Genomic DNA, 113,250 nt, shown 5'->3' with positions numbered 1-113,250 from the left:
GCCTCCTCAGGCGCTTCGACGCTGTTCTCCAGTCTCGACATCCGGCTTGCGACAGCCGATGACCTTGACGCACTTTCCTGGCTGACGACACACAACCTGCGCCCCTATCTCGCAGGCAGCGCCACTTCAGCCGCCTCTTCCGACACGTCCTGCAATCTTGTTGCCTGGATCGACGACGTGCCGGCCGGGTTGCTGCTCTCCCGTCAGGACCCGGAGCGGCCCTGGACCCAGGAGGTCCTGTCCCTGATGGTGACGCCGCTGTTCCGGCGTCAGGGTCTGGCCCGGGCCCTGCTGCAGGCCCTTTCCAAGCGGATGCAACCGCTCGGCCGCCGGGATATCTCGACAAGCTGGTCCGACCGGCTGCCGCAGCTGGACAGCCTGCGCGCGCTGCTGTCGAGCGAAGGCTGGCAGCAACCCGAACAATCTCGCCTGCGCATGAGTTTCAACATCGGCGAACGGGAAGACGCGCTGCGTGCCTTCCAGCCGCTGATTGCTGCCGCCCGCCGGCGCGGCTTGCGCAGCTTCGCCCTTGCTGAGGCGGGAGCTGACGCCCCTGGACGGATCGCGTCAGCGGCCACCTTCTTTACCCGCGCCGGCAGCCTGCCGGCCTGGGCGACCCCTGCCCCCTGGCTGGAGCGTTGCGATCCGGTGATGAGCCAGCTGCTGCTGGATGGCGAGGGGCGCCTCTGCGGCTGGCTCCTGTGCGAGCATCAGCCAGCCTTCCACCGCTGGGCAATCCCGATCGGCTGGTGCGCGACAGGACCGGGACACATGCTCTTGGCCATGGAAGCGGCTCTGGCCGCTCTCGAGCAGCATGCCGGCAGCGGCGCGACCGTCATCCTGCAGCCGTCCGAACGCAATGGTCACAAGGTCTGCACGCTGCTCGACCGCCATTTCCGCCCCTATGCCCTGTGGGCGGACCGGCTCGTCGTCAGCCGCAAGCCGATCTAGCTGGCGGCAGGCTCGCCCCGGGACTGCTCCGGCATCAAGGCATAACCGACGCCACGGATCGTGACGATCGGCGCGTCTTTGCCTTCATGCAGCATCTTCTTGCGCAGCCGTGCGATCAGGTTGTCGACCGTATGGCCGGAGATTTCCCTCGGGTCCCGGTTCGAGATCACGTCCAGCAGGAAATCGCGCGACACCGGCTGCATCTGGCGTGAGGCCAGCGCCACGAGAATGTTGAACTCGCCCGAAGTCAGCTCAACCAGCTGCCCCGTCGGGCGGAACAACTCGCGCCGCACCACATCCAGGATCCAGCCATCGAAGGTGATGACCGGCTCGCGCGAGCGGCGCAACACGCTGCGGATGCGGGCCAGAAGCGTGCGCAGGTTGATCGGCTTGGTGACATAGTCGTCCCCGCCGGCCTCAAGTCCGGCCAGAACATCCTCGTCCGAATCCCGTCCGGTGACAAAGATCAGGCCGAACCTCTCGCCAAGCCGCAATTGCCGGGCCAGCGCGATGCCGTCATCGTCGGGCAGGTTGACGTCGAGCAGGATGATGTCGGGCTGGGCCGATTGCAGACGGCTGCGCAGCTCCGCGCCGGAGGCAGCGCACAGGGTGCGAAAGCCGTTCTCCGCCAGATAGCCGGCGATCATCGCCAGGCTTTCGGGCGCATCTTCCACGATCAGAACCGTCGCACTCATTCCGCCCGCCTTGCCCCATCCGGTGACGATCCGCGCATCAGCGTCGCACCAAGCATATCGATTGTCTCGTCCAGGATCTCGATCAGCGCCCGGACAGCTGGTCCCTGACGGCCGGTCTGCTCCGCAAGCACCGCTTCAGCGCGCGCGGCCAGGTCGGCATATCCCATGTTAGCCGCGCTTCCCTTAACACGATGCGCAATCTGCAAAATGTGCTGCAGATCAAGAGTTTCCGGTTTCAGCGCCTGCCGCTGTTCCAAGAGGTTGCGCAAAAACAGCCCCTGCAGCGCCTTCACCTTCACATCATCAAACAGGCTGCCGATATCAGTGGCCGTACCGGTTGGCCCCGTTCCTCCGAACAGGCGCCAGCGCAGCTCGTCATCATCTGCAGCCGCTGGCAGCGCCAGTTCACCGGGCTGCAGGTCCAGCGCATCCCCGCCGTCCTGCCAGATCGCAATCAAGGGCCGGTTGCCCTCAGGGGTCGTCAGCAGACGAGCCATGGCAAGCCCGTCTGCACCACGCACCAGCACGACAGGAAACGCCCGGCTGGCATAAAGAGTTGCAGCTGCTTTCACGTCTGGCATCGGAAACACCCGCAATCCGATGCGCGACAGCCGGTGCTGCAACGCAACGTCTGCCGGGCCGACCAGCAGGACATCGGCCCCCTCGGCCACCGTCCTCGACTGATCCTGCCCTTCGGCAAATGCCCCCTTCGCTGACGGTGTCCCGGCGGCAGCGATCGCCGCCAGCGTTTCGGAAAGCTCCTGCGGGCGGATCGGCTTCGCCAGATGGCCGTTCATGCCGGCCGCCCGCGCCCTTGCAACGTCCTCGGGCATCGCATTGGCGGTGAGCGCGATGATCGGCATGCGCCCCTTGGCTCCCAACGCCCGGATCCGGCGCGTTGCCTCGAAGCCGTCCATTTCCGGCATCTGCAGGTCCATCAGAATGGCGTCGAATGCCTCCTCCTGCACCAGCGCCAGTGCCGCCCGCCCAGTCTCCGCAACGACGCAGTCGTGACCGGCCCGCTCGAGAATCGCCGAGGCAACCTGCTGGTTGATCTCGTTGTCCTCGACCAGAAGCATCCGCAAGCGCCGCACTGGCTTTGCCGCCGGGACAGGCATTACTGCCGCTGGCGCTGCGACAGCAGGCAGCGGCAGCTCAAAATGGAACAGGCTTCCCTGCCCGGGCTTGCTGTCAACACCAATGCGCCCGCCCATATCCTCGATCAGGCGCTTGCAGATAACGAGCCCCAGTCCCGAACCACCAAACCGGCGCTGGATGCTGGGGTCCGCTTGCACGAAAGGCTGGAACAGGCGCGTCAGTTCGCGCGAACTGATGCCGATGCCGCTGTCCTCCACCTCGAAGCGCAACCCGCTCTCCACAGGCTTCACCCGCAGCAGCACATGCCCCGTCTCGGTAAACTTCACCGCGTTGCCGACCAGATTGAGCAGGATCTGCCGGAGCCTTGCCGGATCGCCCAGCACATGGGACGGCACCCCGGCGAGGATCTGCAGGCCGAGCACGAGACCCTTCTCATCCGCGCGCGGCCGCATCAGGTCGATGACGTCGTCCATCACATGCGCAATGTCGAGCGCGGTCCGGTCATAGTTCGCCGTCCCCTGTTCGAGCTTGGACAGGTCCAGCACATCATCCAGCGTCACGCGCAAGGCTTCGGCCGAGCGCAGCACCACCGACAGGCGTTCCCGCTGGCGGTCCGAAACTGGCTCATCCAGGATCAGCCGCACCATGCCGAGGATGCCGTTCATTGGCGTGCGGATTTCGTGGCTCATGACGGCAAGGAAGTCGGACTTGGCCCGTGCGCCGGCCTCCGCTGCGTCCTTCGCCGCCAGAAGTTCCAGATTGGTCTGCCGTTCCCGCTCGATATGCAGGAATTCCTCACGCCGCATCCGGTTCAGCTGCGCGCGCGCCGCAACGCCGACACAGAAGCCGACGCCGGTCACCAGCAGGATGACGCCCAGATCGGCCGGGCTCTCCGGAACCTCCCGCAGCACACCCCAGAACAGCAGACTGACCAACGCCGCATAGGCGCTCATCAGGGCAGCCTGCCACAGCCGGCCTGGCAACAGCACCGGCAGCGCCAGTGCCATCAGCGGCAGCAGCATGCCCCCATGCCGGGTCAAGGCCGGATGATCGAAGATGACCGCATTGAGAAAATAGAACAGGGCCTGCTGCGCATAGGTAACCAGGATCACGCCCCGTTCCGTGGTGGCGTGCTGCATGACAACCAGGGCACCGACACAGATCACGAGCAGTGACAGCCGGATGCCAATGAACAGGTAGAGGTCCGGCGGTGCGATCAGTTGCAGATCGAGCGGCAGGAACGACACGCTGGCCAGCGTCGAGGCGATCATCCCGATCCGCGCCGTCGCCCGCGTCGCGCGAAAATTGGCCGCGCCATAGCCCGCTTCACGCGCCAGATCCGTGAATTCGCCGGTCCAGCGGTTCAGGTGCGGCGACAGGGGCGGGGCAGCACGCGTGTCTGGCATTGGGACCTGTTCGAAAAGTTGACTGCCGAACTCTGATACGCCCGTTTGCCAGAGCTTGCCAGTCCACCATCAGGCTGGCCGCCATCTGGCTGGCCGTCAGCTGGCGGCCTCAGTCATGCGGATCAGCGGCCTTCGCGAGCCGGGACACCATAGCGAGCGCTGCAACATCGTCCCGCTCGACATCAGCCAGCGGCTTGTGCAGGCGATGCACCTCGCTTGGGTGACCGGCTGTGAGCAGGCCAATGACGGTCTCGATATCCGGGCACCCTTCATCGCGGCAAGCCAGCTCGCTCACCGTGACGGCGGTGTCGTCATCCAGTTCGAACAGGTCCCGCACCCAGGCCTTGATCTCGCGCAGTTTCTGCGGAATGGCCCGCGCCTTGGGCGCCAGCGGATTGTTGAATGTCATGTCCGGTCCTTTCCGGATTTCAGCCATTTGCCGAAACGCTCCGGCATGATGCTGTCAAAGAACGACCCCGTGTCATGCACGGTCGCCTCGAACAGCTCGCGCAGCGGCTTGGGGTCGAGGCCCTCGACAATGAAGACGAGGCGCGAGCGCCGGTCCGTGGACGGCCATTCGCCCAGTGCCTTCGGCATCGACAGGAGATGCTGCACCTGATGCACCGAGTAAGGCTGCCCCGGCTCCTCGGTGAAGGACACCAGCCCTTTCATCCGGAGCAGTTTGGGGCCGGCGGAAAGCTGCAACGTCCTGAGAAAGCGGTAGAAGCCGTCGCGGGTCAGCGGCGTGTCGCTGGTCAGCACGAAACTCTGCACGCCGTTTGCGTGGCGGCTGTCGCCTGTGTTGTGTGCCGCGTGGCCAGGCTTGGACTTGTCCGGTGCCAGTGCGTCTTCGAGAGCCAGCCAGCCGAGAACGTCTTGCCCCCGCGCGGCCACGTCATAGCCACGCGGCGAGAACACCCCATGGAGATCGAAATCATCCGCGTGACGGTCATGCACGGCAACCGTCGGATTGAGAGCACGGATTTCATCGATCAGCGCATCGAAGCTTTCACGGTCAGCTTCGCTCAGAAGATCCGTTTTCGTCAGCACCACCGCGTCTGCAAAGGCAATCTGTTTCGAGGCTTCCAGATAGCCGTCGAGGCTCGCAAGGGCTGTGACTGCGTCCACTGTCGTGATCACACCGGCCAGCTGGAACCCGCGCCCTTCCGCAGGAGGCGGAAACGCCCGCATCTGGTTGACGACCGGTGCGGGATCAGCAAGCCCTGTCGTCTCGACAACCATCAGTTTCAAGCGCCGCTCACCGTCCGGTCCCATCGCCTCGACGATTTTGGTAAGGCTCTCCTCGACATCCGAGCCCGCATGACAACACAGGCAGCCCGTCGTCGTCTGCATCACCTCACCGCGCCCGACCTGCACCAGATCATGATCGACCGCGACAGTGCCGAACTCATTGATCACGACACCCGTATCGGGTCCCAGAACCGACCGCAGCGCATCGGACAGCAGCGTCGTCTTGCCAGAGCCGAGGAAGCCGGTCAGCAGCAGGACAGGGATCGGCTCAAGCGGATCGGTCGGAAGGGAGGGCACGCAAACCTCGATTTGTGTAACTGTATAACATATCTATTTGCACTATAGAGCCAGCGCAAGCCCGGACTCGGCCCCTACATGCTGCCAGATCACGGCAAAAACAGGAACGCCCGGCACGAAGGCCGGGCGTTCCTGTTTGTCACTAGCGAAAAATACCCGCTGTCTCCAGATGGTTTATTCTGCCCGCGGACGCGTCCGCAAGGGTGTGCCGAGAAGAAGGGTTACCGCCTGAACCAGACCTGCCATCACCATGGCAGCGAGGAGAACGACGGCGGTCGCCGCAAATATTGCTGCGTAGCCAAGGCCGGCAATCAGCGGACTGAACACAAGCGGCGAGAGAAACTGTCCGAGGAACATGCCGGTTGTCAGCACACCGGAGGCAAACCCGCGCCGCTGCGCCGGCGCAACATTCAGTGTCAGCAGAATGAAGGCAGGGCGCAACGTCGAGAAGCCTGCACCAATCGCAGCAGCGCCGGCAAGTACGATCACAAGTGCCGCAGACAGGGTTAGCAGCCAGAACCCTCCGGCCATCAGTCCAAAGCCCAGCGCTAGTACGCCGCTGGTCCCGATCCTGCGGGACAGCCAGCCGTTTGTAAGTGCCGCTGCCCCCCCCACAAGTGTCAGCGCCCCAAGCGCAAGTCCCGTCGTACTGGGAACATCAAAGCCAAGTTCAGCGGCAAAGAAGGGAAGTTGCGTTGGCATGACAAAGAAGCCCATTACGGACAGCAGTGTCATCAGGGCGATCAGCACCAGAAGTCCCTGCCAGAGCCAACGTTCACGCGGAACCTCGCCAGCGAACGTGACAGCGGCCCGGTGCACTTTGCCGCCCGGCTCGATGGCAAACCATACAAAGGGGATGTAAAGCGCGGGCAGCAAATAAACGGCAAATGCTAGATTCGGCGCGAATCCGGCCAGCCAACTTGCCAGCGCGATAAACAGAAAGCCGCCAAAGTTTGTTGCCGCGATCTGCCATCCGGTAAACGTGCTGCGCCGCGGTCCGGCAAAATAGTCCCCGACAAGCGCTGTTTCGGCGGTCATGATCAAGGCCATGGCAACACCCAGGACAAACCGGCTGGCTAGGATCATATTGAGGTCAGCGAGATACAGCCCTGCACTGCCGGCAAGGGAAAACAAGGCAAGACCGATCAACATGGGGCCTCTGCGGCCAAACCGGTCGGAAATCCATCCTGCCAGGGATGCAAACAGAACGATGGACAATGCAGGCGCAGGAACCAGCATCCGCGTCAGAATGGCTGCATCAGGGTGATCGGCAAAGCGGATAGCAAGTCCGGGCAAGGCCGGACTGATCGCCGCAGCTGCCATCACTGCCAGCGAAGCCGTCATCAGCAGGGCAATTGCGCGCGGATCACGCGGGATCGAAGGGCTTTCAGGCGGGCTGAAACTGGACATCGGGCGGAGCTTCCATTGCTTGGGTTGGGCGAGACCGTTAGCCTACAACTTCAAGTCAACTTGAGGTCAACCATGGAAATCCTCGATATTGCAGATGTGGCCCGCCGGTCGGGTATCCCGGCCTCAACCCTGCGTTTCTACGAAGAACTGGGTTTGATTGCCTCGATCGGACGGCGAGGCCTGCGCCGGATCTATGCCCCTGATGTTTTGCTGCAGCTTGGACTCATCGCCCTCGGCAGATCGGCAGGCTTCAGCCTTGAGGAGATCAAGGGCATGTTCGGCCCCGATGGCCAGCCCGCCCTGTCTCGGGCGCAATGGCAGGCAAAAGCCGAGGAGTTGGACGCGCACATCCGCCAGCTTGTGAAACTGCGGGACGTCATCCATCACGTGGCGGACTGCCCGGCCCCCCGCCACCTTGAATGTGAACAGTTCCAGCAGTTGATTTCGGCCGCCATCGCATCGCGCCGACAGGACACTGGCCCGATCTCCGTAACGGCCTCATCGTCCAGGGCTGGCATGCGCAAGCCACGGAACCGCAGCAAGTAAGATGCCCCTGGCGAGCATGCTGCAACCGGGCAATCAGGAGAAAAGCAAGCAAAACAAAACCAAAGCGACCAGAAGCATTGGAACAATCTGAGATTGCAAAACATGAAAAAAATATTCAGGATATATGTGCCCCTCGGTTGTCAGGCAGGCCCTTCAGATCGAACAGCTTGCAGCTTGGCTTCATTCTCGGACGCAGTCAGGGAGCGAGAGCCATTTCCGCGAGCGCCGAAAGGATTGTTCCATGTGTGTTGCAGGATGTCAGGAACGCGTCATGCGCCAACTCTCACGGCGCGGCTTGATGCGCGGGGTCACGGCCATGGCGGCAACGGCGCCATTATTGGCAACGGCGGCAAGGGCCTCTCAATCGCTCGGCGACGGATTTTCCCATGTGATTGATCTCACCCACGCAATTGATCCTGACTTCCCGACTTACTGGGGTGGCTCGGGCCTCGATATTGAGCCTGTCTGGTCCGTCGACAAGGACGGATTTGCACTCAATATCTGGCACCTGTGGGAGCATACGGGCACTCATCTGGATGCTCCGCTGCATTACTATGCCGACGGCCTGTCGCTTGAGGCTATACCGGCGATGGATCTGGTCACGCCGCTGGTGGTGATCGACATCAGCCAACGCGCTGACCATAACAACGACGCCGAGGTCCTGCCAAAGGACATCCTTGAATGGGAAGTTCGCAACGGTCCGTTGCCGGTCGGCTGCTGCGTCGTCATGCGATCCGGGTGGGAAACCCGTATCGCCGATCCGCTGCGTTACAGAAACGTGGATGCGGAGGGAACAATGCACTTTCCGGGTTTCGGACTAGAGGCAGCACGCTTTCTACTGGAACAGCGCCAGGTGACGGGCATCGGTTCGGATACATTGTCGCTCGAATACGGCCCCTCCCGCGACTTTCCTGTCCACCTTCTTTGGTTGGGAGCCGGCCGATGGGGACTCGAAAACCTAACAAAACTCGCCGGACTTCCTGAAGCTGGCGCAACGCTCGTTGTTGGCGCACCAAAAGTCGCTGGCGCAACCGGCGGCCCTAGCCGTGTCTTCGCCCTGACCAACTGATCCGGCAACAAATCAAAACGCCCGGCACGAAGGCCGGGCGTTTCACATGTCAGATTGCCAGTCGGATTACCAGGCTGGGACAACCGCGCCCTTGAAGGTCTCCAGGACAAAGGCCTTCACCTTGTCAGAGTGGTAGGCCTTCTTCAGCTTGGCCACCCATGCGGCATCCTTGTCGGCGCTGCGCACTGCGATCAGGTTGATGTAGGGCGCTTTCTCACCTTCGCGAAGGATGGAGTCGTTGGTCGGGTTGAGACCGGTCTCCAGCGCGTAGTTGGTGTTGATGGCTGAAGCGTCGGTGTCGTCCAGCGCACGCGGCAGCTGGGCCGCGTCCAGTTCGATGAACGAGAAGTTCTTTTTGTTCTCGATCACGTCGGCCGGACCGACCTTGAGGCCCTTTTCCGGGTTGAGCTTGATGAAGCCGGCATCCTGCAGGATCAGCAGCGCGCGGCCGCCGTTGGTCGGGTCGTTCGGGATGCCTATGACGGCGCCGTCCTTCAGCTCGGCAAAGCTCTTCACCTTCTTGGAATAGATGCCCATCGGGAAGTTCACGGTGTAGGCCACGTCGACGATGTCGAACTTGCGGTCCTTCACCTGGTTGTCGAGATAGGGCTTGTGCTGGAACGAGTTCGCCTGCAGCTCACCGTCATGCAGCGCCTGGTTCGGCACCACGTAGTCGGAGAACTCGAGAATCTCGATGTCGAGGCCATCGGCCTTGGCGACCTCGCGCACGACTTCCATGATCTGGGCGTGCGGGCCGGGCGTGACGCCGATCTTGACGGTTTCGGCCAGGGCCGGAACGGCAGCCAGCACGAGGCCGGCCGTCAGCAGGGTGCGAAGGGACTTCAGCATGTGAACAACTCCTGTTCGTCTGGAAAATGCGGTCAGCTGCGCCGGCCGCGTTTGTCGAAGTGGCGGGCGAGACGGTCGCCGGCCGACTGGACAAGCTGGACAAGCACGATGAGCACGGCGACGACCGCCAGCATCACATCGGGCATGAATCTCTGGTATCCGTAGCGAATTCCGAGGTCGCCGAGGCCACCACCGCCCACCGCGCCCACCATGGCCGAGTAGCCGATCAGGCTGACGAGGGTCAGCGTCAACGCGAGGGTCAGGCCCGGCAGGGCTTCGGCAATCAGCACCTTGCGCACGATCTGCAGCGGCGTCGCGCCCATCGCCCGCGCGGCCTCGACGAGACCGGGGTCCACCTCGCGCACGGCGGCCTCGACGAGCCGCGCCACGAAGGGCACCGTCGCCACCGTCAACGGCACGATCGCCGCCGAGGTGCCGATCGACGTCCCGGCAATCAGCCGCGTGAACGGAATGATCGCAACCACCAGGATGATGAAAGGCGTGGACCGCGTTGCATTGACCACCAGCCCGAGGAGACGGTTGCTGACAGGCGCAGCAAACAGCTCACCCCGGCCGGATGTCGCGAGAAACACGCCCAGCGGCACGCCGATAAGCGAGCCGACCAGGGCCGCGACACCCACCATGTGCAGGGTCTGGCCCGTGGCCTTGAGGATCAACCAGAAAACTTCAGGCGACATAACCCAGCACCTCCGCGCTCAGAAGACCCGCCGGCAGCGGCGTGGATGCGGCAATCTGCTCTGCCTGATAGGGCGGCAACGTCACCACGAAGGCAGCAAAGCTGCGCGACCCGACAGTTTCGATGGTTCCCGCGATGATCTCCGCCGCGCCGCCGAGCGGAGCAATGAGATCCGTCAGCAATCCGCTTCCGCTGCCTGCTGCACAGACGACGCGCAGCACGGCACGCCCACCCTCGACCGGCCCGGCCCACAGCCGCTGCGCAAAGGCATCCGGCAGCCGGTGCCCCGGCTGCCCGGCCAGCAAGGCGCGCGTCGTGGCGTGCCTTGGCGTCGCCAGAATATCGAAGGCACTGCCGTGTTCGACGATGCGCCCGCCGTCGATCACCGCCACATCGTCGGCAATCTGCTTCACCACGTCCATCTCGTGGGTGATGAGGAGGATGGTCAGGCCAAGGTCCCGGTTGATCTGCTTCAGGAGCGTCAGCACCGAGCGCGTCGTCTCCGGGTCAAGCGCCGAGGTCGCCTCGTCCGAAAGCAGCAGCTTCGGACCGGTCGCCAGCGCCCTTGCAATGCCGACGCGCTGCTTCTGCCCGCCGGAGAGTTCCGCCGGATAGCGGTTGCGCTTGTCAGCCAGCCCGACGAGATCCAGCAATTCGCTGACCTTGAGCCCGATCCAGGTCTTGTCCGCGCCCGCGATTTCCAGCGGCAGGGCAATGTTGTCAAACACCGTGCGCGAGGCCAGCAGATTGAAATGTTGGAACACCATGCCGACCTCGCGGCGGATGCCGCGCAGCTCGCTTTCACTCAATCCGGCCACATCGATGCCATCGACAACAACGCGGCCGCTGGTGGGTTTTTCAAGGCCATTGGCCAGACGGATCAGCGTCGACTTGCCCGCCCCCGACCGGCCGATGATCGCGGTCACCTGGCCTTTGGGCACGCGCAATGTGATCCCGTCCAGTGCGGCAACCTCCCCCGCGCCGCCGGCCGCAGGAAAGCGTTTGGTCACCCCCTCAAAGAGAACGAGAGGAGGAACGGCAAGGGCGGCGGACGGACCGCCGGTCTGCGAAAGATACATGGGAGGAACTTGCTCTGCGGGTCAGGAATTCAGGAAACGCGCGTCCGTTCGGACTGGATCAGCAGCAACACATGAGCATGCGCATGGCGTTTCACCTCTGCCCGGCGCCTCCCAACGCCAAGAATTGTCTGGCAGGAACCGGCACTTGGCGCCGAGCTCCATCCTGTTTACCGAACCACTCTTCCCGGGAGCGGTTCATTCTGTTGCCGGATGTTTCGCATGCCAACCCGCATGGAACGAGGCATCCAGTTCCGTTGTTGACGCAGGATCGGAAAGAAATTTCCACCACGGTCCGCGCTCACGCGGAAATGACGTTCCTGCCCTGCTCCGGATCGTCAGTTCTTGAACTCCACCGGCACCCGGAACGACAGGCTCGCCTGGCGGATGTCGTCTGGAAACGCCGGCATCGGCGACGCCCGGCGCACCATCGCCACCGCAGCCTCGTCCAGCGCAGCGTTGCCGGCAGAGCGCACAAGCCGGATCCCCGACACTGTGCCATCGCGCTGGACGGTGAATTCCACCGTGGCCGTTCCAGCCCCTCCATCGCGTGGCGCCTGCTTGGCCCGGCGCAGCTTGGCAATGACCTTGCCCTTGTAGTTGGTACGCGCGCCCTCGCCCTGCTCGTCGCCGGACCCGTCCGCCGTGCCGTTGGCGTTCGACTGCACCGTCGTGCTGGTCACGACCTCGCCGCCGCGCTGGCTGTTGATCTCGGCCCCGGCCTTCTTCTCGACCTTGGCGACCTTCTTGGCCGGCTGCTTTTTCGGCTCAGGTTTCTGGGGCTCAGGTTTCTGGGGTTCGGGCTTTACCGGCTTGACCTCCGGCATCGCCGTGATCACCGGAGCCGGTTCCGGCTCGACCGGCTTTTCCGGTTCCTGGGGCTGGGCTTCTAGCACCGGTTGCACAACCGCCTCCACCGGCGGCGGCTCCACCGGCGTCTGCTGCGGCGCCAGCAAAGGCACGATCGGCTGCAACGGATCAACCGGAGCGACAGACGCGAGCTCGGCCACCGGCGACACCACGGCCGCCGTCACAGTCTCGACCGGCTGCAGGGCAGCAACCGGCTGCACCGTCTCCATCTGCGTCTCGACCGGCTCGATCACGGTCTCGTCCGCACCTTCGATCAGATCCTGCAGCGATCCGACCACGGCCACGGCACCACCGGCGGAGGCTGCAATCTCGGGCGCCTCCTCGTCCGGCACCATATAGGCCGACGCCGTCGCATGGACCGCCAGCGACAAGATCAGCCCAGCTCCCATGTAATGCCAGGCCTTCATTGCGCCTGCCCCTTGCGCGTGATCAGCACGATGTCCTTGATCCCGGCCGCCGTCAGCGCGGACAGCACCGCCTCCAGCTGATCGGAGGGCAGTTTTGCCTCGGCGGCAACGCGCATCAGCCCGCCACCCTTGGCCAGATGCGCCGCAATCGCCGCCTCCAGCGTCACCGGCTTGTCTTCCAGATACAGCTCCTGCTCGCTGGCGATGATCAGCGCGCCCGTCGAGCGGATGTTCTCGTCGTCCTGGATCATCTCCGGCGGCGTGATCCGCCGGGCGTCGTCACGCGCGACCGATCCTGCAAACAGGAAGAAGATCAGCATCAGGAACACGATGTTGATCAGCGGAATGGTGTTGTCCGTCATCTGACGGCGCGGCGGTGTCCGGAACTTCATCGCCCGCTCCTCAGTTCAGGCCACTGACCAGCACGGCCTTGACGCCCGCCTTGCGCGCGGCGGCCAGAACCGCGACCGAATCCTGCACCGCAGCCCCCGGCCCGGTCCACACGGCAACGATCTTCAGCGGATCATTGGCGAACGGCGCAAGCGCCGCCTCCAGCGCAGCGCTGTCCAGCGGCTGGCCATTCAGGTCCATCTTGCCCTCGCCATGCAGGCGCAGCAGCGCCGGCCGCGCCCCCGCCCCCGCGCCCGCCGCCGCACTCGACACCGGCAGCTGGTGATAGCGGGAGAAGGACGAGGCCAGCATGAAGTACAGAAGCAGCAGAAAGATCACGTCGATCAGCGACGTCAGGCTGATCGGATTGCGCTTGACCCTCGGCTCAAACCGCATGGCGGGATCCACCCTGGATGACATCCAGATGGGCCGGCAACACGGCGGGTCGTTCAGCCGCCGCGCCGGTGAAGAACGCGGTCACAACCGCTTCCATCTCCTGCTGCGTCCGCTCGATCCGGCCATCGAACCAGCTCACCACCGCAGAAACGGGAATGGAAATGGCCAGACCCACGGCCGTCGTCAGCAGCGCCACCCAGATGCCGCCGGCAAGCACCGACGGATCCACGGCAGCCCCTGCCCCCTGCATGGCCTGAAACGCCTCGATCATGCCCAGCACCGTCCCGAACAGCCCCAGCAAGGGAGCCGTCTGGGCGATCAAGTCCAGCGGCCTCAGCCAGGACCGCAGCGTCGCGATCTTGCCCAGACAGATGCGCTCGATGTCCTCGCGCAGCAGGTCCGGCCGCGCCCCGCCCGGCCGCGTCTGGGCCTTCAGCAGCAGGGCCATGACCTGGCTGAGAATGCCCTTGCGGCCGGCAACAGCCGCCAGTGCCGCCGCCGGATCGCCGTTCAGATAGGAGGCCAGTGCCCTGCGCGCCGGCGCGAACTGGCTGGCTCCAGCCATCGCAAACTGCAGCATCTTTGCAAAGATCAGTGCCAGCGCAACGATGGACATGACCACCTGGATCCCCACCACGCTGCCGCCCTGATTGATCAGGTCAACGACGGGATAAAGGAACTCGGGCAACGGGACGGGCAACTCGGCGAACATGGATCAGATCCCGGAAAAGACGCGGCTTGCGCTGGTTGTGGCAAACCCACCAGATAAACTTGAGTGCAAATGCCAGCTTATTCGTCGCACTGCAACATGCAAGTGCCCTGTTTCCTCAGGCGAGTTGCTGCGCGGCTGTCTGCCAGGTCAGCTTGAGCTCCTCCCGCCAGGCGAATTTTTCCAGATGCACATCGATGACGGCCTGCATCCGCTTCAACCCCTCGTCCTCGGCGCTTTCGCAAGCAATCGTCAGACGGTCGCCCTCGGCGGTCATCCGGCAATCACCGAAGGGAAAATCGACCCGGCCGGTCTCCGGCGTCCATTCACAGGTCACCTTGTGGGCGAAATGCTTGCACAGCTGCTGCAGATATTTCGAAGCCGCCGGCGTCACCGCCTCGGCGCTGGATCTGAACATGTCCCTCTCCTTCATATGCGCGCCCCGAACGGGCCACATGCGGTCCCTCAGACCGTTGACAAATCCTCGGTCGTCATCCGGGCTCCAGCTGACGAGCGTCCTGGCAGCACCGGCGACCCAAGGCACATTCCGATCAGCCCTCTCCAACGGTCATCCCCGCCTTGTGCGGGGATCTATCCGGCCTGTCAGGGCGCCACTCGTCCCCGAAAGGACAGGCGCAGGGGGTGGATCCCCGCACGGGGGCGGGGATGACTCGTTTCGGGCAACGTGCGCACAGCGATCAAAACTTCGCCGAAGCACTCAGATAGAAGCTGCGACCCGGTGAATAGACCGGCGGAATACGGCTCGTGGCGTTGTAGCTGCCACGGCTGTAGTACTCCTCGTCGAACAGGTTGTTCACTTCAGCCCGCAGCGTCAGATCGGTCTTGGCCAGCTGCGTCTTCCACTGGGCAAACACGTCAACGACCTGATACCCCTTGATGGGATTGTTGTATCCGTTCTTGGCAAGATCATCGTTGCTATACTGGAAGGCGATATCCGCGTTTGCGCCAACTTCGATGTTGTAGTCGGTGAAGAGATAGCTGCCTCCGACACTCAGCGTGTCACCAACCGGAACGCCGTTGTTGTAGTCCCCCGACAGGGCGATGCGGTTGCCATACTCGATCTCCGCATGGGTAAAGGCTGCAAACACCGATGCATTCGCCACCGAATAGCGGGCCGTCAGGTCGAAGCCTTTCGAGACCAGGTCCTGACCGTTGATCCGGGTCAGCGTGGTGAAGTTGTAGTCCACCGGATCGACGACCTTGATGTAGAACAGCTTCGCGCCGAGGTTCAGCCCGCCGATGGTGTAATCAAGACCAACCTTGGCATTGTGCGCGTAGGTCGGGTTGAGATTCTTTGCATAGGTGTAATTGGCTGCATGGAAGAAGGCGGTTTCCGCCTGTTCCAGACCCGAGAAGACGTAACCGTAACCGCCATGAAGCTTCAGGCCCTGCAGCAGCTCGTAGGTGACGTCAAGATTTGGCGACACCCCGGCATTGTCGAAGGTTTGTCCGTCAACCGCCCGGTAGGACTGGAAATCGGCCCGCAGACCCGCAGAAATGTCGAGCTTCTCAATCGGGCTGACGCGCGCCTGTGTATAGGCACCGACGTTCCAGATCGTCTCCGACACGTTGTTGCGGAAGTGGAACCGCTCCATGTGGATATGATCGCGGTAGAAATCGACACCGGCGGTGATGCTGCCGAAATCGAAGTTGAAGCGGTTCTGGGCGTGACCGCCGATGGACTGGACGTCGGAGTTGAAGGCTCCGGACGGGCGCGTGTAACCGGACTTGTTCGGACGCTTGAGGCTGTTCTGATTGTAGTAGAACAGCACTTCCGGATCGAACAGCCCCTCGGCATTCTCCTTGGTGTACTTGGCCGTCGCCGTGAACCGCTCATAGAGGTTCTGGTTCATCTGCGGCGTGACCGCCCCCATGTTGGTCCGCAACCGGCGGAAGCCGTCATCGCGGAAATACTCTGCCGACCCCTCGATCCGGTGGCCCTCCGCACTCTGATAGGCCAGCTTGCCAAGGCCGTTCCACATGTCGGCCGCCGTGCCGGTCTCGCGCTTGCCCGCTCCCGTCGTGTAGTCCTGACCTTCCTGCCGGGTCAGACCACCCAGCATCTCGAAGCCATTGATGGCGGCATAGCCGGACGACGTCGTCTTGAAGGTTTTCGAATTGGTGTCATAGCCAAGGCTGACAAACCCGCCATGGGTCTTGCCGTCTTCCAGCAGATCCCGCGCGCTCACGGTCTGGAACAGGACCGAACCGCCGAGCGACCCCGGACCGAAGTCAGCAGGTGCAACGCCCTCGTTCAGATAGACCGACTTCAGGAAGATCGGATCAATGCCCGTGTTGCCATTGTGGTGCCAGACGTTGTTCTTCTGCCGTGCACCGTCGACCTTGATGTTCAGCTTGGATTCATCGATGCCATGCACGTAGAACTTCTGCGAGGCGGCCGAGCCGCCCGCCACATTGACTGACGGCGTCTGCGAGAACAGCTGCTTCAGGTCCTGCGGCTGAGTGGCCTGGATCTCCTCGCGGCTGATCTCCACGTCGGCCGCAGCTTTCTGGTCCGCTTCACCTTTCGTCTTCGCGCCGGCCGTGGTCACAACGACCTTGTCCAGTGTCACCGGCGTCTGGGCCAGCGCACCTTGCGCCAGAAAAACAAGAAGGCTGGCCGATCCCGCCAGTCGGGTCAGCAGACGGCTGTCGCAGTGCATCGTTGGGTTTCTCCATGTTGCGGCCGCATCGCACCGGAAGTCCCGGGTCCAGACACGGCATTCGCAAAACTTGACCAATGAATTCAGGTATTGAATACAGGAGCGCAGGCGATGGCGGCAATTGCCGCGGCCTTTGCGATCCATCCAAAATCCTTTGCATTCGGATCGACGGTTCCGATCCTCACCGCAGGCAACCAATATGCATTCATCCGCCGGGACTTATCTGACCAAGGCAGATCTCAACCGGGCTGGTGGGGGCCGCAACACGACCTGGGTTGCCCCCGCCCTGCAACGGAGCGACCAGATCCTGCGTGGCCGGATCGGCTTTCTCGACATCGAGGAGGGCTTGTCGGTGCATTACTCCAATGCCGTCGACTTGCACGACCTGCACACGGAAGCCGAAGCCCCGCCCGGACTCACCATTTCTGTGTTTCTCGAAGGCGAGGTCGAGGCCTGGATCGGTCCGATGCGCATTCCCGTGCCAGGCCGGGATTCGGACGGTTGCCCCGGCGCACCGGTCGCCACCATCTATGCCATGACGCAGCCGGAAAAATTCCTGCGTCAGGCCCGTCGCGGCTGCCGGCTTCGCAAGGTTTCCATCGGAATTTCCGCAGGATGGCTGGAACAGCATTCCGGATTTGCTGCAAGCGACGCTGACCCGGTCCGGCACTTCATGCGCGAGCACCTCGCACGCCGGGTCTGGACACCGGGAGCCCATGCCCTCTCGCTTGCCGAGCAGATCATTGCCCCGCCCACCCTTCCGCCGTTCCTGTTCCAGCTCTATCTGAAAGGCCGCGTGCTGGGCCTGATCGAGGAGGCCTTGCTGCAGGTGATGACGGACCAGCCGGCCACAGCCGCAACCCGTCCGCCGCTCAAGGCCGGGGAGCGCCAGCGCCTTCAGGCCATCGACAGCTACCTGCAGACCCACCTCGCCGAACCGATCAACACGTCTGACATGGCCCGCGCGCTCGGGCTGAGTGCCACGAGCCTGCAGCGCTTGATCCGGCAGGCGCATGGCTGTTCGCTCGCCCACCATATCCGCGCCCACAAGCTTGACCGCGCCCGGATGGCACTGGAACGGGACGGCATCAGCGTTGCGGAGGCCGCCTACATGGTCGGCTACAACAGCCCGGCCAACTTCGCCACCGCCTTCCGCCGCGCTTTCGGCCTACCCCCCAGTGCCGTACAGGATCGCTGACGCCCAAACTTTGCGGACACGACGCGGCAAAGGCGACGCAACGTAAAGATACATGACAAAAACGTTCAACTTTTCTCTGGACCTCGCCCCCCTCCGGCGCTAGACCTCGGGCATCGCGCCAGCCAGCCCTGCCAGCCACGCGCCATTTCCCGTTTCATTCTCACGAGGTCTGCCCATGCTTCGCCTTGCCCGCCTTGCTGCGGTGGCGTCCGCCATCGCCCTTGCCGCTCCTGCCCTCGCCTCCGCCGTCGAGATCGAGACCGCGAAGGGCCCGGTCACGCTGGCCAGCACCCCGGAGAAGGTCGCCGTCTTCGACATCGCCGCGATTGATACCCTGCTCGCGCTTGGCATCGTTCCCGCCGGCGTGCCGGACAAGCTCTACGTCCCCTATCTCGGCGAGGACGCCGCCAAGGCCCCCAAGGTCGGCACCCTGTTCGAGCCCAACCTGGAAGCCGTCGCTGGCCTCTCTCCGGACCTCATCGTCATCGGCGGTCGCTCCTCCACCCAGGGCGAAGCGCTGGCGCCTATCGCCCCGGTCATCGACATGACCATCGGCAGCGACGTGGTCGCGGAAGCCAAGGCCCGCCTCACCGCCTATGGCAAGGCCTTCGGCAAAGAAGCCAGGGCCGCCGAGCTGACCGCGGCGCTCGACGCGGAACTGGCCGCCGTCGCCAAGGCCGCCGAGGGCAAGGGCACCGCGCTGGTGCTGCTCACCAACGGCACCAAGCTCTCCGCCTATGGCGCCGGCTCGCGCTTCGGCTGGATCCACTCCGCCCTCGGCCTGCCGCAGGCCCGCGAAGGCCTGAAGACCGACACCCACGGCGACGCGATCTCCTTCGAGTTCATCGCCGAGACCAACCCGGACTGGATCTTCGTCATCGACCGCGGCGCCGCCATCGGCGAAGCCGGCTCGGCGGCCGCCACCCTTGACAACCCGCTGGTCAAGGGCACCAAGGCCGCCAAGGCCGAACAGATCGTCTACCTGTCGCCCGCGCCGATCTACATCGCTGGCGGTGGCTACACCTCGCTGATGGGCACGCTCGCCGAGCTGAAGGCTGCACTGGCGAAGTAAGCCCGCCGCGACCCTGCCAACGCCCAGCCAACGCCCAGCAAACGCCAGGTTCCAGGTTCCAGACGCTCATGCGCCTCGCCGCTCTCCTGACCCTCGCCCTCATCCCCTTGTCCGCGCTGAGCCTCACGCTCGGCGCGGCCAGCGTCGATGTGGCCGCGATCGGGCATGATCCGCAGGCGGCGCTGATCTTCTGGGTCTCGCGCCTGCCACGTACCCTGGCCGTGCTTCTCACCGGCGCAGCGCTTGCCGTCGCCGGTGTCATCCTGCAGCAGATCGTGCGCAACCGCTTCGTCGAGCCCGGCACCACCGGCACCGGCGAGGGCGCGGCCCTCGGCCTTCTGGCCATCACGCTGCTCGCCCCCGGCGCGCCAATCCTCGTCAAGATGCTGGTCGCCAGTGCCGCCGCGCTTGCCACCACCTTCCTGTTCCTGCGCCTCATCCGCCGCCTGCCCCCGCGCGAGGTGCTGCTCGTGCCGCTGGTCGGCATGATCCTCGCCGGCGTGCTGCAGGCCGCCGTCACCTTCATCGGCTGGCAGACAGACCTCTTGCAGTACATCGGCACCTGGCTGATGTCGGGCGAGTTCTCCGGCGTCATCGCCGGTCGCTACGAACTGCTCTGGATCGCCGGGGCCGCTGCCGCCCTCGCCTATGTCTACGCCGACCGCTTTGTCCTCCTGGGCCTTGGCCGGGACGCGGCGACCAACCTCGGGCTCAACACCGAACGCGTCCTGCATCTGGGCCTTGCCGTCGTCTCCATCGTCACCGCGCTCGTCGTCGTCACGGTGGGCATGATCCCCTTCGTCGGCCTTGTCGTGCCCAACCTCGTCTCGCGGCTGATGGGCGACAACCTGCGCCAGAGCCTGCCCGTGGTCGCCGCCGGCGGCGCGGCGCTGGTTCTGGCCTGCGACATCCTTGGCCGCGCGGTGCGCTACCCCTACGAGGTCCCGGTCGGCACGGTGCTGGGCGTGCTGGGCTCGGCGCTGTTCCTCTGGCTTCTCTACCGGCAGCCGGCGCGATGATGGCTTTCGTGCGCGCCCATCCGCTTGCCCTGCTCGCCCTGTGCCTTCTCGGCCTCGGCGCGGCCTATCTCTTCGCGGGCCTTGGTCCCAACGCCGGCTTCATCCTGCCGCTGCGCGCGACGAGGCTTGGCGGCATGCTGGTCGTCGGCGCGTCCATCGCGGTCGCCACCGTGCTGTTCCAGACCGTGGCGCAGAACCGCATCCTCACCCCGTCGATCATGGGCTTCGATGCGCTCTATGTGCTGATGCAGACCGCGCTGGTCGCCGTCATCGGCGCGGTCGGCTTCACCAGCCTGCCCAAGGCGCTGAAGTTCGGGCTGGAGGTCGGCGTCATGATCACCGCCGCCGTGCTGCTCTTCGGCACGCTGCTCGGCCGCGGCCCGCGCGACATCGCCCGCATGATCCTGACCGGCGTCATTCTCGGCGTCCTGTTCCGCTCGCTCTCCGGCTTCGTCGCCCGGGTGATGGATCCCAACGCCTATTCGGTCGTCCAGTCGGTCACCTTCGCCAGCTTCACCCGCATCGACGCCACGCTGCTCCTCATCGGCGGTAGCGCCGCCCTAGCCGCCATTGCTGTTGCCTGTGCCTTGTCGCGCCGCCTCGATGTCATGGCGCTTGGCCGTCCCGTCGCCGTCTCGCTCGGGCTCGGCTACGAGCGGCTGATGCTGCTGGTCCTGGCGCTGGTGGCCCTGCTCGTCTCGGTCTCCACCGCCCTCGTCGGCCCGGTCGCCTTCTTCGGCCTCATCGTCGTCGGCCTCGCCCATGCGCTGGTCGGCGCGGATCGCCATGCCAGGCTCCTGCCTGCCGCCGCGCTCATCGCCGGCATCGTCCTGGTCGGCGGCCAGCTCGTCTTTGAGCGCCTGATCGGCCAGCAATCCACCCTGAGTGTGGTCGTCGAATGCATCGGCGGACTGTTCTTCCTCTGGCTGCTCCTGAAAGGACGCGTGCGATGATCCGCATCGACAGCCTCAGCCACCGCATCGGCGCGGCCACCATACTGTCGGACATCAGAACGACCCTGCCCGCAGGCGCCATCACCGCGCTGATCGGCCCCAACGGCGCCGGCAAGTCGACCCTCATCAACCTGGTCGGCCGGCTTTTGCCCCTGCAGCAGGGCAGCGTTCAGATCGACGGCATGGACATCCGCGCCACCCCCTCCGCCACGCTCGCGCAGCATGTGGCCATCCTCGGCCAGTCGAACACGGTCGCCAGCCGCCTCACGGTGCGCGATCTCGTCGCTTTCGGCCGCTGGCCGCACAACCAGGGCCGCGAGACGGAGGCTGACCGGCGCATCGTCGCTGACGCCCTTGCCACCTTCGACCTGACCGATCTGGCCACCCGCTTCCTCGATCAGCTCTCCGGCGGCCAGCAGCAGCGGGCCTTCCTTGCCATGACCCTCGCCCAGGACACCGGATGGCTGTTGCTGGACGAGCCGCTCAACAACCTCGACATGCCGCATGCGCGCGCCCTGATGCAGCGGCTGGATGGTCTGCGCCAGTCCGGCAAGAGCATCGTCATCGTCGTGCATGATGTGAACTATGCCGCACAGTGGGCCGATCATGTGGTTGCGCTCCGGGATGGCCGTCTCTTCGCCGCAGGCACCCCGCGCGACGTCCTGACCGCACCGTTGCTCGGTGATCTCTACGGCATGAACCTGAATGTCATCGAGCTGGATGGCCGCCCCTTTGTCCTCCACCACCGCTGACAGGGCGCGATGCAGGATCGCAACACCCACAAGTTTATGAATTAAAGATTCATATTTTTTCTTGCTGAGAGATTATTGAATATCATAGGGATGCCTCAAACATCACGTCGCTTTCTCGGAAGAAAATTCCCGTAGCGGCACGTTTGTGAAAGATAGGGGCTCCTTGCACATGACCAGATCCGCCACTCTCCTGCGCCATCTCCTTGTCGGCACCGCGCTTGCCGCCGGGCTCGTCGGTCCGGCACTGGCCAACGACAACACTCCGGTCCAGGACCTGCCGACCGTCGTGCTGCAAGGCAACACGAAGAACGACAAGCACGCGGGCGCAGCAGACCGGGGCAACTCGATCTACATCAGCGAACAGGACATCGAGGCAAGCGCGACAGGCAACATGAAGGATCTCTTCGCCGGCCAGGCTTCGGTCACAGTCGGCGGCGGCATCCCGATTGCCCAGAAGATCTTCGTCAACGGTGTCGACCTGCTGAACCTTGCCGTTTCCGTCGACGGTGTCGCCCAGAACAACCGCGCCTTCCACCACACCACCGCGACCACCATCGACCCGGAACTGCTGAAGTCCGTCCGCGTCGATCCGACCGTCGCCCCGGCAGATGCAGGCCCGCATGCCATGGCCGGTGCCGTCCAGTTCGACACGGTGGATGTCGGCGACCTGCTGTCGCCGGAACGCAACATCGGCGCCTATGGCCGCCTGTCCTATGACACCAACGGCAACACCTTCACCCAGTCGGGCGCCGCTTACGGCCGCCACTCCGGGTTCGAACTGCTTGGCTACATCAAGAATGCCAAGGGTCAGGACTACGAGGCGGGCAATGGCCGCCGCGTGCGCGGAACGGGCGCCGATCTGCAGAGCTTCCTCGTCAAGGGCGCTTACGAGAAGGACGGACATCGTCTCGAACTCTCCGGCATGCGCATGATCGACGACGCCATGCGCCCCTGGCGCGCCAACTTCGGCGCGCTCATCGGTGGCCGCCCGACGCCGCTGCTGCGCCGCTATGACACCGACCGGCAGAACTACTCCATCCGCTACGAGGGCACGGACAACACCGGCCTGTGGGACCCGACGGTCCTCATCGGCTTCTCGGAGAACCACATCGACGTGCCACAGCCCTTCGGCAGCAAGGGCAAGTCGAACACGCTCAACGGCAAGGTGGAGAATACCTTCCATTTCACCGAGACCAACGCTCTCACCGCCGGCCTCGACTTCTACGCCAAGACCGGCCGCTACTCGGATCCGACCAGCCGCTTGACCGAAAAGGCGCAGAACGTCGGCCTCTATGTTCAGGAGCGCCTGTCCGTCACGGACCGGATCGAGCTGTCCTTCGGCGGCCGCGCGGACTTCCAGTCCTTCGAAGGCGTCAACCGCCAGACGCGGGATCAGTCCGGCGTCAGCGGCAATGCTTCGGTTCGCTACGAGGTCATCGACAACCTGTTCCTCAAGGCTGGCTATTCCAATGTCTTCGGCGGTCTGGTGATCGAGGACAACTACACCTACTCGCCCAAGTGGACCTATTCGGCCCTGCGCCCGGCCCGCGCCCAGAACGTGGTCGGCGGCATTGAATGGCGTCATGACGGCTTCTTCGCCAATGCAGAAATCTTCCGCACCGACTTCGACAATGCCCGCAACGGCATCAAGACGGACGACTTCATCACCCAGGGCTTCAACCTCGGCGGTGGCTGGAGCTGGGGCGACGGCTCGATCAAGGCGACCTATTCCAACACCGAGATCGAGGTGAACGGCAAGAAGACCGGTGGCTATGAGTCGCTCGACTACGGCGCACCGCTCGGCCAGGTCATCGCAGTCGAGGCACAGCACAAGTTCGTCGATTATGGCGTCACTGTCGGCAGCCGGCTTGACATGGCCCTCGACTACGACGGCCCGATCGGGGCCGAAGATGCCAAGAAGACCCTCAAGGGCTATCACGTCTTCAACATGTTCCTACAGTACGAGCCGGTCCAGCTCGCCGGGCTGCAGCTGCGCCTTGAAGCCAACAACATCTTCGACGCCGACTACGCCGACCGCGGCACCTACGGTGGCGAATACACCAGCGTCCAGCAGCTGAAGGAACCCGGCCGCAGCTTCCTGTTCACGGTCAAGAAGACCTTCTGATCAGGCATAGAGGCACGGCACAAACGGACCCGCGCCCGCGCGGGTCCAAGTCCTCACCATAACGGCAGGCCTTTCCCGGCCTCCTCCCCACCGCGGCAGAGTTTTCCCAGCATCATCCCCTCCGCCGTCATCAACTCTGTTGTTGTGCGTTTTGCCTGATCCTTGCGTTCAGGATGACGATGATCTTTCGCATGAGGGCGGCGATTGCGAGGATTGGCTTCTTCCCGTTGTTGATAAGCCTTTGATAGACCTCCTTTAATGGCCCGTTTGCGCGGCTTGCGGACAAGGCGGCCATGAAGAGGGCCGGCTTGACGGTGGAGCGTCCGCCGTGCATCCGGCGATATCCCTTGAGGGTTCCGCTGTCCTTCGGATGAGGGGCGACCCCGGCGAGGCTTGCGGCCTGGCGCCGGTCCATCGTTCCCAGTTCCGGCATGGTTGCGGCGAGGGTGATGGCGGTGCGCTTGCCCACGCCCGGCAGGGAGCAGCAGACCTCGATCCGGCGGGCGAGCTGCGGCGAGGCGTCGACGAGCGCCTCGATGGCGGCGTCGATGGCCTCGATCTCGTGCAGGATCGCCCGCAGGATGACCTGGCAGGAGCGGCGGATGATCGCGATGCCAGGTCCCTCTCCGGGGATCTTTGAGCGGTTCTGCTCGGCCACCTTGAGGGCGAGAAGCTCCTGACGGCGGGCATTGAGGCTGGCGAGTGTGCTCTGGGTCTCATCGGCCGGCGTGAACAGGGCGAGTGTCTTCCAGCGCTCCTCGCCATAGCGGGCCAGAGCCTGGGCATCGATGGCGTCTGTCTTGGCAAGACGGCCGAAGGACCGGCTGAATGCCTTGACCTTAACGGTATCGGCCCGGTGGCAGGCAAGGCCTGCTGCCGTCAGTTCGCCCACCAGCAGGCGCTCGTGGCCGCCGGTCGGCTCCAACACGCACAGGCAGTCGGCCGACAGGCCTGTCAGCGCCTTGCGGATGCTGGCGGAGCGGTTGGGGAAGGTCGTGACACGGCCGGTGGCGGTGTCGAAGGCGGTGATGCTGTCCTTGGCGACATCGAAGCCGCAGACATGGGCGGGAGGCTGCTGCAGGGCGGGCATGGCCGTGCTATCCTTGACGTGCTTCGGATTGTTTGCGGGCGTGGGTGTCAACCAGAGGCCCAATCAACTCTCCAAGCGGGAAAAGGGAAGCGTCAGGGAGCCATGATGACAGCGGGTGAAAACCCGACCCCGGGACGGTCGCCTGACGCTGAAGCTGCGGGTTAAGGGTCGCAGCTTCCCCTTTACCCTAGCACCTCGGACAACAAACAACCCCGGGCGCAGCGCAGCGGAGACCCGGGGCCTACTCGTTCGCAGAGCGGGAGAAATGGTCGCGGCACTGCAAATGCTCGTTTTCCAGCAGAGGCAACGCAATGCCCGCATCGCCGTTCTGGAAGCGAGTAGGCCCCGGCTCTCGCGATGCTCGGCCGGGGTGACATCAAGCGGCGCGGCGATGAGTTCGACCCGCGCCAACGCGGGTCCGGATCATTCTGTCACAGCGCCCCCCGCGGCGCCTCCCCCAACCGAGGTCACCCCGGGCGTAGCGAAGCGGAGACCCGGGGCCTACTCGCTGCCAGAGCGACAAACGTGATCCAAGCGCTCCCGCAGACTTGCGCATCAGCAAGCCTCGCCCGAGGCACCGCCTCGGTCCCCGTCACGGCTCTGCAAGCAACCAGCCCCCGGCTCTCGCCCCGCTCGGCCGGGGTGACATCAAGTGGCGCGGCGATGAAGACAGGCACCTGATCCGGGGCCACGACTTTATGCCGGGACCCCGGGTGCTGTCAGGCCAGGATTACTCCGCGCCCTTTTCCTTCAGCCAGGCTTTCATGAAGGCGATTTCATCTTCCTGCGCCTTCACCACGGCTTCGGCCAGCGCCCGGATCTTGGGATCCGTGCCATGCGCCAGCACCACCTTGGCCATGTCGACCGCACCCTGATGGTGCGGGATCATGCCCTTCACGAAGTCGATATCCGCATCGCCCGTGAAGGCGATGGACATGTCCTTGTGCATGGCGTCGTTGATGGCCTGATAGGCCTTGGTGGACGCACTGGCGCTTTCTGATCCGGCAGCCGGCATGGAATGGCCGCTATGGTCCTGCACGGCAGGTTGCGCGGGCGCAGGTCCGTCAGCAAACGCGGGCAAGGCACCCAGACCAAGTGCAAGGGCAAGGGCGGTCACGGCATAAATCTTCATCATCTCGATGATCCTTTTGGATTGAGCAGAAACTCCGCGGCTCTGGCCACGGCTCAAGAAAAGATCAGGCGAGGGATTTGGGGGGCGGCGGTTCGCAAGCTTCGCCAAGGCCGGTCACGTCGGAGTTGCCTGCCTGCCAGTTGACCAATTCATAGGAGGCAGGCGCGTCAGCAGCCAAAAATGACGGAGCAAGAAAGCTGGAAGCCATCATGCAGAGGGTGACACACACGTCATCCATCTGCGCCGGCGGACAGCACGGATGGCCGGCCGAAGCCTGCAATGCCTCGGCACCGCTCAGGCTTGTTGGCGCCCAAACCAGGTCTGCATGACTTATGCCGAGATGATCCATGCCGACATGGGCAGGGCTATCCCCGGCGAGCCTGCCTGGTCCCGCAGCCTGCCCAGCCTGAAACGACAGACAGACCAGCGCAAGCACCAGACCGGTGGCCAGCAGAAACGCAATCCAGCCCTGTTTGACGGCATTGACCATGGCCAGACCCTAGCCTGTTTCTCCGGCGGCACGCAACTCTCGTAGCGGCAAGCGCCGCAAACAGTCCTTGCTTCCTCCATCGTCATCCCGGGCGCAGCGAAGCGAAGACCCGGGACCGGAGAGCCGAAAGCCTTTCAGTATTCCCGACATTGAAACATCGAGACCTCGCCCCTCCGGTCCCGGCTCTCGCGCGGCTCGGCCGGGATGACGCCGGTGAAGTCCGGGGCATGTCATCCAACCGAGACGCTGCACTTCTTCAGCACGAAACTTGGATGAGGTTCACACCTTCAGATCAGCCGCCTCAGGTCAGCTTCTTCGGCCAGGTGTCCGACAGGCGGTAGCCGGCCGGCCAGGGGTCGTCCGGGTCGAGCATCAACTGGCTCGTGCCGGTCACCCAGCCACGGCCGGAGATTTCCGGCAGGATTGCGGGCTGGCCCGCGACAGTCGTCGTCCCGGCGATGCGGCAGTCAAAGGTCGAGCCCAGCACCGAGATGCCGGTGAAATGATCCCCCACTTGCATCTCGCCCCTTGCCGCCAGAACCGCCATGCGGGCGGAGCAGCCGGTGCCGGTCGGCGAGCGGTCGAGCTTGGCCGGCTGGATCGCCACCGTGTTGCGCCCGACCAGCCGGTCGCCCTGCCGCTCCACCGGCAAGGTGAGCTGACAGAACGAGATGTGGCTCCAGTCGGGGTTGAGCGGATGCGTGAACCCGAGCTGTTCGTTGGCCGCCCGGGTGATGCGCACGCCGGTTTCCGCCAGTTCGCGTGCCTCATCCGGCACGATCTCGAACCCGAGCGCACGGGCATCGGTGATGACGAAACTATCGCCGCCATAGGCCGTGTCGACGGTGAGCGTTCCGAGCCCTTCCACCTCCAGCGGCACGGATAGTTTGCCGGCAAAGGATGGCACGTTGGTCACGTAGATCCGCTCCGCCTTGCCATTGCGGCAGACCGCCCGGACCTCCACCAGCCCGCCCGGCGCTTCCAGCACGAAGCGCGTTTCCGGCTCCTGCATCGGCACGATGCCGGTGTCGAGCAGGACGGTTGCCACGCAGATCGAGTTGGACCCGGACATGGGCGGCGTGTCCTCCGGCTCCATGATGATCCAGCCCATTACCGCGCGCGGATCCTTTGGCGGGACGAGCAGGTTCACATGCCGGAACACCCCGCCGCGCGGCTCGTTCAGCACGAAGTTGCGCAAGGCCCCGTCGCGGGCGATGAAGCCGCGCTGCTCCCAGATCGTCTCCCCCGGCGGCGGTGCGATGCCGCCGACGATCACGTCCCCCACCTCGCCCTCCGCATGGCAGGTGACCACGTGGATGATCTTGCTCGTGCGCATGTCAAGGCTCCTCAGGCGAAACGCAGCACCGGTTCCCCCAGTGCCTCGAAGTCCGGCTCGATGCCAAGTCCCGGCCCGGTCGGTGCGGTCATGGCCCCGTTCACCCGTTGCGGTGCGCCATGGGCAATGCGCTTCGTGCCGTAGGAGTTGAAGTCCGTCGCCGAGAAACAGAACTCCTCCGGCGTCGACTGGGCGAGATGGGCAATCGCCGCCGTCACGATATCCCCGCCCCAGGTGTCCTCGATGGTCATGGCGATGCCATGGGCGATGCACAGGTCCCGCATCTGCCGCGCCTTGGTCAGCCCGCCGACCTTGGAGATCTTCAGGTTGATGACATCCATCGCGTCATCGCCAATGGCACGGACCAGCATGTTCACGTCGGTGACATTCTCGTCCAGCACGAACGGCCGTGCCGTCCGCCGGCGGATGGAGAGGCATTCCTCGTAGGTGAGGCAGGGCTGTTCGATGTAGACATCGAGATCGGCAACGCTCGCCGCCACCCGCGTTGCCTCATGCCGGTTCCAGCCAGTGTTGGCATCGGCAACGAGGATATCGGTCGGCTCCAGGATCGCCCGTGCGGCCCGGATGCGGGCAATGTCGTCGTTGGCATCGCCGCCGACCTTGAGCTGGAACTTGGTGTAGCCCTCGGCGCGATAGCCGGCGATGTTTTGCGCCATTTTGTCGGCAGACTGCTGCGAAATGGCGCGATAAAGCTGCACTTTCTCCTGCGCCACACCACCCAGCAACTTGACCAGCGGCATGCCCGCGACCTTGCCCAGAATGTCCCAGCAGGCAATGTCGAGCGGCGCCTTCACGTAAGGATGACCATTGAGACTGGCGTCCATCGCGCGGTTGAAGGTGGCCAGATCCGTCGGGTCGAGCCCGATCAGCTTCGGCGCCAGCTCCTCCAGTCCCGCCCGGACACCCTTCGCATAGGAGGGCAGATAGGCCGACCCGAGCGGGCAGCATTCGGCATAGCCGGTGATGCCGGCATCGGTGTCGATGGCCACAACGGTGGCGTCAAAGACCTCGACATAGTTGCCGTTGGACCAGGAATACCGGCCTTCCTTCAGCGGCAGATCCACCTGATAGGCACGAATGGCTGTAATGCGCATGGGTCAGTCCCTCCAGATCTTGAGACCTCAAACCACAACGAATCCATGGGCATAGGGGTCGCGGTCGTCGATCATGATGGTGTTGTAGCCCGTCACCCGGGCCCAGCCGGCGATGGTCGGGATGATGCCGTCATGGTTCCCGACCTTGACCGCCTCCTTCACACCGCCCTCGAACATCGAGCCGATGATGCTCTCATGCACGAAGCTGTCGCCAACCTTCAGTTCACCCTTGCCGAACAGATGCGCCATCCGGGCGGAAGTGCCTGTTCCACAAGGGGAACGGTCGATCGCCTTGTCACCGTAGAACACCGCATTGCGGGCATGGGCCTCCGGCTGCGTCGGCTTGCCGGTCCACTGGATGTGTGACAAGCCCTTGATGTCCGGCTTTTCCGGATGCACGAACTGATACTTGGCATTGAGCGCTGCCCGGAGCTTCGGACTGAAGCCGATCAGCTCGCCGGCCGTGAAATCTGCCATGTCCCTGAAGACGGCCTGCGGCTCGACGATCGCGTAGAAATTGCCGCCATAGGCCACATCCACCGTCACCTCGCCCAGCCCCTCCACCTCGGCGGTGAGGCCGGTGGCATGCAGGTAGGACGGCACGTTGGTCAGGCGCACCTTCTCGACGAAACGGCCCACCTGCTCGTACTCGGCAATCACCAGTCCCGCCGGCGTGTCCAGCCGCACGACACCCGGTGTTTTTGGCCGGATCAAGCCATTCTCGATGGCAATCGTGATGGTGCCGATGGTGCCATGGCCGCACATCGGCAGACAGCCGGACGTCTCGATGAAGAGAATGCCGACATCACAATCCTCCCGCGTCGGCGGGTAGAGGATCGAGCCCGACATCATGTCATGACCGCGCGGCTCGAACATCAGTCCGGTGCGGATCCAGTCGAATTCGGCGAGGAAATGCGCCCGCCGTTCCAGCATGGTCTTGCCGGAGAGCAGCGGTCCGCCGCCGGCCACCACACGCACCGGGTTGCCGCAGGTATGTCCGTCGATACAGGTAAAGGTGCTCACTGCCATGGCAGTCTCCAGAGGATCAGAACCGGTCAGGCCGGAACGGGCTGAGGTCGATGGGCGGCTGGCGCTCGAGCACCAGATCCGTGACAAGCCGCGCGGTGGCGGCCGATTGGGTAAGACCAAGGTGGCCGTGCCCGAAGGCGAGGATGACGTTGCGCGCTCGCGGGCTGCGGCCAATCACCGGCAGGCTGTCGGGCATCGACGGGCGTGACCCCATCCACTCGACGCCGCCTTCGGTCCTGAGGCCCGGCATGAACCGCGCCGCCTTGGCCAGCATGTGCTGCGAGCGCCTGAAGTTGACGGGTGCTGAAAACCGCGCCAGTTCCGAGGCCCCGCCGACCCGGACGCCGTTTGCAAGCGGCGTCACCACGAAGCCATGTCCGCCGAAGATCAGCTGTCGCTTCAGATCGAAAGCCCCGGCCGGCAGGGAGGTGTTGTACCCGCGCTCGGCGATCAGCGGCACGTCCGCGCCGAGGCTGGCGGCAAGGCCTTTGGACCAGGGCCCCGCCGCCAGCACCACGTGGCGGGCGGAAAGGGTCGCACCGCCCGTGAGCCGGACCTGCTGCAAGTCACCGCCGCCGGTGATCGCGATGACCTCGCCGCGATGAACCTTGACGCCGAGCGTTTCCGCTGCCCGGGCCACCGCCAGCGCGTAGTCGCGCGGATCGGTCACCGTCTTCCAGCCAGGCACGAAGGTTGCCCGGATGAACTGCGGCAACAGGCCGGGCTGCAGCTCGGCGAGCCCGCGCCGATCGAGATGCTCGAAGGCAATGCCATAGCGCTCCCGCCAGGCCCAGCCCTCCAGAGATGCCCGGAATTCGGCATCACTTTCATAGAGTTGCAGCGACCCGTCGGCGCGCACGAAGGCGCCCAGGCCGGCCGACGCAACGAGGCTGTCGCACTCCCGCGCCGCCAGCGTGTTGAGCGCGCCCTGCGCCGCCGCGCTGGCCTCCACCCGGTCCGGCAGGCTGGCGCGGAAGAAGCGCAGCAGCCAGGGCAGCAGGTAGAAGGCCTCGCGCGGCGGGATCGCCAGCGGTCCCAGCGGATCCAGGAGCCACTTGGGCGCCTTGAACAGGATGCCGGGCGAGGCAAGCGGCAGGATGTCGGAAAAGGCGAAGGCCCCGGCATTGCCGCGGCTTGCCTCGTTGGCAAGCTCGCCCCGCTCCACCAGCACAACCTTCCGCCCGGCCTCCGCCAGACGGAAGGCGGCCGAGAGGCCGATGATGCCGCCGCCCACGATCACGACATCGGTTTCGATATGCTCCGCGGTCATGATCGCGGCTCCTCCCGTTTCCGCGTTCAGGGCTGGGTGTAGGCGGTCTTCACCGTGGTGTAGAACTCGGCCGCATAGCGGCCCTGTTCCCGCGGACCGAAGCTCGATCCCTTGGTGCCGCCGAACGGCACGTGATAGTCGACGCCCGCCGTCGGCAGGTTGACCATGACCATGCCTGCCTGCGCCTTCGCCTTGAAATCGCTCGCATATTTCAAAGATGTGGTGCAGATGCCCGACGACAGGCCGAACTCGCTGTCATTGGCGACTGCAAGCGCCTCGTCATAGTCCTTGACCCGGATCACGCTGGCGACCGGACCAAACACTTCCTCGCGGTTGATGCGCATGCCGGGCGTGGTCTCGGTGATCAGCGCGGGGGCCATATAGAAGCCGGGCTTCTCGCGATTGAGCCGCTCGCCGCCAAAGGCCACCTTGCCGCCCTCGCTCCTGGCAATGTCGACATAATCGAGATCCTGGGCGAGCTGGCGTTCGTCGACCACGGGGCCGATCTGCGTTGCCGGATCAAGCGCGTCGCCGACGACCAGCTTCCTCAGCGCCTCCGTCATCCTGGCGACGAAACGGTCATGGATGCCTTCGGTGACGATGAGGCGGCTGGAGGCCGTGCAGCGCTGACCCGTGGAGAAGAAGGCTCCGTTGAGCGAGGCGGCGACCGCAATGTCGAGATCGGCGTCATCGAGAACCACCATCGGGTTCTTGCCGCCCATTTCGAGCTGCACCTTCTTGAGGTTTTCCGCGCAGGCGCGTGCAATGCCCCGACCGGTCGGAACGGAGCCGGTAAAGGACACTGCCTTGACCTTCGGATGCGAGGTCAGAACCGGACCTATGTCCGAGCCCTTGCCGCCGACGAGGTTGAAGGCACCCACTGGCAGACCAGACCGGGAGATGATCTCGGCCAACGCATGCGCGGAGCCCGGCACGAGTTCAGCCGGCTTGAGCACCACGGTGTTGCCATAGGCAAGCGCAGGCGCAACCTTCCAGGTGGGGATGGCGATAGGGAAATTCCACGGCGTGATCAGGGCGACGACACCGACCGGCTCGCGGCGTACATCCACTGTCACGCCTGGGCGTACCGAGGCCAGCACATCGCCGCTCTGACGCAGAGCCTCGCCGGCGAAGAACTTGAAGATCTGGCCGGCCCGCATAACTTCGCCAATGCCCTCGGCGAGGATCTTGCCCTCCTCACGCGACAGCAGCCGGCCCAGCTCCTCGCGCCGCTCCAGGATCTCGGTGCCGATCCGGTCAAGGACATCAAAGCGCTGCTGCGGTGTGGACGCCGCCCACAGCGGAGCTGCCGCGTGCGCCGCCTCGATGGCCGCCTCGGCCTCAGCGCGCGAGGCACGGGCCGCTGCGCCGATCACATCGCGGGTATCCGACGGATTGATGTTGGGCGACTGGCTCGCGCCTTCGCTCCAGCTGCCAGCGATGAAATTCCTGAACTCCGTCATGGGACTGACCTGTCTATCCTGTTGGAACTGCTGATCCTGCCAGCCTATCCGTTTCGTTTGCGCCACGTCGAGACGGCAATCGGCGATGTCGCCGACAAGGCTCCCCCCACCCCCGTCCCCTCTCCCTCGTGGGGAGGGGTTGGGGGTGGGGGGCCATTGCTCCATGCCCCTCTCATACGGCCGGCAGCGCCGGGCGGCAGGCGATGGCGTCGCGGATGATCTTCTCGACCTTCGCACGGCGTTCGCCCGACAACGGCATGCGCGGCATGCGGCAGCGGTCGTTGGAGCCCAGCGCGTGGACTTCGGCCAGCTTGATGTTCTGGACGAGATAGGTCGAGACATCGAGGTCGAGCAGCGGGCGGAACCAGCGGTAGATCGCCAGCGCCTCGGCCGTGCGGCCGGCCTGCATCAGCTTGTAGATGGCAACCGTCTCCTTCGGGAAGGCCACGACGAGGCCCGCAACCCAGCCATTGCAGCCGACAGCCAATGCTTCGAAGGCGAGGTTGTCGACGCCGGTGAAGACATCGAACCGGTCGCCGAAATGGGTCAGGATCTCGGTGGCGCGACGAATGTCGTCGGAGGACTCCTTCACCGCGACGAAACGGGCATCGTTCGCCAGTTCCTCCATGATCGGCACGGTGACATCGACCCGGTAGGCCACGCGGTTGGAATAGATCATTATCGGCAGGTCGCCGGCCTCCGCCACGGCTTTCAGGGTGGCAACCGTCTCGGCCGGGTCGGTGTGATAGATTGTGCTCGGCACCACCATGAAGCCATTGGCCCCGGCCTTGGCAGCCTTGCGTGCCAGATTGGCAGAGTCGCGTGTTGCAGCTTCCGCAATGGTCATCAGCACCGGCTTGCCGCCAGCCACGCCCTGCGCGGTCTTGAGCACGGCGAGCCGCTCGTCCTGCGACAGCATCGAGCCTTCGCCCAGCGAGCCGCAAACGATGAGACCATCACAGCCCGCCTCCATCTGCAGCGCAAAGCAGCGCTCCATTTCGGCATGATCAAGCGTGTCGTCAGCGTTGAACTTGGTTGTGACGGCAGGGAAAACACCAGTCCACATGGATCTCTCGTCCTTGTCTTTCAATCAGCTACTTGGGATGGGCGCTGCAGCGATCACGCTCACAGCACGGATTTGAGGAAGTCGATGGTCTCGGGCTTCTTCGGGGCGCCGATCACCTCTTCCGGCGAGCCGATCTCGTGGATCAGCCCCTTGTGGAAGAAGGCGACGCGGTTCGACACTTCGCGGGCGAAGCGGATTTCGTGGGTGACCACGATCATGGTCATGCCCTCGGCCGAGAGCATGCGCATCGTGTCCAGCACCTCGCCGACCAGCTGCGGGTCAAGCGCCGAGGTGACCTCATCGAACAGCATGTAGTCCGGCGACATGGCGAGCGCGCGGGCGATTGCCATGCGCTGCTGCTGGCCGCCGGACAGGCGCGAGGGCATCACCTTGAGCTTGTCGCCGAGCCCAACGTGAACGAGATGCTTCTCTGCGATCTCGTTCGCCTCGCGCGCCGACAGGCCAAGCACCTTGCGCGGTGCGAGGGTCACATTCTCCAGCACGGTCAAATGCGGGAAGGCGTTCCACTGCTGGAACACGATGCCGATCTTGCGCCGCAGCTTGTTGAGGTCGGTGCCCTTGGCATGGACATCGATGCCGTCAACGCGGATATGGCCCTTCTGGATCGGCTCCAGACCGTTGATGCACTGAAGCAAGGTCGACTTGCCGGAGCCCGATCCGCCGATGATGGAGACGACCTCGCCCTTCTCCACCTGCATGGTGACGCCCTTGATGACCTCGAGCGAACCATAGGATTTGTGTACGTTTTCGATCTCGATCATTGGTCTGCCTTCAGGCTGTCGTCGGCCCAGCGGCGCTCAAGGAACGCGCCGAGACGGGAGACGGGGAAGCTGATCACGAAGTAGATCAGGCCGGCAATTGCGAGCACCAGCAGCGGCTCCTGGATGCGGGTGATGACGATCTGGGACGAGCGCAGCAGTTCCGCGATGCCGATCCACATCACCAACGCGGTGTCCTTCATCACCCCGAGGGTCAGGCCGATCCAGCCCGGCAACGAGACGCGCAGGGCTATGGGGGCGACGATGCTGGTCAGGTCCTGCCAGTAGGTCATGCCCAGCGAGCGGGCGGCACGGCGGGTGGTTGCGGGCACGGCCAGGATGCCGCCGCGCACGATCTCCGTGCAGTAGGCCGCCGTGTAGAGGCCAAGGACCACCGCGCCGACCACGAAGGGCGACCAGGACAGCCCAAGGATGCTCTTGCCGGAATTGACCAGCACCAGCTGGATCAACAGGGGCACCGAGCGCAGTACATCCAGCACCGCGCCAATGGGGACATTCACCCAGCCGGGCAGCGACTCCCGGGCCCAGCCGAAGACGACACCCAGCACCGTGCCGATGGCAACCGCCACCACGGTCAGCTGAATGGTGAGCCAGGCCCCCTTCAGGAGGAACATCAGGTCGTTGGACGAGAAAGCAGTGTCAAACATGATCCGCCTCCTCAGGTCCGGAACAGGCGCCAGCCGATGAGCCGGGCCGCAAGGATGGTGAGCTTGGCCATGGCGTAGTAGAGCACGGCGGCCAGGGCGAAGAATTCGAAGGTGCGGAACGTGCGGGCATTGAGTTCCTGCGTCACGCCGGTCAGGTCGGAGGTCATGCCGACAATCACGCCGAGCGAGGACATCAGGATCGACCAGACCATCTGGTTCGTCATCGGGTAGAAGACGATCCGGAACATCTGCGGCAGCACCACATGCACCGACGTCTGCAGGGCACTGAGGCCGAGCGAGCGCGCCGCGCGGGTCTGGCTCGGCGGGATTGCCTGCAGGCCACCACGGAAGGTCTCGGCCAGATAGCCCGCGTTGTTGAAGGCAATGCCCGCCAGCAGCGCGCTGAAGGGATCCAGCCTGAGGCCGAACGAGCCGAGACCGAAATAGAAAAAGTAGATCTGGAACAGCGCCGGCGTGTTGCGGGCGATCTCGACCCAGCCTGTCGCCACCGCCCGGGCCGTCCGGTTGTCCGACAAGCGACCGTAGGCGAGGAAGACGGCGATGACGATGCCGATCAGCATGGCAAGGCTTGCGACCTGCAGCGTCACCAGCGCCCCGTCCAGCATCTCGGGCAGCCGCCGCAGCGCCTGGTTCCAGTGGAAGGTATAATTCATTGCATCCCCCTGAGGGTCCGGCTGTCGCCGGACCGATCGGCCCCGTCAGTCAGGCCATGGCCGGACCTCCGGGTGCGGGCGATGCGGCCTGCCGGTGGGAGGCAGGCCGCAGGGATCAGATGTCTCGCCTCAGCGATAGACGCCCGGGACAGTCAGATCCGGCACCGGACCACCAACCCACTTGCCCCACAGCTCGGCATAACGGCCGGAGCGGACCTGGCGATTGACGAAGAGGTTGAGGTAGTTGATGAGGCCGAAGTCTTCACGCAGCGTGATCAGCGAGGTGAAGTCCGTCTCGTAGGGCGCTTCGTCGACGATCTTGAAGCCGGCATAATTGCCCGACTTGACTGCATCGGAGGCGACGGTGGAGGTCACCACGGTGGCCTCGATATGGCCCTGGTCGAGGGCGAGGAACACGTCAGCCTGGTTCTGGTAGGCCTGGAACGCGCCCTTGGGGTCCGCCCATTTCTTCATGTCCGCTTCCAGCGCCAGCGCCTCGAAGGTGGACGAGGTCGAGCCAACACGACGGTTCTTCAGGTCTTCATAGGCGTTGATGCCCGAGCCTTCCTTTGTCAGCACCACCATGTTGTAGGCGACGTAGGGGATCGAAAAGCCGATGGTCTTGGCGCGCTCCAGAGTGTCAGAGGTCGAAGCGACACCGATGTCAGCACGACCGGAGATCAGCGCCGGAATGCGGTCCGGGAACGGGGTCTCGACGATTTCGGCCTCGACACCCAGCGCCTTGGCGAGATCGCGGCAGTAGTCGACGTCGAAGCCAACCGGCTCGTTGTTGGCATCGCGCATGCCGATCGGCGGGAAGTCCAGGGTGACGGCGCAGCGCAGTTTACCGGACGCGATGATGTCGTCCAGCCGGTCGGCCTGCGCCGGCACGGCGAGCATGGCAAGCGCGGCCCCGGCCGCAAACAGCTTCAAAATCTTCATCTCAACTCCTCCCAGAGTTCTCGTTCCGCCGGCCTCCCTGCCGGAGTGACGCGACTATGCATATATTGGATCCAATTTACAATATGAAATTATCAGATGGCACAAACGCCCGCGAATATGCTAGGTGAACGGTGAGGGAGATTGATGCCGTGAAGCTGCAACCCGTTGATATCTCGAAGACCGCTTCGGTCGCCGACATCGTGTTTGAGGCCTTGCGCAAGGCCATCATCGAGGGCGACCTGAAGGATGGCGAACCCTTGCGCCAGGACGAGATCGCACGACTGTTCAACACCAGCCGCATTCCCGTCCGCGAGGCGATCACCATGCTGGAGCAGCAGGGGCTAGTGACGACACAGCGCTACAAGGGCGCGGTCGTGGCCTCGATCGCTCCGGATGAAGTGGCCGAGATCTTCGATTTCCGGGCACTGGTGGAAGGCACGGTCATCAAGGCCGCTGTCGAGCGCATGAGCGAGGAATCGCGGCGCAAGGCGCGCCAGTGCCACGAGGCCTTCTCGTCCTCAACGGACCCAATGGCCTGGGGCGATCTCAACCGCCAGTTCCATTACACGCTGTATCAGGACAGCGGGCTGCCCTATCACCTCGGCATCGTCAACAACGCGCTCGACCGGATCGATCGCTACCTGCGCGCCCAGCTGATGCTGTCGAACGGCCGCGCCCGGGCCCATGACGAACATCTGGCGATCCTGGAGGCCTGCGAGGCCGGCAAGGCCGAGTTGGCGGCGGACCTGACCCGCCGGCATATCCTTGGCGCGAAGACCTCGTTGCTGGATCATCTGAAGCGGAAATAGGAAGGGAAATGTGCAGACGCAAAGAAGGCGTCCGCAACTCCTGGCACTGGCCTTGCACTTCGGTGTTGCCCGGCAGCGCAAGGCAGATTAATCGGAACAGCATGATCAGGATTCGCCGCCCGCAATTGCAGTTCGTCGTGATGGTGCTCGCCGCACTGTCATTCGTGCTGCTTGGCGCTGCGCACCGGATGCCGTCCGGCATGGCTCAGGCGTCCGCGTATCAGGACGTCGATCTTTCGGCCTACGTTTTGCCGGATGGAACGCTGCCCGATCTCTGCAATCCCTCGGCAATGGACGAAGACGGCAAGAGCAGCCCCGGCTGCCCGGCCTGCATGCTGGCCAAGACGCTCGGCCTTGCAACTCCGCCTGCCCTGCCGAACCTGACCGCCGGCTTTGCCATCCTCGATGCTCCGGTCCGCTCGGACCCAAACAGTGATGGCCATTCTCCGCGTGCGCCTCCGGCCCGCGGCCCTCCGCAGCTCCGTATCGCCTGACATCGCACCGCGCCTGATGCCGGAGCGATGACGCCTGTCCTCTGGTGACAGCGCAGATACGGTTGCGGACCGCTGATGATCCGTTTCCAAAAAGCCCCTGCAAGGACCGGGATCGCTGATCCCGCCGGGAGCCCTGCGCGCACCTCAGGCCAGTCAGCCCTTTCCGCGGCCGTTTCAAGCCGCGCGGAATGGGCGCCCGGATGCCGGGCTGACTCCGGAGCGCCGTCTTGCCTCAGCCCTTGTCCGGCACCGCCAACGCGCGGTGCACCAGATCAGGAATCCGATCCATGAAGAAGTTCATTGCCGCAGCAGCACTGCTCGCCGTCTCCGCCACCGGCGCCCTTGCCCATGCAACCTTCGAGAACAAGGAAGTCGCCCAGGGCACCACGGCGAAAATGGTGCTGCGCGTTCCGCACGGCTGCGAAGGCGAAGCAACCAATGTCGTCCGCATCCAGATCCCGGAAGGCATTATCGCCGTCAAGCCGATGCCGAAGGCCGGCTGGAAGCTCGAGACCGTCAAGGGCGCCTATGCCAACACCTATGAAAACCACGGCGCCAAGGTCACCGAAGGCGTGAAGGAAATCATCTGGTCCGGCGGCGAACTGCTCGACGAGCACTACGACGAATTCGTCTTCCGCGGCATGTTCACCGACAAGTTGGCAGCCGACAAGGTGCTCTACATTCCGGCAGTCCAGGAATGCGCCACCAAGGCCGAGCGCTGGATCGAGATCCCGGCTGAAGGCCAGGACGCCCACAAGCTCGACATGCCGGCACCGGGCGTGAAGGTCATCAAGGGCAAGCCGGCTCACTAAGCCTGCCGGACTGACCATCTGATCCGACTGCAACAGATGAGGTTCCCCGGCACTGCCCGGGGAGCCTCAACAGCCCTTACGATGCCAACCCCGGACCATCCAATGCTTGCCCGCCTGCTCGTCCTGCTTGCCGCGCTCTTCTTGCCTGTGTCAGCCCTGGCGCATGCGCAATTGCAGACCGCGAGCCCACAGGAGGCAAGCCTTGTCGCCGAGATGCCGGCCGAGCTGATGCTTGTGTTCAATGAGCCGGTGTCACCGCTTGGCACTCTCTGGATCACGCCGGACGGACAACAGACCGATGTCACAGCGATCAGCGCCGACACGCGCCTGACAATCCCGGTGCCCTCGACGGCAAGAACGCTTGTGGGCACACATCTCGTCAGCTGGCGTGTCGTATCCGCGGATGGACATCCCGTCGCTGGCACCTTGCGTTTTTCCTTTGGCAGTGAAAGCCCGGCAGCCCAAACCGCCGCGACTGGCCCCAATGCCAGCTCTGCCGCAGTTGTCGCTGCCCGCGCTGTCCTCAGTCTCACCCTGGCCTTCGGCACCGCCGGTCTGTTTGGCGCGGCCTTGCTGCGGCAGGACAAGGGCAGCATGGCCGTGGTCTGCGCCTGGCTGACGCTGCCCACGGCAATCAGCCTTGTTGCCGCCTACGGACTGGACCTGACGGGACGTCCCGTCAGCTCTCTGGTTGATCCCGCCCTTTGGCAAACCGCGCTCTCGACGCCGCTGGCACTGACCGCGTTCTTTGCAGCAGCCTCGGCCATGCTGGCAATCGCAAGCGGCTCGTCCTTGCCGGGAACCACAGTGGCCCTGGCTCTCGCGGGATTAAGCTTTGCCCTGTCGGGGCACGCCGCAGGCGCTGACCCGCGCGCGCTCATGTCTCCCGCCATGGCTCTGCATGCAACAATTGCCCTGTTCTGGGCCGGAACCTTGCCCGTGCTGCTGTGCCGTGCGCTGAACGGGACATTGTCAGCCGCCGAACTCACTCGATACTCGCGCCTCGCACTCCCGCTGGTCATCGTACTTCTGGCGACCGGCGTGGTTCTGGCGGCAGTCCAGCTCGGCACAGCGGAGCGGATCTTTGGCTCAAGTTACGGGACCCTATTGATGGTGAAGCTTGCCCTGGTGGCAGGCCTTCTCGTGCTCGCGCTCATCAATCGCATCCGTCTGACGCCCCGTCTCGCCGCAGCATCGCCCGCGCTGCAACTGGCGGCGAGGCGTCATCTCCGCCTGACCCTTGGCGCAGAGATCTTGCTGATCGTTGCCATTCTCGTTCTGGTCGCCGGGTTCCGCCTGACGCCGCCGCCGCGTGCCCTCGCCGCCCCGGCTCCGGCCATAGCGAACCTGCATCTGCATGGAGCCACCGCAATGGCGGATGTTCGCCTCGCCCGGCAGGGCGATGGCTTGCTCGCCCTGTCTGTCGTGCTGATGGATGCCGACGGCGCGCCCTTGCTCCCGAAGGACCTGACCGGGTCCCTCTCCAATCCGGAAGCCGGAATTGCCGGGCTGAAACTGTCGCTCGCCCGACAGGCCGAGGGAACCTATGTGTCGCAGCCGGTTGCACTGCCGTTGGCTGAGGGCTGGGTATTGCGGCTCGACGTTCTCATCAACGATTTCAAGGTGCAGAAACTCGTGGAACCACTGCCCGCGCTGCCCTGATCACTCACCTCATGACGGCGGGTCCTTCAGGCGGAGGGAGGGCCATCCGGCTCGGCCAGGGACTTCTTGCGGGCATTGCGTCCAATCGTATAGGACGCGGCACCGAGGACCAGAACGGCACCGATCACCGTGGTCAGGCTCGGCACCTCGGCGTAGATCCACCAGCCAAGGCCGGCCATGATGATCAGCCGCAGGTAATGTAGCGGTGCGATGGCCGCTGTATCGCCAAGACGCAGGGCAGAGGTAAAGAGCCAGTTGCCGGCGGCAAAGATCAGCGCCATGCCGATCAGAAGCACCGCGTCTTCCTGCGTTGGCGTCACCCAGACAAAGGCTGCCACCGGTCCGACCAGCGTGATTACGACCACGGCCTGCCAGAACAGCACCGTCGTGGTGCGGTCAAAGGCTGAGCCGAGACGGACTGCGATCATCCCTGCCCCACCGGTTGCCGCGCCCAGCAGCGCCACGAGAGCATAGGGCTCAAAGCCGCCGCCGAACGGCTTGGTCATGACGACCACGCCGACAAATCCGATGGCCGTTGCCGTCCAGCGGCGCCACCCGACATGCTCCTTGAGCACGATAGCTGCCAGTGCCGTGGCTATCAGCACCTCGCTCATCTGGATTGCCGTCGCATCCGCAAAGGAAATGTGGAGGATCGAGGTCAGGCCACAGGCCATCGCGATCACAGCCAGAATGCCTCGGGTGACATGCAGCCGAAACCCGCGCGGTCTCAGGATGAAGGCCCGGTCCCGCCAGAACCAGGGCGTCATCAGCAACATGGCGACCGCCTGCCGGATCAGGATCACCTGGATCACGTGGATCGTGTCACCGACCTCACGCATGAACACGGCCATAATTGAAAAGACGAAGAACGACAGGATCATCAGACCGGAGGCGGCCAGGTTCGGGCTCATTCCCGCAAACCAGCGGCGATCACCGTTCTCGGACGGATTCGGAACAACGGTCATGGTGTCGCCTCTCGGGGGCTTTGGCAGATGATGCGGGCGTCAAGGAATGTCACGGCACCGTCACGGGACTGACGAGCGTCTGTCGCAGGTCGGGGATAGAAACCAGCCAGCCAAGACATCCGGATGACTATCATGCCCCATGTGACATTTACCCTGACAGAGCCGACGAATTCCGCAAGTCACTTGCTGTTTGGCATCCCGTTCGACACACCGGAACAGACGGTGCAGGCCATCCGGGTCAATCGGGGCACAAATCTTGGACTTATCCGCGCCCGAAACAGCGGCCAGATGGCGCTGCTGATATCGCCGGATGACGGGGCAGCTGAAGTTGAACTGCAGTTTTCCGAGGACGCTTCGGCATTTCCGCAGTGGCTGTTCGCGCCGACGGGCGGGGCTCATGAAACACCGTCACCGGACCTCGCAGCCCTCATGCGCTCCCTGTTGCCCGCCGATGCAAATCCGGCTGATCGCGTTTCGGCCATCGTCCGGCATGTCGACGACCGTTTCGAATATGGTGTCCGCGACATCGGCCTGGCGGATGACACCGACGCAATGCCCGCACTTGCCTGCGACACGCATCTGGGCACCTGCGTCGACACGCACAGCTATGCTGTTGCCGCGATGCGCGCTGCGGACATTGAGGCTGCGTATGTCAGCGGCATCTTCTTCCCCGAAGGCGCGGATGTCTCCGCGCCGGGGCACTGCTGGTTCGTGGTCAATGCTGCCAGTGCACCGCACCACTGGGACATCTCCCATCATCTCAAGTATGGCCTCGGGCCGAGCACGCCGGCCTACAACCCGAAGCCCGGCACCCGCTTTGCGCTGACCGCCGGCCGCGATCTCATTTTCCCGCTGGCCAGCCATGATGTCTCGATCACCATCCTGAAGGGCTTCGTCGATGCGAGCGGCCCTGACGGCCGCTCTTTGCCAACGGGCGCCCGGCTCAGTTGAGCGCAGCCGGGAGCCACAAGGCGATCTGCGGGAACGACACAACGAGCAGCAGTGCCACGACCTGGATCACGACGAAGGGGATGATGCCCCGGTAGATCATGCCGATGGTCACGCCCTTCGGCGCGATCCCGCGCAGGTAGAACAGGGCATAGCCGAAGGGCGGCGTCAGGAACGAGGTCTGCAGGTTGACCGCCAGCGCAATGGCGAACCAGATCAGCGTCTGTTCCTTCGGCAGGCCGAAGTCGAGCCCGGCCACCACAGGCGCCACGATCGGCACCACGACCAGCGTGATTTCCACCCAGTCGAGGAAGAACCCGAGCAGGAACACCAGCGCCATGATCACGAACAGCACCACATAGGGGCTGGTGCCGAGGCTGGAGAACATGTCGAGGATCAGCGTGTCGCCGCCAAGCTTGCGGAACACCACGCTGAACACTGTCGCTCCCATCATCACGAAGATGATCATGGCTGTGGTCTTCGTCGTATCGAGAAGCGCCGACCGCAGCACCGCGAAATTGAGCCCGCCCGAGGAGATCGCCAGGATCGTCGCGCCGACCGCACCAATGGCCGCCGATTCCGTCGGCGTCGCAATACCGGCCACGATGGTGCCCAGCACCGCCAGGATCAGCAGCGCCGGGGCAAGCAGATCCTTGGTCAGCGTGCCGAAGGCCTGCCAGAACGGTTGCGCCTCACCGGTCTCGGCCGCCGGCATGCGGTGCGGCTGGAAGATCGCAACACCCACAAGATAGAGAACATAGAGCAGGCCGAGCAGCAGGCCGGGACCGACCGCGCCCATGAACAGTTCACCCACCGAGACACGCAGCTGGTCCCCCAGGACGATCAACATGATGCTGGGCGGGATCAGGATGCCGAGCGTGCCGCTGGCCGCGATGAGACCGCAGGAAATCTTCGGGTCGTAGCGGTTGGCTAGCATGGTCGGCAGCGCCATCATGCCCATCAGCACCACCGACGCCCCGATGATGCCGGTGGAGGCCGCCATGACGATGCCGATGATCGCCACCGCGAAGGCATAGCCGCCGGGAACGCCGCGGAACACGCCGGCGAGTGATTTCAGCAGCCGCTCGGCGACGCCGGAGCGCTCCAGCATCAGCCCCATGAAGACGAAAAGCGGGATCGCGATCAACAGCCAGTTGGTCAGGATGCCGGAGTAGATGCGCGAGACCGAGGTCGACAGGAACAGCATCGGCACATCGGCAGCAACCGCAAACAGGATGCCGATGCCGGCCAGCACGAAGGCGACTGGATAGCCCACGAAGATGCCGGCGACGAGACCGGCCAGCATGAGCAGTGGCCAGAGAATTTCCGGGCTCATGCCTTGTCTCCCACATGCGGTTGGCCAGCCAGAAGTCGTTTCACTGTCGCAAGGATCCTGGCAACGCCCGCAAGTCCCAGCAGCAGGAACGACAGGGGAATGCAGGCCTTGACCACCCAGTAGTCGCGCAGCCCGCCATAGGTGGATGCTTCGCCCGAATTGAAGGACGTCAGCGCGAACTTGCTGCCGTACCAGACGACAATGCCGCAGAAGGGCAAGAGGAACAGGACGTCACCGGCGAGGTCAATGATTGCCCGTGTGCGAGGCGAGAACCGGGCCGACAGAAAGTCGACATTCACATGTACCCGGTCGGCAAAGGCCAGAACGCCGCCAAACAGCGCGATCAGGGCAAAAGCGGACCATTGCAGGTCGAGCAGCGTGTTGGACGTGATGCCCGTGCCAAGCAGCGGAACGGAAACCTGCCAGTCAATCAGGCGGTTCAATCCGAACTGCGCCGCGATGACGCCGAGACAGACGAACAGAATGAGCGGCAGCATCAGCCAGCCGATGACCCGTCCCGGCCAGCAGGCAAGATCGGTCACGGCCTGGAGAAGGCGAGACATGGCTTTGGTCCCCTGAAACGAAAAGGGCAGCGGAAGGGCGAGTGACAGTCACCGCCCCGGGAGGGCGTGACGGGCGGCGCAGACGCACCGCCCGCCTGTCTCATCCAGCCTTAGCGCGGCAGCGCCTGCAAGTCATTCCATTCGCCGACCCGAGCCACATAGGCGTTGAGCGAGTCGAGCGCTTCCTTGAAGATCGGATCCTTGGCCGCTTCTTCGTTCAGCACTTCGGTCGATGCCTTCTTCAGGTCAACGAGCACCTGGTCAGGGAACCGCTTCACGGTGACACCGGCCTCACGGATCTTGGCAATGGCATCGGCCTGGGCATGGATCTGATTGCCGAGATTGTAGGCGATGTTCGCCTTGCAGGCCTCGATCATGATCTTCTGCTGCTCCGGCTTGAAGCCTTTCCAGACATCCTTGTTGATGATGATGGAGTCCCAGCTCGACGGCTGGTGCCAGCCCGGGAAGTAGTAGGTCTTGGCGACCTTCTGGAAGCCGAGGCCAAGGTCGAGCTGCGGCGCGGAGAATTCGGTCGCGTCGATGCGGCCGGTTTCCAGCGACACGTAGATCTCGCCGACAGGCACCAGCTGGGTGTTTGCGCCGAGCTTGGCCAGCGTCTTGCCGCCGAGGCCAGCGATGCGCATGTTGAGGCCCTTGAAGTCCTCAACCGAGCTGATTTCCTTGTTGAACCAGCCGCCGGCCTCGCCCACCACCAGATGGCAGGGGATGATCTGGACGCCATGCGGGTCATAGGCCTTCTGGATGATCTCCAGACCGCCGCCCTCGAACATCCAGCCGAGCGAGACGTCCGGGCTCGGCCCAAACGGCATCGAGCCGACAAGGTTTGCGACCGGAATGGTGCTGGCCCAGTAGCCGATCCAGTCGAAGCCCATCGGGATCGCGCCGGAGCTGACCGCGCCGAACACCTCGAAGGGCGGCACGAAGTCGCCGGCACCATGCACCTTGATATCGATCTCGCCATTGGTCATCAGCTTGACGCGCTCAGCCCACAGCTGCGGGCTTGGCCCGATCGACGGCACGTTGAGGCCGAAAACGCTCTGGAGATCGAAACTCGCTGCCTGCGCCACTCCGGTGGTCAGGGCAACGCCAGCCATAAGGGCTGCTGCAAAAACTGACTTCATTTTTCTCTCCTCCCATTCGAGCGCCGCTGCTGCAGCGCCCTTCCTCCGTCCCGGGCCGTCAGTAACGACCGCCCAATCGTTAGATATTTTCTAATAGATTTGTCATAGATGAATCATTCCGGTCTTTCAATGGCCCTTTCTCAGCTTGTCGACCCTGCGTTTTTTCAGAAGGTCGAGCGACACAACCAGGCCTATACTTGCCAGAGCAATGCCACTCCACTGTGTGACGGATGGCCAGGTGCCGGTCAGCGGAATCGCCACCAGAACAGCGAGCGGCGGCACCATGGCCGGGAAAATGGCCGACAGCCCAGCCCCGAGCAGCGCCACGGAACGCGAATAGGCAAGCAGCGCGAGACACCCGCCAAGGACACCCTGAAACAAGGCCTGCCACCCCCAGGCCGCGACAGGTGGAACATCGCCGGACAACAGCAGCCAGAATGGCAGCAGCACCAGCGCCGCCGATACCAGTGTGACCGCACCCATCGCACGCACCGGATCCAGCTGCCAGCGCGCCGACAGGTAGGTGAACACACCCCACAGCGTGCCTGATCCGACAAAGCAAAGGTCTCCAAGCCAGACCTCGACCCCGGGCGTCTTGGAGACAGGCTGTTCGAGCGCCATGGCGATCAAACCTCCCGACACCAGCAGCAGCCCGGCCATCCGCGCCACGGGCATCGGCCTGCGATCCAGCAGCACGGAGAGCGCGTTGGCGGTCAGCATTGTCATGCCAGGACTGATCACCACCGCATGCGCAAGCGGGGCAATGCCGTAGCCGGTGTTGATCAAGAGCGTGAAGGGAGGGCCAATGCAGATGGTCAGCAGGACCAGTCGACCCAATGGTAGACCGCCTGTCAGCCAGCCGCCACTCACCCGCCCCGGATCGTTCGTCTCCTCAGGCTTCCGGCTGAAGGCCATCAGCGGCAAGAACAGAAGCGCAGCGACCCAGAAGCGGATGGTCATCAAGTCGAGGCTGGAGAACCCCCAGCTGCGGCCAAGATCGGTACCCGTGTTGTAGAAGGCCCAGAAGACACAAGCGAGAAGTCCGAAGCCGGCTCCGGCTCCGACGCCCGCCCCGCGCGCGTCCAGACCTGCCGCCACTGTCACGAGTTGGCCCCCGACATGTGCCGCGCGGCGATGTAGCCGAAGGTGATCGCCGGTCCAAGCGTGATACCGCCGCCCGGATAATTGCCACCCATGATGCTGGCCGCGTCGTTGCCGGCGGCATAGAGCCCGGCGATTGGCCGCCGCTCTTCGTCCAGCACCCGTGCGTTCTCGTCCGTCCTCAAACCGGCAAACGTGCCAAGGTCGCCGATCACCAGCTTGACCGCATAGAACGGCCCCTTGGTGACCGGCGCAACGCAAGGGTTGGGTCCATGTTCCGGATCGCCGAGCGATCTGTTGTAGGCGGTCGATCCCTTGTTGAAGGCCGGATCGCAACCATGCACAGCATGCTTGTTGAACTCCCGCACGGTTTCCTCCAGCTGCGCCGGATTGGCGCCGATCTGCGTCGCCAGCTCACTGAGGGTCTTGCCGCAGAAGAGATAGCCGGACTTGATGTGCTGCCTGAAGGGCACCGGCGAGGGCTTCGCGTAACCGAGGCCGTACTTGCGGAAGGTACGATGGTCCGCGATGAAATAGGCGCAGATCTCGCCGCCTTCCTCCCGGCAGCGGTCATACATCGCCTGGCAGAAGTCGTGGTAGCTGTCGGCCTCGTTGACGAAGCGCCGTCCCGAACGGGTCACGGCGATAATGCCGGGCTTCGATCGGTCGACGAAATGCGGGAACACGCCCAGCGTGCCATCGGGTTTCGGCGGGCGCGACACCGGCACCCAGGCCGCCGGATGCGGCAGGCTGTCGTCGATGCTGGCCCCGACCGCCTCTCCCAGCCGCAGGCCATCCCCGGTGTTGCCCGGAGGGGCCGGCGAGACATGCTCGTTTCCGGTCGGCGCATGGCGGAACAGCGCCTTGCGCCGGGTCACGTCCTGCGGGAACCCGCCACAGGCGAGCACCACGCCGCGGCTTGCCTGCACGGTCACCTCGCCGGTCTCGGTCTCGACCACAGCCCCCGTCACACGGCCGCTGTCATCATGCGTGAGTCGCTTGACGGCCGCGCGCGTCCAGATCGGCACGCCCTTGTCGAAGCAGGACTTCGCCAGCCGCGCGACCAGCGCATTGCCATTCATCAGCCGCATGGCCCGGCCATGGAACAGCTTGTCGCGCAGGAACTTCGCAAACAGCTTGCTGACGAATAAGGCCGAAACCGGCGACCGCGTCACGTTGAAGAAGTGCAGCAGTTCCTTGCCCGAACCGATCATCATGCCGAGAAAGGTAATCTCCGCCAGCGGCGGGCGCAGGCGACGGATCTCAGGACCCAGTTCGCGTCCGTCGAAGGGCCGCGCCACAATCGACCGCCCGCCCGGCATGCCGCCAGGCGCATCGGGGTGATAGTCCGCAAAGGTCGGCCCCAGATCGAACTTCAGCTCGGTGTTCTGCTCGAAAAACTCGACCGCCTTGGGCCCGTAGTCCAGAAAGGCGTCGATGCGCGCGGCGTCGAAATGCTTGCCGGTCTCATGCTGCAGATAGGTCCGCGCCCTTGCCGCGCTGTCCTCGACCCCAGCACGCCGGGCGGGTCCATTGCCCGGGATCCACATCCATCCGCCGGAGCGGGCCGAAGTCCCGCCGAAGACCGGCTCCTTTTCGACCACGAGAACCTTCAGGTTGCGATGGGCGGCAGCTACTGCGGCCGACAGGCCGCCGGCGCCCGAGCCCACCACGAGCACATCACAGACATAGGTGGTGTCTTGCATCTTGTCGTTTTCCTGTCCGGGCATTCTTGAAAGTTCAGGCGCAGAGATAGCCGCCGTCGACGGGCAGGACGGCACCGGTGACGTAGCTGGCGAGATCCGAGGCAAGGAACAGCACCGGACCGGCAAGTTCCTCGGGCTGCCCCACTCGTCCCATCGGCGTATGCGCCATGAAACGGTCAATGGCGGCCGGATTGGCACGTGTCGCTTCGGTCATCGGCGTCGCGATCACACCCGGGGCGATGGCATTGACGCGTACGCCATGGGGCGCAAGATCATGCGCCATCGCCTTGGTGAACTGGGCAACTGCACCCTTGCTGGCCGCATAGGCACCGAGCCCTGGTCCGGCCGAAAAGGCCATGATCGATGCCAGGTTGATGATGGATCCACGCGATTGCGTCAGGTCGGACAAAAACGCCCGCACCATGTTGCGTGCCCCGTCGACATTGACGCGGAAGACCTGATCCCAGGCCTCCTCAAATCCGTCCTCGAACACGCTCTGCCGACGGATGACGCCAGCGTTGTTGACCAAAACCGAGACCGGCCCGGACCAGCGGCGGACATCGGCTGCAAAGCGCGCGCAGGCGGCGGCATCGGCCACGTCAACACCCGCTGCGTAGACCTGAGCGCCGAGGGAAGAGAGGTCGGAAGCCACACCAGCCACCGCAACTTCGTTGATGTCGCAAAGCGCAAGGATGGCACCCGCGGCAGCCAGCCCTTCGGCAATTGCCTTGCCGTTGCCCTGGGCGGCCCCGGTCACGACGCAGACGCGCCCTTCAATCCCCCGCATGTTCACTCCGATAATTTTATAATTGCTAATTGTTTTGCATATAACGAATTTATCTGCAAGCCCGTCAAGGGGTTTGCTGCGCGATGAAGATGCAATAACGAAAGCCCGGCGCAGCTTCTGGCGCCAGGCAAGGATCAGGACAAAAAGGTAGAAGGAGCCGTTCAGTCCGGCAGGGAGAGCGCCTGTCCGGCAAAGCCGAGCCCACGGGATACCCGCAAGGCCGTCTCCTGCAGCAGCCGCAGGTGCGGACTGCCCGGTGATGTATCAAGCGAGCGCGCTGCGCCGATGAGCGTCAGCGCCATCTGGATCTGTCCGGCATGATCGAGCACGGGGACGGACAGCGCATTGACGCCGGGCACCGGAGTGGGATCAACCGTGGCATACCCCGCCTGACGGATCATGGACAGATCGGCAGCGGATAGGTCCATCAGCCGCCCGACGCGGCCACTGCCGGTCTTTTCGTCGCGCTCGCGCCGGATGGCAGCCTTGACCAGGCTTTCTGGCAGATAGGCTGCAAAGATGCGCCCGCTGGCCGTGCCGGTCAGCGAATAGACTGTCCCCGCCCGCGTGTTGATATGGACCTGATCCGGGCCCTCCAGAACCTGCACGACCGTGGCCCCGAACCCGCCCCAGACAACAAGGGCAACGGCCAGTTGCGTCTCCTCTGACAGGCCAACGGCGGCAGCCTGGCCGAGCCGGATCGGATCGACGCTGCGCATGCGGGTGATGCCGAAATCGAGCGCGGCCGGCCCCAGCCGGTAACGCGCGGACCCTGGCTCCTGCTCGACGAGCCCGAGCGTGCCGAGGCTGATCAGATAGGCATGGGCCTGGGCCGGCGACAATCCGGCCAGCCGCGCCAGATCACGCAGCATCAGCGCCTCGTCCTGTGCGGCGAGGATTTCAAGGAGGCCCGCGCCAACCTCGACGGAATTGACCCCGCGTCCCTTGTCCGTCACGACCGCCGCCTCCTCGTTGAAGACTGCGCCTCGTCACGCCCGCCTGCGACGGCATCGGTCAGTAGCGCCGCTTCGGCCTCAGCGCAGATCTCAAGCAATCGCCCGCGCGCAGCGCGCCCAGCTTCGTCGTCAAGGGCCAGTCGGGCGCCCGAGGCGACCAGCGTCAATACGGCGAACAGCGTTCCAGCCGCATCGCGCACAGGCGCCGCGACGGCGCTGACACCAGGCACGGGCTCATCGCTGACCGCCGCGTAGCCGCAACGGTGGACATCATTCGCGGCCTGGCCATCACCAGCGAACGCGCCGAACACACGGCCCGTAGCCGTTCCCTCAGGGGCATAGACCGTTCCCATTCGGATGTTGACGTTGAGCGTTTCCACGCCGTCATGCCGGTGGATCACGGTTGCCCCCTGCGGCCCGGCGACCGTCACGGTCACCATCAGCCCGAGTTCCGTACCAAGCCGCGTCGCCGCACCGATCACCTCCCGATAGGCCGGGATTGTCCGCAGGCGCGCCATCGCCAGGCGCACGGCAAAGGGGCCCATCAGATAGCGGCCCGTCTCTGGATTCTGCTCGACGAAACCCACACGCTTCAGGCTTGCGAGATAGGCATGCGCCTGCGCCGGCGCGAGATCGGCATCCGCCGCCAGATCCTTCAGCATCATCGGCTGCGCTCGCCGCATCAACGCACCAAGCAGCCGGCCGCCAATTTCGACCGACTGGATGCCCCGCCTCTTTTCGCTCACCCGGTCTCCCCCCGCTGTCCGCAAATACCTAAGCCGCGCTCTCGACAAAGGCAATGCGGGGACAAGAGCTTGAGATAGGCGACGCCCCGGCATTTTGCGGCGCACCATGGCCGATAAGCGCCAATGACTTGACAAAATCACCGCGCCGTAATTAGTTCGCTCACAGAACGAATAAATAACCAGGTAGCGGAACAGGCACCTCCCTTGAGCGACAGCCCGAGCATTTCCCGGCAGTTTTCCCTTTGCACGGTCATGGAGACGATCGTGCATTGCGGGCCGATCTCGCGGGCCAGCATCGCCAAGCAGACCGGCCTGTCAAAGCAGACGATCTCCGAGATTGCCCGCCAGCTCGAGGAAGACGGCTGGATCCGGGAGACCGGTCGCACCAGCGGTCACGTCGGCCGCACCGCCATCACCTATGAAATCGTCCCCGAGGCCGCCTGCATCGCTGCCATCGATCTTGGTGGACGCAAGCTGCGCGCCGCCATCGCAGACCTCGCCGGCAACGTGCTGGCGGAAGTCACCGAGCCGACCGATCTCCGCGGCGGTCGTCATGTGGTCGAGCAGATTGCAAGCCTTGCCCACCGGACGGCCGAACATACCGGCATCCCGTTTGAGAAGGTTCGCCTTGCGATCGTCGGGGTTCCGGGCGCGCCTGACCGCACCACCGGCCGCGTCCTGATGGCACCGAACATTCCCGGCCTCGATGAATTCGATGTCAGCAGCGCGCTTGCCGAGCTGCTCGGCACGGACGTTGTTCTGGAAAACGACGTCAATCTTGCCGTGATCGGCGAACGCTGGGCGGGAAGCGCAAACGGGATCGATGATCTCGCCTATATCGCCATCGGCACGGGCATCGGTGCCGGTGTCATGGTGGGCGGGGAGCTGGTGCGCGGAGCGGGAAACGCCGCCGGCGAACTCGGGTTTCTGCCCTTCGGAAGTGACCCGTTTGAGCCCGAGTCGCTCAAGGTTGGCGCTCTCGAGCGCGCAACGGCAACTGCCGGCATCTGCGCCCGGTATCAGGCCCTGACCGGACGCAAGGCCGATGTCCCGACGATCTTTGCTGCCGCCTCGGGAGGCCAGGTCGAGGCCGGACGCGTGCTGAACGAAACGGCACACCATCTGGCTCTCACCATCGCTGTTCTGAGTGCCGTGACCAATCCAAGACGCGTTGTACTGGGCGGCTCGATCGGCCGCCGGATGGAGCTGGTCGAACGGATCCGCGCCCTGTTGCCGTTGTGTGTGCCGTTGCCGGTGGAGATCGGTGTGTCGTCGCTGGGCTCGCGGGTCACACTGGTCGGAGGCGTCGCCATCGGTCTCAGCCATCTTCATTCCGCCCTGTTTTCAGGCGGCGTTCCGGGGGCCCAGATCAGCCTGCCCCCGGCCCGGGTCAGCATCGTTGCTGGCTCATCAGTCACGCTTCAATCCGGCCCGTTGGCCTGAACCCGAGGGAACCGACCCAAGATGACGGACGTTGCTGCCCTTGCCGAGCGCCTGCGCGCCGCGGTTGATAGTGATCGGGTCATTGCGCTGCTGCGCGGCGCAGTCGCCTGCAATTCAATCACGGGCAACGAGGCCTCCATGGTCGCGTACCTTCAGCCCGAAATGCAGCGATTGGGCCTCGCGCCACAGACGGCAGACTTCCAGCCCGGCCGCCCGAACATCTGGGGCGAGCGGAAGGGAACGGGCACTGGGCCGCGTCTCCTCTTCATGGGGCACACGGACACGGTGCATGTGAAGGGCTGGGCCGAGAAATGGGCAGGGACCGAGCGCGAGAACCCCTTTGGCGGTGCGCTGGTCGATGGCGAGATCTGGGGACGCGGCACTGGTGACCTGAAGGCCGGCATCTGCACCAGCCTCGCCGCCCTTGACCTCCTCGACCGTGCAGGGATCAAGCTTGCCGGCGATGTTGCCTATGCCTTTGTCGGTGACGAGGAAAGCGGTGAGGAAGGCACCGGCGTCAGCGCTGGCGTCAATGCCTACACGCGGCTGGTCGAGACGGGCGCGGTCGCCCGTCCGGACTTCGCCGTCTATGTCGAGCCGACGCAACTCAATGTGTTGACAGCCCAGATGGGCTTCTTCATCGCCGATCTGACCCTGACCGGAAGATCAGCCTATTTCGGCGTGCCGGAGCAAGGGATCGATGCCTTGAAGGCCGCGCACCGGCTGCAGACGGCCCTCTTTGCCCATTCGGATGCAATCGCCATCCGGGCGGAGCATCCGCTTGTTAGCCGCGCCTTCCTGCTGATCACGCATCTGGAGGCCGGCGGATACATTGCCGTTCCGGGAACCTGCCGTCTCTCCCTGATCCGCAAGCTGCTGCCCGGCGAAAGCCTCGACACGGCGGTGGCGGAGTTCGAGGCTGCGGCACGTGGCAGCCTGACAGGCACGACTGTCCACCTCGACATCCGCTATCCGGCAGGCCGGGACCACGCCTTTGGCGGCTCACCCGCCGAGATCGATCCCGAACACCCGGCCGCCCTGCTCATGTCCGCAGCCATTGGCGCGGAGTTGCAGGGCAAGGGTGCCATCGCAGGGGCACCCTACTGGTCGGAATCGCCGTTCCTGATCAACCGCCTTGCCTGCCCGGCGATCTATTGCGCCCCGGGCGACATTAGCAACTGCCACACCCTCGAGGAACGGGTGAACGTAGCGGACTACCTCAGCGGCATCGTCGCCTTTGCCAGCTTCATTGCAGCCTATTGCGGTGTTCAGGGAACCTGACACCACGCCAGTCGTACAGTAACGGGAGGAACTGACATGACATTGACCAAGCTTCTCGGCGCGCTCTCCGTAGCCGCCCTTCTTGCATCCACACCGGCCCTGGCCCAGACCACGGGCCCGAAAGGCGAAACCGCCGTCGCCTCCAGCACCGTCTCCGTCAGCGACGCCCAGGCGGCCAAGCTGAAGACAGGCGGTCACAAGGCAGCGCTTCTCTGGCATGACCAGTCCGACTTCGTGAACGCGGTCACCGCCGGTGCATCGGACGAATTCGCCCGCCTCGGCATCGAGGTCGTCGCCACCACCAGCGCCGGCTTCGACGCGGCCAAGCAGCGCTCCGACATCGAGACGGCGCTCGCCAAGAAGCCGAACATCATGCTCGCCCTGCCGCTGGATCCGGTCACCTCGGCTGCCGCCTTCAAGGAAGCCAAGGAGGCTGGCGTGAAGCTCGTCTTCCTGTCCAACCTGCCGAAGGACTATGTCCATCCGGCCGACTATGCGGCCATCGTCACCGACGACCTGTTCCAGATGGGCAAGCAGGCAGCGGACGCTCTGGCCAAGTCCATGGGTGGCAAGGGCACGGTCGGCTGGATCTATCACGACGCCGACTATTACGTGACCAACCAGCGCGACAACGCCTTCAAGTCGACCATCGAGAAGGACTATCCCGGCATCAAGATCGTCGCTGAAGAGGGCATCTCCGACCCGGCCCGCGCCGAGGAAATCGCCAACGCGATGCTGCTGAAGAATCCGGATCTCGGCGGCATCTATGTCACCTGGGCCGGTCCGGCCGAAGGCGTGCTCGCAGCCCTGCGTGCCAACGGGAACAAGACGACCAAGATCGTCACCCTCGACCTGTCCGAGCCGATTGCCCTCGACATGGTGAAGGGCGGCAATGTCGCCGCCATCGTCGCCGATGAGGCCTATGAGCTCGGCCGCGCCATGGCGGCGACCGGCGCGCTGGCCCTCCTTGGTGAACCGACCCCGGCCTTCATCGTCGCCCCGGCGGTCACCGCCAATGCCGACACGGTCGCCGAAGCCTGGCAGCAGTCGCTGCGCAAGGACGCTCCCAAGAGCGTGCTGACCGCAAAGTAAGCTCACGACTGCGCCCGGCCATCGTCGCCCGGCCGGGCGCCTGTCCCATCCCTGACAACAGGCCTTCAACGGGCCCGGCAAGGCCGGTCCGGAAACGGAACTCCCATGTCCACCAACACGTCCCTGAAGCCGGTCGCCCGGGTGCCGCTCACGTCGCGGCTGGAGCCGCAGCAATTCGTGCTCTACCTCGGCTTTGCCGCCATCTTCCTGTTCTTCGCCGTCACTCTGGCCGATGACGGCTTCCTGACGACGCGCAATCTCTCCAACATCGTGCTGCAGACGGCGCCGGCCACCGTGATGGCCATCGGCCTCGTCTTCGTGCTCTCCGCCGGCGAGATCGACCTGTCCTTCGGCTCCATCGTCGCCGTTTCTGCGCTTGCGGCCGCCGTCGTCATGCAGGAACACTCGCTGCTTCTTGGCGTGCTTGCCGGACTGGGCGCAGGCGTTGCCATCGGCTGGCTCAACGGCATGCTCGTGGCCTATCTCGGCCTGCCGTCCTTCCTGGTCACGCTGGCCACCATGGGCCTCTTCGCCGGCCTTGCCCGCTCGATGACGGACCTGCGCTCGATCCCGGTCGTCAACGAGGCTTTCACCGGCTTCTTCGGCTCCGGCAGCCTGCTGGGCATTCCCTCGCTGATCCTGTGGACCCTCGGTGCCGTCATCGTCGGCCACATCGTCTACCGCGAAACCCGCTTCGGCGCGCATGTGGTGGCCACCGGCGACAATGCCCGCGCCGCCCAGGTCTCCGGAATCAAGGTGCCGCGCCTGCGCCTCACCGTCCTGATGCTGAGCGGGCTCTGCGCCGGTCTCGCCGGGCTGCTCTATGCCGGCCGCCTGCAGGCCGCCAAATACACGCTCGGCGAAAGCGACCTGATGACGGTGATTGCCGCCGTCATCGTCGGCGGCACGGCGCTGAATGGCGGCAAGGGCACCATCGTCGGCGCGCTCGTCGGCTCGCTGCTGATGGGCATGCTCAACAACGGCCTCATCCTGATGGGCCTGTCCGTGTCCGACCAGATGATCGTGCGCGGCCTCATCATCCTCGTTGCCGTCGCCATCTCGCTGCGCGACACCACCCGATAGAAGGAACCCGGATCATGTTTCTCGACCTTCTGCGCCGCCGCAACCCGGCCTTCGTCGAAGCGGCCATGGCCCTGCACCGGGCCGGACAGATCCCCGCCAACGCCTATGTGCTCGACCTAGACACGGTGGAAGACAACGCTCGCCTGTTCAAGGCAGAAGCTGACCGCCATGGGCTGAAGGTCTTCGCCATGACCAAACAGGTCGGGCGCAACAGCGGCTTCTCGCGCGCCGTCCTGCGCGGCGGCATCGACCGGGCGGTTGCCGTCGACATGGCCTGTGCCATCGCCTGCCACAAGGCGGGCCTGAAGACTGGGCACCTCGGCCACCTCGTCCAGGTGCCGCGCTTCGAGGCCGCCATGGCTGCCCGCGACCTTCAGCCGGATTACTGGACCGTTTTCAGCGACGACAAGGCGGCGGAAGCTGCGTCCGCTGCCAAGGCCGCCGGTCGCACGCAGAACCTGATGGCGCGCATCCACACCGCCGGCGACACGTTCTATAAGGGGCATGAAGGCGGCTTCCCGGCCGAAGACATTGCCGCTGTGGCTGACCGGCTTGACACGCTGGACGGCGCCCGCTTCGCCGGCCTCACCTCCTTCCCGGCGCTGCTCTATGACAACGCCACACGCACGGTGAACCCGACGCACAATCTCACGACGCTTGCCCGCGCTGCCGATGCCCTGCGAAAGGGCGGCCGCGCCGAGGTTGAAATCAACGCGCCCGGAACCACCTCCTCCGCCGTGCTGCACCACCTTGCCAATGCCGGCGCAACCCAGTGCGAACCGGGCAATGGCCTGCACGGCACCACGCCGTTGCACGCGATGGAAGACCTGCCGGAGCGTCCGGCCGTGCTCTATCTTACTGAGGTCTCGCATCTGCACCAGGGCCGCGCCTACTGCTTCGGCGGCGGTCTCTATATCGATCCGGTGTTCCCCGACTACGGCCTCAAGGCCCTTGTGTCGGCGGAGCCCACCGTGGCCGACGCCGCACTGCGCCCGGTCGAGATCCCGCCGCCCTCGGCCATCGACTATTACGGCATGATCGACTGTGGGGGGCATCCGGCCCCCAAGAGCGGCGATACCGTCGTCTTCGGCTTCCGCGGACAGGCCTTCGTCAAGCGCGGCTACATCGTCGGCGTCCGCGGCATCGCCTCCGGCGCGCCTCAGGTCGAGACCATCGAGAACATCTTCGGTCAGGCCGAGCCCTGGCCCAACCTGAGCTGACCGCCATGACAGACAAGACCGAGACTTCCCTCACCCATGGCCGGCCGATGCTGGAACTGACCAACATCCACAAGGCCTTCGGCGGCGTCGTCGCCATCGAGGACTTTTCCCTGACCGTCCGCGCCGGTGAGATCGTGGCTCTTGTCGGCGACAATGGTGCCGGCAAGTCGACGCTGATCAAGATCATCTCCGGCGTCTACACGCCCACCTCCGGCTCCATCGCGCTGGACGGCGCTCCGGTGCAGTTCTCCGATGCGAGTTCTGCAAGAGCGAGCGGCATCGAGGTGGTCTATCAGGATCTGGCGCTGGCCGATCATCAGCCGGTCTACATGAACCTGTTCCTCGGCCGCGAGAAGACCAAGCCCCCCTTCGGCCTTCTCGACCGCAAGGCGATGATGCAGGAAACCCAGGCGCTGGTGGACGAACTGGACGTGCGCATCCCCTCCGCCCGGGCCACCATCAAGGATCTCTCCGGCGGCCAGCGCCAGGGCATCGCCATCGCGAGGGCCACGCACTGGGCGAAGAAACTGGTGCTGCTCGACGAGCCGACGGCAGCGCTCGGCGTTGCGGAAACGGCCAAGGTGGAGAAGATCGTCGAGGCCCTGCGCGCCCGGGATCTCGCCATCCTGATCATCAGCCACAGCCTCGATCAGGTCTTCCGCCTCTCCGACCGGATCTGCGTATTGCGCCGGGGCAAGCAGATCAGCGTGCGCGAGACGGCAAAGACCGACAAGAACGAGATCGTCTCGATGATCACCGGCGTCCACTGAGCGACTGCACGGAAGGGCGCAACGCCGGTGTTGCGCCCTCTTTCCCTAGCGCGTCAGCCGCAGGTAGAGCTTGGGCAGCCGGTCGGGGAGCGCGGTGACGCGGTCGATCTGGATCACGTTCTGGCGTCCGAAGATCCGCGACAGATAGGTGTCTCCCGTCCGGTCCAGCCCGACGCAGAACACGTCGATCCCGGCACCCGCCGCTTCCTGCACCGCCTTGCGCGCATCTTCCACCAGATGTTTCGGATCGTTGACGTCGATGTCCGACGGCTCGCCGTCGGTGATGATCAGCACCAGCCGGCGGTGCGTCGCCATCGGCTGGATGTCGCGCGTGGCCATGCGCAGGGCCCCGCCCATGCGGGTCGACAGGCCCGGCCTCAACCCCGCCAGTCGCGCCTTGGCCCGTGTGTCGAAGGCCTCGTCGAACCGCTTGATGCGGTGATAGCGCAAGTCCTCCCGACCATCCGAGTGGAAGGCGGACAAGGCGAAGGGATCGCCGGCCTCGGCCATCGCAGCGGCCAGATGGGCTGCCGCCTCGCGAAGGATGGAGAACACCGAGACCGGCGAACCGTCGATCGTGTCCTTGGTGGATTCGGAAATATCCAGGAGCACGAGAACCGAAAGATCGCGGGAATTGAGCGTGCGGGTCTCGTAGACCCGCGTGTCGGGAGCGTGCCCTCCGGCCAGATCAATACGCGCCCGAAGGGCAGCCTCCAGATCGAGCCGGTCGCCTTCGGCCTGACGGCGCAGCCGCACCGGTTGGCCCGCGCGCGCCTGCCGGATCAGCGCGCTGGTCCGCCGCACCAGGTCCGGACGCTCGGAGAGGAGCCGGTCGATGATGGCCGCCGGCGCCAACCTCGGCGGATGTTCCATCACCTGCACCCAGTCTGGCCGGTGCCGGTGACTGACGAGATCCCATTCCGGCAGCCGGCAAAGCGGGAACGCCGCCTCAGGATCGGCTTCGGTCAGCCGCACCGGACTGACCTCGTCTCCCCCCTCTTCGGTCCGGCGGCGGTCCGGTTCCTCGGTCTGTGTTTCCCGCTGCTCGATGCGCACGGAAATGGAGATTTCGTCGGGAGTCCCCTGCTCCTGGTCCGGCAGGTCGAACTGCCACAGACCCAGATTGTCATCGCGGTAGAGCGGCTGCACAGCATAGGTCTTGGAATTGAACTGCAGCCGCATCTGGCCGAGATCATTGCCGAGCCCACTGCCGATCCGCCGCAGCACATCCGGGTCGTCCCAGCTGTCCCGCGCCGCGCGGAAGGCCGCGCGCCCCTTCTGCACGAAGGGATCGGGATCCTCGTGGTCGGGGTCCGCCAGGACCCGCGCCAGCCGCGCCAGCAAGGCCTCCGCCGTCCCGCCTTCGGTCGGCGCGGTGTGGAACGGCAGCCACAGCCGGTTGAGGCCGGGGTACTGCGCAAGCGCCAGATGCTCGGCCCGCGCATCCTCAAGGAGCGAGATCAGCGCGATCTGCAACGGCTTCAGCGCCTTGGCCGGACGCGGCCGCCCGGAATGGGCCAGATGCGCACCGATGTGCAGCGCCGCCGCCTTCATCAAGGTGACGGCCGCCTCCCCCCGCACGCCGCGATAGGCATCGGGCAGGAACAGGATGCGACCATCGAAGCTGGACCGGCGGGCGGTCTGGGCCCCGCCCGCCGGTGAAGGGCGGATCACGGGCTCGACCGACCAGAGCGCCGTAACCAGACCCTTGAGACGTGGCTCCAGCCGGGCAAGCGGCACATCGGCCGCCTCGCGCAGGAGGAGCGTTTCGGCCCGCGGATCGCGGAAGGCAAACAGGGCCTGGCGCAGGTCTTCCCGGCCTGCCGCCAGGTCGATCAGCGCCCCGGCAAAGCCGGCAAGACCGCGTGCGCCCAGCCGGCCGAGGAGATGGTCGGTCTCACCCGCCAACGCGGCGAGGCTCTCCGGCGCGCGCTCGGCCACATCGGCGACCACCGCGAGCCAGGCTGAGAGATCATCGGCATCGCTCAGCCAGCGCAACGCGCGCGGCACGGCAGCCAGGACCAGCGTCGCATCGCCGCCACGCCCGCGGCGGCCGAGTTCGCTGGCCAGCTCCAGGAGCTGGATGAGCGGCTCCGCACCGGCCCTGTCGAACAGCGCCAATGCTGCCGTCGCAAGCGCACGCCGCTGCAGGCTCGCAGGCTGGAACCGGTCACAGAAGGTGGCGGCCGCCCGCTCCAGCGCCGCCCGATCCTCCGCCGACACGCGCGCCATTAGTCCGGACAGCAGCCGATCCGTCGCGGATCCGGCAGACGCCGCAACGGTCAGCGGGCCTGGCCTGTCCGCCTCTGCCAGTTGGGTCATCCCGGCCACCCTCTTACTGGCACGCCGCAATGGCGTCCGTCAGGCTGGCCCGCAGGTCCGGGTCGTCGGTGATCGGCAGGACCAGCGCCATCTGGCAGGCCGCAGTGAGCGAGATGCCGCGCGCCATCAGGCGCCCGGCCTGGATCAGCATGCGCGTCGAGGCGCCTTCATCAAGGCCATGGCCCTTCAGGTTGCGCGAGCGGTCGGCGACCCTCACGAGAAGCGTGGCCGTTGCCTCGTCGATGCCGGCCTCGCGCGCCACGATCCGGGCTTCGCGTGCGGCGTCGGGATAGGTGAAGTCGAGCCCGACAAAGCGCTGCTTGGTGGATTCCTTCAGGTCCTTCAGCACGCTCTGGTAGCCCGGGTTGTAGGAGATCACGAGCTGGAAGTCGGGATGGGCCCGCACCAGCTCGTTCTTCTTGTCGAGCGGCAGGATGCGGCGGTCGTCGGTGAGTGGATGGATCACCACGGTCGTGTCCTGCCGCGCCTCGACGATCTCGTCGAGATAGCAGATCGCTCCGTGGCGCACGGCCAGCGTCAGCGGGCCGTCGTGCCAGACGGTGCCGTCCGCATCGAGCAGGAACCGCCCGACCAGATCGGACGCGGTCATGTCCTCGTGGCAGGCGACGGTCACCAGCGGCCGGCCGAGCCGCCAGGCCATGTGCTCGATGAACCGCGTCTTGCCGCAGCCGGTCGGCCCCTTGATCATCACCGGCTGGCGCAGGGCATGGGCGGCGGTGAAGAGGTCGATCTCGTCCGCCTGCGGGGCGTAGAAGGGTTCGTCGGCAAGGAAATACGGCGCAAGGACCATCGTCTGGCTCACTCTGGATGCAATCTTTGGAAAAAGAGGCCGGCGGCGGATGGGACGCCGCCGGCAAGTCCATCAGCGGTGGACAGGGGTCTTCTCGTTCGGGATGCCGTCAATCGGGCACTCGGCCGTTCCGGCAGTGGACCGGGTCATGGCCTCGACCATTTCGCGGGTGCCCTCCGGATCACTGATCCACTTCTGGTAGAAGTCATAGGGGCAGGCCGCGACGCCCTTGGAGCTTTCACCGGAGTTGATCATGCCGGTGTAGCCACGGTGAACGAGCTTGTAGAGGTGGTTCTGCGACTGCATGTTGCGCCGCGCGTCACGGATCATCGAGACGGAGAGCGGCGCATACTGGATGCCGTAATCCTCCTCGCCGCACTCGCCGAGCGTCCGGCCGTCGAAGCCGACGATGGCCGAGTGGCCGAAGTAGGAATAAACGCCGTCGAAGCCGGCCGCATTGGCCACCGCCACATAGACGTTGTTGGCGAAGGCCATGGCCTTGGAGATGATGATCTGCTGCTCCTTGGCCGGGTACATGTAGCCCTGGCAGCGGACGATCAGCTCGGCGCCCTTCATGGCACAGTCGCGCCAGATTTCCGGATAGTTGCCGTCATCACAGATGATCAGCGAGATCTTCATGCCCTTCGGGCCTTCCGACACGTAGGTGCAGTTGCCCGGATACCAGCCCTCGATCGGCACCCACGGCATGATCTTGCGGTACTTCTGGACGATCTCGCCTTTGTTGTTCATCAGGATGAGGGTGTTGTAGGGCGCCTTGTTCGGGTGCTCCTCGTGCCGCTCGCCGGTGAGCGAGAACACGCCCCAGACATTGGCCTTGCGGCAAGCTTCCGCGAAGATGGCGGTTTCCTCGCCCGGCACCTGCGAGGCGGTCTCGTACATCTCCTTGCTGTCGTACATGATGCCGTGGGTCGAGTATTCCGGGAAGATCACGAGATCCATGCCTGGCAGCCCGATCTTCATGCCCTCGACCATCGCCGCGATCTTGCGGGCATTCTCGAGCACTTCGGCCTTGGTATGAAGGCGCGGCATCTTGTAGTTGACCACCGCCACGCCGACGGTGTCATTGCTGCTGGAAATATCGCCGTGATGCATGCTTGTTCCTCCGGTGGAGTGGTTGGGACCCTCGCGTCTTGCTTGAATGGGCCTGGTCGCCTTACACCGCCATGTGGCGGTGGATGAGGTCGTCGGTCAGCCCTGCGATAGGTCCGGATGCGACCACGCGTCCCTTTTCGAGGATCGCGAAGTCGGTGCTGGCGCGCCGTGCGAACGCGATGTTCTGTTCCACGAGCACGATGGTGATGCCGAAGCGTCGGTTCAGCGACAGGATCGCCTCCTCGATCAGTTCGACGATGTTGGGCTGGATGCCCTCCGCCGGCTCATCCAGCAGGATGATGCGCGGGTCGGTCATCAGCGCCCGGGCGATGGCCAGCTGTTGCTGCTGACCGCCCGAAAGGTTGCCTCCAGCGCGGCCACGAAACTCGCGCAGGATCGGGAACATGTCGAAGACGAGCGCCTCCAGCTCCTTGCCGCGGTCGCTGGTGCGGGCAAAGCCGCCGAGCTGCAGGTTCTCGTAGACGGTGAAGCGCGGCAGGATGCCTCGTCCCTGCGGCACGTAGCCGATGCCGGCGCGGGCTCGTTGATGGGTCGCCATCCGGTTGATGTCCTGACCATCGAGGCGGATCTCTCCCTCGGTCCGGTCGAGGAGGCCGAGCATGGCGCGCATCAGCGTCGTCTTGCCGACGCCATTGCGGCCAAGCACCGACAGGAAGGCGCCCGTACCGACGCTCAGGTCGATACCCTGCAGGGCACGCGAGTTGCCGTAGAAGCCGTCGAGTTTGCTGATCTCAAGCACCGTGGATCCCCATCGAACCGAGGTAGACTTCGCGCACGCGCTCGTTGGCGCTGATCTCGTCCGCCGTGCCTTCGGCGAGCAGCGAGCCCTGGTGCATCACCGAGAGGACGTCGCCGATGTCGCGCACGAAGCCCATGTCGTGCTCGACGACGATGATCGTGTGCTTGCCCTTGAGGCGGTTGCAGATGTCGGCCGTCTTGCGCGTTTCCTGCGCCGTCATGCCGGCAGTCGGCTCGTCGAGCAGGATCAGCTCACTGTCCTGGGCAAGCAGCAGGGCAATCTCGAGCCACTGCGTCTGGCCATGCGACAGGTTGGCCGCCGGCTCGTCCAGCTGGTCGGCAAGCCCCACGAACTCCGCCAGATGCTCCAGCCCGTCGCCGGAGCGCCCGCGCCGGAAGAGGTTCGCGAAAACACCGGGCTGACGGCACAGCGCCACCTCCAGGTTTTCGCGCACCGACAGCTGGCGGAACACGCTGGGGACCTGGAACTTGCGGCCAACCCCGGCCCGCGCGATCTCGAAGTCTTCCATTGTGGTCAGATTTTTGTCACCCAGCCGGATCTCGCCGCTGAGCGCACGGGTCTTGCCACAGATGAGGTCGAGGGCGGTGGTCTTGCCCGCACCATTGGGGCCGATCAGGCAACGCAGCTCGCCCTTGTTGACGCTGAGGTTGAGATTGTTGACCGCGCGAAAGCCGTTGAAGCTGACACAGAGATCGACAAGTTGCAGATGCACGGCGCTCATGACTTGTCTCCCGTCTTGGAGGCGGACACCTCGGCGAGCGCAGGACGCAGGGCAGCGCCCTCGCTGCGCCGGGATGACTGCGCGAGGCGATTGCGGATGAGGGTGACAAGGCCGGCAAGGCCATTGGGCAGGAACAGAACGACCAGCACGAAGGTCACGCCCATCACCAGCGTCCAGCTGTCGAGGAAGGCTTCGCTTTCGGAGAGGGCGCCCTGCATCCCGGCAATAAGGATTGCGCCGATGAGGGCTCCGACGAGGCTCTGGCGACCACCGACGGCACACCAGATGACGATGGACAGCGACAGCGGCACATCGAGGAATGTCGGCGAGGCGAATTCCATCACCACGGTGTAGAGCATGCCCGCCAGACCGGCGACGGCAGCCGAAACCGACATGGCGAGGATCTTGAAGGCCGCGACGTCGTAGCCGAAGAAGCGCACCCGCCGTTCGTCATCGCGGATCGCCTGGAAGATCAACCCGGCCTTGCTGCGCGTCACGGCCAAACAGGCAAACAGCGACACGGTCAGGCAGGTCGCCACCAGATAGTAGGTTGATGCGGAATAGGCATCGAATTCAAAGCCGAACAGCTCCAGCTGGGCCAGGTCCGTGATGCCGTTGAAGCCGCCGGTGTAGCTCTGCAGGTCGATGATCAGCAGGTTGCCGACGACCAGCGCGGCCAGCGTGATGATGGCAACAAAGACGCCCGTGACGCGGCCGCGGAACATGAACCAGCCAAGCAGCGCCGCAATCAGCACCGGAACGAGGATCCCGGCGATGATCGCAAATGTCATCGACTGGAACGGCACCCAGGCAAGCGGCAGGCGTTCCACGTTGTTCCAGACCATGAAGTCCGGCAGGCCTTCAGAGCCGGTGTGCACCGGAACCGTGCGCAGCTTCAGCGCCATGGCCATGCAATAGGAACCAAGACCAAAGCTCAGCGCCTGACCGAGGTTGAGGATCCCGGCATAGCCCCAGGACAGGGCCAGCGCCATGGCCACCATGCCCAGCACCAGATAACGGGCGATGCGGTTCAGCAGGAAGTCATCGTCTATGCCGAGCGGCACCAGGAAGATCAGCAGGCAGACTGCAGCATAGGCGGCAATCTGCAGGCGGCCGTTGAGGACAGACTCCGATCGCCTTGAGGGAGAAAGAGACACACGTGTCATGGGATCAGCTCCGGACCTTGGTGACGAACAGGCCCTGCGGGCGGAAACGGATGAGGACGATGATCGCAAGCAGCACCAGAGCCTTGGCGATTGTGTCGTTCGACACATAGGCAAGCGAGCCGGACATCTGGCCGAGCAGCGCAGCGCTTGCGACCGTTCCGAACAGGCTCTGCACGCCGCCGAGAACGACAACGAAGAAAGCGTCGACCACATAGGCTGCGCCCATTTCCGGGCTCACACTCTTCAGCGGCGCCACCAGCGCACCTGCGAGACCGGCAAGGCCCGCGCCATAGGCAAAGGTCAGGCTGTAGACCTTGTCGGCATTGACGCCGAAGCACATGGCGGTGTTGCGATCCTGCACGACAGCACGCAGCCGCGTGCCGAAGGAGGTTCGGAACATCAGTGCCCAGGTCGCGGCAAACAGGGCGGCGACGAACAGGAAGACAAAGACGCGGTAGGACGAAACACCGACGCCAAGGATCGATACTGTCCCGGAGAAAATCTCAGGCATGCCGACGTAACGCAGCTCTCCGCCCGCCGTCAGGCGGATGACCTGTTGCAGCACCACGCCGATGCCCCAGGTTGCCAGCAACGTGTCGAGTGGCCGGGCGTACAGGAACCGGATCACCCCGCGCTCAGTCGCCCAGCCGAAGGCCCCGACCCCGATAAAGATGAAGACGAGGCTGGACAGGAGATCCAGCCCGAACACGCTGTTGAGCGCCCAGGCCCCATAGGCTCCGAGCATGACGAACTCGCCATGGGCCATGTTGATGACGCCCATGGAGCCGTAGATGATCGCCAGACCCAGCGCGACGAGCAGCAGGATGGAACCGATGCTGAGGCCGGTGATGACTTGTTGAAGAATGAAATCCACGGGCGTGCTCCCTCGCCAGCCGCATTGCCTCTCGAAAGCCCCGCCGCAGACCCCGGCGCTGGAGAGCGCCGGGGAAACAGGGGCTTGTCTTTTGCAGGAGAACGTTCGCTCAGCTTTCCTTCAGGCCATCCGCCGTGCACGCTTGGCCGGGATAGGCAGCGTACGGGTTCGGCGCGATCCATTCGGGGAAGCTCTCCAGCACCTCGAACTGGCCGTTTGACTTCGCCATGGCGATCTTTGGCCAGAGGAAGGTGTGCAGGTTTTCCGGCTCGATGCGGATGCGGCCTTGCGGAGCGATCAGCTCCTGGCCCTTGACCGCTTCACGGATGGTGGGCGGGTCGATCTCGCTGCCAGCCAGCTTCTCGACAGCCTGCTTGAACAGGTAGACCTGGAAGTAGGACGGCTCGGACACGAAATGGGTGACCTTGTCGTCGCCCCAGCGGCGCTTGTAGGCAGCCACGAACTTCTCGTTCTCCGGCGACTGGTGCACCATGAAGTAGGGCGCGGAGGTGAAATGCCCGGCTGCCGCTTCACCGCCCATGGCTGCGACTTCGTTTTCCGACGTCGTAAGGCTGGCCATCGGCATCTTTTCCGGATCGAGACCGGCCGCGCGGTACTGGCGGTGCAGCGCCACGACGGAATCGCCGACAACGGTCGAGAAGATGACGTTCGGCTGCGTGCTCTGGATCTTGTTGATGACCGAAGAGAACTCGGAATGGCCGAGCGGCACGTATTCCTCGTTCACCACCTCACCGCCGAGTTTCTCGAGCAGCTTCTTGCAGTAGTTGTTCTCTTCCTTCGGATAGATGTAGTTCGAGCCGATCAGGTAGAACTTCTTGCCGAATTTCTGCACCAGCCAGGGGATGAACTCATCCTGCTGCTGGTTCGGTACGGCACCGGTGTAGATCACGTTCTTCGAGCATTCGCGGCCCTCGTAGAGGGTCGGATACCAGTAGAGATTGTCGCGCTTCTCGAACACCGGGAGCACGGCCTTGCGGCTGGCCGAGGTGTAGGAGCCGAACACCGACACGCACTTGTCGCCAACGACAAGCTTGCGGGCCTTTTCGGCAAAGGTGGCCGGATCGGACGCCGGATCCTCGACGATCGGCACGATCTTCATTCCGTTGATGCCACCAGCGGCGTTGATCTCCTCGATCGCCAGCAGCGTCGCCTTGTTGAGCGACTCCTCGATGATGCCCGTCGTACCGGTCAGCGAGAACAGGACACCCACCTTGATCTCGCCATTGGCGGCGCGCGCCAGCGACATGTTCTTGTTCCAGATGTGTGGGAACCCGGTTGCGGCAAAGGCGCCGGTGGCGGCAATGCCTTTCAGGAAACTGCGTCTTTTCATGGTCATGCAACCCTCCGGTCGGAAATGCGAAAAGCCCCGCGCTGACCGCCTTGCAGGCGGACGGCGTCGAGGCTCCCTTGCCATCGCTTTTTTGTGGGCGGACAACGCCGCGGACATGCAGGACCGAGTTCTGACGACACAGGTTCGTCAAAATAAAAAACCCCGCAAACCGACCCTTAGGATCAATTGCGGGGCACTGATGCCTGCATTTCGGGACGGCCTCGTTGCCATCCGCCGAGCGTTTCTTACGCTCGATTAAATGTTAGCCAAGCAATTCCTGCGAGTCAACAATTGCATTGGCGATTGCGCCAATGGAAACACGTTTTGACATCGCCTGACGACGCAGGAACTGATAGGCATCCTCTTCACTCATGCCTTTGCGATGCATGATGATGGATTTGGCCCTTTCGACGCTGCGCATGTTCCGCAGGTTCTCGTCCAGCTTGTCGATCCGTCCGCGCAGCCGCTGTTCGTAGCGGAAATGATCGCGCGCCAGAGCCAGCGTACATTGCAGGGTCAGGGGATCGACCGGCAGGACCAGAACACCATGGGCCGCTGTGTCACGCAGCAGGTCCGGACGGAACGGCGCATTCTTTGGCAGGAGAGCCACGAGCGCAGACTCGGGTTCTCCCGGCAACCAGGGCACACGGGTCGGCAGATCCTCGACCAGATCGCACAGCAGCATGTCGTATCCGGTCGGCAAGGTCGCCGGAACCGGCCAGACATGTTGCGGCCGGGCCCGCAGCTTCTGCAATTCGCGGATCAGGGCATCGCCCTCACCGGTCCGCTCCGTGATGACGCCGATGCTGACATCGGCAAAGGGAAAGGTCGTCTGTCCGGGACGGGCGACCGGACGCCCCTGGGGCACCGGAGCCGCAACCCGCGAGGAAAGCGACAGCAGGCTGCGGCGTCCGCGTCCGTCCCCGTCTGTCAGGCTCGGTCCCCTGTCAAAACCATTGCTCGGTCTCATGCTCATCAGATCCGCTCTTCCGGTTCAGGCATAGGCAAGGTTCCGCGCGTAGCCGATCAGGTAGGGATCAGCCTTCACCCGGGTTGGAGATTCGTAGACAAGATCAAACTGGCCCTGCCGGTTCGCCTTGCCGATCCGGGTCCACAGATCCGTGTGACCACAGACAGGATTGACGGAAATGTTGCCCTGCGGGGCATCATATTCCGAGCCCATCACGGTGTTGCGCAGGACCTCCGTGTCCAGCGAATTGGTCTCGGCCAGCGTCTTGGCGAAGACGTGCACCTGAAAATAGGCCGCCTCCAGACACATGTTGGTCGACTGGTCCTCGCCATAGCGCTTCTTGTAGAGCTGCACGAAGGAGGAGTTCCTGGCGCCATCGATGCCCTGGAAATAGGGGGCCGCGGTGATATGCCCTTCACCGACGTCGAAGCCCATGGCCTGGATCTCCGCTTCCGTCGTGGTCAGGCTGGCGATGGGCATGACCTTCGGATCAAAGCCCATGTCATGGTACGTCTGATACAGGAAAATCGTGCTGTCGCCGACGACGGTCGAGAAGATGACGTCCGGCTGGGCGGCCTTCACCTCGCGCAGCAGCGGCTGGAACTCTGACCGGTCCGCAGACAGGCGCACATAGCGCTCACCAACCACTTCGCCGCCGCTGTTGGCCACCAGCTCGCGCATGATCCGGTTGCTCTCGCGCGGATAGACGTAATCCGAGCCAATAAAGAAGAAGCGCCGGCCATACATTTCCATCAGCAGGCGGCACAGCTCGACACTGTTCTGGTTGGGCGCAGCGCCCGTGTAGATCACGTTCGGCGAGAACTCGAAGCCCTCGTAAAGCGTCGGATACCACAAGAGGCCGTTCAGCCGCTCGACCACCGGAAGCACGGCCCGGCGGCTGGAGGACGTATAGCACCCGAACATGGTGGTGACGCCGTCCTCGATCATCAGCTTCTTGGCGCAACGGCCAAAGGCGCGGGCTTCGGAGCCCGGGTCATAGATCACCGGTTCGATCGGACGGCCATTGATGCCGCCGGCTGCGTTGATTTCGTCGATGGCCGTCAGCGTGCCGCGCAGCTGCGTTTCCTCGATGACGGCCATGAAACCGCTCTGGGAAAACAACACCCCGACGCGCCATGGGGCGGACGTCTGTTCAGATCCTCTCACCTCGATCCCCTCGTCTGCTGGTCCTGCCTTGCTTCGCCAAGTCATCCAAGCCTTGCGCTGCCGCATCTGGCCAACGCCCAGCGACAGACTGGCCATTGCAAAGCCAGTTTCGTCGTCACACCACCCGACCCCTCGACAGGATGACAGCCGGAACGAAAGACGCTGAACCAACAGAACAAGTCCTGCCAGCATGCGACCTTGCGCAGGCGTCAATGGCGGATCAGGACCGCCAGATCAGCGATGTCTGAGACATTACGCGCACTCTATTCCCCTCAACGCCCTTTGTTGGGCACCCGTTTTTCGGGTTCTTTTTTATTCCAGCTGCCGCAAACCGGCGGGTAAACCAGCTTCACCCGCCAATTCGTTAACATGCTCATGAATTGAGCAGCTCTTTCAGCTTTTCGTCAAGGAACTTTACATCGACCGGGCTGGTTCCGGGCCCGCCGGCGAAATGCCCCCAGACGGATTCAAACACGATCAGCTTGGCATTGGGCATATGCGCCACCTCGAACTCGCTGTCTTCCGGCGGGAAGTAGAGGTCGGTGCGGCCGGGCATGACATAGGCCTTGGCCTTGATGGCCCCGAGCGCCTTGCGGAAATCGCCGTTGTAGAGCTCGTTGTCGCTGATATCGCCATTCTGCCAGGTCCACAGCATGGTGAGCAGGTTGTTGGCGTCCTTGGGCAGGAAGAACCCTTCCCAGAAGGCAACGAGAAAGTCTTCCAGCGAGGAATAGCCCAGCGCCTTCAGATCAAGTTCCTGGCGATAGAAAGCCTGCGAGAAGCCCCAGCCGGCATAGACGCGCGCCATGGCGCGCAGGCCCTTCTCCGGTTTCTTGTCGCCGTACCAGCCGTTGTTGAAGGCCGAATCTGCGGTGAGTGCTGCCTTCACGCCTTCCAGGAACACGAAATTGTGCCGGGAGCACTTGGCCGAGCCACAGAACGGCGCGATCCGCTCCACCATGTCGGGGTACATCGCGCCCCAGTGGAAGGTCTGCAGCGCACCCATCGACCAGCCGGTCACCAGCGGCAGCCTGGTTATGCCGAAATGCTCGGTCACCAGCTGGTGCTGGGCGCGCACGTTGTCATAGGCGGTGATCTGCGGAAACCGGGATGCGTTGTAGGGTTCCGGCGTGTTGCTTGGCGAGGATGACAGGCCGTTGCCCAGCATGTTGGGAATGATGATGAAATACTTGTCCGGATCGAGCGCCATGCCCTTGCCGATGAGCCATTCGTTGTCGGGATGCTGGCCCGAATACCAGGTCGGATAGACGATGGCATTGTCCTTGGCCGGCGACAGCGTGCCGAAGGTCTTGTAGGCGAGCTTGGCGCCCCGCAAGGTCGCCCCCCGCTGCAGGCGGAAATCTCCCAGATCGTACAGCTTGTAATCGACGCTCATGAAACTCAGTCCCCTTTGGTCTTTCTTGATATGGCCGCCGGGAGCGCCGCGTCGGCACCCCCGGCTGCAGCATTGTCAGGCCGACGCTTTTTGCGCGGCGCGTGCCTGGCCGATCACAGCATAGGCGATGCCGCCGGCAAGACCGGCGCAGATCGCGGTCGACAGATACGGCGCGTAGAACTCAACAACGAAGGCGACCAGCGAGCCGATGATCCAGGCGAGGAACGCCTGACCGCGCCAATCCTGGTCGATCACCGCCGGGCGGCGCAGGACATACTGGTCAACGATGATGATGGCACCGATCGGCGGCACCAGAATGCCGAGCAGCGACAGCCATTCGATGAAGAAGGCCCAGACGTTGCCGGCTGCGACCACGATGCCGATGATGCCAAGCACCACGGCCATGATGCGCATATGACTCGACAGGATGCGCGACCAGCCGGTCGCCGCATTGTAGAGGCAGTGGGCACAGACCGAACCGAGGTTGCAGTAGAGGAACAGGAACGCCAGCACGCTCAGGAAGCCAATCTGCTTGGCGTTCATGTAGCCGAACATGTTGTCGGCCCCGAACGGATTGGCATCCGGCACGGCCAGCGCGGCCGTCGTCACGCCGCCCACCAGCATCGCCACAAGGTTGGCGAAGGGGAAGGCGCTGAAGGTAGCGACCAGCGAGCTCTTGCTGTCGGCTGCCCAGCGGTTGAAGTCGGCCGTCACCGTGCCCGCATCGATGAAGAGCGCGATCACGACCGTCAGGCCGACACCCATCGACATGGTCGCCACGCCATTGTTGCCAGCGTAAGCGTAGATCGCATCCCAGCTCGTCGTCGATGCCGCATCGAACATCACGTAAAGGCCGAGAATGATGAAGGCCGGCACCGAAACGAGGCCGATGGCATGCAATCCGCGCACGCCGACAAAGGTGATGCCGATGTAGAGCACGCCGGCCAGCACCGTCATCATCACGTAGTTGAGTTCATAGGCGGTGCTGATCAGCGCGCCGGTGATCCCGGTCTGCACGGCATACCACCCGAGCAGCAATGTCGACAGCAGACCCGAGGCCAGCACATAACCCTTGCGGCCGAAGACGACGCTGGCCAGCAGCGCGAAATTGAAACCGGTCTTCGACCCGAGCAGCCCGAGCAGCCCGACATAGACGAGCATGATGAGATTACCGACGATCATCGCCGTCAGCGCATTGGCAAAGCCCATGCCCAGCACCAGCAACGAACCCGTCATGGCCCCGGTGATGATCATCGGAAACCCGATCCACACCGTGGTGACCGAGAACATGCTGCGCCGCGCGGCCATGGGCACTGCGGTGTGTTCGTATTCCGCTCCGAGCACGTGGTCGACTTCGCTTTCCACGGCTTCCACATTCTGCGTCAGTTTTGACATGCGACTCCCCTCTTCCTGTTCGTCACAAGCCAAATTGCGGCGAGGTCAGCCGGGCTCGTTCGGGCACGACTTCCTCGCCCCCGGCACCGGTTCTTCAGACCCAGAAACGCAAAAAGGCCTCCGCATGGCTCCGATAAAGGAGACATGAGGAGGCCTTTTTGCCTGCGTTTTCGTCCGGCGCCGGTGCCGGTATCCGGGTTTTCCCGGACAGAGAAAGACGATAGATCGCTCCTGTCTGTGTGTCAATTGCGTGAAGCGTAGCGCCTTGCCCGCATCTGGCCTCTTCGCACCTGCCGCAAAGGTCTGCGTAGAAACACGGTTGCCCGGACCACAAATCCGCCGCACGTTGCAGGCTGGACAGTCGGGCGAGGATTGCCCGGCATCCCAAACGACGCGCCAATGGCGCGGATCTTGAGGAAACAGGGAGGCTATTCCATGCGCTTCATGTCGCGCACGCTCGCCATTGCAGCCGTTGCAGCCACGGCACTCACCGGTGCCATGGCGCCGGCCAAGGCAGAATTCATCAACATCCTGACGGGCGGCACCTCTGGTGTCTATTATCCGCTGGGTGTCGCCCTCTCGAAGATCTACGGCGAGAAGATCGAAGGCGCACGTCCGCAGGTCCAGGCCACCAAGGCTTCGGTCGAAAACCTCAACCTGCTGCAGCAGGGCAAGGGCGAACTGGCCTTCGCTCTCGGCGACAGCGTCAAGCTGGCCTGGGAAGGCAATGCCGATGCGGGCTTCAAGGCTCCGCTCGATAAGCTGCGCGGCATTGCCGCCGTCTATCCCAACTACATCCAGATCGTCGCGTCCAAGGACAGCGGCATCACCACGCTTGACCAGCTCAAGGGCAAGTCCCTGTCCGTCGGCGCAGCGAAGTCCGGAACCGAGCTGAACGCCCGGGCGATCTTCCAGGCCGCCGGCCTGATGTACTCGGACCTCGCCAAGACCGAGTATCTGCCCTTCGCAGAATCCGTCGAGCTGATGAAGAACCGCCAGCTGGACGCCACGTTGCAGTCCGCTGGCCTTGGCGTTGCGTCGATCAAGGACCTTGCAACGTCCGTTCCGATCAACGTCGTCGCCGTGCCCGCCGATATCGTTGCCAGCCTCGGTGCGCCCTACGTCGCGGCCACCATCCCGGCCGGGACCTATCAGGGTCAGGACGCGGACGTGTCCTCCGTGGCAGTCATCAACTTCCTTGTGACCCACGAGGATGTGTCGGAAGAAACCGCCTACCAGATGACCAAGCAGCTGTTCGAAAACCTGCCGGACATGGTTGCTGCTCACGCTGCCGCCAAGGCGATCAGCCTGGAAAAGGCCAAGAACGGCATGCCGATTCCGCTGCATCCGGGCGCCGAGCGCTACTACAAGGAAAAGGGCCTGATGTAATCAGGCCTGCCGGGTTCCGGATCTGACGTTCATTCCCCTCCCGCGGCATGCCCGCCGGGAGGGGTTTGGCTTTGGACGTCGCCGGCGACCCATCCTCTTGTCTCTTGTCTCTTGTCTCTTGTCCCTTCCCCGACCCAAACCACGGACACAATCGTGACCACCCAGACCGACGCCGCGCCAGCCGCGCATGATCCGCACTCCATGGGCTTTCCGTCCACGCGCGAAGGCCGCCTCCTGTTCTGGATCGCGCTTACCTTTTCCGTATTCCAGATCGCAACGGCAGCCCACGTGATCGATCTGCCGAGCCAGATCGTCCGCGCAGTCCATGTCGGGTTCCTGGGCCTGCTCGCCTTTCCGCTTGTGGCCGCCTCGCGCCACGCCAACCCGGCCTTTCGCACGCTGGCCTGGCTGCTCGCTGCCGCCAGCGTCGGCGTCGCCGGCTATCAGTGGGTGGAGTATACCGAGCTGCTGGTGCGCGCTGGCGATCCATTGCCTCTGGACATTGCAATCGGCGTGGTCGCGCTGGTCGTCGTCTTTGCCGCAGCCTGGGCAATGATGGGCATCGCCCTGCCGCTGATCGCAGGCCTGTTCCTCGCCTATTGTCTCTTCGGCGAACATCTGCCACCCCCGCTTGATCATCGCGGCTATGACTTCGCGCAGGTCATCGAACACATGGCCTATGGCACGGAAGGCATCTACGGCATTCCGGTCTACGTCAGCTCCAGCTTCATCTTCCTTTTCATCCTGTTCGGCTCGTTCCTCGAGCGGGCAGGCATGATCAAGCTCTTCACCGATGTCAGCCTTGGCCTCGTTGGCCATGCGACAGGCGGAGCCGCGAAAGTAGCGGTGGTCTCCTCCGGTCTGATGGGCACGATCTCCGGTTCGGGCGTCGCCAATGTGGTTACGACCGGCCAGTTCACGATTCCCCTCATGAAGAGCTTCGGCTACCGCTCGGCCTTCGCCGGCGGCGTTGAGGCCACGGCCTCCATGGGCGGCCAGATCATGCCGCCGGTGATGGGCGCGGTTGCCTTCATCATGGCCGAGACGCTGGGGGTCGAGTATTTCGAGATCGTCAAGGCGGCGCTGATCCCGGCCATCCTGTACTTCGCCTCGGCCTTCTGGATGGTCCATCTGGAAGCTGGAAAGCGCAATCTGCGTGGCATGGCCAAGTCGGAGCTGCCATCTGCCACCAAGGCGCTGAAAGAAGGCTGGTACCTGATCCTGCCGCTGGCCGTTCTGGTCTATCTGCTGTTCGGCGGCTTCACGCCGCTTTACGCCGGAACCATCGGCCTCGGCCTGACTGTCCTTCTCATTCTTGGCGGCTCGGTCGCCCTCGGCCTGCCTTCTCAAGTGCTGCGGATCATCTTCTGGATCGGTCTCGGCCTTGTCGCCGCAGCCTTTTTCAAGTTCGGTATTGGCGTGATCCTGGCCGCGGTCGCGGCCCTTGTCGCGGTCTGCGCCATCACCCGCGGAGGACGCCAGACGCTGGCCGATTGCCGCGACAGCCTCGCCGATGGCGCGCGTTCGGCCCTTCCGGTCGGTGTTGCCTGTGCCCTTGTCGGCGTCATCATCGGCACGATGACGCTCACCGGTGCTGCCAACACCTTCGGCCAGTTCATCGTCAGCGTCGGGCAGGACAGCCTGTTCCTGTCGCTGCTGTTGACCATGGTCACCTGTATCGTGCTCGGCATGGGTATTCCCACCATTCCGAACTACATCATCACCTCCTCCATCGCCGGTCCGGCACTGCTGGAGCTGGGCGTACCGCTGATCGTCAGCCACATGTTCGTGTTCTATTTCGGCATCCTCGCCGATCTGACGCCGCCGGTGGCCCTGGCCTGCTTTGCCGCGAGCCCGATTGCCAAGGAAAGTGGCCTCAAGATTTCCTTCGAGGCGATCAAGGTTGCTGCGGCCGGCTTCGTCATCCCCTTCATGGCTGTCTACACGCCAGCCCTGATGCTGCAGGATGGCGGCCCGATGGCATCGGCGATCGGCTACTGGCCTGCCGTGGCTTATGTGGTGGTCAAGGTCGGCGTGGCGATTGCGCTCTGGGGCGCGGCCGTCATCGGCTGGCTGGGCGTACCGCTTGCCCTCTGGCAGCGCGCACTGGCCATGGCCGCCGCCTTCACGCTTGTCGCCGCGCTGCCCGTCACCGACGAGATCGGCTTTGCCCTGAGCCTCGCGTTCGCCGCGGTGGTCTGGCTGGCCAACCGCAAGGCGGGTGACGCGGCATGAGCGCGTGTCTGATGGCGGGCACGCTGGTGCTCGCCATCTCGGGCACGTTCTCGCTGAGCTGGACCCATTCGGTGGAAAAGACCGGCTGGGAGGAAACCTGGGACATGACACAGGCCGGCCTTGTCGCCCGCGAGGCCCGAGTCCGAGGTTCTGGCGCGGGCATGGAACCGGGCGACGGCGCGCGGCTCATTGACGGCTGGTGGGTCTGGACACCATCCCTGCCGCCGCAAACTGAATTGACGCTTGCCGCATCCGGCGCAACAGTCAGCGGCTGGCGCCTCTGTGCCGACGGCACCTGTCACGACCTTGGCACCACAGCCTCAGACCCGATCCGCATCAGACCTTGCCCGTGAAGTGGAGCGTTGGCCCGCGCGCTTACTTCACCAGATCGCGCTGGTAGATCCAGTCGTGGTCGGGATGGTTCTTGAAGCGCCACTTCCGCAAGGGGCCCGCCATGACGTTGAGATAGTACATCTCGTAGCCATAGGGCGCGCCGCAGGGATGGTGCCCCTTGGGCACCAGAACCACGTCATGGTTGCTCACAGCCATGGTCTCGTCCAGCGAGCCGTCTTCCGTAAACACCCGCTGGATGCCAAAGCCCTGCGCCGGGTTGAGGCGGTGATAATAAGTCTCTTCCAGATAGGTCATGTCGGGGAAGTTGTCCTCGTCATGCCGGTGCGGCGGGTAGGACGACCAGTGGCCGGGCGGTGTGAACACTTCCGTCACCAGCAGGCTGCCGGCCACATCCCGCCCTTCCATGGCGATGTTGTGGATGTAGCGGGTGTTGGTCCCCTGACCGCGGCTTTCCAGCGTCAGCCCCTCGGGACCAAGCAATTGCACTGGATGAGTGGACAGCCCCGGCGCAGTGCAGACCGCCAGCGTCAGGGCCGTCGTTGCCCGCACCTGCCATTCCGACTTGTCCGGCACGTAGACGCAGGCCGGCGGCAGCTTCTCGAACACGTCGAGCCGCAGGCCAAGCTCGCCGAAGGACTGGCCTCCGGCGCTCACCTCGGCCTTGCCCTCGACCAGCACGAGGATCGCCTCGCGGCCGCCGGTTGCCTCGCGCACCTCCTCGCCCGCCTCCAGGCGATAGAGGTCGAAGCCGACATAGCCCCAGTTTGCGGCCTCGGGCGTAATGGCGTGAACCTTGCCACGGGTGCCGGTCGGCCGGCGCAACAGGTTGGTCATGACTTGTCTCCAGCGTCATCCGGCTTGGGACGGTAACTCACCAGCAGCATCCAGGCCGCATAGGCCGCGACCGCGACGAAGAACACCGCCCAGCCGGTCGCCCCGGTCCAGGCCTCCACGCCGGCCCAGGCCAGTGTCACCCCGACGATGGCAAGGCGGCGCCACAGGGGCCGATAGAAGGGATGATCCGGGTCGATGATCTTCATCAGGGTCTCTTGGTTGTGTTCGCGCGCCGACAAGGGAACATGTTGGCCGGAACCAGTTCAAGTGCCCCGGCCTTTCAGTCTCCCTCCCCCTTGAGGGGAGCGAGAGGCTGTGCCGCAATCGGGTATCAGTTTCGTGTACCCGTATCGCTTGTCAGTGCCACGCGCCCGCGAACGGACACTATCAGGCTCTGTCCAGCCCCACGTCCTTGGCCAGCGCCTTCAGCGCTTTCAGCCCCATGCTCTGGTACTCGAAGGGGATGCGGACACTCGGGTCCTGCTCGGCCTCGATCACCAGCCAGCCTTCATAGCCATGCGCCGCCGCCGTAGCCAGCACCGGGCGGAAGTCGACGCCGCCCTCCGGGTCACCCGGCACGGTGAAGACGCCGCGGCGCACGCCCTCGAGGAAAGACAGCCCCTCCTCGCGCACCTGGCGCATGATCGCCGGACGCACGTTCTTGGCATGAAGGTGACGCACGCGGGCCATGTGGCGCTCGGCCACCGCCGCCGGGTTGCCGCCGCCGAAGTAGCAGTGACCGGTGTCGAACAAGAGCTTCGTGGCCGGGCCAGTGTGCTTCATGAACAGGTCGATTTCCGCTTCGCTCTCCACCACCGTGCCCATGTGGTGATGATAGACCAGCGTGATGCCCTGCTCGGCCGCAAAGGCCGCCAGCGCCTCGACGCCATGGCCGAAATCGGCCCACTCGGAAGCCGCCAATACCGGCTTGTTGTTCACCGGCATCGCGTCGTTGCCATGGATGGCGTTGGAGGTCTCGCAGGTGATGATCACCTTCGAGCCGACGGCCTTCAGCAGGTCGAGGAAGGGCTGCATCGCCGCCTTCTCGTCCGCGATGGAGTTGGTCAGAAGATTGAGCGAGTGCCAGCCGGAGATGTATTTCAGGCCGCGTCCGCCCAGTTCCTTCGCAATGCCCTCGGGCGTCACGGGCAGCTTGTGGCCCTTCTCGATGCCGTCGAAGCCGATCTTCGCGGTTTCATCCAGGCACTGCTCGAGCGAGATATGCGCGCCGAGCGTCTGGTCGTCGTCGTTGGACCAGGCGATGGGATTGGTGCCGTAAAGGATCATGGCTCAGTGTCTTTCCTGCAGCTTACGTTCGTAATTCTCGCGGGCCGCCCGCACCTCGGCGCGGGGGGAAACTTCCGGAACCGCCACATCCCACCAGTGGCCGCCATGCGGGGTGGACGGATAGGGGTCGGTGTCGATTACCACCACGAAGGGACCGGCCGCCGTCTTGGCCTCGGCAAGCGCGGCCTCCAGCTCGGCGATCGAACCGGCCTTCAAGGCCTTCGCCCCCATGGCGCCGGCATGGGCGACGAAATCGATATGGCTCGGATTGGCGTGGATCGTGTGGTCGAGGAGGTTGTTGAACTCGGCCCCGCCGGTGCCCATCTGCAGCCGGTTGATGCAGCCATAGCCCCGGTTGTCGGTGATCACGACGGTAATCTTCTGGCCGAGCATGACGGCGCTGGCCAGCTCCGAGTTCATCATCATGTAGCTGCCGTCTCCGACCATGCAGATCACGTCCCGGTCAGGCTCGGCCATCTTGATGCCGAGCGCGCCGGCGATCTCGTAGCCCATGCAGGAGAAGCCGTATTCCATGTGATAGGACATGGGACGCGATGCCTTCCACAGCTTGTGCAGCTCGCCCGGCATGGTGCCGGCCGCGCACATGACGACCGTGTCGGGCCCGGCCGCCCGCTGCACGGCGCCAATCACCTGCTGGTCGGTCGGCAGGCCGTTGGCCTCTCCAACCGGCGCCGCCGTGAGCGGATCGACCTTGGCAAACCACGCCTGCTTGAGCCCGGCCGACACCTCCGGGCCCTGATGCTGGCCAAGACCGGCGCTCAGCTCGTCGAGACAGACGCGGGCATCGCCCTGGAGCGGCACCGCGCCATGCTTCATCGCGTCATAGGCCGCGACGTTGATCGACACCAGCTTGCGCGCCGGATTGCGGAACAGGCCCCACGAACCGGTGGTGAAATCCTGGAACCGCGTGCCGACGCCGATCACCAGATCAGCCTCGGCCGCCACGGTGTTGGCGCTTTCCGCCCCGGTGACACCCACGGGACCGAGGTTCATCGGATGATCCCAAGGCAGGGCCGACTTGCCGGCCTGGCTTTCGACCACGGGAATGCGATGGCGGGCGGCAAACCGGGCAAGAGCCTCGGTGGCGCCGGAGTAATGCACGCCGCCGCCGGCAACGATGACGGGCCGCCTGGCGGCGCAGATGAGGCCGATGACCTCGACCAGTTCGCTTTCGTCCGGCCGGATGCGGCGCTGGCGCCAGACGCGCGGCGCGAAAAACTCCTCCGGCCAGTCATAGGCTTCCGCCTGCACATCCTGGCAGAAGGCGAGCGTCACCGGGCCGCAGTCGGCCGGGTCGGTCATCACCGCCATGGCGCGCGGCAGCGCGGTCAGAAGCTGTTCCGGGCGGGTAATGCGGTCGAAATAGCGCGACACCGGACGGAAGCAGTCATTGGCGCTGACGGTGCCATCGCCGAAATCCTCGATCTGCTGCAGCACCGGGTCCGGGCCCCGGTTGGCAAAGACGTCGCCGGGCACGAATAGCACCGGCAGGCGGTTCACGTGGGCAAGCGCGGCCGCCGTCACCATGTTGGTGGCGCCCGGTCCGATCGACGAGGTGACGGCCATGGCGCGGCGGCGGCCAAGCTGCTTGGCATAGGCAATGGCGGCATGGGCCATGCCCTGCTCGTTGTGACCGCGATAGGTCGGCAGCTCGCTGCGGATGCCGTGCAGCGCCTCGCCGATACCGGCCACGTTGCCGTGCCCGAAGATGGCCCAGACGCCAGCGATGAAGGGCACGCCGTCCTCGGTCATCTGCCGGGTCAGCCAGCGGACCATCGCCTGCGCGGCGGTCAGTCGGATCTTGCTCATGCTGCCACTCCCTGCGCTGCCCGCGCCTTGTCCCAGGCGGCCGACAGTTTCGCGAAATTCGCCGCCATCAGCGCGACGGCGCCCATGTCGTCGATGGTTCCGGCGAGCCACGCCCGTGCGGCCTCGCTGTAGATGGTGCGTCCGACCGCAAAGCCCTTCACCAGGTCATGCCGCGCGGCCTCCTCGAAGCAGGCCATCAGCTCGGCCTCCGGCGCGTCCAGCCCCAGCACCACGATGCCGCGCACATGCGGATCATGGCCCTTGATCATGGCGCAGGTCCTGGCCCAGGCCTCGGCCGAGCGCATCGGCTCGAGCTTCCACCAGTCCGGATAGATCCCCAGCCGATAAAACCGGTCGATGATCTCCGCGGTCGTGTCATCGTCCACCGGGGCGACCTTGGAGGGAATGACTTCCAGCAGGAACTCAAGCCGGTTGCGGCGGGCAGCCGCATAAAGCCGCTGGATCACGGCCTCCTGCTCGGCCCACATCGCAGCATCATCCTGCGGATGGCAGAAGCACAGCACCTTGACCACGTGATCGAGCGGCCATTCGTTGAGCCCCCCGAAATCCGCACCAAGATCAGGCTCCAGCGTCAACGGCCGCGATCCCGGCCATTCCACCGGACGGCCGATCCAGAGACCCCTGCCGGCCGCCTTGTGCAGCGCCGAGCGGCCGAGCCGGCCATCACACAGAAGGCCATAGCCCTTGCGTCCGCTGGCCACCCGCTCAACGGCATCCAGGCACAGCTCCTTGAAGGCACCGATCTTCTCGGCCGTTGCCCCCGGCAGTTCCTCCATCTGCTTGCGATGATCGAAGGCAAAGACATGCATCTCGCTCCAGTCACCACTGCGGGTCGTCGACCAGTGGATCTGCTCCAGCTCCGCGTCCTTGCGCAGCGCCGGCGTGACGACGCCGCGCTTGAGGAAGAACTGCAGTTCGTCCCAGGAGGGATAGGCCGGCGTGCAGCCGTGCCGCGACACAGCAAAGGCGCCACAGGCATTGGCATAGGTCAGCGCACGCACCCAGCTCTCGCCGTCGAGCCAGCCCTTCAAGAGACCCGACATGAAGCCGTCGCCGGCGCCGAGAACGTTGAACACCTCGATCGGGAACCCGGGGCCGCTCTCGCCGTACTCCAGCCTGTCAGGGATCGCACCGGTGAAGGCGACAGCCCCCATCGGCCCGCGCTTGCAGACGAGCGTCGCGCGGCTCAGCTCCCGAACCAGGCGCAGCGCTGCCACGGTGTCCGTGGTGCCGCCGGCGATGTGGAATTCCTCTTCGGTGCCGACGATCAGGTCGAACAGCGGCAGATGCTGCTGCAGCCTGGTGGTCACCTGATCAGACGCGATGAAGCGGTTTTCGCCGTCGCCGTGCCCGGACAGCCCCCAGAGGTTTGGACGATAGTCGATGTCGAGCGCGGTCTGGCCGCCGGTTTCCCTTGCGATGCGCAGGGCCTTCAGCACAGCCGCCTCGGTGCGCGGATGCGACAGGTGCGTTCCGGTCGCCACCACGGCGCGGGCGCGGGCGATGAAGGCCGGATCGATGTCGGCCTCGCACAACGCCATATCGGCGCAGTTCTCGCGGTAGAAGATGAGCGGGAACTGCTTGTCGTCACGGATGCCGAGGATCACGAGGGCGGTGAGACGCTCCGGGTCGGTCTTGACCCCGGTCACGTCAACCCCCTCGCGAACCAGCTGCTCGCGGATGAAGCGGCCCATGTGCTCATCACCGACGCGGGTGATCAGCGCCGACTTGAGGCCCAGGCGGGCACTGCCGGCCGCCATGTTGGTGGGAGAACCGCCAATGTATTTCTGGAAGCTCCCCATGTCCTCAAGCCGGCCGCCAATCTGCGAGCCATAGAGATCGACCGACGAGCGGCCGATGGTGATGAGATCGAGGGTCTTGCTCATCCGCCTCAAGTCCTCAGCCTGTAACTTCGCTCAAGCTGACCGCCCGGCCTTCGGCCACGGACTTCAGCGCGGCTTCGGCGAGGGCGAGCGCCTTCAGCCCGTCGTCGCCCGTGGTCGGCGGAACCGACTTCTCGCCCACGGCCTTGATGAAGGCGGCAATCTCCGCCGCATAGGCTGCGGTGTAGCGGGTCATGAAGAAGTCCATCAGCGGCGGCTTGTGATAGCCGCTGGCGTTGGCGATCTCGATGTTCGCCTCGCGCAGGTTCTCCGCCGCCACCAGACCTTCCGACCCCAGCACCTCGATGCGCTGGTCATAGCCATAGACCGCGCGGCGGGTGTTGGTGATGATCGCCTGACGACCCGAGGCCGTGCGCAGGATGATGTTGACGCTGTCATAGTCGCCGCGCTTGCCGATCTCGGCATCGACGAGGACAGAGGCCGAGGCCATTACCGTCTCGACTTCCTCGCCCAGCAGCCACCGGGCCACGTCGAAGTCATGGATGGTCATGTCGCGGAAGATGCCGCCCGAGCGGGAGATGTACTCGTACGGAGGCGGCGAGGGATCACGCGAGGTGATCGTCACCATCTCGACCTTGCCGATCTTGCCGGCATCGATCGCGCCCTTGAGCGCTGCGAAATGCGGGTCGAAGCGGCGGTTGAAGCCGACCATCAGCGTCGCACCGGTCTCCTTCACCACCTTGAGGCAGTTCTTTACCCGGGTGACATCCAGATCCACCGGCTTCTCGCAGAAGATGGCCTTGCCGGCGCGGGCAAAGCGCTCGATCAGGTCGGCGTGGGTGTCGGTCGGGGTGCAGATGACGACGGCATCGACGTCGCCGGCCGCTTCGATCTCGTCGATCGTACGGATGGCACAGGAGTGAGTAGCTGCAAGGCTCTCGGCAGCAGCGGCAATCGGGTCGGCGACGGCGACAAGCACCGCCCCGTCGGTCGACGCAATCGCCTTGGCGTGTACCCGGCCGATGCGGCCAGCGCCCAGGACTGCAAATCGCATGGTCATGTCAGTTGTTTCCCAAGATTGAGATCAGTTTCGTCGCAACTCAGATCGTTCCGCCGAGCGAGCCTTCCAGCTCCGCCAGTTCCTTGCCGCCTGCCATCAGGTCCTGCAATTCCTCCGGCTTGACTTCCCCCCGCTTTGCGGTGCCGAGCGTCTTGCCACGGTTGAGCACCGTGAACCGGTCGCCCACCGCCATGGCATGGCGCACATTGTGGGTGATGAAGACGACACCGATACCACGCTTGCGCACCTTGTCGATGGTCGCGAGCACGTTGGAGGTCTGGCGCACGCCGAGGGCCGAGGTCGGCTCGTCGAGGATCAGCACCTTGGCACCGAAATAGACGGCTCTTGCAATCGCCACCGTCTGGCGCTCGCCACCCGACAGGGTGCCGACGGCCTGTTCGGCTCCACGCAAGTGGATGCCCATGGACGCCATTTCTTCCAGCGTAACCTTGTTGGCCTTGTCGAAGTCGATGAACTTGAACGGCCCGAAGCGCTTCTCCGGCTCGCGGCCCATCCAGAAATTGCGCGTCACCGACATCAGCGGGATCATTGCCAGATCCTGATACACGGTGGCAATTCCCGCAGCCATGGCATCACGCGGGCTTTCAAAGGCGATCTTTTTGCCATCGACCAGGATTTCACCCGATGACGGCTTGTGCACGCCCGACATGGTCTTGATGAACGTGGACTTGCCGGCACCGTTGTCGCCGAGCAGGCAGTGGCATTCTCCGGCCTTGACGTCGAAGGTGACGCCGGACAGTGCGATCACAGGCCCGAAGTGCTTCTCGATGGACTTCAGTTCGATGAGCGGGGCGGACATCAGCGTTCTCCCGTGATCATGCGGCGGATGTAGGTATTGAATAGAACTGCACCGAGCAGGATCGTGCCGAGGAATACCCGGAACAACGAGCTTTCTCCACCAGTGAAGAACAGACCCTGCTGCACGACACCAAAGATGATCGCACCAAGTGCAGCTCCGATCACAGAACCATAACCACCAGTGAGCAGGGTACCGCCAATCACCACACAGATGATTGCTTCGAATTCCTTCATAAAGCCGCGGTCAGCAGCCGCAGATCCGAATTCGATGACCTGGCAGGTGGCAAAGACGCAGGCACAGAACGCGCTGAACATGAACATCAGGATTTTCACACGCGCCACCGGCACACCGACATAGCGGGCCGCCTGAGCGTCACCGCCAGAGGCGAAGATCCAGTTGCCGAACTTTGTCCGCGTCAGCAGTACATGCCCGAAGATGACCAGGACGACGGCCCAGACCACCAGCATCGGCAGGCCCTCGACCACGGGCTGGCCAGCGCGGGTGCCGGCGACAAACTTCTCGATCAGCCCGATGTCAGCGAACCATGCGAACAGGTCCTTGAGCACGACACCGCCAAAGAGGAACGCGAGCCAGTCGTTCTGCACCAGATCCTTGACGCCGCCGATGATGGTCTGGCGCGTGGTCAGGATCGACAGCCAGATGGTCAGGCCGCGAAGAATGTAGAGGAACGCGAGTGTGACGATGAAGGACGGCAGACCCGTCTTGATCACCAGCATGCCGTTCACCCAGCCCAGCGCAACGCAGATGACAAAGGCGGCAAGGATCGACACCCAGACGGGCAATCCCCACTGGACGCTAAGGATGGCGATTACGATGCCGGCAAAGCCGATCATCGAACCAACCGAAATGTCGAACTCGCCGGCGATCATCAGCAGGCAGGCGCCTACCGCAATGATTGCGAACTGCGCCGACACGACGGTCCAGTTTTGTATTCCGGCAGGTGCGAACATGCCGGAATCGCCGGCGATCAGCAGGAAGAACAGGAAGACCAGGAGAGTGCCGGCTGTTGCGCCCAGCTCGGGCCGGATCATGGCACGGCGCAGGGCCGAGACCTGCTTGATGCGCTCGTCCGTCATGAATGCCTCGATTGTCAGGAAGTCGCTCAAAAAGGAGCCGGGGCAGTAGGCCGCCCCGGCAGGCGGACGTGTCGTCTGGGAGGAGACTTAGCGGTACTGACCAGCCAGCTTTTCGACCAGTTCGATGTTGTCCTTGGTCACGAAGCCCGGGCCGGAGTTGACCGGGTTGCTCGGCATCACGCCATAGCGGGCGAGGTTGGTCAGGAACACGACCGGCAGGTAGCCCTGCAGGTACGGCTGCTGGTCGATGGCGAAGTCGATCTTGCCGGCCTTGATGCCAGCGGCGATCTCGCCGGACAGGTCAAACGTGCCAAACAGCATGTTGCCGGCCTTGCCGGACTGCTCGAGCGCCGCAAGCGTCGGATGGGCCGAGGTGGGACCGAGCGCCAGGATGGCGTTGGTGTCCGGGTTGCTCTGCAGGAAGGCCGAGACCTTGTTCTGGATTTCAGCCGGGTCCTGGCCCGCGTCGATCATCTGGTTGCCCAGCTCGACGCCGAGCGCAGCGGCAAAGCCCTGGCAGCGTTCAACCGAAGCCGGGTTGGTGATGTAGTGATTGACGCAAAGGAACTTCTTTGCACCCGCTGCACCCAGACGCTCGCCGGCGCCAAAGCCTGCGTCATACTCGGGCTGGCCCACATGGGTGAGCGCGCCGAGCTTCTTGGACTGCTCGACGGTGCCGGAGTTGATGGTGATGACCGGAATGCCGCGCGCGACGGCTTCGGTGATCGGACCGGAGAGAACATCGTAGTCGGCGATGGTGACGATAATGCCATCCGGCTTCGAGGCAGCAGCCTGCTCGACAATGCGGGCCATGTCGGCGAGGTCACCGGTCGGCGGGTTACGGTACTCGACCGACACCTTCATCTGGTCGCCAGCAACGGCAATGGCGTTCTTGATCGTGTTCCACCAGCTGTCGCTGTCCGGAGCGTGACTGATGAGGACAAACTTCTCGCCTTCTGCAGAAGCAGGCGCAGCAAAGCCGGCAACGGCAAACACGGCCGCAGCAATGGCGGTCAGGGTCTTTCTCATGAATTCCTCCCAAATCGGTTGTCCCGGAGGCTCCCTCCGTCCGGGCCGCGCGGCGTCTGGGCAAACCCATCGCCAATCGCGATGGAATATTCATTCCATTTTTTGATTCAATGCAACAACTTTTTTATGGCTCGATTCTACGTCCTGCACCGACAGCGACCGCCAGCGCGATGGCAAGTGACAGCGTGGCCGAGAGCGCACGGAACGAACCGAAGTCCACTTCAGAGACGGAAAGCACCGTGGCATCAAGCTTTTGCAGCGGACTCATCACCGTATCCGTGATGGCAATAACCGGCAGATCGAGCCCTCTCGCGACCTCTGCCAGCTCCACCGTTTCGGCGCTGTAAGGGGCAAATGTGATCGCGATCAGCGCGTCACCTGGCCGCAGGGCATGGCGGCGGTCAAGCTTTCCAACCGCATCATGCAACAGGGCCGGCACGCTCATCTTCTCGAAGGCATAGGCAAGATAGGCCGCCACAGGGAAGGTCCGGCGCAGGCCTATGATATGCACCATCTCTGCCTCGGCGAGCAGCTTGACGGCCTTGTCGAGACTGCGGCTATCAACCGTATTCGCCAGATTTTCCAGGGACATGCGTCCAGCATCAATGAATTCGGCCAAAAGCGCCGACGGGCTCCCGGCACCGCTTTCGCGCAGGTTCTTCAGCCGCGTCGCGTAATCCGGCCAGCCTTGCGAATAGGCATCGCGGAACAGCCGCTGCATTTCCGTGTAGCCGGAGAAGCCGAGGATCTTGCAGAAGCGCATCAGCGCCGAAGGCTGCACTCCGGCGGCCAGCGCCATGTCCGCGACCGTGGAGACCGCGATCCGGTCGGTGTTGGCGGACAGATATTCCGCACACTGGCGCAGCCGTTTCGGCAGCGTTTCCGAAGCCTCCAGCAAACGCGCGTGGAAGGCTTCAACTGTGCGCGGGGCCGGACGCTGGGACATCGTGATTCCTTACAGGCATCTGTTCTTGCTTGACAAAACACGATAGCGCCGCGATGACAGAATTGGAACAAAAATTCCATTTCATATCGGGAGGATTTTGAATGACCCTGGGGATAGGTCTGATCGGCACAGGCTTCATGGGCAAAGCCCATGCCTTGGCCTGGCGCAACGCCCGCGCGGTGTTGGGAACCGTTCCCGACGTGCGGCTGGAACTGCTCTGCGACACGCCGGCCGACAAGGCAGCAAGCTTTGCCAACCAGTTCGGCTTCGCCCGTTCGACCGATGACTGGAAGGCCCTGGTCACCGATCCAAAGGTGGACATCGTCTCCATCACGACCCCGAACCGCTTCCACAAGGAGATGGCCCTAGCCGCTCTCGCCGCCGGCAAGCACGTCTGGTGCGAGAAGCCTATGGGCCTGACACTGGCGGACGGCGAGGAGATGGCGGCAGCCGCAGCAGCCAGCGGCAAGACCACGATGGTCGGCTACAACTACATCCGCAATCCGGCCTTCCGTCACGCGCAGAAGCTGGTTGAAGCCGGGCGGATCGGCCGCCTCGTGCATGTGCGCGGCATCGTCGATGAGGACTATCAGGCCGATCCCGATCTGGCCTGGACCTGGCGGGCGCGTCTCGATGAAGCCGGCCTCGGCACGCTCGGCGACCTCGGCTGTCATCTCGTCTCGATGCTGATGGGCCTCTGCGGTCCGATCGAAAGCCTTGTTGCCGACATGCAGACTGTCCACACAACACGTCCCTTGCCCGATGGCTCCGGTCGCGGCGCGGTGGAGAACGAGGACACCGCCACGGCCCTCCTGCGCTTTGCCAGCGGCGTTCACGGCTCCCTGTCCACCTCACGCTCCGCCTGGGGCCGCAAGAACCGTCTCGGCTTCGAGCTGCATGGCACAAAAGGCATGCTGGTCTTCGATCAGGAGCGCATGAACGAGCTGCAGCTTTATGTGAACGAGGGACCGAAGGCCGAGCAGGGCTTCCGCACCATCCTGTCGGGCCCCGAACACGGCGTCTATGGCGCGTTCTGCCCCGCTCCCGGCCATCAGGTCGGCTTCAATGACCTCAAGGTCATCGAGGCGGCGGAACTCCTCACCGCCATCACGACCGGCACCCGGCCGCACCCGGATTTCGCCGCGGCGCTGGAGTTCGAAAAGGTGATCCATGGCATCGCCGAAAGCGCACGCACGGGTCGTCGCATCAGCCTTGCCTGAGAGAGCGGCCGCGTCGATCCCGTCGGGAACGGCGCGGCGCAGGCTGTCTGGTGCGTCCGCAGCTAGCCGGCACGACGCGCTGCCTTGAGACGCGCCTGACGTCCGCCGCGTCGTCCCTGCGCAGCTGCGGCCACCGCTGCCACCCGGGCAAGATTGGTCACCTGAACCAGAGCCGGGACCAGCACCGGACCGAACCGCTCGCGTTTCGGCTGAGGTGCATCCCCGTCTTGCTCCAGTCTTGCAACAGCTGGATACGCGCTCAAGGCAAAGGCGACCAGATCATCGATCCGTTCGCGTCCCTCCAGCCCGCCGAAGACATAGGCAAGCCCGTCGCGGACTGTGAACGCCATCAGGCATCCGTCGTTGGTTCCATCGGATTGCGGGCAGCCGCTGCGCACCAGTCCAGTCAGATGTGAGTCTGTCAGATCAAAGGCTTCGGCCACATCACCCGCCATGGCAACCTGCCGCGCCAAGAGGCGCGCCATGATGCAGGGACGCCCCGTGTGCCGGCACAGGCTCGAAAAGCCGTCGGCTCCGCCAGACGCGGATGTTGGTGATTGCGAAACGCTATCAGGATGAGAGGAAATGCAGTCCACCGTGTCGCCCTCCGCGAACGGACGCGGGGTGGGCGGGGCCGCAAAGCTGGATGCGGCCGGATCGGGTTCCGGAAACTGCGCGTGCCATCTTGCCTCCTGCCGGGGCACCCCGCCCGGTTTGGTTCAAGGGATGATGGCAGGTCTCCTGACTTGCGGGTCACAGCGCCCCTGTCCCTTCCCGGCCTCTCAGGCCAGTGGTTCTGACAGGTTTGCTCGCCGCCTACAGTTGCGGGGGCAGTCCCGGACTTGGCAGATGCTCACATCAGCCGCACCGGATTCCCTTTTCATCCTCCCGTCGCCAGTCGGCGGCGGAAGGAACCATCTCGGACAAGGCTAGAGCAGCCGGAGAGCAGACGCAACCGCAGCCGAATTACTTTTCCTGTGACGACGACGCCGTTCGCCGCGCCTAATGCGCCATCAACTTGTCGAATTCGCCGGGCTTGTCGTGCAAGGCAAGCCGGTCGACAATGGTTTCGCTGGCTTCGTTCAGCCCGATGATGGTCACGTCGGCCCCGGTTCGGCGGTACTTCAAGACGACCGCATCAAGCGCCGCAACGCTGGAAATGTCCCAGATATGAGCCCTGGACACGTCGATCACCACGCGCTGCAGCCGTTCCTTGAAATTGAAGGCCGCAAGGAAGTCTTCCACGGAGGCGAAGAAGACCTGGCCTTCGACCACATAGACGCGCTCCTGGCCATCAGCGGCCAGTTCGGACGTGACCCGAAAGATCTGCGAGATCTTCCAGGCAAAGAAGATGCCCGACAGCAGCACCCCAACCAGAACCCCGATGGCGAGGTTGTGGGTGTAGACGACGAAACCCACCGTCGCCAACATCACAACCGACGAACTGCGCGGGTGATCCCGCAGGTTTCGGAGGGATGCCCAGCTGAACGTGCCGATCGACACCATGATCATCACGGCGACAAGCGCCGGCATCGGGATCTGGCGGACAAAGTCGCCAAGGACCACGATCAGGAACAGGAGGAGCGCACCGGCGATGAAGCAGGACAGCCGGCCACGGCCACCAGACTTCACGTTGATCATCGACTGACCGATCATTGCGCAGCCCGCCATGCCACCGATGAAACCGGTCGCGAAATTGGCAAGCCCCTGGCCGATGCATTCCTGGTTCCGATCAGATGGCGTGTCCGTAAGATCGTCGACCAGTTGCTGCGTCATCAGCGATTCCAGGAGGCCCACGGCGGCAACCGCGACAGAATACGGCAGGATGATCCAGAGCGTTTCAAGCGTCAGCGGGATGTCGGGCAAAAGGAAAACCGGCAGTGTCGAGGGCAATTCTCCCATGTCACCAACCGTCCGCACATCCAGCCCAAAGCCGATGGAGATCGCCGTCAGCACCAGGATGCACACGAGCGGTGATGGAACAGCCCGGGTCAGATAGGGGAAGAGATAGATGATCGCGAGACCGGCTGCGACCATCACATAGGTCAGCCACGGCACGCCGATCAGCTCCGGCAACTGCGCCATGAAGATCAGGATCGCGAGCGCGTTGACGAAGCCGGTCATCACGGACCGGGACACGAAGCGCATCACGTAGCCCAGTTCCAGCAGGCCTGCAGCCACCTGCAGCACCCCGGTCAGGATCGTCGCCGCAAGCAGGTACTGCAGGCCGTGCTCCTTCACCAACGTTACCATCAGCACCGCCGTGGCGGCCGTCGCAGCCGAGATCATACCGGGGCGTCCGCCAGCGATTGCGGTGATCACGGCAATCGAAAACGATGCATAGAGGCCGACTTTCGGATCGACGCCGGCGATGATCGAGAAGGCAATCGCCTCCGGAATGAGCGCAAGGGCAACGACCAGGCCGGAGAGCACATCCGCGCGAATGTTGCCAAACCATTGGTTTGTATAGGCAGAAAGGGAATTCATCGGTTTCTCGTTCAGATGACCCGAAACTCATGACGGCTTGGTCGCGGCAGATGCCACGAAGCCGAAAAACGCTGGGTCAGGTGAATTGTCCGGCGGATTGGCGGCCGGAAGAGCCACCCGGATTTGCACCGGGTCCAGATGAGTATTGTCTCGCTACGCCATTTGATGCCGCAGCGCAACATAAACACGCCCTGAAATACAAAAGCCCGCCACGCAGGGTGGCGGGCTTCGATCAGGCATCGGCCGTTCGGTCACATGCTCATGGTTGCGGCGACGGCGGTCTTCCAGGCGTCGTATTTGCGGGCACGCGTTGTCTCGTCAATCCGCGGTTCGAACCGGCGCTGGATCGCCCAGCTTTCCGCAAAGCCCGCCATGTCGGGGTAGACCCCGGCCTGCATCCCGGCGAGCCAGGCAGCGCCGAGGGCCGTCGTTTCAAGCACGGTCGGACGATCAACAGGCGCGCCGATAATGTCGGAGAGGAACTGCATCGCCCAGTCATTGGCGCTCATGCCACCGTCGACACGCAGCACCGACTGACCCGCCGCATTGGCCCAGTCGACCCGCATGGCCTCCAGCAGGTCGCGGGTCTGATAGCCAACGCTCTCCAGTGCCGCCTTGGCAAATTCTCCCGGCCCGGAGTTGCGGGTGAGCCCAAAGATCGCGCCGCGACAGTCCGGGCGCCAGTAAGGCGCACCAAGGCCAGTAAAGGCCGGCACCAGGATGACCGACTGGCCAGGATCGGCAGTTTCGGCCAGCGCCTGCGTTTCCTTTGCCTCGCGGATGATCTTGAGACCATCGCGCAGCCACTGCACCACCGCGCCGGCAATGAAGATGGAGCCTTCCAGCGCATAGGTCGGCTTGCCGGCGATCTGGTAGGCAATGGTCGTCAGCAGACGGCTCTTGGAGGTCACCGGCGTGTCACCGGTGTTGAGCAGCGCAAAGCAGCCGGTGCCATAGGTGGACTTCATCATGCCAGGCTGGAAGCAGGCCTGCCCCACGGTCGCCGCCTGCTGATCGGCGGCAACGCCCAAAATCGGAATCTCACGTCCGAACAGATCTGCGCGCGTGTGCCCAAACTCGGCGGCGCAGTCCTTCACCTCGGGCAGCATGCCCATGGGAATGTCGAGCAACTTGCAGATGTCGGTGCTCCACTCACCCTTGTGGATGTCATAGAGCAACGTGCGCGCGGCATTGGTCGCGTCGGTCACATGCACCGCACCGCCGGTCAGCTTCCAGATCAGGAAGGTATCGACCGTTCCGAACAGCAGGTCGCCGCGCTCAGCGCGCGCCCTTGCCCCCTCCACGGTGTCGAGCACCCACTTCAGCTTGGTGCCGGAAAAATAGGGATCGAGCAGCAAGCCTGTCTTGGCTGCCACCATCACTTCATGCCCCTCGTCCTTCAGGCGGCGGCAGAGATCCGCCGTGCGGCGGTCCTGCCAGACGATGGCGTTATAGACTGGCTGTCCGGTGTGGCGGTCCCACACGACGGTGGTCTCGCGCTGGTTGGTGATGCCGATGGCGGCAATGTCGTGCCCGCTCTTGCCGGCGCGTTCGATAGCCGCGCGGCAGGAGCCAGCTGTCGTTGACCACAGATCGGCCGGATCATGTTCCACCCAGCCCGGATGCGGATAGATCTGCGGAAATTCTTCCTGTGCACTGGCGACAATCTTCAGCGACTTGTCGAACAGGATGGCACGGCTGGACGTAGTCCCCTGGTCGATGGCGAGAATATGCGTCACGTCGGCCTCCCCGATTGCGCCCGATGCTGATGGTCTTGACTGGTCTAACCCGATAGCAGGCCGGACCTGCCTGCTCAATCGCGCATCCGGTTGCGGGTATTGGCAAGGCCCGGTCAGCCCGAAGGCGGGACCTTGCGGCCCCGCCCCCGATTTGTCGATGGGTACGTGCTTATTTCCAGGAAGCGATCAGGTCGTCATAGGAGACGGTGATCGGCTGTTCCTTTTCGTTCGGGATCGGACCCTTCGGTGCGCCCGGCTGGTCGAACCAGTACTGGGCGGTCTGCTCTTCGTTCAGCTTCGGACCGAAGGCACCCTGCACGCCTGCGCGTTCCAGGCGCTCAAGCACCTTTTCCTGCTCGGCGCAGAGCGAGTCCATGGCTTCCTGCGGGGACTTCGCACCGGACGACGCATCGCCGATGTTCTGCCACCACAGCTGGGCCAGCTTCGGGTAGTCCGGAACGTTGGTACCGGTCGGGGACCACTGCAGGCGAGCCGGCGAGCGATAGAACTCGATCAGACCGCCAAGCTTCGCTGCGCGCTCGGTGAAGCTGTCATGCGCAAGAGTGGACTCGCGGATGAAGGTCAGGCCAACGTGGCTCTTCTTCACGTCCACGGTCTTGGAAGTGACGAACTGGGCATAGAGCCAGGCCGCCTTGGCGCGGTCCACCGGGGTGGACTTCATCAGCGTCCAGGAACCAGCGTCCTGATAGCCGACCTTCATGCCTTCTTCCCAGTACACGCCATGCGGCGAGGGAGCCATGCGCCACTTCGGCGTGCCATCCTCGTTCACGACCGGCAGGCCCGGCTTGACCATGTCGGCGGTGAAGGCGGTGTACCAGAACATCTGCTGAGCGATTTCGCCCTGGGCAGGAACCGGGCCGGCTTCGCCGAACACCATGCCAGCAGCAGCCGGCGGGGCGTACTTGTTCAGCCAGTCGATGTACTTGGTGATCGAGTACACAGCAGCCGGGCCGTTGGTGTCGCCGCCACGGGCAACGCAGGAACCAACCGGCTGGAAGTTCTCGTTGACGCGGATGCCCCACTCGTCGACCGGCAGGCCGTTCGGCTCGCCCTTGTCACCGGCACCAGCCATCGACAGCCACGCATCGGTGAAGCGCCAGCCAAGCGACGGGTCCTTCTTGCCGTAGTCCATGTGGCCATAGACCTTCTTGCCGTCGATTTCACGGCCGGTGAAGAACTCGGCGATGTCCTCGTAGGCAGACCAGTTGACCGGCACGCCGAGCTCATAGCCATACTTCGCCTTGAAGTCGGCCTTGTTCTTCTCGTCGTTGAACCAGTCATACCGGAACCAGTAAAGGTTCGCGAACTGCTGATCGGGCAGCTGATAGAGCTTGCCGTCCGGACCGGTGGTGAACTTGGTGCCGATGAAGTCGGCCAGATCGAGACCCGGATTGGTCACGTCCTTGCCTTCACCAGCCATCCAGTCAGTCAGGTTGCGGGCCTGCTGGTAGCGCCAGTGGGTGCCGATCAGGTCGGAGTCGTTGATATAGGCGTCGTAGATGTTCTCGCCGGACTGCATCTGGGTCTGCAGCTTCTCGACGACGTCACCTTCACCGATCAGGTCGTGCGTGATCTTGATGCCGGTGATCTTGGTAAAGGCGTCAGCCAGAACCTTGGATTCGTATTCATGGGTGGTGATCGTCTCGGAGACGACCTTGATTTCCATGCCCTTGAACGGAGCGGCAGCGTCGATGAACCACTGCATCTCCTTTTCCTGGTCCGCGCGGCTCAGGGCCGACTGCGTGCCGATTTCAGCGTCCAGGAACTTCTTTGCCGCTTCCATATCGGCAAAGGCGCTTCCGGTCGAAACCAGCATGGCAAGGGCCATGGCCGTCGAAGTGTAATACACTTTCATTCAGTTTCCTCCCGAGTGATTTGATCCGAAGATCAGGTTGCCTTTCGTCTTCAGACCCAGCGGAACACCGCAAAGGCGTAGACGAGACAGGCGATCAGAGCCCCCCAGAGAGGGGCGCCGAAGGCGGCGAGCCAGCCAAGCGTGATGAAGGCCGAGCCCAAAAGGGTAATGAAGAGACGGTCCCCGCGCGTCGTCTCGATGCGCAGCACGCCGACACGGGGCGTCTCCGGAAAGCGGATTGCCAGAGTGGTGAAGACCACCAGCAAGGTCGCAATCGTGGCAAAGAAGATCGCGGTCGGCGCGGTCCAGGCCATCCAGTCCATATCTGTTCTCCCTCAGATCAGACGCGGCCCAGGGCAAAGCCCTTGGCGATGTAGTTGCGGACGAAATAGATCACGAGCGCGCCGGGAATGATGGTCAGCACACCGGCTGCAGCCAGCACGCCCCAGTCCATGCCGGAGGCTGAGACCGTACGGGTCATCGTGGCTGCGATCGGCTTGGCATTCACCGAAGTGAGCGTGCGCGACAGAAGCAGCTCGACCCAGGAGAACATGAAGCAGAAGAACGCAGCCACACCGATGCCACTCGCGATCAGCGGCATGAAGATCTTCACGAAGAAGCGGCCGAACGAATAGCCGTCGATATAGGCGGTTTCGTCGATTTCCTTCGGCACGCCGCGCATGAAGCCTTCCAGGATCCAGACCGCCAGCGGCACGTTGAACAGGCAGTGCGCCAGGGCAACGGCGATGTGCGTGTCGAACAGCCCGACCGACGAGTAGAGCTGGAAGAAGGGCAGCGCGAACACGGCCGGCGGGGCCATGCGGTTGGTCAGCAGCCAGAAGAACAGGTGCTTGTCGCCGAGGAACGTGTAGCGCGAGAAGGCGTAGGCCGCCGGCAGCGCCACGGTGATCGAGATCACCGTGTTCATCACCACGTAGATCAGCGAGTTGACGTAGCCCATGTACCAGCTCGGATCGGTGAGGATCGTTGCATAGTTGGCGAGCGTCGGGCTTTGCGGCCACAGGCTGAAGGTCGACAGGATTTCCGTGTTGGTCTTCAGGCTCATGTTGAGGAGCCAGTAGATCGGCAACAGCAGGAAGATCAGGTACACGGCCATCACGACGGCGCGGGAGTTGATGCCGACACGCGCGGCACTGCGGCTCCTCGCCGGGGTGGAAGCGGTCATGGTTGCGGCGCCCATCAGAAGCCCTGCCTTTTGTCGAGGTTGGTCATGACGGTGTAGAACACCCAGGAAATCAGCAGGATCACGAGGAAGTACATGATCGAGAAGGCTGCGGCCGGACCGAGGTCGAACTGGCCAAGTGCCATCTTGACGAGGTCGATCGACAGGAAGGTCGTCGAGTTGCCCGGCCCACCACCGGTGACCACGAAGGGCTCGGTGTAGATCATGAAGCTGTCCATGAAGCGCAGCAGGATGGCGATCATCAGCACGCCCTGCATCTTCGGCAGCTCGATGTAGCGGAACACGCTCCAGCGGCTGGCCTGGTCGATCTTCGCCGCCTGATAATAGGCATCCGGGATCGACTGCAGACCGGCATAGGCGAGCAGCGCCACCAGCGAGGTCCAGTGCCACACGTCCATCACGATGACCGTGGCCCAGGCGGCGACAGCATCCTGCGTGTAATTGTAGGAGATGCCGAGGGCATGCAGCGTGGCACCCAGCAGACCGATGTCGACGCGGGCAAAGATCTGCCAGATGGTGCCGACCACGTTCCACGGAATGAGCAGCGGCAGCGCCATCAGGATGAGGCAGAACGAGGCCCAGAAGCCACGCTTGGGCATGTTCAGCGCGATGAAGATGCCGAGCGGGATCTCGATGGCCAGGATCACGGCCGAGAAGATCAGCTGACGGCCGAGCGCATCCCAGAGGCGCTTGGAATGCAGCATTTCATCGAACCATTCGACACCAGCCCAGAAGAACTGGTTGTTGCCGAACGTATCCTGGACCGAGTAGTTCACCACCGTCATCAGCGGGATCACCGCCGAGAAGGCGACGAGCACGAGAACGGGAAGGACCAGGAACCAGGCCTTGTGATTGACGGTCTTTTCCATCAGGCGGCCTCCCCCGAAACGCGCCAGCTGTTGGCATAGACATTGACGCGCGAGGGATCGAACACCACTCGGGTCATGTCGGATGTGATGCGGTCGCTTTCGCCCGCGATGATGTTGATGTCGGACCCGAAGAACTCGGCCCGGACGATCTTGTGACGGCCCACGTCCTCGACGCGGCGTACCTTGACCGGCAGGCCCTCGCTGTCGGACAGGCGGGCGAATTCCGGACGCACGCCGATCTGCACCTTGCCATCCAGCTTGGAATAGCCGTGGCCGAGCGGAATGGTGGCACCGTTCACATAGGCCGTCGTTCCCTCGACCTGCGCATCCATCAGGTTCATGCCGGGCGAGCCGATGAAGTAGCCGACGAATGTATGCGCCGGGCGCTCGAACAGCTCCTGCGGCGTACCGATCTGCACCACGCGGCCGTCGTACATCACCACCACCTTGTCGGCGAAAGTGAGCGCTTCGGTCTGGTCATGCGTCACGTAGATCATGGTGTGGCCGAACTCATGGTGCAGCGACTTGAGCTGCGTCCGCAGTTCCCACTTCATGTGCGGATCGATGACGGTGAGCGGCTCGTCGAACAGCAGCGCGTTGACGTCCTCGCGCACCATGCCGCGGCCGAGCGAGATCTTCTGCTTGGCATCGGCGGTAAGCCCTTGCGCCTTGCGGTCGAGCACAGCCTCCATGCCGATCATCTGCGCGATCTTCTGGACGCGATCCGCGATATAGGCCGCATTCGCACCGCGGTTCTTCAAGGGGAAGGCGAGGTTTCCGCGCACGGTCATCGTGTCGTAGACGACCGGGAACTGGAACACCTGGGCGATATTGCGCTCCGCCGTCGGCTTTTCCGTCACATCGACGTCGTTGAACAGGATCCGGCCCTGACTCGGCACCAGAAGACCGGAAATGATGTTGAGCAGCGTGGACTTGCCGCAGCCGGACGAACCGAGCAGCGCATAGGCCTCGCCGTCATTCCACACGTGGTTCAGTTCCTTCAGCGCGAAATCGTCTTCGCTCTGCGGGCGCGGATTGTACGAGTGGGCGAGATTGTCGAGCGTGATCTTGGCCATGGGTCCCTCCTCACGCTGCCAGCGCATAGGCGGCCGGAGCCACCAGCGCGCCGTCCTGGCCGAAGACATAGACATGCGAGGGGTCGAGGTAGACCTTCAGCGCCGCCCCCAGGGTGAGGTCATGCACGCCATGGATCAGGCCAACCCAGCGCTCGCCATGATGTTCAAGGTGCACGAAAGTCTCCGATCCGGTGATTTCGGTCACCGCGAGCTGGGCGGTGAACTCCATCGCATCCGTGCTGTGCCGGTGCAGTTCGAGATGGTTCGGCCGGAAGCCGGCGATGTAGCGGCCATCGTGCAGCTCGGCGAGCTTGCCGGCCGCCGGGATCGACTGTCCGTCCCCGAACATCAGCTTGGCACCTGCCTTGGCGATCTGCAGGAAGTTCATCGGCGGATCGGAGAACACGCGCGCCGTCGTTGCATCGACGGGGCGGCGATAGACCTCCGGCGTCGGTCCGAACTGGGTCACCCTGCCCTGCCACAGCGTGGCCGCGTTGCCGCCCAGAAGCAGCGCTTCTTCCGGTTCCGTCGTCGCGTAGACGAAAATCGAACCTGAGGCTTCGAAGATCTTCGGAATCTCGACGCGCAGCTCTTCGCGCAGCTTGTAGTCAAGGTTGGCCAGCGGCTCGTCGAGCAGCACCAGGCCGGCGTTCTTGACCAGCGCGCGCGCCAGGGCGCAGCGCTGCTGCTGGCCACCGGACAGCTCCAGCGGCTTGCGCTTCAGCATCGGCGTCAGCTTCATCAGCTCCGCCGTCTTGTGCACGGCCTTGTCGATCTCCGCCGACGACTTGCCCATCAGCCGCAGCGGACTGGCAATGTTGTCGTAAACGGTCATCGCCGGGTAGTTGATGAACTGCTGGTAGACCATGGCAACGGCGCGGTCCTGCACCCGCACGCCGGTCACATCCTTGCCGTTCCAGATGATCTTGCCTGTGGTCGGCTTGTCGAGCCCCGCCATCAGGCGCATCAGCGATGTCTTGCCGGACAGCGTCGGCCCGAGCAGCACGTTCATGCTGCCCTCACGCAAGGTCAGGTCGGTCGTATGGATGTGCGTTTGCCCAGCCACGACCTTGGAGACACCCTCCAGGACCAGGGTCATATTACTCGTCCTCCCATTCCTGCTACTGCGCTGCGGCAGCCCCGTACCGGGCAGAGCAGGCGTTCCTTATCCAGTCTTCCAGCGCGGCCACTTCGGCGGCGCTCAGGCGCAGGCCCAGCTTGGAGCGACGCCAGACGACGTCCTCGGCACTGCGCGCATATTCCTTGTCGATCAACCAGTTGACTTCGCGTTCGGTCAGGTTCCAGCCGAAACGGATACCCAGATCCTCCACCCGGGTCGCGCCAGCCAGCAGGTCTGCAGCCTCTGTCCCGTAGGCCTTCACCAGACGACGAGCCCAACGGTTATCGAGATAGGGATGGGCGCTCATCAGGTCGCGCACCAATGCTTCGACGCCATCAACCGGGAAGTTGCCGCCCGGCAGCGGCACGCGCGCGGTCCAGGCAGCACCAGCTGCCGGGAAGTGCGGTACGATCTTCTCGAGCGCGTGCTCGGCGAGCTTGCGATAGGTGGTGATCTTGCCGCCGAACACGTTGAGCAGCGGCGCGCCGCCGGTCTCGTCCACCTTCAGCACATAGTCGCGGGTCGCGGCTGTCGCCGACTTGGCGCCATCGTTGTAGAGCGGGCGAACACCCGAATAGCTCCAGACAATGTCGTCCACGGTGACCGGCTTCTTGAAGTAGCCCGAGGCGAACTTCAGCAGGTAGTCGCGCTCCTGATCCGTGCAGACAGGCTTGATGCCCGGCTCCGGATGATCGGCATCCGTGGTGCCGATCAGGGTAAAATCGGTCTCATAGGGGATCGCAAAGATGATGCGACCGTCTTCGCCCTGGAAGAAGTAGCACTTGTCGTGATCGTAGAGCTTCTTCGTCACGATGTGGCTGCCGCGCACCAGGCGCACGCTTTCCTGCGAATTGGAGCGGACCGTGTTGCGGATCACGTCGCCGACCCAGGGGCCGCCGGCGTTGACCAGCATCCGGGCATGGCGGCGGAACTGCTCACCCGTGTCGCGGTTTTCAAGCAGGATCTGCCACTGCCCGTCGACGCGCTCGGCCGACAGCACCTTGGTGCGCACCATGATCTCGGCGCCCCGGGCGGCCGCATCACGGGCATTGAGCACCACAAGGCGGGAGTCCTCGATCCAGCAATCCGAATATTCATAGGCCTTGGCAAAGCGGTCCTGCAGCGGCTTGCCTTCAGGGCCGGCCTTCAGATCGACCGTCGACGTGCCCGGCAGGATCTTGCGGCCACCGAGATTGTCATAGAGGAACAGGCCAAACCGGATCAGCCAGGCAGGACGACGCCCTTTCATCCAGGGCATCACCATGTTGAGCAGCTTCGAGGTCGGCGTCTCGCCTTCGAACCGCATGTCCTTGTGGTAAGGAAGCACGAAGCGCATGGGCCAGGAAATATGCGGCATCGCCGTCAGCAGCGTTTCGCGCTCGATCAGCGCTTCGCGCACCAGCCGCACTTCGAAATATTCGAGGTAGCGCAAGCCGCCATGGAACAGCTTTGTCGACGCGGATGAGGTTGCGGAGGCGAGGTCATTCATTTCCGCCAGCGAGACGGTCAGACCACGTCCGGTCGCGTCACGGGCGATGCCGCAGCCATTGATGCCGCCGCCGATGATGAACAGATCGACCACCTGATCTTGCTGCAATGCCACGGACACGAACCTCCCGGAACCGGTCTTTTGTGAACACAAACGAACCACAAAACCCCATTCACAGTCAATGAACGATTTTCGTTTGTGTTCGTTTTTGATTCTTCGCGTCAATCCAAGCACTTAGCCGAGACAAACCGCCGCAGCCCGCGCTTTCGCGGCCATGTTGCCGGAATTAAAGGGCTTTTTGTGCGTTGCGATATCGAATTTTTGCGCTGCAATAGTCGATCACATTTCGATCGCATGTTCGCACTTGCGCTAAAAACTTGAAAAAGGGAGCCAAAGCGAACATATTACCCGTGCCCCAAGGGAACATGACCGTGTCGCAGACCTTCCGCCAGCCAGAGATTCTCGAGCTCGCCCGACAGCAGGGAAAGGTCACCGTTGAAGGCCTTGCCGAGCATTTCGGCGTCACCGTCCAGACCATCCGCCGCGACCTGTCAGAGCTGTCCGACAGCGGCAAGCTGGAACGTGTCCACGGCGGCGCCATACTGCCCTCCGGCGTGACGAACATCGGCTATGAGGACCGCAGAAACCTCAACCGCGACGCCAAGACAGCGATTGCCACGCAATGCGCACGGGCGATACCGAGCGACGTGTCGGTGTTCCTGAACATCGGCACCAGCACGGAAGCGGTCGCCCGCGAGCTGCTGCACCATCGCAACCTGATGGTGGTCACCAACAACATGAATGTTGCCAACATCCTGGTCGCCAATCCCGAGTGTCAGGTGATCGTAGCCGGCGGGGCCTTGCGGCGCACGGATGGCGGTCTTGTCGGCAACCTGACGACCCGCACCATTGAGCAATTCAAGTTCGATTTTGCCGTCATCGGCTGCTCCGCCCTTGATGAGGAAGGCGACCTGCTCGACTTCGACATCCAGGAGGTCGGCGTCAGCCAGACCATCATCCGTCAGGCGCGCAAGACGTTCCTGGTCTCTGACCATTCCAAGTTCCAGCGCACGGCCCCGGCCCGCATCACCTCGCTGGCGCGCATCGACACCTTCTTCACGGACCATCCGCTGCCCAGCCCCCTCGCCATCCGCTGCGAAGGCTGGGGCACCAAGGTCGTCGTCTGCGGCGAAGGCTGAGGCAACGGGCCTACGGCACACGGCCCATCCGCCAAAAAAACGGCTGACAAGCTGCGTTGACCGGACTACAGCCTGCCGCAGTCATTCCCGTGCCGGAGGCCCTGATGTCCGCGAAGCCGCACACCCTGATCGCTCCCTCCATGCTCGCCAGCGATTTCTCGCGTCTGCGCGATGAGCTGCGCGCTATTGACGCCGCCGGCGCCGACTGGATCCATCTTGATGTGATGGATGGCCATTTCGTGCCGAACATCACCTATGGACCGGACGTGATCGCCGCCATGCGGCCGCACACCACCAAGGTATTCGATACGCACCTGATGATCGCCCCCTGCGACGCCTATCTGGAGGCCTTCGCCAAGGCTGGATCGGACATCATCACCGTTCATGCCGAGGCAGGACCGCACCTCGACCGCTCGCTGCAGGCGATCCGTGCGCTTGGCAAGAAGGCGGGCGTCTCGCTCAACCCGAGTACCCCGGAAAGCGTCATCGAATATGTGCTCGACCGGCTCGACCTGATCCTGGTCATGACGGTGAACCCGGGCTTCGGCGGCCAGAAGTTCATTCACGCCATGGTCGACAAGGTGGCCCGCATCCGCAAGATGATCGGTGACCGGCCGATCGATATCGAGGTCGACGGCGGCATTGCCCCGGACACCGCCCCGCTCGTCGCGGCCGCTGGCGCAAACGTGCTGGTTGCCGGGTCTGCCGTGTTCAAGGGCGGCACGCCGGAAACATCCGATATCTATGCCGCGCAGATTGCCGCGATCCGAACGGCGGCCGACGCCGCCCGCTCGTGAGCCGCGCAATGCGTGCGGTTGTCTTTGATCTGGACGGGACGCTGGTGGACAGCGTCGCGGCAATCGCCGATATCGGCAACAGCCTGATGCTGGAACTGGGCCTTGCTGCGCTCAGCGTCGAGGAAGCGCGCGGTTACATCGGCAACGGCGCGGCGAAGTTTGTGGAGCGGGCGCTTGCCGCCCGCGCCATCAACGCCGATGCAGCCACGCTTGCCCATCACGTCGAACGCTTCGAGGAAATCTATGGCGCTGCGCCAGGCTCGGCCAATCCGCCGTTTGCCGGTGCCGAGCTGGCACTCAAGACCTTGAAGGCCGAAGGTGTCCGCATTGGGCTTTGCACCAACAAGCCCGGCATCCCGACCGCCAATCTCCTGGCAGCGCTAGGCTGGAGCGAGCTGTTCGAGGTGGTGATCGCCGGCGACAGTCTGGCCACCCGAAAGCCCGATCCGGCGCCGCTGATCGAGGCAGCTCGCCGTCTTGGCACCGACGTCACCGCACCGGGCTTTGCCTATGTCGGAGACAGCGAGATCGATGCAGAGACCGCGGAGCGTGCCGGCAGCCGCTTTGCCCTCTTCACGCTGGGTTACCGCAAGCAGCCGGTTGCCGCCCTGCCGCACACGATCGCCTTCGACGATCTGGCGGCCCTGCCTGCTCTTTTGGCCGATCTCGCCGCCCGCTGATCGCGCGGCGAGATCTTTTTTAACGCGTCAGTGGGAGACGCCCGATCCGCCGACGCTGACGATCGTGTAGGGCACGCCCTCCACCTTGATCGTGCCGGCTTCCTTCAGCGTATCGGCGTCGATCTTGCGGATGACCCCTGCACGCGGGTCGGTCAGCAGCACCGTCTCGCCCGCAATTGCCAGACGCGGCCGCGGGTCAGCCCAGTGACCGTCCATCGAATAGGCTTCCGTGACAGTCGCGCTCGCTTCAATTTTCGCTTCCAGCATGTTGAAGCGATGCAAGGTGCCATCCTCCGTCAGGACGAAGGCGTGCTGTGCATGAGCCGGATCGAGGATGAAGTCGACGCGCCGTGCCGGCAGCTTGGCATAGGTGAAATGCGGCGCATCGGCCGGATCCACGACGACGAGCCCATCGGCGCCGTAGTTGCCAAGGAAGGCCTGCATCCCCTTTACGCCAAGCAGCGTGCCGGTCTTGCCCTGCGGCAGATCTGAACCGTAGGGCAGCAGCTTGAACTCGGGCTTGGCCCCATCAGCCTTCACTGCCAGCACACCATCGCCGCAGCCTGCCGCCAGATAGGCACCCGAGAAGGCTTCACCGTGGATGCCCGGGCAGGACGCCAGCTCCGACACCGGCTTTCCAGCCTGATCAAAGGCCTGCAGCCCAAGACGCGGCAGGTTTTCCGAGCCAGCCGGCTTTTCGGTCGCCGAGACCGTGGAGAGCACATAGTCCCCCATGACGGCGACGAAGCCATGGTGCGGCACCGACTGCGGGAAGTCCTTCAGCACCGGATCACCGGCGAGCACGCCCTTCACATCCGCCAATGCGGCACGGCCATCCTTGTCGAAGTTCACGGCAAGAAGGCCGGAATGCTCGACCACATGCACCGGATAACCGCCGGTCAACGCCGTCGGCAGCTTGGCCGGCTCGCTGACCTCGATATCGGAATGGTCGCCGTGGCTCTCGATGACGACACCGGTCTTCAGGAAGTCGACCCGGTTCTTGTCGCCCTGCACGGCTGCGATGCCTTGGCCATCACCGAAAGCATAGATGCGGGCAGGACCTTCGACGTCGAAGCTCCAGCGTTTTTCAGGCTGGTCCAGGTCCAGCGCGGTGATCTTGCCGCTCGCATGGTCGCCAATGAACACGCGCCAATGGGTCTTGCCTGCCTCGTCCGCGATGACGGGAAGAGTGAGGCCGGCGCTGAACAAAAGGGCCAGCGCGGTTGTCCGTCTGAACATTGGAACTCCTATAAATGTTATTACATTACATTTATACAGAGCCGGGTTGTGCGGCGCAAGCATGAATGCCGCTTGCACCGATCCGTCAATGTTCCAGCCGGGTTTCAACAAACCGTCATCAAGCTGGCTTAAGCCGCAGGCATGTCGATCAAACTTGAACAAGTCACGAAGGTTTTCGGCGCGCAGCGCGTGCTCGATGACGTCTCACTCACCATCGCGGAGGGCGAATTCTTTGTCGTCCTCGGCCCATCCGGCTGCGGCAAGTCCACCTTGCTGCGTCTGATTTCCGGCCTTGAACCGCTCGACGGCGGCCGGATCGAAATCAACGGCCGTGAAGTGGCATCAAACACCCAGCACTTGCCACCGGAAGCGCGCGGCGTCGGCGTGGTGTTCCAGTCCTATGCGCTCTGGCCGCACATGAGCGTGGCGGCGAACGTCGCCTTCCCGCTCGAAACGGCAGGCAAGACAAAGGCCGAGATCACGCAGCGCACCGATGAGTGCCTGTCGACCGTGGAACTGACGCGCTTTGCTGATCGCAAGCCTGCCGATCTGTCCGGAGGCCAGCGCCAGCGTGTTGCATTGGCCCGCTGCCTTGCCCAGGGCGCGTCCACGATCCTGATGGACGAGCCTCTCGCCAATCTCGACCCGCATCTACGTGGCGCGATGGAGGAGGAGCTGTCCGCCTTCCACAAGGCAAGCGGCGCAACGACGCTGTTCATCACCCACGATCAGCGTGAGGCGATGGCGCTTGCCGACCGGATCGCCATCCTATGGGAAGGCCGGCTGCTGCAGGCCGATGCGCCCGAGGTGATCTATCGCCGCCCGAAGAACCGTCAGGTCGCAGGCTTCATCGGCCAGGGTGCCATCATAACGGTCGCTGTGCTTGGATCGGAGGGCCGCAACGCCAACGTCCGGCTTGCCGGCTGTGAGTTCACCGTGTCCGCAACGCCCGGCACGCCGACAGGCACGGCCGCCTTGCTGCTGCGCCCGGAAGATCTTGAAGTCGGTGCCGCCGATGCCCGTCTCACGGGGCGGGTTGGCCGCACGGTCTATCGCGGCGGCTTCCACGAGGCCGAGATCAGCCTGCCGGGCTGTGACACGCCGTTGCTCGCCCGTCTGCCGCTGAAACCGCAGGCGGGCGCCGACGTCGGCATTTCGATCCGCTCAGGCTGGCTGCTGCCGGCCTGAGCGAACTCTGTCGCTGCGTCCAGCTGGGCTCAGTCCCGCCAGGGAATCGTGCCCGCCGGCACACGCCGGGCCAGGCCATTCATCGCGATCATCACCAGCACCGTCGCAAGGACAACCACGGTCGACATTGCAGCCGCCAGCGTGGTTCCCCCGCTGTCCTCGTAGTTGAAGATCGTCGTGCCGATGGTCTCGGTGCCCGAGGACCACAGCAGCGCCGAAACGGTCACCTCATTGTAGGCGGTGAGGAACACGAGGATCGCACCGGAAGCCGCTGCCGGCGCAACCAGCGGCGCAAAGATCCGGCGAAGACGGGTCAGATAGCCAGCCCCCGCGACCCGGGCCGCGTCTTCAAGGCTCTTGTCCATCTGCAGATAGGCCGCCGTGACCGGCTTCAGCCCCACCGACAGGAACACCGCCACATAGGCGAGCAGAATGATCCAGAGCGTGCCATAGAGCGAGACACCGATCAGCGGCAGCGGCTTGAGGAATGCCAGGATGAAGGCAATCGACACCACCAGCCCCGGCACGGCAAAGGCAACATCAGCCTGCGCCGAGGCAAGGCTGGCTGCCTGACGCCGGCGTCCCTGCCGTAGCACCATGATATGGCCGAGCCCGATGGCGATCATCGCGATCACCAGCGCTGCGACGGCAGCGATGAACGTCGAATTGGCAAAGGCCCTGAGGGTCACGCTCTGCCGCCACAGCACTTCGGCGAAATTGTTGAAGGTGATCGTGTCCGGCCCGAGCGTCAGTCCATAAGTCGGCACCAGCGCCGTAGCGATCAACGCCGTGAAGGGCAGCACCAGGGTCAGGGCGATGAAACCCCACAGCCCGACTTCCAGCGGCAAGCGCGCCTTGCCCAGCTCATAGGCCAGCGGAGCCTGCGGCAAGCCGATCAGGGTCGACCGCATCCGCCGCTGCAGCAGCGACTGCAGCCCGACCGCGATCAGCGTGACCACCGCCAGCACCACCGAAATCACCGCCACATTCGGCAGCACATCGGGCCCGAAGCTGGCCAGCCGCCGCCACATCAGCACCGGCAGCGTGGTGTAGCGCGCCGGAATGCCGAGCAACGCATTGATGCCGAAATTGCCAAGCGCCGCCACGAAGGCCAGCATGAAGCCCGCCAGCAACGACGGCCCGATCAAGGGCAGCGTGATGCGCAGCAAGACCCGCGAACCGCCAGCTCCGCACACCCGCGCCGCATCGGCGAGTTCACGTGGCAGGGACCGAAGCGCCGCGCGCAGGATCAGGAACACCAGCGGCGCATGCTGCAAGGCCAGCAGGCTGACGAGGCCGGTGAAGGAATAGATCGCCGGCGTCACACCCATCTCGGGAGCCAGACCAAGCGGCTTCAGGATCGGACTGCCCGGCCCCATCGCCTGGATCCAGGCAATCGCGATCACATGTGGCGGGATCATCATCGGCAGCAGGAGGCAAAAAACGAGGAGCCCCTTGGCCCGAACGTCCGTCAGGCCGATGGCGAGAGCCAGTCCGGCCCCCAGCACCGTCGCGATCAGCGCAGAAAGAAAGCTGCTTTCAAACGAGTTCCAGAGTGCCTTCTGGACCGAACGGTTGCCCATGGCCTCGACAAGCGGCCCGAGGTCCAGCCCCGAGGGCCCGGTAATCCCGACCTTGAACAGCAGCACCATGGGCACGCCGCAGATCAGCGTCACCACGGCAACGAGAACGGCGAGGGTGATGCCCTCGCCGTCCGGAAGCGCCTTGCGGATAAATGAGGTCATGAACCCTTAGCCGCCGAAGATTTCCGTGAACTTTGCCTTGTTGGCAGCATCGCCTTCAAGCGCCTTGGCCGGATCGAACGGCAGCAGCTTGATGGTGTCGCGAGCGGGGAACCCAGCCGGCGGGGTCACGCCCGGATGCGCCGGCAGGTAGCCCTGCTTGGAAGCCAGTTCCTGGCCGTCCTTGGAGATCAGGAAATCGACGAAGGCCTTGGCGGCGGTCGGGTTCTGGGCGGTGGAGAGGATCGCCACCGGCTCGGTCACGGCCGAAACGCCTTCTTCCGGGAACACGAATTCCACCGGGGCGCCCTGCGCCTTGCCACGGATCGGCATGTAGTCGACCATGAAGCCATAGAGCTTCTCGCCGCCGGCGATGGCCTTGTAGACGCCGCCGTTGCCGCCCTGCGGATTGGCACCCTGCTCTGCCAGCTTCTCGTAATAGGCCCAGCCCAGATCCGGGTTGTTGGTCACGGCAACCATGTGGATGGTGGCAGCGCCCGAAGTCAGCGGCGACGGCATCGCCAGCTTGTCCTTCACTTCGGCCTTGAGCAGGTCCTTGTAGGACGTCGGCTTCACCGGGGCATTGGTGTTGTACATGATGCCGGTGGTGATCAGCTTGGTGGAGAAGTAGGTCTTGTCCTTGTCCATGATCGCCGGATCATAGGCAGACACGTCAGCGCCCTCATGCTTCATGAGGCGGCCTTCCTGCTTCAGGCTTTCCATGGTGACCGTATCGGCAATCAGCAGCAGGTCCGGCTTGGGTGCACCAGCCTCGATCTCGGCGCGCAGCTTGGCCATCACCTGGGTCGTGCCGTCACGGACCCACTCGACCTCGACGGCCGGATACTTGGCCTTGAAGGCGTCAACGGTCTGCTGAGCATCTTCGTTCGGCTGGGAGGTGTAGAGCACCAGCTTGCCGGCGACATCGGCAGCCTGAACCTGACCGGCGATGAGGAGCGCAGTCGCGGCAATGAGCAGCTTCTTCATGGTGGATCCCTGTCAATCGCGCGCCGCCCCTGCGGCGCTACCAAGGGCGGCTCTAACAGCGTTTGATGACAGTTTTGTTGAACGATTGTTGCAGGTTTTCTACATTAAATAGCCGGCTAATTATTCCGACATAGCAAAGTCACAGGCTTGCCGAGCCGGGTTTCGAGACGACATATCGAACGGAAAACAACGGTTCCTGGTGCCTCGCGGAACGCGGACAACCGGGCTCATGCCGCGGGCATGCCGCCAGGGGCCACGCGACTTTTTGGGACCTGTTGCTTAGTGAACGATGACACCATCACGCCAGACGCGGCGCAGGATCGGGTGGTTGCCATGCAGGCGCACCTGCAGCAGGTCCGCCTTTCGCCCGACTGCAATCTCGCCCCGGTCCGAGAGCCCGGCCGCTTCCGCCGGAGACTTGCTGACGAGCCGGACCGCCTCTGGCAGGCGGCTGTCATCGGCCCCGTCGAGGCCAATCAGGAACGCCGCATCGAACATGGATCGCGGAACGTAGTCGGAGGCGAGCATGTCGAGAATGCCCTCCTGCAGCAATTCGCCCATGGAAACATTACCGGACTGGGAGCCACCACGCAGGATGTTGGGGGCGCCACCCACATTCAGCATGCCTTTTTCCCGGGCATAGCGGGCCGCTTCGATGGTGCAGGGAAATTCGGAGATCAGGATGCCATCGGCGATGGCTTCATCGATATGCGCCAGCTCCGTATCGTCATGCGACAGCAACGGCTTGCCATGCGCCTGCGCCAGACCGATGACGGCCGGACGGACCTCTGCGCTGATACCGTCAGCCACAGCAAGCATCTCCGCCATTTCGGCTTCGACAACCTGCCGGGAATGCCCCGTCTCGGCCATCCGGCGCTGGATATAGGCGGCAACGTCGCGGCTCTGGCGGCGACCTGGCAAGTGTTCCATCACAGAGACGACACGCACGATATCGCGCGCGATCGACGCTTCGGTCAGGCGCGGCGTGTTGGTGTCAACGAGTTCGCAGCGCAGATGCACCAGATGCTCGGCGCGCATCAGACCAGCCGCCTGCGCTTCCTCCAGCGCCTCTATCATCGGGACGAGGATTTCCAGCCTCTCCGGGTTCTTGACGGTCGCGCCAACGCAAAGGCTGTCGAACACCGTGGTAATTCCGGCGCCGATGATCTGACTGTCGTGGGACAGCGCAGCACGCAGCGGGTTCCACTTCACATGGGCGCGCGGGAAGACATGCTTCTCGAAGTGATCGGTATGGATGTCGACCAGGCCCGGGAGCAGGTAATCACCATCAAGATCAACCGCACCAATCCCGGCCGGCGCACGGCCTTCGCCGATGTCAGCAATCTTGCCGCCGCGCAGCACCACATGACCCGCAACCACCTTGTCGGCAAGCACGAGGCGGGCGTTGTCAAACACCGTTTCAATCGCACTTGCAGCGACGGGATGGTCCATTCGGGTCATGTGGTCAGTCCTTGAAACTATCTTCGAATGCAGCGAGTTACTGGGCCAGACCCTGTGCCTGAAGCCAGGCGATCGACGCCGGCACTTCATCGAGATTGCGCAACTCGATGATGAGGCGCGGCTGGCTCGTCAGATCAGCAAGCGCGGCAAACACCGAATGCCAGCGGATTGTGCCCTGACCAAGGCTCCAGTGCCGATCAGCATAACCGTCAGCGTCCTGCAGATGGATATGACGCAGCCGGTTGCCCGCCGCGCGGACGTAGTAGTCGACCGGGGGAGCGCCGGTCGAACCATGCGCGTAATGAGCATGGCCCGTGTCGATGGACACGGAAACGGCGCTGGACTGGAAGCTGTCGGCCAGAATGACCCGGTCTTTCGGGTCCTTGTCCTCGATATTCTCGATCACGAGTTCACAGCCGATGGCTTCAGCGCGCTTCACCGGCTCGGCCATGATTGCATGGCAGCGCTCGATCACGCGCTGGCGCGCCGACGCATAGTTGTCCAGGTTGTTGTAATCCCAGGTGGAATACGGGCTGTGCACGACCATATGGGTTGCACCCAGCGCCTCGCAAACCTCGAGCCCCTGCAACAGGCGGCGGGTGACAACAGCTGCAATATCCGGATCCGGATTGGCGATGTTCATACCCCAGAACGGACCATGGATGCCGATGCGGCCGGTGTGACCATCCAGCACCTTCTTTGCCCGTTCGACCAGCGGCTTCCAGTCGCCATTGAGGACGTCTGCATTGACGAAATCCTGCAATTCGAGATCGCGCGGCTTTTCGGTCATGAGGATGCGATGGCGCTCATAGGCATCGAGCGTGAGCGCCGCACCGACGACGGGAAGAGTGGTCATGATCAGATCCTTCAGGCGGGACCCGGTCATTCGGCCGGGCTCAGGACAGGCAGAGGGGGAAATTCATGCGAATGACTCGCGCAGCCTTCTCATAATGCCGATATTTGACAGGAAGGCGACATGGCATCGGAAAAGTCGCGGCAAAACCGGTCAGTACCCGCGCTGCCGGTCAACGGCCGCCGGGATTTCGCCCGTTGCAAAGTAACGACTGAGGTTCTCTGCGACGATCAGGCTTGCCGTTGAGGGCGTCGTCGGCGCGCTGACATGCGGCAGGATCGTAACGTTCGGATGGCCCCACAACGGATCGTCAGCCGGCAAGGGTTCGCGGGCAAAGACATCGAGCACGGCGTGGGAAAGTTTCCCGTCATCGAGCGCTTGGGTCAGCGCCGAAACGTCGACAATCGCACCACGCGCAAAATTGATTAGCCCGGCCTGCTTCGGCAGCAGCGACAGGCGTCTGGCGTCAAGCAATCCGCGGGTTTCGTTGGTCAGCGGGAGCAGAACCACGAGAATGTCAGCGATCGACAGCACCGCATCCAGCCCGTCCGGGCCGAAGTAGCACTCAACACCATCGACCGTTTGCGGTGTCCGGCTCCATCCTGCGACTTTAAACCCATTGGCCCTCAGGCGGCGCGCGGCCAGGGTGCCAAGGTTGCCCAGTCCGAGGATCCCGACGGTGCGATCCTGCGGCAGGCAATGCGCACGTTCCGCCCAGATCCGCTGCGCCTGCTGCTTGCGGTAGCCCGGCACATCGCGGTGCAGATAGAGGGTAAAGGTCAGCACCGCCTCGGCCATTGTCTCGGCCAGCTGCGGGTCGGTCATGCGGACGATGGAAAGCGGCATGCCATCCAGCTCGCTGACAAGCCGCTCGACGCCGGCCCACAGGCTCTGAACCCAGACAAGTGCGGGAAGCTGGCGCAGGTCGCTCGGTTCCGGATTGGCCACGATGGCAACCTTGGTGGCAGATCGCTCCAAAGTCGTCATATCGTTCAATGGCTTGACTTCACACTCGGGAATGCGTTCGCGAAATACAGCAAGCCATTCTGCCTGCTCGGCGGCGCTCATGCGGGAAACGAGAGGAACGACCGGGCGCATCATACCATCCAGACCTTGACCGGGGCGGGCAGGTCTAGCCTGACCGATTTTGCTCCCTTCCCTCTATCATGGCGAAGGTCGAAGCGTCAGGTTCCCGTTGCCCGGTCCTTCAGCTTTTCGTCGTTGATCACCCCGGCGATGGCCGCAAGATGCAGCCCGTCGCGCAACATCAGCACCTGAGCCGACGCGAGCGGCATGGGGCGGCCGAACAGGAAGCCCTGTACGGTAGGACAGCCCTCCTCGCGCAGGAAACGCAGCTGTTCCTCCGTCTCAACCCCTTCGGCAAGAACGGGAATGTTGAGGCTGTCGGCAATCAGCAACGTCGCCCGGACGATGGCTGCGGACTGGGGCTTGTCGGCGACGCTCTGGATGAAGCTGCGATCGATCTTGATCTTGTCGAACGGGAAATTCTGCAACAAAGACAAGGACGAATAGCCAGTGCCAAAGTCGTCCATGGCAACAGTTACCCCAAGCGCCTTCAGTCCCGTCATTGTCGCAAGCGCACGTGGCTGATCCTCGATCAGGCCACTTTCGGTCAGCTCGATCTCCAGGCGACTGGGATCCAGACCCGTTTCGGCCAGAACCTCGGCAACCTTCGCCGGCAAGTCGGCCTGGGTCAACTGATAAGGGGCAACGTTCACGGCAACACGATACCGCGCCGGCCAGCTGGCCGCATCGCGGCAGGCCTGGCGAAGAACATGATCGCCGATGTCGAGGATCAAGCCAGTGCGTTCCGCAATCGGAATGAACACGCCGGGCGAAATCGTTCCAAGTGTCGGATGGTTCCAGCGAACAAGAGCCTCGAACCCGACAATCTCACGGGACTTGGTATCGTTCTGCGGCTGATAGTAAATCTCGAGCTGGTTGCCCTCGATTGCGGAGCGAAGATCAATAGACAAGACCGCGCGATTGCGATTGTCTTCATCCATTCCTTCGCTATAGCGGCAAATCTGGTTGGAGCCGAGCGTTTTTGCTTGCTCTGCGGCCAGTTCTGCACGCGTAAACAGGACTTGCGGATGAATGCCATTGTCCGGGGATAGGGCAATTCCAATGCCGCTGCCGAGGGTGATGTTTCGATCAGCAATCCGGTGCGGTCCAATGATCGCAAGATGCAACCGCTCGGCAAACCGCGTAGCTTCACTGCGGCCGAAGACATTTGGCTTCATTGCAACGAATTCATCGCCACTGACGCGAGCAATAAACTCGTCACCTTGAAGATTTTCGCGAAGTTTTGACCCAAGATGCCGCAAAAGCGCATCGCCAGTATCCTGACCATGCGCGCCATTGACGTTTCGATACTGTTCGAGATCGATTGCAAGCACAGCAACCCGTGCCGACGTCTGGGTGTTGGCCGCAATCAGATCGCTGAGATGACGTTCCGCATGAGTCCGGTTGGGCAGACCCGTCAGAGCATCATAGAGCGCCAGCCGCTGCAGCGTCGCCGAAGCCTCGTTTGAGCTATCAACATCAATGGCATAGGCCGAGCCGACCGTTGCAAGGATCAACAAGGTGATCCCGACCACCGCAGCCAGCATGAACCCGTCCGGCAGAACCTGTCCCGCAAGTTCAGTCATCCGACCGGGAATGATCGTGATGGCTGTCATCCCAGTGAAGTGCATGGAAACAATGGCAAAAATCATCGCAACGGAAGCGCCGTAGCGGCAGAAACGCGTCACGGGCCGGCAAATGCGGTTCATCGCCAGCGCACCGAATGCGCCACCAAGCAGGATTGAGGCGACGATATAGCCGGAATTCCACTCGATGATGCCGGGAACCTGGAACGCGGCCATACCGGTATAGTGCATGGCGGCGATGCCAAGACCGAAGATAAGGCCACCAATTTCAATGAGATAGCTGGATGCCGTTCGTGCAGCTATAAAAAAGCCGGCGGCGCTTGATGTCATCACCATGACCAGGCTGAGCAAGGTCAGGACAGGCTCGAAGGTCCGCTCGAAGGGGACGACGTAGCCGAGCATGGCGGAAAAGTGGGTTGTCCAGATCGCACTGCCAGCGACGAGCGAGGCGAGGAACAGCCAGAGCAGCCGACGGGAGCCTTCGCTGCGACGCACGCGCGCGAAGAGACGCATAGAGAGAACAGACCCCATGACGCAGATGAGCGCAGCGAGCGCGACGTAGCGCAGATCATGTGCGACAGCTATACAGGACAGAACCGTAAGCATTTACATCTCCCGACCTCTAGGCATTACATCAGAGGGTCGTAAA

At 63.9% G+C, this 113,250-nt stretch carries 103 protein-coding genes, 1 riboswitch and 1 other annotated feature (1 of these 105 running past the window's edge); of the genes, 28 read left to right on the top strand and 75 right to left on the bottom strand.

The genetic code is table 11. The features are described 5' to 3' along the window. Nucleotides 1–951 carry the 3' portion of a GNAT family N-acetyltransferase gene (locus tag OVA12_RS03030; protein WP_268134371.1) on the top strand. 15 nt of this gene lie to the left of the window's left edge, so only the last 951 of its 966 coding nucleotides appear in the window; its start codon lies beyond the left edge, outside the window; the stop codon is at nucleotides 949–951. Here OVA12_RS03030 and OVA12_RS03025 read toward each other — a convergent pair. The 5 genes from OVA12_RS03025 to OVA12_RS03005 form a co-directional block, all read right to left on the bottom strand. Beyond that, complete coding sequence (locus OVA12_RS03025; RefSeq protein ID WP_268134369.1) at nucleotides 948–1,646, bottom strand: response regulator transcription factor; 699 nt, start codon at nucleotides 1,644–1,646, stop codon at nucleotides 948–950. The two genes, OVA12_RS03030 and OVA12_RS03025, sit on opposite strands and share 4 nt — an antisense overlap. Continuing rightward, entirely contained in the window at nucleotides 1,643–4,150 is a 2,508-nt protein-coding gene (locus OVA12_RS03020; RefSeq protein WP_268134367.1) for a sensor histidine kinase, read from the bottom strand. Before OVA12_RS03020 ends, OVA12_RS03025 begins: the two co-directional genes overlap by 4 nt. Nucleotides 4,151–4,259: 109 nt before the next feature. After that, nucleotides 4,260–4,559, bottom strand: a complete 300-nt coding sequence (locus OVA12_RS03015; RefSeq protein ID WP_268134365.1) for a nitrate reductase — start codon at nucleotides 4,557–4,559, stop codon at nucleotides 4,260–4,262. Next, a complete protein-coding gene (locus OVA12_RS03010) occupies nucleotides 4,556–5,698 on the bottom strand; it encodes a CobW family GTP-binding protein (protein ID WP_268134363.1) in 1,143 nt (380 codons plus the stop codon). Before OVA12_RS03010 ends, OVA12_RS03015 begins: the two co-directional genes overlap by 4 nt. Nucleotides 5,699–5,872: 174 nt before the next feature. Further along, on the bottom strand, nucleotides 5,873–7,108 hold the full coding sequence (locus OVA12_RS03005) for an MFS transporter (RefSeq protein ID WP_268134361.1): 1,236 nt from the start codon (nucleotides 7,106–7,108) through the stop codon (nucleotides 5,873–5,875). Between the two features lie 72 nt (nucleotides 7,109–7,180). Here OVA12_RS03005 and OVA12_RS03000 point away from each other — a divergent pair, with 72 nt between their 5' ends. After that, nucleotides 7,181–7,654, top strand: a complete 474-nt coding sequence (locus OVA12_RS03000; protein WP_268134359.1) for a helix-turn-helix domain-containing protein — start codon at nucleotides 7,181–7,183, stop codon at nucleotides 7,652–7,654. Between the two features lie 271 nt (nucleotides 7,655–7,925). Then, entirely contained in the window at nucleotides 7,926–8,723 is a 798-nt protein-coding gene (locus OVA12_RS02995; protein ID WP_268134357.1) for a cyclase family protein, read from the top strand. Between the two features lie 66 nt (nucleotides 8,724–8,789). Here OVA12_RS02995 and OVA12_RS02990 read toward each other — a convergent pair whose 3' ends face one another. The 9 genes from OVA12_RS02990 to OVA12_RS02950 all read right to left on the bottom strand — a co-directional run bounded on the left by OVA12_RS02990 (nucleotide 8,790) and on the right by OVA12_RS02950 (nucleotide 16,801). Further along, nucleotides 8,790–9,572: a MetQ/NlpA family ABC transporter substrate-binding protein gene (locus OVA12_RS02990; protein ID WP_268134355.1), complete on the bottom strand. Its 783-nt coding sequence runs from the start codon at nucleotides 9,570–9,572 to the stop codon at nucleotides 8,790–8,792. A gap of 32 nt (nucleotides 9,573–9,604) precedes the next feature. Continuing rightward, nucleotides 9,605–10,270 (bottom strand): methionine ABC transporter permease, encoded by a 666-nt coding sequence (locus OVA12_RS02985; RefSeq protein WP_268134353.1) that lies wholly within the window; start codon nucleotides 10,268–10,270, stop codon nucleotides 9,605–9,607. Further along, entirely contained in the window at nucleotides 10,260–11,348 is a 1,089-nt protein-coding gene (locus OVA12_RS02980; RefSeq protein ID WP_326493883.1) for a methionine ABC transporter ATP-binding protein, read from the bottom strand. The genes OVA12_RS02985 and OVA12_RS02980 overlap by 11 nt, the downstream gene beginning before the upstream one ends. A gap of 335 nt (nucleotides 11,349–11,683) precedes the next feature. Next, on the bottom strand, nucleotides 11,684–12,622 hold the full coding sequence (locus OVA12_RS02975; protein ID WP_268134351.1) for an energy transducer TonB family protein: 939 nt from the start codon (nucleotides 12,620–12,622) through the stop codon (nucleotides 11,684–11,686). After that, complete coding sequence (locus tag OVA12_RS02970; RefSeq protein ID WP_268134348.1) at nucleotides 12,619–13,014, bottom strand: ExbD/TolR family protein; 396 nt, start codon at nucleotides 13,012–13,014, stop codon at nucleotides 12,619–12,621. Before OVA12_RS02970 ends, OVA12_RS02975 begins: the two co-directional genes overlap by 4 nt. A gap of 10 nt (nucleotides 13,015–13,024) precedes the next feature. After that, nucleotides 13,025–13,408 (bottom strand): ExbD/TolR family protein, encoded by a 384-nt coding sequence (locus OVA12_RS02965; protein ID WP_268134346.1) that lies wholly within the window; start codon nucleotides 13,406–13,408, stop codon nucleotides 13,025–13,027. Next, complete coding sequence (locus OVA12_RS02960; protein ID WP_268134344.1) at nucleotides 13,398–14,120, bottom strand: MotA/TolQ/ExbB proton channel family protein; 723 nt, start codon at nucleotides 14,118–14,120, stop codon at nucleotides 13,398–13,400. The genes OVA12_RS02965 and OVA12_RS02960 overlap by 11 nt, the downstream gene beginning before the upstream one ends. 115 nt (nucleotides 14,121–14,235) lie before the next feature. Continuing rightward, nucleotides 14,236–14,535: a DUF2218 domain-containing protein gene (locus OVA12_RS02955; RefSeq protein WP_268134342.1), complete on the bottom strand. Its 300-nt coding sequence runs from the start codon at nucleotides 14,533–14,535 to the stop codon at nucleotides 14,236–14,238. Nucleotides 14,536–14,815: 280 nt separating this feature from the next. Then, nucleotides 14,816–16,801, bottom strand: a complete 1,986-nt coding sequence (locus OVA12_RS02950; protein WP_268134340.1) for a TonB-dependent receptor domain-containing protein — start codon at nucleotides 16,799–16,801, stop codon at nucleotides 14,816–14,818. A gap of 199 nt (nucleotides 16,802–17,000) precedes the next feature. On the opposite strand from OVA12_RS02950, the gene OVA12_RS02945 reads away from it, so the two are divergent. From OVA12_RS02945 to OVA12_RS02920, 6 genes are all read left to right on the top strand, one after another. Then, nucleotides 17,001–17,999 carry a helix-turn-helix domain-containing protein gene (locus OVA12_RS02945; RefSeq protein ID WP_268134338.1) on the top strand — a complete coding sequence of 333 codons (999 nt, stop codon included), beginning with the start codon at nucleotides 17,001–17,003 and terminating at the stop codon, nucleotides 17,997–17,999. 175 nt (nucleotides 18,000–18,174) lie between these two features. Continuing rightward, nucleotides 18,175–19,071, top strand: a complete 897-nt coding sequence (locus OVA12_RS02940) for a siderophore ABC transporter substrate-binding protein (RefSeq protein WP_268134336.1) — start codon at nucleotides 18,175–18,177, stop codon at nucleotides 19,069–19,071. Nucleotides 19,072–19,139: 68 nt separating this feature from the next. Beyond that, the gene (locus tag OVA12_RS02935) at nucleotides 19,140–20,090 is read left to right on the top strand and encodes an ABC transporter permease (RefSeq protein ID WP_268134334.1); all 951 of its coding nucleotides are present in this window, start codon (nucleotides 19,140–19,142) and stop codon (nucleotides 20,088–20,090) included. Next, nucleotides 20,090–21,043, top strand: a complete 954-nt coding sequence (locus tag OVA12_RS02930) for an iron chelate uptake ABC transporter family permease subunit (RefSeq protein WP_268134332.1) — start codon at nucleotides 20,090–20,092, stop codon at nucleotides 21,041–21,043. The genes OVA12_RS02935 and OVA12_RS02930 overlap by 1 nt, the downstream gene beginning before the upstream one ends. Then, a complete protein-coding gene (locus OVA12_RS02925) occupies nucleotides 21,040–21,795 on the top strand; it encodes an iron ABC transporter ATP-binding protein (RefSeq protein WP_268134330.1) in 756 nt (251 codons plus the stop codon). The genes OVA12_RS02930 and OVA12_RS02925 overlap by 4 nt, the downstream gene beginning before the upstream one ends. 169 nt (nucleotides 21,796–21,964) lie before the next feature. Next, a complete protein-coding gene (locus OVA12_RS02920; RefSeq protein ID WP_268134328.1) occupies nucleotides 21,965–23,920 on the top strand; it encodes a TonB-dependent receptor domain-containing protein in 1,956 nt (651 codons plus the stop codon). Between the two features lie 130 nt (nucleotides 23,921–24,050). On the opposite strand, the gene OVA12_RS02915 is transcribed toward OVA12_RS02920, so the two are convergent. From OVA12_RS02915 to OVA12_RS02855, 13 genes are all read right to left on the bottom strand, one after another. Then, nucleotides 24,051–25,010 carry an IS110 family transposase gene (locus OVA12_RS02915; protein WP_268134326.1) on the bottom strand — a complete coding sequence of 320 codons (960 nt, stop codon included), beginning with the start codon at nucleotides 25,008–25,010 and terminating at the stop codon, nucleotides 24,051–24,053. A gap of 730 nt (nucleotides 25,011–25,740) precedes the next feature. After that, nucleotides 25,741–26,142 carry a CopM family metallochaperone gene (gene copM / locus OVA12_RS02910; RefSeq protein ID WP_442793842.1) on the bottom strand — a complete coding sequence of 134 codons (402 nt, stop codon included), beginning with the start codon at nucleotides 26,140–26,142 and terminating at the stop codon, nucleotides 25,741–25,743. A gap of 64 nt (nucleotides 26,143–26,206) precedes the next feature. Next, the gene (locus tag OVA12_RS02905) at nucleotides 26,207–26,632 is read right to left on the bottom strand and encodes a hypothetical protein (RefSeq protein WP_268134322.1); all 426 of its coding nucleotides are present in this window, start codon (nucleotides 26,630–26,632) and stop codon (nucleotides 26,207–26,209) included. Between the two features lie 301 nt (nucleotides 26,633–26,933). Continuing rightward, entirely contained in the window at nucleotides 26,934–27,968 is a 1,035-nt protein-coding gene (locus OVA12_RS02900; RefSeq protein ID WP_268134320.1) for a trans-3-hydroxy-L-proline dehydratase, read from the bottom strand. Between the two features lie 11 nt (nucleotides 27,969–27,979). Beyond that, the gene (locus OVA12_RS02895) at nucleotides 27,980–29,083 is read right to left on the bottom strand and encodes a cis-3-hydroxy-L-proline dehydratase (RefSeq protein ID WP_268134318.1); all 1,104 of its coding nucleotides are present in this window, start codon (nucleotides 29,081–29,083) and stop codon (nucleotides 27,980–27,982) included. Nucleotides 29,084–29,110: 27 nt separating this feature from the next. Continuing rightward, nucleotides 29,111–30,112 carry a 4-hydroxyproline epimerase gene (locus OVA12_RS02890; protein ID WP_268134316.1) on the bottom strand — a complete coding sequence of 334 codons (1,002 nt, stop codon included), beginning with the start codon at nucleotides 30,110–30,112 and terminating at the stop codon, nucleotides 29,111–29,113. Between the two features lie 16 nt (nucleotides 30,113–30,128). Further along, entirely contained in the window at nucleotides 30,129–31,382 is a 1,254-nt protein-coding gene (locus tag OVA12_RS02885; RefSeq protein ID WP_268134314.1) for an NAD(P)/FAD-dependent oxidoreductase, read from the bottom strand. Between the two features lie 26 nt (nucleotides 31,383–31,408). Beyond that, nucleotides 31,409–32,845, bottom strand: a complete 1,437-nt coding sequence (locus tag OVA12_RS02880; protein WP_268134312.1) for an aldehyde dehydrogenase family protein — start codon at nucleotides 32,843–32,845, stop codon at nucleotides 31,409–31,411. Nucleotides 32,846–33,017: 172 nt separating this feature from the next. Next, nucleotides 33,018–33,911: a dihydrodipicolinate synthase family protein gene (locus OVA12_RS02875; protein ID WP_268134310.1), complete on the bottom strand. Its 894-nt coding sequence runs from the start codon at nucleotides 33,909–33,911 to the stop codon at nucleotides 33,018–33,020. Nucleotides 33,912–33,970: 59 nt separating this feature from the next. Continuing rightward, nucleotides 33,971–34,693: an amino acid ABC transporter ATP-binding protein gene (locus OVA12_RS02870; protein ID WP_268134308.1), complete on the bottom strand. Its 723-nt coding sequence runs from the start codon at nucleotides 34,691–34,693 to the stop codon at nucleotides 33,971–33,973. Beyond that, the gene (locus OVA12_RS02865; protein WP_268134306.1) at nucleotides 34,690–35,358 is read right to left on the bottom strand and encodes an amino acid ABC transporter permease; all 669 of its coding nucleotides are present in this window, start codon (nucleotides 35,356–35,358) and stop codon (nucleotides 34,690–34,692) included. The genes OVA12_RS02870 and OVA12_RS02865 overlap by 4 nt, the downstream gene beginning before the upstream one ends. Nucleotides 35,359–35,369: 11 nt before the next feature. Next, a complete protein-coding gene (locus tag OVA12_RS02860) occupies nucleotides 35,370–36,032 on the bottom strand; it encodes an amino acid ABC transporter permease (RefSeq protein WP_268134304.1) in 663 nt (220 codons plus the stop codon). Between the two features lie 129 nt (nucleotides 36,033–36,161). Then, nucleotides 36,162–36,974, bottom strand: coding sequence for an ABC transporter substrate-binding protein (locus OVA12_RS02855; protein ID WP_442793801.1), 813 nt, complete (start codon nucleotides 36,972–36,974; stop codon nucleotides 36,162–36,164). A 149-nt stretch (nucleotides 36,975–37,123) separates the two neighbouring features. Here OVA12_RS02855 and OVA12_RS02850 point away from each other — a divergent pair, with 149 nt between their 5' ends. The 4 genes from OVA12_RS02850 to OVA12_RS02835 all read left to right on the top strand — a co-directional run bounded on the left by OVA12_RS02850 (nucleotide 37,124) and on the right by OVA12_RS02835 (nucleotide 40,751). Further along, the gene (locus OVA12_RS02850) at nucleotides 37,124–37,783 is read left to right on the top strand and encodes a GntR family transcriptional regulator (protein WP_268134302.1); all 660 of its coding nucleotides are present in this window, start codon (nucleotides 37,124–37,126) and stop codon (nucleotides 37,781–37,783) included. 101 nt (nucleotides 37,784–37,884) lie between these two features. Further along, complete coding sequence (locus OVA12_RS02845) at nucleotides 37,885–38,277, top strand: hypothetical protein (protein ID WP_268134300.1); 393 nt, start codon at nucleotides 37,885–37,887, stop codon at nucleotides 38,275–38,277. A 287-nt stretch (nucleotides 38,278–38,564) separates the two neighbouring features. Continuing rightward, nucleotides 38,565–39,089, top strand: a complete 525-nt coding sequence (locus OVA12_RS02840; RefSeq protein WP_268134298.1) for a YcnI family copper-binding membrane protein — start codon at nucleotides 38,565–38,567, stop codon at nucleotides 39,087–39,089. A gap of 102 nt (nucleotides 39,090–39,191) precedes the next feature. Further along, nucleotides 39,192–40,751, top strand: a complete 1,560-nt coding sequence (locus OVA12_RS02835; protein WP_268134296.1) for a copper resistance CopC/CopD family protein — start codon at nucleotides 39,192–39,194, stop codon at nucleotides 40,749–40,751. 26 nt (nucleotides 40,752–40,777) lie between these two features. Here the strand turns inward: OVA12_RS02835 and OVA12_RS02830 are convergent, their stop codons facing one another. Continuing rightward, nucleotides 40,778–41,716: a DMT family transporter gene (locus OVA12_RS02830; protein WP_268134294.1), complete on the bottom strand. Its 939-nt coding sequence runs from the start codon at nucleotides 41,714–41,716 to the stop codon at nucleotides 40,778–40,780. A 132-nt stretch (nucleotides 41,717–41,848) separates the two neighbouring features. Between OVA12_RS02830 and OVA12_RS02825 the strand changes: the two genes are divergently transcribed. Then, the gene (locus tag OVA12_RS02825; RefSeq protein WP_268134293.1) at nucleotides 41,849–42,667 is read left to right on the top strand and encodes a transglutaminase-like domain-containing protein; all 819 of its coding nucleotides are present in this window, start codon (nucleotides 41,849–41,851) and stop codon (nucleotides 42,665–42,667) included. Here the strand turns inward: OVA12_RS02825 and OVA12_RS02820 are convergent. From OVA12_RS02820 to OVA12_RS02785, 8 genes are all read right to left on the bottom strand, one after another. Continuing rightward, on the bottom strand, nucleotides 42,660–44,000 hold the full coding sequence (locus OVA12_RS02820) for a TRAP transporter large permease (RefSeq protein ID WP_268134291.1): 1,341 nt from the start codon (nucleotides 43,998–44,000) through the stop codon (nucleotides 42,660–42,662). The two genes, OVA12_RS02825 and OVA12_RS02820, sit on opposite strands and share 8 nt — an antisense overlap. Further along, nucleotides 43,997–44,563, bottom strand: a complete 567-nt coding sequence (locus tag OVA12_RS02815) for a TRAP transporter small permease subunit (RefSeq protein ID WP_268134289.1) — start codon at nucleotides 44,561–44,563, stop codon at nucleotides 43,997–43,999. Before OVA12_RS02815 ends, OVA12_RS02820 begins: the two co-directional genes overlap by 4 nt. Nucleotides 44,564–44,673: 110 nt before the next feature. After that, nucleotides 44,674–45,705 (bottom strand): TRAP transporter substrate-binding protein, encoded by a 1,032-nt coding sequence (locus tag OVA12_RS02810; RefSeq protein ID WP_268134287.1) that lies wholly within the window; start codon nucleotides 45,703–45,705, stop codon nucleotides 44,674–44,676. Between the two features lie 126 nt (nucleotides 45,706–45,831). After that, entirely contained in the window at nucleotides 45,832–46,809 is a 978-nt protein-coding gene (locus tag OVA12_RS02805) for a DMT family transporter (protein WP_268134285.1), read from the bottom strand. Beyond that, nucleotides 46,806–48,536, bottom strand: coding sequence for an FAD-dependent oxidoreductase (locus tag OVA12_RS02800; protein ID WP_268134283.1), 1,731 nt, complete (start codon nucleotides 48,534–48,536; stop codon nucleotides 46,806–46,808). Before OVA12_RS02800 ends, OVA12_RS02805 begins: the two co-directional genes overlap by 4 nt. A 10-nt stretch (nucleotides 48,537–48,546) precedes the next feature. Next, nucleotides 48,547–49,299: an SDR family NAD(P)-dependent oxidoreductase gene (locus OVA12_RS02795; protein WP_268134281.1), complete on the bottom strand. Its 753-nt coding sequence runs from the start codon at nucleotides 49,297–49,299 to the stop codon at nucleotides 48,547–48,549. Nucleotides 49,300–49,460: 161 nt separating this feature from the next. Beyond that, complete coding sequence (locus OVA12_RS02790; protein WP_268134279.1) at nucleotides 49,461–50,255, bottom strand: IclR family transcriptional regulator; 795 nt, start codon at nucleotides 50,253–50,255, stop codon at nucleotides 49,461–49,463. After that, nucleotides 50,252–51,001: a helix-turn-helix domain-containing protein gene (locus OVA12_RS02785; protein WP_268134277.1), complete on the bottom strand. Its 750-nt coding sequence runs from the start codon at nucleotides 50,999–51,001 to the stop codon at nucleotides 50,252–50,254. The genes OVA12_RS02790 and OVA12_RS02785 overlap by 4 nt, the downstream gene beginning before the upstream one ends. Nucleotides 51,002–51,205: 204 nt before the next feature. Between OVA12_RS02785 and OVA12_RS02780 the strand changes: the two genes are divergently transcribed. From OVA12_RS02780 to OVA12_RS02755, 6 genes are all read left to right on the top strand, one after another. Continuing rightward, nucleotides 51,206–52,444 (top strand): ROK family transcriptional regulator, encoded by a 1,239-nt coding sequence (locus tag OVA12_RS02780; protein WP_268134275.1) that lies wholly within the window; start codon nucleotides 51,206–51,208, stop codon nucleotides 52,442–52,444. A 21-nt stretch (nucleotides 52,445–52,465) separates the two neighbouring features. Further along, nucleotides 52,466–53,725 carry a M20 family metallopeptidase gene (locus OVA12_RS02775; RefSeq protein ID WP_268134273.1) on the top strand — a complete coding sequence of 420 codons (1,260 nt, stop codon included), beginning with the start codon at nucleotides 52,466–52,468 and terminating at the stop codon, nucleotides 53,723–53,725. A 36-nt stretch (nucleotides 53,726–53,761) separates the two neighbouring features. Continuing rightward, on the top strand, nucleotides 53,762–54,817 hold the full coding sequence (locus OVA12_RS02770) for a substrate-binding domain-containing protein (RefSeq protein WP_268134271.1): 1,056 nt from the start codon (nucleotides 53,762–53,764) through the stop codon (nucleotides 54,815–54,817). A gap of 105 nt (nucleotides 54,818–54,922) precedes the next feature. Beyond that, the gene (locus OVA12_RS02765; protein ID WP_268134269.1) at nucleotides 54,923–55,900 is read left to right on the top strand and encodes an ABC transporter permease; all 978 of its coding nucleotides are present in this window, start codon (nucleotides 54,923–54,925) and stop codon (nucleotides 55,898–55,900) included. A gap of 14 nt (nucleotides 55,901–55,914) precedes the next feature. Next, on the top strand, nucleotides 55,915–57,120 hold the full coding sequence (locus OVA12_RS02760) for an alanine racemase (RefSeq protein WP_268134267.1): 1,206 nt from the start codon (nucleotides 55,915–55,917) through the stop codon (nucleotides 57,118–57,120). Nucleotides 57,121–57,125: 5 nt separating this feature from the next. After that, nucleotides 57,126–57,890 (top strand): ATP-binding cassette domain-containing protein, encoded by a 765-nt coding sequence (locus OVA12_RS02755; protein WP_268134265.1) that lies wholly within the window; start codon nucleotides 57,126–57,128, stop codon nucleotides 57,888–57,890. 45 nt (nucleotides 57,891–57,935) lie between these two features. On the opposite strand, the gene OVA12_RS02750 is transcribed toward OVA12_RS02755, so the two are convergent. The 12 genes from OVA12_RS02750 to OVA12_RS02695 form a co-directional block, all read right to left on the bottom strand. Continuing rightward, nucleotides 57,936–60,212: a nitric oxide reductase activation protein NorD gene (locus OVA12_RS02750; protein WP_268134263.1), complete on the bottom strand. Its 2,277-nt coding sequence runs from the start codon at nucleotides 60,210–60,212 to the stop codon at nucleotides 57,936–57,938. Nucleotides 60,213–60,225: 13 nt separating this feature from the next. Beyond that, nucleotides 60,226–61,023: a CbbQ/NirQ/NorQ/GpvN family protein gene (locus OVA12_RS02745; RefSeq protein WP_268136985.1), complete on the bottom strand. Its 798-nt coding sequence runs from the start codon at nucleotides 61,021–61,023 to the stop codon at nucleotides 60,226–60,228. Nucleotides 61,024–61,095: 72 nt separating this feature from the next. Beyond that, nucleotides 61,096–62,136, bottom strand: coding sequence for an aliphatic amidase (locus OVA12_RS02740; protein WP_268134261.1), 1,041 nt, complete (start codon nucleotides 62,134–62,136; stop codon nucleotides 61,096–61,098). A gap of 61 nt (nucleotides 62,137–62,197) precedes the next feature. Continuing rightward, nucleotides 62,198–62,896 (bottom strand): urea ABC transporter ATP-binding subunit UrtE, encoded by a 699-nt coding sequence (gene urtE / locus OVA12_RS02735; protein ID WP_268134259.1) that lies wholly within the window; start codon nucleotides 62,894–62,896, stop codon nucleotides 62,198–62,200. Further along, nucleotides 62,889–63,638 (bottom strand): urea ABC transporter ATP-binding protein UrtD, encoded by a 750-nt coding sequence (gene urtD, locus OVA12_RS02730; RefSeq protein ID WP_268134257.1) that lies wholly within the window; start codon nucleotides 63,636–63,638, stop codon nucleotides 62,889–62,891. Before urtD ends, urtE begins: the two co-directional genes overlap by 8 nt. Beyond that, nucleotides 63,635–64,804, bottom strand: coding sequence for an urea ABC transporter permease subunit UrtC (gene urtC / locus OVA12_RS02725; protein ID WP_268134255.1), 1,170 nt, complete (start codon nucleotides 64,802–64,804; stop codon nucleotides 63,635–63,637). Before urtC ends, urtD begins: the two co-directional genes overlap by 4 nt. A gap of 4 nt (nucleotides 64,805–64,808) precedes the next feature. Beyond that, nucleotides 64,809–65,678 (bottom strand): urea ABC transporter permease subunit UrtB, encoded by an 870-nt coding sequence (urtB, locus tag OVA12_RS02720; RefSeq protein ID WP_106751338.1) that lies wholly within the window; start codon nucleotides 65,676–65,678, stop codon nucleotides 64,809–64,811. A 109-nt stretch (nucleotides 65,679–65,787) separates the two neighbouring features. Beyond that, the gene (locus tag OVA12_RS02715) at nucleotides 65,788–67,035 is read right to left on the bottom strand and encodes a transporter substrate-binding domain-containing protein (protein ID WP_268134253.1); all 1,248 of its coding nucleotides are present in this window, start codon (nucleotides 67,033–67,035) and stop codon (nucleotides 65,788–65,790) included. Between the two features lie 256 nt (nucleotides 67,036–67,291). After that, nucleotides 67,292–68,005, bottom strand: coding sequence for an ANTAR domain-containing response regulator (locus OVA12_RS02710; RefSeq protein ID WP_268134252.1), 714 nt, complete (start codon nucleotides 68,003–68,005; stop codon nucleotides 67,292–67,294). Nucleotides 68,006–68,023: 18 nt separating this feature from the next. Further along, nucleotides 68,024–69,211: a transporter substrate-binding domain-containing protein gene (locus tag OVA12_RS02705; RefSeq protein ID WP_442793841.1), complete on the bottom strand. Its 1,188-nt coding sequence runs from the start codon at nucleotides 69,209–69,211 to the stop codon at nucleotides 68,024–68,026. Nucleotides 69,212–69,539: 328 nt separating this feature from the next. Then, nucleotides 69,540–70,562, bottom strand: a complete 1,023-nt coding sequence (locus OVA12_RS02700) for an alpha/beta fold hydrolase (RefSeq protein WP_268134247.1) — start codon at nucleotides 70,560–70,562, stop codon at nucleotides 69,540–69,542. Nucleotides 70,563–70,637: 75 nt separating this feature from the next. Next, nucleotides 70,638–71,957: a purine-cytosine permease family protein gene (locus tag OVA12_RS02695; RefSeq protein WP_268134245.1), complete on the bottom strand. Its 1,320-nt coding sequence runs from the start codon at nucleotides 71,955–71,957 to the stop codon at nucleotides 70,638–70,640. Nucleotides 71,958–72,401: 444 nt separating this feature from the next. Here OVA12_RS02695 and OVA12_RS02690 point away from each other — a divergent pair, with 444 nt between their 5' ends. The 3 genes from OVA12_RS02690 (at nucleotide 72,402) to OVA12_RS02680 (ending at nucleotide 75,934) form a co-directional block, all read left to right on the top strand. Continuing rightward, nucleotides 72,402–73,346 (top strand): TAXI family TRAP transporter solute-binding subunit, encoded by a 945-nt coding sequence (locus tag OVA12_RS02690; RefSeq protein ID WP_442793840.1) that lies wholly within the window; start codon nucleotides 72,402–72,404, stop codon nucleotides 73,344–73,346. A 201-nt stretch (nucleotides 73,347–73,547) separates the two neighbouring features. Further along, entirely contained in the window at nucleotides 73,548–75,581 is a 2,034-nt protein-coding gene (locus OVA12_RS02685) for a TRAP transporter permease (RefSeq protein ID WP_268136983.1), read from the top strand. Continuing rightward, nucleotides 75,578–75,934, top strand: a complete 357-nt coding sequence (locus OVA12_RS02680) for a DUF1850 domain-containing protein (protein WP_268134241.1) — start codon at nucleotides 75,578–75,580, stop codon at nucleotides 75,932–75,934. Before OVA12_RS02685 ends, OVA12_RS02680 begins: the two co-directional genes overlap by 4 nt. 22 nt (nucleotides 75,935–75,956) lie before the next feature. Here OVA12_RS02680 and iolB read toward each other — a convergent pair whose 3' ends face one another. From iolB to OVA12_RS02630, 10 genes are all read right to left on the bottom strand, one after another. Continuing rightward, nucleotides 75,957–76,769 carry a 5-deoxy-glucuronate isomerase gene (iolB, locus tag OVA12_RS02675; RefSeq protein WP_268134239.1) on the bottom strand — a complete coding sequence of 271 codons (813 nt, stop codon included), beginning with the start codon at nucleotides 76,767–76,769 and terminating at the stop codon, nucleotides 75,957–75,959. Then, nucleotides 76,766–76,975: a hypothetical protein gene (locus OVA12_RS02670; protein ID WP_442793800.1), complete on the bottom strand. Its 210-nt coding sequence runs from the start codon at nucleotides 76,973–76,975 to the stop codon at nucleotides 76,766–76,768. Before OVA12_RS02670 ends, iolB begins: the two co-directional genes overlap by 4 nt. A gap of 181 nt (nucleotides 76,976–77,156) precedes the next feature. Continuing rightward, nucleotides 77,157–78,056, bottom strand: a complete 900-nt coding sequence (gene iolE, locus OVA12_RS02665; protein ID WP_268134237.1) for a myo-inosose-2 dehydratase — start codon at nucleotides 78,054–78,056, stop codon at nucleotides 77,157–77,159. A 3-nt stretch (nucleotides 78,057–78,059) separates the two neighbouring features. Next, nucleotides 78,060–79,886 carry a 3D-(3,5/4)-trihydroxycyclohexane-1,2-dione acylhydrolase (decyclizing) gene (gene iolD / locus OVA12_RS02660; protein ID WP_268134235.1) on the bottom strand — a complete coding sequence of 609 codons (1,827 nt, stop codon included), beginning with the start codon at nucleotides 79,884–79,886 and terminating at the stop codon, nucleotides 78,060–78,062. Next, entirely contained in the window at nucleotides 79,883–81,793 is a 1,911-nt protein-coding gene (locus OVA12_RS02655) for a bifunctional 5-dehydro-2-deoxygluconokinase/5-dehydro-2-deoxyphosphogluconate aldolase (RefSeq protein WP_268134233.1), read from the bottom strand. The genes iolD and OVA12_RS02655 overlap by 4 nt, the downstream gene beginning before the upstream one ends. A gap of 13 nt (nucleotides 81,794–81,806) precedes the next feature. After that, nucleotides 81,807–82,811 (bottom strand): inositol 2-dehydrogenase, encoded by a 1,005-nt coding sequence (gene iolG, locus OVA12_RS02650; protein WP_268134231.1) that lies wholly within the window; start codon nucleotides 82,809–82,811, stop codon nucleotides 81,807–81,809. Between the two features lie 40 nt (nucleotides 82,812–82,851). Further along, entirely contained in the window at nucleotides 82,852–83,631 is a 780-nt protein-coding gene (locus OVA12_RS02645) for an ATP-binding cassette domain-containing protein (RefSeq protein WP_268134229.1), read from the bottom strand. Further along, nucleotides 83,631–84,728 carry an ABC transporter permease gene (locus OVA12_RS02640; protein ID WP_268134228.1) on the bottom strand — a complete coding sequence of 366 codons (1,098 nt, stop codon included), beginning with the start codon at nucleotides 84,726–84,728 and terminating at the stop codon, nucleotides 83,631–83,633. The genes OVA12_RS02645 and OVA12_RS02640 overlap by 1 nt, the downstream gene beginning before the upstream one ends. An 87-nt stretch (nucleotides 84,729–84,815) precedes the next feature. Next, complete coding sequence (locus OVA12_RS02635; protein WP_268134226.1) at nucleotides 84,816–85,757, bottom strand: sugar ABC transporter substrate-binding protein; 942 nt, start codon at nucleotides 85,755–85,757, stop codon at nucleotides 84,816–84,818. Between the two features lie 124 nt (nucleotides 85,758–85,881). Further along, on the bottom strand, nucleotides 85,882–86,703 hold the full coding sequence (locus OVA12_RS02630; protein ID WP_106751356.1) for a MurR/RpiR family transcriptional regulator: 822 nt from the start codon (nucleotides 86,701–86,703) through the stop codon (nucleotides 85,882–85,884). A gap of 101 nt (nucleotides 86,704–86,804) precedes the next feature. On the opposite strand from OVA12_RS02630, the gene OVA12_RS02625 reads away from it, so the two are divergent. After that, nucleotides 86,805–87,923, top strand: coding sequence for a Gfo/Idh/MocA family protein (locus tag OVA12_RS02625; RefSeq protein ID WP_268134223.1), 1,119 nt, complete (start codon nucleotides 86,805–86,807; stop codon nucleotides 87,921–87,923). 62 nt (nucleotides 87,924–87,985) lie between these two features. Here OVA12_RS02625 and OVA12_RS02620 read toward each other — a convergent pair whose 3' ends face one another. The 10 genes from OVA12_RS02620 to glpD form a co-directional block, all read right to left on the bottom strand. Continuing rightward, nucleotides 87,986–88,408: a hypothetical protein gene (locus tag OVA12_RS02620; protein WP_268134221.1), complete on the bottom strand. Its 423-nt coding sequence runs from the start codon at nucleotides 88,406–88,408 to the stop codon at nucleotides 87,986–87,988. 229 nt (nucleotides 88,409–88,637) lie between these two features. Further along, nucleotides 88,638–88,857: riboswitch (cobalamin riboswitch) on the bottom strand. 68 nt (nucleotides 88,858–88,925) lie between these two features. Next, nucleotides 88,926–90,410 (bottom strand): SulP family inorganic anion transporter, encoded by a 1,485-nt coding sequence (locus OVA12_RS02615; RefSeq protein WP_268134219.1) that lies wholly within the window; start codon nucleotides 90,408–90,410, stop codon nucleotides 88,926–88,928. Between the two features lie 83 nt (nucleotides 90,411–90,493). After that, nucleotides 90,494–90,549: a sequence feature (sul1 is cis-regulatory element that is thought to sense ions involved in sulfur or methionine metabolism; They are found in Alphaproteobacteria), on the bottom strand. Between the two features lie 112 nt (nucleotides 90,550–90,661). Continuing rightward, complete coding sequence (gene glpK, locus OVA12_RS02610; RefSeq protein ID WP_268134217.1) at nucleotides 90,662–92,149, bottom strand: glycerol kinase GlpK; 1,488 nt, start codon at nucleotides 92,147–92,149, stop codon at nucleotides 90,662–90,664. A 169-nt stretch (nucleotides 92,150–92,318) separates the two neighbouring features. Next, a complete protein-coding gene (locus OVA12_RS02605) occupies nucleotides 92,319–94,025 on the bottom strand; it encodes an ABC transporter substrate-binding protein (RefSeq protein ID WP_268134215.1) in 1,707 nt (568 codons plus the stop codon). A 50-nt stretch (nucleotides 94,026–94,075) separates the two neighbouring features. Further along, complete coding sequence (locus tag OVA12_RS02600) at nucleotides 94,076–94,348, bottom strand: DUF2160 domain-containing protein (RefSeq protein WP_106751363.1); 273 nt, start codon at nucleotides 94,346–94,348, stop codon at nucleotides 94,076–94,078. A 17-nt stretch (nucleotides 94,349–94,365) separates the two neighbouring features. Beyond that, nucleotides 94,366–95,142, bottom strand: coding sequence for a carbohydrate ABC transporter permease (locus OVA12_RS02595; protein WP_244293918.1), 777 nt, complete (start codon nucleotides 95,140–95,142; stop codon nucleotides 94,366–94,368). An 83-nt stretch (nucleotides 95,143–95,225) separates the two neighbouring features. After that, nucleotides 95,226–96,098 carry a carbohydrate ABC transporter permease gene (locus tag OVA12_RS02590; RefSeq protein WP_106751364.1) on the bottom strand — a complete coding sequence of 291 codons (873 nt, stop codon included), beginning with the start codon at nucleotides 96,096–96,098 and terminating at the stop codon, nucleotides 95,226–95,228. Beyond that, nucleotides 96,098–97,174, bottom strand: coding sequence for an ABC transporter ATP-binding protein (locus tag OVA12_RS02585; protein ID WP_268134210.1), 1,077 nt, complete (start codon nucleotides 97,172–97,174; stop codon nucleotides 96,098–96,100). The genes OVA12_RS02590 and OVA12_RS02585 overlap by 1 nt, the downstream gene beginning before the upstream one ends. A gap of 10 nt (nucleotides 97,175–97,184) precedes the next feature. Continuing rightward, nucleotides 97,185–98,273: an ABC transporter ATP-binding protein gene (locus OVA12_RS02580; RefSeq protein WP_268134208.1), complete on the bottom strand. Its 1,089-nt coding sequence runs from the start codon at nucleotides 98,271–98,273 to the stop codon at nucleotides 97,185–97,187. Nucleotides 98,274–98,295: 22 nt separating this feature from the next. After that, on the bottom strand, nucleotides 98,296–99,891 hold the full coding sequence (gene glpD / locus OVA12_RS02575; RefSeq protein ID WP_268136978.1) for a glycerol-3-phosphate dehydrogenase: 1,596 nt from the start codon (nucleotides 99,889–99,891) through the stop codon (nucleotides 98,296–98,298). 317 nt (nucleotides 99,892–100,208) lie between these two features. Between glpD and OVA12_RS02570 the strand changes: the two genes are divergently transcribed. The 3 genes from OVA12_RS02570 (at nucleotide 100,209) to gph (ending at nucleotide 102,459) form a co-directional block, all read left to right on the top strand. Further along, nucleotides 100,209–100,982, top strand: coding sequence for a DeoR/GlpR family DNA-binding transcription regulator (locus tag OVA12_RS02570; RefSeq protein WP_326493882.1), 774 nt, complete (start codon nucleotides 100,209–100,211; stop codon nucleotides 100,980–100,982). 104 nt (nucleotides 100,983–101,086) lie between these two features. Next, nucleotides 101,087–101,779, top strand: coding sequence for a ribulose-phosphate 3-epimerase (rpe, locus tag OVA12_RS02565; protein ID WP_268134204.1), 693 nt, complete (start codon nucleotides 101,087–101,089; stop codon nucleotides 101,777–101,779). Between the two features lie 8 nt (nucleotides 101,780–101,787). Beyond that, nucleotides 101,788–102,459: a phosphoglycolate phosphatase gene (gene gph / locus OVA12_RS02560; RefSeq protein ID WP_268134202.1), complete on the top strand. Its 672-nt coding sequence runs from the start codon at nucleotides 101,788–101,790 to the stop codon at nucleotides 102,457–102,459. A 27-nt stretch (nucleotides 102,460–102,486) separates the two neighbouring features. Here the strand turns inward: gph and OVA12_RS02555 are convergent, their stop codons facing one another. After that, nucleotides 102,487–103,698, bottom strand: coding sequence for a hypothetical protein (locus OVA12_RS02555; RefSeq protein ID WP_268134200.1), 1,212 nt, complete (start codon nucleotides 103,696–103,698; stop codon nucleotides 102,487–102,489). A 141-nt stretch (nucleotides 103,699–103,839) separates the two neighbouring features. On the opposite strand from OVA12_RS02555, the gene OVA12_RS02550 reads away from it, so the two are divergent. Continuing rightward, the gene (locus tag OVA12_RS02550) at nucleotides 103,840–104,886 is read left to right on the top strand and encodes an ABC transporter ATP-binding protein (protein WP_268134198.1); all 1,047 of its coding nucleotides are present in this window, start codon (nucleotides 103,840–103,842) and stop codon (nucleotides 104,884–104,886) included. A gap of 29 nt (nucleotides 104,887–104,915) precedes the next feature. On the opposite strand, the gene OVA12_RS02545 is transcribed toward OVA12_RS02550, so the two are convergent. From OVA12_RS02545 to OVA12_RS02520, 6 genes are all read right to left on the bottom strand, one after another. Next, nucleotides 104,916–106,631, bottom strand: coding sequence for an ABC transporter permease (locus OVA12_RS02545; RefSeq protein ID WP_268134197.1), 1,716 nt, complete (start codon nucleotides 106,629–106,631; stop codon nucleotides 104,916–104,918). A gap of 6 nt (nucleotides 106,632–106,637) precedes the next feature. Then, nucleotides 106,638–107,615 carry an ABC transporter substrate-binding protein gene (locus OVA12_RS02540; RefSeq protein ID WP_268134196.1) on the bottom strand — a complete coding sequence of 326 codons (978 nt, stop codon included), beginning with the start codon at nucleotides 107,613–107,615 and terminating at the stop codon, nucleotides 106,638–106,640. Between the two features lie 279 nt (nucleotides 107,616–107,894). Further along, a complete protein-coding gene (locus OVA12_RS02535) occupies nucleotides 107,895–109,076 on the bottom strand; it encodes an alpha-D-ribose 1-methylphosphonate 5-triphosphate diphosphatase (protein WP_268134194.1) in 1,182 nt (393 codons plus the stop codon). A 37-nt stretch (nucleotides 109,077–109,113) separates the two neighbouring features. After that, complete coding sequence (locus tag OVA12_RS02530; RefSeq protein WP_268134192.1) at nucleotides 109,114–109,932, bottom strand: sugar phosphate isomerase/epimerase family protein; 819 nt, start codon at nucleotides 109,930–109,932, stop codon at nucleotides 109,114–109,116. Between the two features lie 150 nt (nucleotides 109,933–110,082). Beyond that, complete coding sequence (locus OVA12_RS02525) at nucleotides 110,083–111,027, bottom strand: 2-hydroxyacid dehydrogenase (RefSeq protein WP_268134190.1); 945 nt, start codon at nucleotides 111,025–111,027, stop codon at nucleotides 110,083–110,085. An 86-nt stretch (nucleotides 111,028–111,113) separates the two neighbouring features. Further along, on the bottom strand, nucleotides 111,114–113,207 hold the full coding sequence (locus OVA12_RS02520; RefSeq protein ID WP_268134188.1) for a putative bifunctional diguanylate cyclase/phosphodiesterase: 2,094 nt from the start codon (nucleotides 113,205–113,207) through the stop codon (nucleotides 111,114–111,116). Between the last annotated feature and the right edge of the window lie 43 nt (nucleotides 113,208–113,250).

Source organism: Pannonibacter sp. SL95 (genome assembly GCF_026672425.1).
Taxonomy (GTDB): domain Bacteria; phylum Pseudomonadota; class Alphaproteobacteria; order Rhizobiales; family Stappiaceae; genus Pannonibacter.
This window is presented reverse-complemented; position numbering and strand designations above follow the sequence as displayed.

What these genes read in the sequence shown, in the direction of transcription:
- OVA12_RS03025 (WP_268134369.1), bottom strand. Translation starts at nt 1,646, where the DNA reads ATGAGTGCGACGGTTCTGATCGTGGAAGATGCGCCCGAAAGCCTGGCG.
- OVA12_RS03020 (WP_268134367.1), bottom strand. Translation starts at nt 4,150, where the DNA reads ATGCCAGACACGCGTGCTGCCCCGCCCCTGTCGCCGCACCTGAACCGC.
- OVA12_RS03015 (WP_268134365.1), bottom strand. Translation starts at nt 4,559, where the DNA reads ATGACATTCAACAATCCGCTGGCGCCCAAGGCGCGGGCCATTCCGCAG.
- OVA12_RS03005 (WP_268134361.1), bottom strand. Translation starts at nt 7,108, where the DNA reads ATGTCCAGTTTCAGCCCGCCTGAAAGCCCTTCGATCCCGCGTGATCCG.
- OVA12_RS03000 (WP_268134359.1), top strand. Translation starts at nt 7,181, where the DNA reads ATGGAAATCCTCGATATTGCAGATGTGGCCCGCCGGTCGGGTATCCCG.
- OVA12_RS02995 (WP_268134357.1), top strand. Translation starts at nt 7,926, where the DNA reads ATGCGCCAACTCTCACGGCGCGGCTTGATGCGCGGGGTCACGGCCATG.
- OVA12_RS02990 (WP_268134355.1), bottom strand. Translation starts at nt 9,572, where the DNA reads ATGCTGAAGTCCCTTCGCACCCTGCTGACGGCCGGCCTCGTGCTGGCT.
- OVA12_RS02985 (WP_268134353.1), bottom strand. Translation starts at nt 10,270, where the DNA reads ATGTCGCCTGAAGTTTTCTGGTTGATCCTCAAGGCCACGGGCCAGACC.
- OVA12_RS02980 (WP_326493883.1), bottom strand. Translation starts at nt 11,348, where the DNA reads ATGTATCTTTCGCAGACCGGCGGTCCGTCCGCCGCCCTTGCCGTTCCT.
- OVA12_RS02975 (WP_268134351.1), bottom strand. Translation starts at nt 12,622, where the DNA reads ATGAAGGCCTGGCATTACATGGGAGCTGGGCTGATCTTGTCGCTGGCG.
- OVA12_RS02970 (WP_268134348.1), bottom strand. Translation starts at nt 13,014, where the DNA reads ATGAAGTTCCGGACACCGCCGCGCCGTCAGATGACGGACAACACCATT.
- OVA12_RS02965 (WP_268134346.1), bottom strand. Translation starts at nt 13,408, where the DNA reads ATGCGGTTTGAGCCGAGGGTCAAGCGCAATCCGATCAGCCTGACGTCG.
- OVA12_RS02960 (WP_268134344.1), bottom strand. Translation starts at nt 14,120, where the DNA reads ATGTTCGCCGAGTTGCCCGTCCCGTTGCCCGAGTTCCTTTATCCCGTC.
- OVA12_RS02955 (WP_268134342.1), bottom strand. Translation starts at nt 14,535, where the DNA reads ATGTTCAGATCCAGCGCCGAGGCGGTGACGCCGGCGGCTTCGAAATAT.
- OVA12_RS02950 (WP_268134340.1), bottom strand. Translation starts at nt 16,801, where the DNA reads ATGCACTGCGACAGCCGTCTGCTGACCCGACTGGCGGGATCGGCCAGC.
- OVA12_RS02945 (WP_268134338.1), top strand. Translation starts at nt 17,001, where the DNA reads ATGCATTCATCCGCCGGGACTTATCTGACCAAGGCAGATCTCAACCGG.
- OVA12_RS02940 (WP_268134336.1), top strand. Translation starts at nt 18,175, where the DNA reads ATGCTTCGCCTTGCCCGCCTTGCTGCGGTGGCGTCCGCCATCGCCCTT.
- OVA12_RS02935 (WP_268134334.1), top strand. Translation starts at nt 19,140, where the DNA reads ATGCGCCTCGCCGCTCTCCTGACCCTCGCCCTCATCCCCTTGTCCGCG.
- OVA12_RS02930 (WP_268134332.1), top strand. Translation starts at nt 20,090, where the DNA reads ATGGCTTTCGTGCGCGCCCATCCGCTTGCCCTGCTCGCCCTGTGCCTT.
- OVA12_RS02925 (WP_268134330.1), top strand. Translation starts at nt 21,040, where the DNA reads ATGATCCGCATCGACAGCCTCAGCCACCGCATCGGCGCGGCCACCATA.
- OVA12_RS02920 (WP_268134328.1), top strand. Translation starts at nt 21,965, where the DNA reads ATGACCAGATCCGCCACTCTCCTGCGCCATCTCCTTGTCGGCACCGCG.
- OVA12_RS02915 (WP_268134326.1), bottom strand. Translation starts at nt 25,010, where the DNA reads ATGCCCGCCCTGCAGCAGCCTCCCGCCCATGTCTGCGGCTTCGATGTC.
- copM (WP_442793842.1), bottom strand. Translation starts at nt 26,142, where the DNA reads ATGAAGATTTATGCCGTGACCGCCCTTGCCCTTGCACTTGGTCTGGGT.
- OVA12_RS02905 (WP_268134322.1), bottom strand. Translation starts at nt 26,632, where the DNA reads ATGGTCAATGCCGTCAAACAGGGCTGGATTGCGTTTCTGCTGGCCACC.
- OVA12_RS02900 (WP_268134320.1), bottom strand. Translation starts at nt 27,968, where the DNA reads ATGCGCACGAGCAAGATCATCCACGTGGTCACCTGCCATGCGGAGGGC.
- OVA12_RS02895 (WP_268134318.1), bottom strand. Translation starts at nt 29,083, where the DNA reads ATGCGCATTACAGCCATTCGTGCCTATCAGGTGGATCTGCCGCTGAAG.
- OVA12_RS02890 (WP_268134316.1), bottom strand. Translation starts at nt 30,112, where the DNA reads ATGGCAGTGAGCACCTTTACCTGTATCGACGGACATACCTGCGGCAAC.
- OVA12_RS02885 (WP_268134314.1), bottom strand. Translation starts at nt 31,382, where the DNA reads ATGACCGCGGAGCATATCGAAACCGATGTCGTGATCGTGGGCGGCGGC.
- OVA12_RS02880 (WP_268134312.1), bottom strand. Translation starts at nt 32,845, where the DNA reads ATGACGGAGTTCAGGAATTTCATCGCTGGCAGCTGGAGCGAAGGCGCG.
- OVA12_RS02875 (WP_268134310.1), bottom strand. Translation starts at nt 33,911, where the DNA reads ATGTGGACTGGTGTTTTCCCTGCCGTCACAACCAAGTTCAACGCTGAC.
- OVA12_RS02870 (WP_268134308.1), bottom strand. Translation starts at nt 34,693, where the DNA reads ATGATCGAGATCGAAAACGTACACAAATCCTATGGTTCGCTCGAGGTC.
- OVA12_RS02865 (WP_268134306.1), bottom strand. Translation starts at nt 35,358, where the DNA reads ATGTTTGACACTGCTTTCTCGTCCAACGACCTGATGTTCCTCCTGAAG.
- OVA12_RS02860 (WP_268134304.1), bottom strand. Translation starts at nt 36,032, where the DNA reads ATGAATTATACCTTCCACTGGAACCAGGCGCTGCGGCGGCTGCCCGAG.
- OVA12_RS02855 (WP_442793801.1), bottom strand. Translation starts at nt 36,974, where the DNA reads ATGAAGATTTTGAAGCTGTTTGCGGCCGGGGCCGCGCTTGCCATGCTC.
- OVA12_RS02845 (WP_268134300.1), top strand. Translation starts at nt 37,885, where the DNA reads ATGATCAGGATTCGCCGCCCGCAATTGCAGTTCGTCGTGATGGTGCTC.
- OVA12_RS02840 (WP_268134298.1), top strand. Translation starts at nt 38,565, where the DNA reads ATGAAGAAGTTCATTGCCGCAGCAGCACTGCTCGCCGTCTCCGCCACC.
- OVA12_RS02835 (WP_268134296.1), top strand. Translation starts at nt 39,192, where the DNA reads ATGCTTGCCCGCCTGCTCGTCCTGCTTGCCGCGCTCTTCTTGCCTGTG.
- OVA12_RS02830 (WP_268134294.1), bottom strand. Translation starts at nt 41,716, where the DNA reads ATGACCGTTGTTCCGAATCCGTCCGAGAACGGTGATCGCCGCTGGTTT.
- OVA12_RS02825 (WP_268134293.1), top strand. Translation starts at nt 41,849, where the DNA reads ATGCCCCATGTGACATTTACCCTGACAGAGCCGACGAATTCCGCAAGT.
- OVA12_RS02820 (WP_268134291.1), bottom strand. Translation starts at nt 44,000, where the DNA reads ATGAGCCCGGAAATTCTCTGGCCACTGCTCATGCTGGCCGGTCTCGTC.
- OVA12_RS02815 (WP_268134289.1), bottom strand. Translation starts at nt 44,563, where the DNA reads ATGTCTCGCCTTCTCCAGGCCGTGACCGATCTTGCCTGCTGGCCGGGA.
- OVA12_RS02810 (WP_268134287.1), bottom strand. Translation starts at nt 45,705, where the DNA reads ATGAAGTCAGTTTTTGCAGCAGCCCTTATGGCTGGCGTTGCCCTGACC.
- OVA12_RS02800 (WP_268134283.1), bottom strand. Translation starts at nt 48,536, where the DNA reads ATGCCCGGACAGGAAAACGACAAGATGCAAGACACCACCTATGTCTGT.
- OVA12_RS02795 (WP_268134281.1), bottom strand. Translation starts at nt 49,299, where the DNA reads ATGCGGGGGATTGAAGGGCGCGTCTGCGTCGTGACCGGGGCCGCCCAG.
- OVA12_RS02775 (WP_268134273.1), top strand. Translation starts at nt 52,466, where the DNA reads ATGACGGACGTTGCTGCCCTTGCCGAGCGCCTGCGCGCCGCGGTTGAT.
- OVA12_RS02770 (WP_268134271.1), top strand. Translation starts at nt 53,762, where the DNA reads ATGACATTGACCAAGCTTCTCGGCGCGCTCTCCGTAGCCGCCCTTCTT.
- OVA12_RS02765 (WP_268134269.1), top strand. Translation starts at nt 54,923, where the DNA reads ATGTCCACCAACACGTCCCTGAAGCCGGTCGCCCGGGTGCCGCTCACG.
- OVA12_RS02760 (WP_268134267.1), top strand. Translation starts at nt 55,915, where the DNA reads ATGTTTCTCGACCTTCTGCGCCGCCGCAACCCGGCCTTCGTCGAAGCG.
- OVA12_RS02755 (WP_268134265.1), top strand. Translation starts at nt 57,126, where the DNA reads ATGACAGACAAGACCGAGACTTCCCTCACCCATGGCCGGCCGATGCTG.
- OVA12_RS02750 (WP_268134263.1), bottom strand. Translation starts at nt 60,212, where the DNA reads ATGACCCAACTGGCAGAGGCGGACAGGCCAGGCCCGCTGACCGTTGCG.
- OVA12_RS02745 (WP_268136985.1), bottom strand. Translation starts at nt 61,023, where the DNA reads ATGGTCCTTGCGCCGTATTTCCTTGCCGACGAACCCTTCTACGCCCCG.
- OVA12_RS02740 (WP_268134261.1), bottom strand. Translation starts at nt 62,136, where the DNA reads ATGCATCACGGCGATATTTCCAGCAGCAATGACACCGTCGGCGTGGCG.
- urtD (WP_268134257.1), bottom strand. Translation starts at nt 63,638, where the DNA reads ATGAGCGCCGTGCATCTGCAACTTGTCGATCTCTGTGTCAGCTTCAAC.
- urtC (WP_268134255.1), bottom strand. Translation starts at nt 64,804, where the DNA reads ATGACACGTGTGTCTCTTTCTCCCTCAAGGCGATCGGAGTCTGTCCTC.
- OVA12_RS02715 (WP_268134253.1), bottom strand. Translation starts at nt 67,035, where the DNA reads ATGACCATGAAAAGACGCAGTTTCCTGAAAGGCATTGCCGCCACCGGC.
- OVA12_RS02710 (WP_268134252.1), bottom strand. Translation starts at nt 68,005, where the DNA reads ATGAGCATGAGACCGAGCAATGGTTTTGACAGGGGACCGAGCCTGACA.
- OVA12_RS02705 (WP_442793841.1), bottom strand. Translation starts at nt 69,211, where the DNA reads ATGACTTGGCGAAGCAAGGCAGGACCAGCAGACGAGGGGATCGAGGTG.
- OVA12_RS02700 (WP_268134247.1), bottom strand. Translation starts at nt 70,562, where the DNA reads ATGAGCGTCGATTACAAGCTGTACGATCTGGGAGATTTCCGCCTGCAG.
- OVA12_RS02695 (WP_268134245.1), bottom strand. Translation starts at nt 71,957, where the DNA reads ATGTCAAAACTGACGCAGAATGTGGAAGCCGTGGAAAGCGAAGTCGAC.
- OVA12_RS02690 (WP_442793840.1), top strand. Translation starts at nt 72,402, where the DNA reads ATGTCGCGCACGCTCGCCATTGCAGCCGTTGCAGCCACGGCACTCACC.
- OVA12_RS02685 (WP_268136983.1), top strand. Translation starts at nt 73,548, where the DNA reads ATGGGCTTTCCGTCCACGCGCGAAGGCCGCCTCCTGTTCTGGATCGCG.
- OVA12_RS02680 (WP_268134241.1), top strand. Translation starts at nt 75,578, where the DNA reads ATGAGCGCGTGTCTGATGGCGGGCACGCTGGTGCTCGCCATCTCGGGC.
- iolB (WP_268134239.1), bottom strand. Translation starts at nt 76,769, where the DNA reads ATGACCAACCTGTTGCGCCGGCCGACCGGCACCCGTGGCAAGGTTCAC.
- OVA12_RS02670 (WP_442793800.1), bottom strand. Translation starts at nt 76,975, where the DNA reads ATGAAGATCATCGACCCGGATCATCCCTTCTATCGGCCCCTGTGGCGC.
- iolE (WP_268134237.1), bottom strand. Translation starts at nt 78,056, where the DNA reads ATGATCCTTTACGGCACCAATCCCATCGCCTGGTCCAACGACGACGAC.
- iolD (WP_268134235.1), bottom strand. Translation starts at nt 79,886, where the DNA reads ATGAGCAAGATCCGACTGACCGCCGCGCAGGCGATGGTCCGCTGGCTG.
- OVA12_RS02655 (WP_268134233.1), bottom strand. Translation starts at nt 81,793, where the DNA reads ATGAGCAAGACCCTCGATCTCATCACCATCGGCCGCTCGTCGGTCGAT.
- iolG (WP_268134231.1), bottom strand. Translation starts at nt 82,811, where the DNA reads ATGACCATGCGATTTGCAGTCCTGGGCGCTGGCCGCATCGGCCGGGTA.
- OVA12_RS02645 (WP_268134229.1), bottom strand. Translation starts at nt 83,631, where the DNA reads ATGTCCGCCCCGCTCATCGAACTGAAGTCCATCGAGAAGCACTTCGGG.
- OVA12_RS02640 (WP_268134228.1), bottom strand. Translation starts at nt 84,728, where the DNA reads ATGACGGACGAGCGCATCAAGCAGGTCTCGGCCCTGCGCCGTGCCATG.
- OVA12_RS02635 (WP_268134226.1), bottom strand. Translation starts at nt 85,757, where the DNA reads ATGAGAAAGACCCTGACCGCCATTGCTGCGGCCGTGTTTGCCGTTGCC.
- OVA12_RS02630 (WP_106751356.1), bottom strand. Translation starts at nt 86,703, where the DNA reads ATGTCCCAGCGTCCGGCCCCGCGCACAGTTGAAGCCTTCCACGCGCGT.
- OVA12_RS02625 (WP_268134223.1), top strand. Translation starts at nt 86,805, where the DNA reads ATGACCCTGGGGATAGGTCTGATCGGCACAGGCTTCATGGGCAAAGCC.
- OVA12_RS02620 (WP_268134221.1), bottom strand. Translation starts at nt 88,408, where the DNA reads ATGGCGCGCCTCTTGGCGCGGCAGGTTGCCATGGCGGGTGATGTGGCC.
- OVA12_RS02615 (WP_268134219.1), bottom strand. Translation starts at nt 90,410, where the DNA reads ATGAATTCCCTTTCTGCCTATACAAACCAATGGTTTGGCAACATTCGC.
- OVA12_RS02605 (WP_268134215.1), bottom strand. Translation starts at nt 94,025, where the DNA reads ATGAAAGTGTATTACACTTCGACGGCCATGGCCCTTGCCATGCTGGTT.
- OVA12_RS02600 (WP_106751363.1), bottom strand. Translation starts at nt 94,348, where the DNA reads ATGGACTGGATGGCCTGGACCGCGCCGACCGCGATCTTCTTTGCCACG.
- OVA12_RS02595 (WP_244293918.1), bottom strand. Translation starts at nt 95,142, where the DNA reads ATGGCCGTGTACCTGATCTTCCTGCTGTTGCCGATCTACTGGCTCCTC.
- OVA12_RS02590 (WP_106751364.1), bottom strand. Translation starts at nt 96,098, where the DNA reads ATGGAAAAGACCGTCAATCACAAGGCCTGGTTCCTGGTCCTTCCCGTT.
- OVA12_RS02585 (WP_268134210.1), bottom strand. Translation starts at nt 97,174, where the DNA reads ATGGCCAAGATCACGCTCGACAATCTCGCCCACTCGTACAATCCGCGC.
- OVA12_RS02580 (WP_268134208.1), bottom strand. Translation starts at nt 98,273, where the DNA reads ATGACCCTGGTCCTGGAGGGTGTCTCCAAGGTCGTGGCTGGGCAAACG.
- OVA12_RS02570 (WP_326493882.1), top strand. Translation starts at nt 100,209, where the DNA reads ATGACCGTGTCGCAGACCTTCCGCCAGCCAGAGATTCTCGAGCTCGCC.
- rpe (WP_268134204.1), top strand. Translation starts at nt 101,087, where the DNA reads ATGTCCGCGAAGCCGCACACCCTGATCGCTCCCTCCATGCTCGCCAGC.
- gph (WP_268134202.1), top strand. Translation starts at nt 101,788, where the DNA reads ATGCGTGCGGTTGTCTTTGATCTGGACGGGACGCTGGTGGACAGCGTC.
- OVA12_RS02555 (WP_268134200.1), bottom strand. Translation starts at nt 103,698, where the DNA reads ATGTTCAGACGGACAACCGCGCTGGCCCTTTTGTTCAGCGCCGGCCTC.
- OVA12_RS02550 (WP_268134198.1), top strand. Translation starts at nt 103,840, where the DNA reads ATGTCGATCAAACTTGAACAAGTCACGAAGGTTTTCGGCGCGCAGCGC.
- OVA12_RS02545 (WP_268134197.1), bottom strand. Translation starts at nt 106,631, where the DNA reads ATGACCTCATTTATCCGCAAGGCGCTTCCGGACGGCGAGGGCATCACC.
- OVA12_RS02540 (WP_268134196.1), bottom strand. Translation starts at nt 107,615, where the DNA reads ATGAAGAAGCTGCTCATTGCCGCGACTGCGCTCCTCATCGCCGGTCAG.
- OVA12_RS02535 (WP_268134194.1), bottom strand. Translation starts at nt 109,076, where the DNA reads ATGACCCGAATGGACCATCCCGTCGCTGCAAGTGCGATTGAAACGGTG.
- OVA12_RS02530 (WP_268134192.1), bottom strand. Translation starts at nt 109,932, where the DNA reads ATGACCACTCTTCCCGTCGTCGGTGCGGCGCTCACGCTCGATGCCTAT.
- OVA12_RS02525 (WP_268134190.1), bottom strand. Translation starts at nt 111,027, where the DNA reads ATGCGCCCGGTCGTTCCTCTCGTTTCCCGCATGAGCGCCGCCGAGCAG.
- OVA12_RS02520 (WP_268134188.1), bottom strand. Translation starts at nt 113,207, where the DNA reads ATGCTTACGGTTCTGTCCTGTATAGCTGTCGCACATGATCTGCGCTAC.